A 115343-nucleotide genomic window follows, 5' to 3' on the forward strand; every position below is an offset into this window, starting at 1 on the left:
CGTAGCGGCCGCGCCCACCTGGGTCGAGACGGCCCGCACCTATTTCCTGCTGGGCGTGGAGCACATACTGCTTGGTATCGATCACCTTCTGTTCGTCCTTGCTCTCCTCCTGCTCGTTCGCGACGTATGGATGCTGGTCAAGGTCATCACCGCCTTTACCGTGGCCCACAGCATCACGCTTGCCCTTGCCGCCCTCGGCTGGGCCCAGATCCCGCAAGCGCCTGTGGAGGCCGTCATCGCGCTCAGCATCATGTTCGTGGCGGCGGAGGTCGTGCGTCAGACACGGCCGGAGTCGGATCTCACCAAACGTATGCCGTGGCTGGTCGCCTTCGCGTTTGGGCTTCTGCACGGTTTGGGCTTTGGCGGCGCGCTGAAGGAGATCGGGCTGCCGCAATCCGACGTCCCGGCGGCGCTTCTCACGTTCAATCTCGGCGTAGAAGCGGGGCAGTTGCTGTTCGTGTTTACGGTGGTCGGCGTCAGCACGCTTGTCCGCCGGGTCTTCTCTCTCGATCGTTCTTGGATCCGGACGGCTGCAGGCTACGGGATCGGTTCGCTGGCGGCCGTCTGGTTTGTTCAGCGCGTCGCACTCTTCTTGTAGAGAGTGTGCAACCAGTTGGAGCCGCGCCGTGTTTTGGTCATAAACGGTGCGGCTACTGGCCCGCGCGCTTTGTCCCGGTGCTTCGGTGCCTGGTCAGAACCGGGAAAATGGTGAGGATATCGACCATGGGTGAGAAGATGCGGTTTCTTGCGGTCTCAGTGGCGTTCACGTCCGTGCTTTGGGCGTACGGAACGGCCCTTGCGCAGGACTCTGACTCGGTTGTGGAGGCCGTGTCGCCGCCTCCGCAGACGGAAGCGCCCGCCGGCGCTGGAACGACCGATGCCCAGGACTCGGATTCGGTTGTCGAAGCCGTCTCGCCGCCGCCTCAGACGGACGCATCCGACAATGCCGATGCCGCGCCGTCGAACGGGTCGCAAGACACAAAGCTCAGCCAGGCCGAACTCGAGCAGCTCGTGGCTCCCATCGCGCTCTACCCCGATCCGCTCCTCGCCAATGTTCTGATCGCCTCGACCTATCCGCTGGAGATCGTGCAGGCGGAACGCTGGTATCAGAAGAACAAGGACCTCAAGGGCGACGCCTTGCAGGAGGCGCTGGCGAAGCAAGATTGGGACGACAGCATCAAGGATCTCGTATCCGTTCCCGACGCCCTCGAGATGATGAATAAGGATCTCGACTGGACCCAGAAGCTCGGTGATGCGGTGCTCGCGCAGCAGTCGGATGTCATGAACGCCGTTCAGGCCCTGCGGGCGCGCGCCAAAGCGAACGGGACGCTTGAGTCCAATCCGCAGCAGACCGTGACCGTGACGCAGACCGTCGTGCAGAACAACGCTGGATCGACCAGCGGGGCAGGGACCTCAGCGCAAAGCGCGCCGTCCCAGCAGGTGATCGCCATTCAGCCGACGAATCCGGAAAAGATCTACGTGCCGTACTACGAGCCGTCGGTTGTCTACGGCGCGTGGCCCTATCCGAGCTATCAGCCCTATTACTTCCCGCCGCCGCCGGGCTACCGTTTTGGCAGCGCGCTCGCGACCGGGCTCGCATGGAGTGCCGGATTTGCAATCGGCAATGCGATATGGGGCAACGACATCAATTGGGGCCGCAACGACATCAACGTGAACGTCAATCGCAACATCAGCGGCAACACGATCAACCGCAACAACGTCAACGCTCAAAAGTGGGAACACAATTCCGAGCACCGGCGCGGCGTCCAGTACAACAACACCGAGGTGCAGAACAAATTCGCGAACAAGGGCGATCGGACCAACATCGGCAACAATGTCGGCGACAACGCCGGTAATCGGCGCCCTGGCGGTGCAGACGGCCGTCCCGGGAATGGCGGCGGCCGGCCGACGGTCGGCGATCTCGAAGCGGATTTGAAAAAGCCGGGCGGCGGCGCGGCGCGCTCGGGAGCCGCCAACCTGGCCGACAAGCGGCCCGGTGGCGGCGATGGGCGCCCCGGCAATCTTCCCGGAGACAAGCGTCCCGGCGGGGCAGGCGGCGGCCGTCCATCGGTTGGCGACATCGAGGCTGGGCTCAAGAAGCCGGGTGTTGACGCGAACCGGCCTGGGACCGGCGGTGGTGATCGCCCCAAAGTCGGAGGCGGCGGTGGACCGAAGCCAGGGGCTGCAAATCGCCCCGGTGGCGGTGGCGCCCAAGCCAATTTGAGGGACAGGCCCGCAAGCAAGCCCGCGGCCAAGAAGCCGGCCGTAAGCAAACCTGCGGCGAGAAAGCCGCAAAGCCGGCCGAGCGGCAATGCCTTTCAAAAGGGCGACGGCGCCCGTGCGCGCCAGGCCTCGTCGCGCGGACATGCGAGCGCTGGCGGCCGACATATTTCAAGAGGCGGTGGCGGCGGACGCCGTGCCGGCGGCGGTGGCCGGCGCCGCTAGACGCCGGCAGGCAAAAGACTAGAAGCCTAGATGCAATGAATCAGACTCTAGAGTGGTGGATGACATGTCCTTAGTTCGACAACTGTGCCGCGCGGTGTTCGGCCTTTCGCTTTTCGTCCTCTGCGCGCAGGCGCAAGCCGCACAGCAGTTCGACAGCGCCGATGCTGCGATCGAAGCACTCGTGAGTGCGGCGCGCGCCGGAGACAAACAGAAGCTGCTGGAAATTCTCGGGCCGGAAGGCCAAGACGTCATCAGCTCCGGCGACGATGTTGCGGACAAGAATGCGCGTGAGAGCTTCATGGAAGCCTACGACAAGGGCCACGAACTCGAGACGGAAGGAGACGATTTTGTGGTTCTCCTGCTCGGCGACGACGATTGGCCGTTTCCGATCCCGGTCGTGAAAACCGAGGACGGCAAGTGGGAGTTCGACACCGAGGGCGGCCTCGAGGAGATTCTCATTCGGCGCATCGGCCGCAATGAACTCTCGGCCATCGAGGCGGCGCGCGGTTATATAAAGGCCCAGGAAGATTACCTCGCGCTCAATCCGGACGGTGGAAAGCCTCCGGCATACGCGCAGCGCATCATGAGCACGCCCGGCAAAAAGGACGGACTTTACTGGCCGACGCAGGAGAGCGAGCGCGAGAGCCCGCTGTCCAAGAAGTTCGCCGAGATCATCGCAGAAGGCTACAAGCCCGATGGGATCAATCCGATCCCTTATCACGGGTACTACTTCCGCATCCTCAAAGCTCAAGGCAAGGGCGCCGAAGGCGGCGCGCGCGACTACGTTGAGGATGGCCGCATGACGGGCGGCTATGCCTTGATCGCTTTTCCCGCCGAGTACAACAATTCCGGCATCATGACGTTCATCGTGAATCAGGACAGTCCGGTCCTCGAGAAGGACCTCGGCGAGGACACTGTGGAGACCGCAAGCAAGATCGACACTTTCGCCCCGGACGACACCTGGCAGCCCGCTCAGACGCCGTAGCACCGATTAGCCCCTGAAAATAATTTTCGGGAACGCCCAAGGATTCGGGCGCCAGCATCGTCCAACCTTGTGACATGCGCATGCCGACCGGAGACAACGAGCTGGTGGAGCAAGCCGCGGCGGGGGACGCCGAGGCATTCCGTGTCCTGCTGGAACGCCACTATGACGGCATTTTCCGGCTGGCGTACCGGTTCGTCGGCACCCGAGCCGATGCGGAGGATATCGCCCAGGATATCTGTATCGGCCTTGTCGACCGGCTGGGCTCTTTCCGCAGCGAGGCGAAGTTCACCACCTGGCTCTACCGGATTGTCTTGAACGCCTGCCGGGATTGGGGCCGGCGCCAAGCGAGCGGTCAGCGGGCGATGGCCAACTTCGCGGATGTGGACGATCTGCGCCGGGCCGCGGATGCCGATCGCGCCAGCCAGCTCGAATGGGTTTGGACAACGCTCGGTCAGTTCCCCGACGAGATACGGGAGACCGCGGTGCTCGTGCTGGCCCAGCAACTAAGCCACGGCGAAGTCGCGTCCGTTCTCGGCGTGAAGGAATCGACCGTCTCCTGGCGCATGCATGAACTGCGCAAGACCCTCAAACAGCGCGCGGACGAAGAGAGATGAGTGACAAGTTCGACCAGTTGAAAGACGCGTTGCAGGGCGAGCCGCCTGCGCCCGATCCGCAAGCGCGGCAGGCAGCGCTCAACCTCGCCATGGCGCGGTTTGCCGAAAAACATGCGGCCCGTTCCCAAGGAACAGCGCCTGGGCGTCGTCATACCTCCAGTGGCGGCATGGGGCCGTCGGCAATCTGGAGCGCAATCGTGACCGCATTGAAACCGTCGAATCGCAATTGGACCCCCGTTTTGGCCGGTGGCGCGAGCCTCGCCGTCCTGACCTTGGCTGTGTTGTCGACCCATTCTCTGAGACCCGATTTGTTGGACTGGCGGGAAACCGCCACGGAGCCGAAGCTGGCGAAGCGGGAGGCTGCGCCGACACCGGCAAAGCCAGATCGAGACGCCGTCGCGAACCGAGATACATCGACGGCACAAGAACACCCGATGAAGATGGCGACCGGCCAGCCCACGCCTGCGGCCCCCGTCGGGCAGGACGATGAAGCGGCGATGGCGCCTGCGCCCGAAATGCAGGCATTGCCGGCGCCAGGCATGCAGGGTGCGCCGGTAACGGACGCACGGTCCGGCTTCTTTGCTGGACGTTCCCAGATGGCGGCTCCCGGATCGGGCTACGCCGTGCCGGCGGCCCGCCTGCGCCAGATGGACATTCCGGCACCCGACTATTTTGAACAGGGGCGCGACCGCTTCGAGGCCTTCGACCCGAACCCGGTGAAGGTGGTCAAGGAGGATCCGGTCTCCACCTTTTCGATCGACGTGGACACGGCGTCATACGCTTACATGCGTTCGCGGCTCAACCAAGGTGTGCTGCCCGCGCCGGACTCGATCCGCGTGGAGGAGCTCGTCAACTACTTCCCGTACGACTACGCAGGTCCCGACAGCGCGGCCGTACCCTTCAAGACGAATGTCTCCTTGATGCCGACCCCGTGGAACGCCGACACCAAGCTGATGCGGATAGGCATCAAGGGCTATGAGCTGGCGGCAGCGCAGCAACCGCGCGCGAACCTGGTCTTTCTGATCGACACCTCGGGATCGATGCAGGCGCAGAACAAGCTTCCGCTCCTGCGTAACGCCTTCAAGCTTCTGCTCACCTCGCTCGATCCGGACGACACGGTGTCCATCGTCACCTATGCGGGGTCGGCCGGCACGGCGCTGGAGCCGACCAAGGTATCGGACACGCCGAAGATCCTTGCCGCGCTCGAGACTCTGTCGGCAGGCGGCTCCACCGCGGGAGGCGAGGGGATCCGGCAGGCCTATGCACTCGCTGAAGCGAACAAGGTCGATGGGATCAATCGCGTGATCCTCGCGACCGACGGTGACTTCAATGTCGGCATTTCGGACAAGGAGACGCTGAAGGACTTCGTGGCGCGCGAGCGCGAGAAGGGCGTGTCTCTGTCCGTCCTCGGTTTCGGTGCGGGCAACTACAACGACGCGCTGATGCAGGCGCTCGCACAGAACGGCAACGGCAATGCCAGCTATATCGACACGCTGAACGAAGCGCGCAAAGTGCTGGTCGACGATGCGGCCGGCACGCTTCAAACCATCGCCAAGGACGTCAAGATCCAAGTCGAGTTCAATCCCGCCGCCGTCTCAGAGTACAGGCTGATCGGCTACGAGACCCGGAAGCTGAACCGCGAGGACTTCAACAACGACAAGGTGGACGCGGGCGAGATCGGCGCCGGTCACACCGTGACGGCCCTTTACGAGATCGTGCCGGCCGGATCGTCGGGGCGCTTTGTCGAGGACCTGCGGTACAGGTCGAACGAGGCTGAGACGTCTCCAGCATCCAAGAATTCGGACGAGCTGGCTTTTGTGAAGATTCGCTACAAGCAGCCCGACGGCGACAAGAGCGAGCTGATCAGCACGCCTGTGACGACCGCCGACGCGGTTCCATCCACGAGCGCCGCCGACACGGACGCGCGCTTCGCCGCGGCTGTCGCCGGTTTCGGGCAGGTGCTGAAGGGCGGCCGCTACACCGGCGACTGGTCCATCGACGATGCCATCGCGCTCGCCGAGGGCGCGCGCGGCAAGGACCCGTTCGGCTACCGTGCGGAGTTCTTGAACCTCGCTCGGCTGGCAAAGACCGCCGCGGCCTTGGAGCCGCTCAAGCAGCGCTGAGGCGTCACGCATCCCTCGCTGAGCGCAAACCGGCGGGGGATGCAGCGCCGCTGGTATGCGTCGTCTCCGATTGGACGGCTATAGCGGTCATCGCTTCTCTGTCCCACGAATTGCGATAGTCTCCGGTTTCGCGGTATCGCCGCAGAACGCACTTATGTGCCTGCGCGACATCCCGTGGCTTAGGACTAGGAGTCCGGAAGGACAGAATGCTCAACTTGGATCAAGCCATCGCGTTCGGGACTCTGTTTCTGGCCTTCGCGCTCTTTCTGTGGGGGCGCTTCCGTTACGACGTGGTGGCGATGCTGGCGCTGTTGGCTGTCACGCTTACAGGGCTCATCCCGGTCAACGCGGCTTTCTCCGGCTTCGCTCACCCGGCCGTCATCACGGTGGCCGCCGTTCTAATTTTGAGCCGAGCCCTTCAGAATGCCGGCATTGTGGACGTGATCGTCCGCCTTCTATCGCCGTTGCGCGGTTCCGAGACGTTGCAGATCAGTTCGCAAGCCGGGCTGGTCGCGGTTCTGTCGAGCTTCATGAACAATGTCGGCGCACTCGCCCTCATGCTGCCGGTCGCGCTGCGCAATGCCTATCGGAATAACTACGCGCCCGCGAGATCCCTCATGCCCCTTGCGTTCGCCTCACTGCTTGGCGGCATGGTCACGCTCATCGGCACACCGCCCAACCTGATCGTCGCGTCTTTTCGCGAGACCGAGACAGGGACGGCGTTCGGGATGTTCGCCTTTGCGCCTGTCGGTTTGGCCGTGGCGCTGGCGGGACTCGCCTTTATCATTTTCGCGGGGCCTCGCCTTCTCTCCGCCGACCGCCGGGGGTCCGCCGACGATGCGCTCGACGTTGGAGACTATCTGGCGGAAGCGCGCGTACAGAAAAAGGGCAAGGCTTGGGGTAGGACGGTTCAGGAAGTCGAGAAGCTCGTGGACAACGAGGCGCGCATCGTCGGTCTTGTGCAAGGGACGAAACGGCAGGTGGCCCCGGCGGCCACGCAAAAGCTGCACGCGCGCCATGTCTTGATCCTCGAAGGGGAGCCGGACTCGATCAAGGAGCTCGTGGATGCCGCCGGTCTCAAGCTGCTCGACAGTGAGGGGCTCAGTCCGCACAGGATCGAATCCGATCAAGTCGAAGTGGCCGAGGCCGTGATCAAGCCGGGATCGCGCCTGGAAGGCAAGACGCCGACGGCGCTGACGCTGCGCCGCGACTACGGCATCAACCTTCTCGGCATCGCGCGTCACGGGCGGCGGGTCCGCACTCGCCTCGGCAAGATCCGGCTGCAGATCGGCGATGTGCTGCTCCTGCAAGGCCCGTCCGAGACCATGGCGAGCACGCTCACGGAGCTGGGCTGTCTGCCGCTGGCCGAGCGAAGCCTGAAGATTGACCGGCCGCGCCGCTTGCTCTTAGCCGGCGGTATCTTCGCGCTCGCGATCGCGGCCACGGTATCGAATCTTCTCCCTGTTCAGATGGCCTTCGTTGCCGGGGCCGTGGGCGTGGTGATCGCCGACATCGTGCGCCCGACAGAGATCTATGAGAGTATCGACTGGCCCGTGATCGTCCTGCTCGGCGCCATGATCCCGGTCGGTCAGGCCTTGGAGACCACGGGCGGCGCGGCCTTGATTGCCGATGGTATGACGGCGCTCGGCGCGGACCTCGCGCCGGTGTGGATGATCGCCTTGCTGCTGGTCGGCACCATGTTCGTTTCGGACGCCATCAACAACAACGCCACGGCGGTCCTCATGGCCCCGATTGGTTTCCAGCTAGCGGAGCGGCTGCAGGTGAGCCCGGACCCGTTCCTGATGGCGGTCGCGGTCGGCGCCTCATGCTCGTTCCTCACGCCGATCGGACATCAGTCCAATACGCTGGTCATGGCCCCGGGGGGCTATCTCTTCGGGGACTACTGGCGCCTGGGGCTGCCGCTTCAGACCGTGATCGCGATCGTGGCCGTTCCCATGATTCTGATCGTCTGGCCTCTGTAGCGGGGCCTCTGCGCGGGGGGATTTCATCAGCCCAATCAATGGTCGGAGTGGCAGGATTTGAACCTGCGACCCCCTCGTCCCGAACGAGGTGCGCTACCAGGCTGCGCTACACTCCGCCACGACCAGAGATTTGGCTGGAAGAGGACCGTATATAGACGGGGAGGGGCCCGCCCGCAACAAAGAGGTGGGCGGTTCGGCGCAAAGTTTTTTGGCGCCGAATGGGCCGATCCATTGCCGAACGGGCCCGATGCTGGTACGACGGCAGCCCGCTCGGCCCCAAGCCGGGCCGCCGGTTGAGTCGCTCGGCTCGCCTGGCGACGGAGCGGCTCCCGAACAAGCGTGATGGGGCGTGGCCAAGCGGTAAGGCAACGGGTTTTGGTCTCGTGATCCCAGGTTCGAATCCTGGCGCCCCAGCCACCTAGTCGCGGGCACTTCGGCTCTCTCCAGACACTCACCAAACGGCGCCGAAGAAGCGCGTAATTGCGCCACTATTCGGCGGCGGCTCTGCCGGAAGAGCGCAGAGAGGCGTAAGTCTCTGTGCTAGAAGGGGTACTTCCCGCGCTTTTTCTCTACATGCCGATTTCGGGGGTCACACTTTGCGAGGACCAGATGGTCTCACCATCAGCCTAGCATCATGATGTGTGTCGAACTTCGAATCCGATGCTCTCAGCCACCAAGTCGCGGGCTCTTCGGCTCTCTCCAGACACTCACCAAACAGCGCCGAAGAAGCGCGGAATTGCGCCACTAGTCGGCGGCGGTTCTGCGGAAAGGGTGTAGGGAGACGCAAGCCTTTGCGCGAGCAGGGGTGTTTCTCGCGCTTTTTCTCAACTGGCCACTCTTGGGGTCACACTTGGCGGGACAGTTCGTAAACTACGCAATCTGCTCGTCGACCAAGGCCATTTGCTCCATCTTCTGCGTGCTGTTCAACCTCTCATCTGCTGACGCGTCCGCCGAGCATGATCACGGTAACCACGTCACTCGCGTATATTTCCTGACTGCAATCTTACGTATACATTAGCCGCTCGGGAGGGGTATCAGTTGTTCTGGTTGCTCGTCATCGGCGGTGTGGTCTTGTGGCTTGTCTATCGTGGTTCCAAAGGCCCGAAAGCAAGGCTTGGCGCCGCGCACCAAAGAGTCCTCGCCGGCCACGATGCGTCCTCGTCATTAGAGACATCGTGGGGAGCGTCGCCTCAGGCCGGGCGCGTCTCGCGAAGGACGTCGGCTCCGGCCCGCTGGGTCTCCGTTGGACAGACTGCCAATGTTGCAGGCTTCACGATTACTTCTGGAATGTTCTACCTCGGCGGACTACTCCCGGACCAATTCGAAGGGAACTGCGGAAACTGTGTCGTAGACCCGGCCTGCAAGGTCGCTTCGTCGGGAGAGGACCGACTGGGAAGTTCGATGTCCTACTGGCCTTCCTATCAGAGGATGACGCCGGTCGCGCGGAGAACCTATCTTGGCTGGCTGGCGGCCGGGCGTGACGATCCATCCATCGGCATCGGATATGTCTTTCTGTTCTTCTATGGCATCGAACGCCGCTTGCTTGTGGATGGAGCGCATTCGGAAGCGCCGGACCTAATTCGCGAAGTCCGTCGACTCCTCGAGATCTACGGCACGAACAATTCGTTCAAAGGCTACGCGACGAGGTTTCTCGATGCAGCCCGGCTCGTCTCCTCTGCGGACATAGAGCGGCCGCAACTGTCGCCAGATCTTCGTTCCGGCTACGAGATGCCCATGCAAGTCCGTGCGTATCTCGGCCGCAAGCTCGCAGCCCGTGAAAGCCTTGATCATGGCGAAGCGCTTTTGTGGTTGCTGTCGCTTCCGGACACGAATCTGCGGACGCCGGCACGGCGTTGCTTCACCAAATTGCTAGCCCTCTGGCGGCATCGGTTTGCCGAACGGTATCCGAATGGTTTGAAGGTCAGGCCGCCCAAGTCACGGCTGAAACTGGATTATCGCGCGGCGAGTGGCGGCTTCGGTTACCAGACAGAGATATGTGACGAATCAGGGCCGCTTCCCGACATCGCAGCAATCTCGGCACCTCTCGACAGTCTGCGGGACATCCTGAATGCCTGCAGTGATGAACTCGCCGCCTATAGCAGGCTGCTCGGAAGATCGCCTGAGGCGCGGGGAACCATGGAAGCAGCCCTCCTGCTTCCAACAGAGCTGTTCTCGTCGACATTGGGCACGGCTGTTGCCCAAAGACTGGAACAACTCTTCGCCGGTCGTGATGCGGTGAGTTTGAAGGTCTCGGATCTGGCATCTGCGCTGTCCTTGAAGATTGAAGCAACTGGGAACGTTCCCGCTGGACTTTGCAACAAGATTGGCGCGCTGCTCGACAGGCTCGACATAGCATTCGAGCCAGACCGCCGGTACGGTTCCAGGAACATGCAGGGCGACGGCCGCATGCTGCTGTTCAAAGCGAGGAACGGAGCCAGCATCGATGGCGATGCCCCTGATTTTGTCGCTGCTCGAACCATGATCGACATCTCCAGTCTAGCTGTTGCCGCCGACGGTCGGGTTGCGCCTGAAGAGTTCGAGTCGATCGTGGGCGAGGTACGAGCGCTAAGCAGCATTGGTGAGATCGAAAAGGTCCGGCTCACGGCATACGCAAGCACGTTCCTCAAGGACATGCCTGCTCAGCAGGCCGCGATCCAGAAGTTGAAGGCGCTATCGCCGGCTGCAAGACAAGCTGCAGTCGATTCGGCAACCGCTGCGGTCTTGGCGGACGGCCATGCCAGCCCAGCGGAAGTCAAATTCCTGGAACGGGTCTACAAGACTCTCGGGTTCCCTAAGGAGAACCTCTACGCGGCCCTGCACCGGGGAGCAATCGCGCTGGACGAGCCCGTTCCCGTGTCCGGTGAACATCGGACCCCAGGTGTCCCGATTCCCGGCGATCCGCGGGATTTGCGAACCGCTTCCACTGGGGTCCAGATCGATCTTGCTCGCCTTGAGCGCATTAGGTCCGAAACCTTGGCCGTCTCCAAACTGCTGACGGGCATCTTCGTAGAAGAAGAGTTCGCGCCACCGCCACCACCGGCCGAAACGTCCACACCGACCGCCGCTTCACGCTTCTCAGGGCTCGATGCTGCCCACGCTGCCCTTTTGGAGCACCTCCTCTCCGCTCCTGGTTTGGCGCGGGAACGTTTCGACGATCTGGCGCGGAACCTGAGACTGCTACCGGACGGTGCCATCGAACTGATCAACGATTGGGGCTTCGATCTCTTCGGAGAACCAATCATTGACGACGACGTAGAGCTTTCAATCGCGCACCACATCGAGATCGAACTGAAGGGCATGGAGGCCACTATATGACTGGAACATCACGGATTCGGCCTCGCGAGCGTGACGTAATCCTGCAGGCTCTTGCCGCCGGTGTAGTTCCGCGGGTTGGACTTCAACATGTCCAGGTCGGCCGCGCCGCCGAGGTAGAGGCCTTGGTGCGCGACGTCGAGCGCGTTGTCGCCGGCGGGGCAACGATTAGGTTCGTGATCGGCGAATACGGTGCAGGGAAGACCTTCTTCCTAAATCTTGTTCGACTGATCGCGCTGGAGCGGAAGTGCATTACGCTACATGCTGACCTCGCTCCTGACCGGCGTCTGCACGCCTCCGCCGGGCAGGCACGCGGCCTATATGCGGAAGCCGTTAGAAACATGGCCACGCGCACGAGACCCAATGGCGGTGCGTTGCCAAGCGTCGTCGAGCGTTTCGTGACGGACTGTGTCAACGAGGCGAGCAACAATGCGAGACCTGTCGAGAGGGTCGTTGACGATAGGCTCGCGCATCTACAAGAGTACATTGGCGGCTATGACTATGCGACAGTTCTCAAGGCATATTGGTGCGGCAGCGAAGAGGGCGACGAGAACCTGAAGGACGCCGCCCTTCGTTGGCTTCGGGGTGAATACTCAACCAAGACGGAGGCGCGACAAGCACTCGGCGTGCGCAACATTATCGGTGACAACGATGTCTACGACGCATTGAAGTTGCTTGCCGCCTTCGTGAGGTTGGCGGGCTATGCCGGCCTCTTCATCGTCTTCGACGAGATGGTCAATCTTTACAAGCTTCAAAGCAGTCAAGCACGCAACCAGAACTTCGAACAAATCCTTCGGATCCTGAATGACGTCTTGCAGGGCAATGTCGGGGGAATTGGATTCGCTTTCGGCGGCACGCCCGAGTTTCTTATGGACACCCGGCGGGGCCTCTATAGCTATGCGGCGCTGCAATCGCGTCTCGCGGAGAACAGCTTCGCAAGAGATGGACTCGTCGACCTTTCCGGACCCATCGTGAGGCTGCAGAACCTCACGCCGGAGGACTTGCTGATCCTTCTTGCCAAGATCCGCGCCATTTTTGCCCTGGGAGACCCTTCAAACTATCTCGTGCCGGATGACGCGCTGCCGATGTTCATGCAGCACTGCAATCGGCATGTCGGGGAGGCCTATTTCCGGACGCCGCGCAACACAATCAAGGCCTTCGTCCAGTTCTTGGCGGTTCTCGAACAAAATCCAGAAACCAAGTGGCAGAACCTGATCGGTGACATGGAAGTCGCGCTCGATGCCGAGGCCGCAATGGACCTCGAATTGGGAGACGAAGGCGGCGGTAGCAATGACGACCTCTCCTCTATCCGACTCTGAGTCGGCCTCGAGCTTCGATAGGCTCCATGCAGAGATTCGCCGCTGGATCTGGGAGCAGCAGTGGGCGGAGCTTCGCGATGTCCAAAACCGAACCATTTCAGCGGTGCTTGACGAGAATGCGGACATTCTCATTGCGGCATCGACCGCGGCAGGAAAGACGGAAGCCGCCTTCCTGCCGATCCTGACGCAGGTCGCCGATCGCATGGAGCGGGGTTTCTCGGTCCTTTACGTGAGCCCCCTCAAGGCTCTCATCAACGATCAGTTTCGGCGTCTCGATCAACTTTGTGAGCGCCTTGGGGTGGAGGTGGTGCGTTGGCACGGCGATGCCTCGCAGGCTGCAAAGCAACGGGCCCGCAGGAACCCCAGAGGGCTAATTCTGATCACGCCTGAATCGATTGAGGCCATGTTAATCCGGCGGCCGAACGACGCGAAGGCCATGTTGGGGTCTTTGTCGTACATCGTTGTCGATGAGCTGCATGCATTCCTCAATGGCCCACGGGGACTACATTTATCCAGCTTGCTTCGGCGCATCGATGCGTTGTCAAGCAATCGCGCGCGGCGGCTCGGTCTGTCGGCAACAATTGGTGACCTCGAACGGGCCGCGGCCTGGCTCAATCCGAACGACCCAAGTCTAGTGTCTATAGTGGAGGCAGCCGGCGATTCCCCGGAGCTACGTCTCCAGATCAGGGCATACACGGACCCGGCGGACGCTGACGATGTGGATGGTATCGAAGATGAGGCAAAGCCTGTCGCCCTTGATCGGATTGCGGATCATCTTTTTGCGACGCTTCGCGGCTCAAACAATCTTGCCTTTGCGGGTTCAAGGCGCCGGGTCGAGGCGGTAGCTGACCGTCTGCGCACTCGATCAGATTTAGCTCATGTTCCCAATGAGTTCTTTCCGCATCATGGCAGCCTGTCGAAGGAGCTGCGTGAGGAGCTGGAACTTCGGTTGAAGCAAGGAGAACTTCCAACCACGGCCGTGGCCACAACGACGCTCGAACTCGGCATCGATATCGGTTCCGTCACCTCGATCGCCCAGGTGGGTGCGCCGCGTTCCATGTCGTCACTTCGTCAGCGACTCGGGAGGAGCGGCCGCAGAAGCGGTGTGCCGGCCATCTTGCGCATCTATGCGAGGGAACAGCTCTTGTCGAAGGATGCAGACCCGATAGATCGCCTAAGGTTGGATGTCGTGCGCTCAGTTGCCGCGGTCCGGTTGCTCGTCGAGAGATTTGTAGAAGCACCGTGCGCCGACGCGGCCGTCGCTACGGTTGTGCTCCACCAGACATTGTCATTGATAACGCAGTTGGGAGGATCCCGCGCGGAGGCCCTCTACGATGCGATCTGTGGCATAGGGCCGATGTCCGTTATGACAAAGCGGGACTACGCGGAGCTGTTGCGCGGCATGGCTTCGCCTGAGCACCGACTGTTGGAACAGGCCCCGGACGGCACGATCATGCTTGGCGAGACTGGCGAGCGGCTTGTGGCATCGCGGGACTTTTACGCCATTTTTTCAACCGACCAGGAGTGGCGGCTCGTGTTCGGTGCCCGTTCCCTGGGGACGATCCCAATCTCCAATGCGGTTGGCATTGGTGTGATCGTAACGTTCGCGGGGCAGCGCTGGAGAATTGTCGATGTGGACGATCGGAGCAAGGTGCTTGAGGTCCAGCGTCACCGCGCGGGCCGGATACCGAGCTTTGAGAGCCTGTTCATCGAGCCAGTCCATGACCGATTGTCGGCCACCATGCGTACCGTATTGGCTTCGCACGATCTTCCCCCCTATCTCGATAAGGATGCGACGGCGCTGCTTGGGGAAGGGCGTGGTGCGTACGCCGAACTGAAGCTCGCTTCAAAGAGCCTGATTGCAAGCGGCAGGGACACGCACGTGCTCACTTGGCGCGGCACCGAGATGAACAGTGTTCTGGGGGTTGCCTTTCTCGCCGCAGGGCTGGACTGCTCGATCTTGGACGTTGGCGTAACAGTGGTGGATACCCATCCGGAGATCGTGTGCGAGATATTGCGCCAGCTTGCGGCGAAGCCGCCGGACATCTCGGATATTGTAGAGTTTGTGGAAAATCTTCAAACGGAGAAGTTTGACGAGATGGTGCCAGAGCCCGTCCTCCGGCGAATGTGGGTGGAGGGGCATAGGCGGGCTGCGGACGGGCTCGCCGAACTAGCGGCAGGTTTGGCCGGTTCCGGCGCGGCGAGAGGGCCCCAGTCGTGAGAGTTCTTCACACTGCCGATCTGCATCTCGGCCGCCAGTTCAACGGCATCTCGCTGGAAGAGGATCACGCTGTGGTTCTCGATCAGATCATTGGCACGATAGTGGAATGTGAGGTGGACGTCCTTGTGATCGCTGGCGATATTTTTGATCGCGCCGCGCCGCCTGCGACGGCGGTCCGTCAGTTCAATGCATTCCTGTCGCGAGTAGCCTCGGAGACCAGGGCTGCGGTCGCCATGATTGCGGGCAACCACGATTCTGGCGATCGCATCGCGTCGATGTCTATCATGACGGACACACGTAGAGCGCTTATCCGCGGGGATGTGAGTGCGGACGAGAGGCCATTGGTCCTGGCTGATAAGTACGGCCCCGTCGCCTTTTCTGGTCTTCCATTCGCATATGAGTACACAGCCCGGGAGTGTTTCGCCGATGAAACGCTGCAATCCCCTGAGGACGTTCTTGCCGCCCAGGTTGCCGCTGCTCGCCGCAATGTCCCGGAAGGGGCTCGTTGGGTAATCATCGGCCACGCTTTTGTCTCCGGTGCGCAGAGCAGCGATAGCGAGAGGCCACTCGTCCGAGTAGGTGGAATTGAGACGGTCGGGCCGGAGATCTTCGACGGCGCACACTATGTCGCCCTGGGGCATCTGCATCGTCCCCAATCGGTGGGCGTGCCGCACATCTGTTATTCCGGATCGCCTCTCGCCTTCGGCTTCGATGAGGCGGGCACTGCCAAGTCCATGAGTCTAGTCGAAATCGATGGGGCCGGCGCCGTCGATGTCAAGACGATTCCATTCGAGCCGCTTCGGGGTATCCGGACCCTCAGAGGGAAGCATGCTGAGCTTGTAGCCGCGGAACCCTCTACGGATTTTATCAAGGCCGTCCTTACGGACGACGTGCCGGTGATTGACGGGATGAAGCGCCTGCGCGCGGTCTTTCCAAACGCGTGCGATTTGACTTACGAGCGCGACCAACGCGCCCCTGAGGTGAAGTCGCTCGATGGACGGCAGACGAAAATGGCCAATCCATTAGACGTCATGGGAGACTTCTTGGAACTAGTGAGGGGAGAGCGCTTCAATGAGGATGAATTGAAGGTCATTGCGACTGCGCTCCATGACGTGCGGACAGGAGAGGACGTCGAATGAGACCGGTGAGGCTGACCTTGCAGGCGTTCGGCCCATACCCGGGCAAGGAAGTCATCGACTTCCGCGACGCGGTCGAGGCTGGGCTGTTTGGTATCTACGGTCAAACCGGTTCGGGGAAATCCACGGTCTTCAGCGCAATGACATTCGCGCTATTTGGAGAGCCGGCGAAGCCCGAGCAGGAGACGCCGTCGTTAAGGTCCGATCACGCCGACGCGGATATGCAGACAGAGGTCGAGCTTGTGTTCGACATGGGCGGCCATCGCTATGTCGTTGCGCGTCGCCCGGAGCAAATGCGCCCGAAGCAACGTGGAGTTGGCGAGACGCGGCATCCCCACGAGGCATTCCTGTTTGACGCGACAGGAATTGCGGTTGACGAGATCGGAGGTGAGAGCCGCGGCAAGATCTTGGCTGAAAAGAGGGTTCGCGATGTTGATAAGGCGATCATCGAAATGCTGGGCTATGGGCCCGAGCAGTTCCGCCAGATCGTACTTCTGCCGCAGGGGAAGTTCGAGGCGTTTCTCGCGGCGAAGACGAAGGAACGGCTCGCAATCCTGCGGGACCTATTCGATGTTTCTGCCTATCGAGCCCTGTCGGCCAAGCTGAAGTCGGATGCAGACACTGCCGAGCGCCACGTTCAGGACCAGCGCAGAGTCTGCAGCGGCCGTCTTGGTGCGGAGGGCTTCGAGAGCCTCGATGCGCTGAACGATGGAATCGATGCCGCCGGCGTGCACTGCTCTGAGACTGCAAAAGTGGAAGAAGGCGCAAGGGCCGGTCTCCTCGCGGCTCAGACTGCGCTGGGAGCAGCCGAGAAGCTGGAGGAGCAATTCAAGAGCCTCGATCTGGCACGCGAGACGCTCGCTGTTCTTGAAGCGGGCCAAGAGGCAATGGATGCGCTTGCCAAACGAATTGTCCAGGCCGAACGCGCCAGGATCCTGCTCGATGTGGAAAGCAACGTGAGCGAGGCGGATGCCGACGCCAAGAATGCGCGGCATGCACGGAACGAATCCCAGCGTCTCGCGGAGATGGCGTCTGCGAAGGCCAAGGAGGCTGTGACCGCGCTTGAGGTCGAAACACAGCGCGCGGGCGAAATGGACGAAATGCGCCAGAATCTCGAGGCGTTGGACCGTCACAAGGAGGTGCTCGAAAAGTCCACGGGACTGGTGGAGGCGGTTGATCGAGCGCGCGAGGCCAAGCGCCAGGCTGGTGAGAGTCTCGAAAGCGCTGAAAGAAGACTGGCGGGCCTCGATAAGCAGCATCAGACGAATGTCGATGCCATCAAAGCGGCGCGCCAAGCAGAGGTCCATCTCCGGGACTCTGTGGCGCGGCTTGAGGGCCTGAAGCGATTGCTCTCCGCGGCTACGAACTTCGAAAAAGCGGAAGTCAGCGTGCAAGTGGCTCATGACGAGCTTCAAGTGCTGACATCGACGCATGCAAATGCCGCCCGAGCCGCGCATGAGGCCAAGTCCGAGTACGCGGAGGCGGAACGGGCACTCTCCGAGGCCCAGGCGCTGCACTTGGCCGCCAAGCTCGAGCCTGGAGAGCCCTGTCCTGTTTGCGGCTCGATTGAACATCCGGCACCGGCTACCGGAGCCGCCGAGCATGCCGGGTTGGATCAAGCGTTTCGGGACACGAAAGCTGCATTCGAGTTGGCGGACGCAGCAGTTCACGAAGCGTTTGCAAGTCTCGAAGCGGGACGGGTGATCCTTGCGGAGCGGCAAGGCATACTCGCGGCGTTTGATCCTCCCCGTGAAAGTGCCGCGGTGCTCACGGAGCAGATTGAGACGGAACAGCTTTTACTAGAAGATGCCGGCCCCCCACGCGACATCGCTGCAATGGAAGCCGACGGTGAGCGACTTGCCGAACAGATTCGAGAGGCCACGCAAGTACGCGAGGAATGCCGCGATACACTCGGCAAGCTCCAAGCGAGCGCTGCCGCGGAGCAAGCGCGCCTCGATCAGATGCTATCGGCGGTTCCACAAGATTTGCGGGACCCGGCAGCTCTCGCCGCTACCAGGCAGAAGGTCGCCGGAGGCCTAGCAGAGCGGCAAGCTGCGCGAGACGCTGCAGAGGCCATGGCGAGGGAAACGCGCGATGCCGATCTTTCCACCGCGAAGGATTTGCAGGCAGCTGCAGGCAAGCTCACGGAATCTCAAGCGCGCCACCGCAAGGCAGAAGAAGCATTCGCAGCGCGCCTTGCACAAGCCGGTGTGACAGAGGACGAGTTCCGGGCCCTCAAGCCCGCTATTGCGACGGTCGAAGAGGATCGCACAACGGTGAATGAGCATCGTCGGAAGCTTGAGAATGCGAATGAGGAGATGCACAAGACCTCGGAGGCAATTCAGGATCGAGAGCGTCCTGATCTATCGGTACTGCAAGCGGCGAAGCTGGATGCCGATCAGAAGCTGACCGAAGCCGTGGACTTGCGTTCCGGGGCGCAGCAACGATTGGCCCACCTCTCAAAGCTCAAAGGCGATTTGGAGGAGACCCTGCGCGAGCTCGACGCGTTGGAAGCCTCCTCGGGTCCCCTTCGAGCCCTCGCCGCGCTTGCGAACGGCGAGAACCCGCAACGGCTCGACCTGGAAACGTTTGCCATCGGCGCGATGTTCGACCGGGTTTTGGAGGCGGCTAATCTGCGGCTCGGTCCCATGACGGGAGACCGCTACAGGTTGATGCGGAATGAGGAAAGTGCTGGCCGCGGGCGGCGCGGCCTTGAGATCGAAGTTTTCGATATCTTCACGGGCAAGGCGCGCCCAACCAGCACGTTGTCGGGCGGAGAGACGTTTATCGCCGCTCTCGCTCTCGCGCTCGGGCTCGCCGACGTCGTCGAAAGTGCGAGCGGGAAGGTCCGGCTGGATACAATTTTCATTGATGAGGGCTTCGGCAGTCTAGACACCGAGAACGGTTCAGGCACGCTCGATCAGGTCCTGCAAGTGCTTGCCAAGCTCGTCAGTCAGAACCGCGCGGTGGGCCTCATCTCGCATGTCTCCCTTGTGCAGGAAGCCATTCCAAATGGCTTCTATGTTTGGAAGGAAGTCACGGGAAGCCACGTAGAGGCCAGGGGGGTGAATTGAGAAGGTGCCCGTGAGATGGCGCGGCACTGCTGATCCGTAGCAGGTCGCATTATGACTAGGCCAGAGCTAGCCTTGCCAAATCTGGGTTGCGACGTGACGTGCTCCTACACCATTGCCGGTGCGGCCAGCTGTCGTGCAAAGATCAAGCGAGCAATTACTCTCTTGGCCGCCTCAGTAGGATTACGGGGCGCGAACATTGGGTTTAGAACCTAGGTGGACAACAACGGCAATTGGTCCATCCAAAAAAGTGGAATGCTGGCGGTTGATCTGATGAGCCGCTTTGCTGTCAGCTCCGCCGGCTGCCGCCCCTCCAGTAGTGCCGTGGTCATTTCTGGCGCCAGAAAAGCCAAACAGATGATGCGGGTCACATAGGTCCGATCGAGGCGTTCAGCGCATGCGACAGCGCCGATCCCGTCCGCCTCGCCTCGAACGATCTGGCCAAACCATTCATGTGCCCGCGCGAGTGCCCTGACCAAGTTGGCATCAGGCACAGAATTGGCGTGCCCTTGATCTGAGACAACCAACTTGGCCTCGACGCCCCGCCGCCGAAGCCTCACCTGAACCTCAAGCGTGATCGTGCCACGGCATTTCTCTAGTGACGCGTGGGCGATTTCCTGATCGAGCAACCGCGCCGTTAGCATGTTCCGTGCAATTTCAATCGTCACCGTGTCCTGCGCCACCACGATGCGTCGCACGAGAGTGGCAATGACTTCTGCGTTTCCTGAAGGAGCGCCAGCCTCACACGCATAAGTCAATTTCGATGCGCGCGCGAGCACAGCAGTAACCAAGTCCGGCGACTTCTTCATTGAAGCCAAGGCATCAAGCACCGCGACGCGGTCTTTCAGAAATGCGGAGAGTTGGTCGAGCACAAGCTTCTCGATCTCATGCGCGGGAAGGCGCCAGCCTTTTGATACGAGCCCGGTCTCGTTTTCCTCATTCGCGGCGCTAGCCTTCTTGGCGGCCGCGGCCCGAGGTGCCAGGAGCGACCGCTCGACATAGTACCGGTACCGCCGCCCGTGGTTGACCGCATGGGAGGGCGTGAACGGCACGCCTTCTGCCGTGAATAGGAGACCTGCGAGCAGGCTCGGGTGCTTCGAACTGGTCCGACCGCGCTTTCGACCGGCGTTGGCAGCGAGGAGAGCCTGAACTTTGTCCCAGGTCTCAGCATCGACGATTGCGTCGTGTTCTCCGTCGTAGCTGGTTTGGCGATGCGGAATGCGGCCGAGATAGATCGGGCTCGAGAGGATGCGATACAGATGCCCGCGGCTGAAGTCAGTGCCCCCTAGCCGGCGTCCATCGGCTAGGGTGCGGACCTTGGTCCTGAGGTTGAGACGGTGGGTCTTCTCTTGGAGCTTTCGGACGCTACCCAGCTCGAGGTAGAGCGCAAACAGATGCCTGACTGTCTTGGCCTCATCGGCATTGATCTTGAGCTTCCGATCGATGGCGTCGTAGCCGAGCGGCACGGCGCCACCCATCCACATGCCCTTCTTCTTGGAGGCCGCAATCTTGTCGCGGATACGTTCGCTCGTGACCTCGCGCTCGAACTGGGCGAAGGAGAGCAAAACGTTGAGGGTGAGCCGACCCATGGATGTCGTGGTGTTGAAGGCCTGCGTCACCGAGACGAATGACACGCCCTTGGCGTCGAAGGCCTCTACAATCTTCGCGAAGTCGAACAGAGATCGTGTCAGGCGGTCGATCTTATAGACGACGACGGTATCCACTTTACCTGCAGCGATATCTGCAAGAAGGCGCTTGAGCGCGGGGCGGCCCATGGTCCCGCCGGAATACCCGCCATCGTCATAGTGGGCGGAAAGAGCATGCCACCCTTCATGGCGCTGGCTGGCAATGTAGGACTCGCAAGCCTCCCGTTGAGCATGGAGTGAGTTGAACTCCTGCTCGAGCCCCTCATCGGAGGACTTGCGGGTGTAGATGGCGCAACGGATGCGCTTGGACCGCTTGTTGATCTCACCCATCTGCAGGCGTCTCCGTGCTGCGGCGCTTGAGCCCAAAGAAGGCCCAGCCGTTCCAGTTGGTGCCGGTGATCGCACGAGCGACAGCGGTGAGGCTTGGATAGGTTCGGCCACGCCAGGCAAAGCCCTTCTCGAGAACGAGCACTTCGTGCGTCTCGCCGTGCCATTCACGAAAGAGCTTCGTGCCTTTGCTCAAGCGGCGCGGCTGCGGTCGTGACGGTTTGCCTTTCGCCTGGCCGGCCTTCTTGAGGAGCCGCAGCGTCTCGGCATCGAGTCCTCCATAGACTTCCGCCTGGATCCCGTAGGCTACCGCGCGGACGAGGAAGGCGCGGCTTGCATGGCGCGGCACTGTGGGACTCCACAGGCGACGCCATTCAGCTTCGAGTTCAGCCCTCGGGGAGTTCGGCAGGGCGCGAACCCGAGTGGCGAGATCCGCCTCGACCTGAGCCGTTACCGGCCCGCGCCGTTTTCGGCGCGACCGAGCGTATGTGTTTCCCGACATGGTTCTAAGCCTTATGGGATTCCGCCGTGGCCATCCGATAGCGCCGCACGCCCTTCTTGCCGACCTCGGAGACGAGCGGCAGCTTGAGCTTCTTCTTGACGACTCCTGAGAAGAAACCGCGCACTGAATGCGGCTGCCAGCCAGTCTCGGCGACGATGTCATCGATGGTGGCGCCCGACTTCCGGCGTAGCATTGTGATCACGAGAGCCTGTTTGCTTTGTGGAGACGCAGAGCGCTTCTTGGGCGCTGCCGATGGCGCCTTCTTCACGTTGCGACGCGGGCATGCGGCCTCTGCTTTGCCTTTGTCAGGGGCGACCGCCGTCGCGCGTTGGTCCTTCTCGGTCTCATCAATTCCGAGTGCCACAAGCCCAGCTGTCGTGAGGAAAAGGCCGTAGGCACTGCTGTCTTCGTCGCGTCGCCATTCAAGGGCGCCGTCGGCAATACGGCGCTCTTCGATCAGACCTCGTTTGAGCAGGGTCGTGATGGCTTTGGCGCGTGCGGGGCCTTGCAGGCTCAGGCCTTGGGGAAGGGGCAACAGCGCATGATCGCTGCGTTGGGCCGCGGCGCTCAAGATCACGAGCTGCGTGTCGTTGAGCTTTGGAGTTTGTGTTTTGGGTTTGGGCATGGGTTGCCTCCATCATGGCGCACCGGCCCGATGCCGGCGCTTCCACTGCCCACAGCCCAGCCCGCAGGCCGGGGGAGGACAATAACGGAGGCGAGGTGCTCGCTGCCTGCATGCACGCTCTCTTTAGAAGGGAAGTCCAGCAAAATCCGGCACTGACGTCCGTAGAGTGAGACCCCTTGACTTGAACGAGGGCAACATCATTCTAGTTGGCAGGCCGAATCGGTACGAATGGGCGGAGCCCAGTCGGCAGTGGAAGCAATGTTTCACTGCACTCCGAGCCGGTCTTTGGCTGGGTGGGCAGAGCCTGCCACGGACAAGGCAGAGCCAGAGTCCACGAACTCATGGTCGCCAGAGGCGATCGGTAAGGTCACTGAGATCGCAGAGCGCTCAGTTGCCACGAGCCAAGGCCTGAATCCTTCAGAACTGAATTTTTGAACCCTGCTTGGGGTGACGTCACTCGTGCGTCTTCGCCCAAGCGTGATGGAGGACGTCATGCCGACAATCCAATCCGTGCCCCTGAGCACGTTCAAGCTCAATCCGCGCAATGCGCGAACCCACTCGAAGAAGCAAATCCGACAGATTGCGAAGAGCATCACGGCATTCGGCTTCGTCGTGCCACTCCTTATTGACGAAGACGGGCTGATCATCACCGGCCATGGGCGCCTGGAGGCTGCCAGGATGCTCGGTCTTCAGGAGGCGCCGGCCATCGTTCTGGACGGTTTGAGTGAGGCTAAGAAACGCGCGCTTCTCATCGCCGATAATAAGATTGCAGAAAATGCGGGGTGGGATCGCCAACGGCTAGCCGCCGAGATCCCTGAACTCACCGATCTCCTGATCGAGGAGAACCTGGATATCTCTATTACTGCCTTTGAGGCGGTCGAGATCGACCAAATCGTCGCTGACTTTGAGACGGACAGCAGGGATCCAGCAGACAGGTTGGAGTCTGCGTGGGAGGCCGAACCCATCGTCAGCAAACCAGGAGACCTGTGGCAACTGGGCGCTCATCGTCTTCTGTGTGGAGACGCACGGGATATCGGCTCAATCGGCCTTCTCATGGGCAAGGAACGCGCCGCTATGGCGTTCCTGGATCCACCCTACAACGTCCGAGTAAAAGACATCGTAGGGCGGGGACGGACCAGGCATGACGAGTTCGCGATGGCGTCCGGAGAGATGTCTCGTCCCGAGTTTATCGAGTTTCTCCAAGAAACCCTCAGCGTTGCTTCCGCCGTTTCCCGGGACGGGGCCGTCCACTTCGTGTGCATGGATTGGCGACATGTAGAGGAATTGGTCTGCGCTGGCCGGGGCGTGTATGGCGCCATGCTGAATCTTGTTGTCTGGGCAAAGTCCAATGCGGGGCAGGGAAGCTTCTATCGTAGCCAGCACGAACTCATCGGCGTGTTCCGCGTCGGTGCTGAACCACACCGCAACAATGTTCAACTCGGCCGGCACGGGCGTTCGCGCTCGAATGTCTGGCACTACGCCGGGGCGAACAGCTTTCGGTCCGGCCGCATGGACGATCTTGCAGCACACCCGACAGTCAAGCCGATCGCGATGGTGGTCGATGCGCTGAAGGACTGCACTCGCCGCGGGGATACCGTGCTGGATACCTTCTGTGGTGCCGGTACGACGATCATGGCCGCGGAACGCGTCGGGCGGCGCGCCTTTGCGATCGAGCTCGCACCCAAATATGTCGATGTCGCCGTTCGTCGATGGCAGGCGTTCACACGGCGCGATGCGACTCTCCACGGCACAGGCCAGACCTTCGAGGAAGTCGCAAGCGAGCGTCAGCGGCTGCACGAAGCGGCCAGCGAGGGGGCGAATGATGGGGAAGCGTAAGAACAGAAGTCGTGGAACCCGGGATTCCGCCTCTTACGAAGTCGGATACCAGAAGCCGCCGAAGCACGCGCAGTTCAAGCCGGGTCAGTCGGGCAATCCGAAGGGACGCCCAAAAGGGCACAGAAACTTCAAGACCATCCTCAAGGACGTGCTCGCAGAGAAAATACACGTTCGTGAGGGAGATCGTACGCGGCGTGTATCGAAACAGGAGGCTCTCATCCGCATGACGCTCACCAACGCGCTCATGAACGACAACAAGGCCTTTGCGTCAGTCCTTCAGCTCTTGAGATTGGCTGGTTTCATGGATGACGTAGCGGAGCCGACAGAAACGGAGAATGTCGGGCAGGACGACGCCCTGATCGTCGAGGAGTTCCTAAGACGTCACGGCGCGCTGGCGATGCAGAACAGCCAGCAAGAAGACGATTCCGGTTCCAGCCAAGCCACAGTCCATCTGGAGTCAGAGAATGAGTGAAGCACGAACCAGCCTTCTGAAAGGCCTTCGTCCATGTGACCTGGACGCCATTTTTCGCAAAGATCTCTATTCATTCGTTCAGAGGGCTTTCCCCATTGTCTCGGCGGGCGATAGGTTTCAGCCGAACTGGCATATTGAGGCAATCGCCGATGCGTTGACGCGCGTGCTAGACGGGGAGATCAAGCGCTTGATCATCACCGTCCCGCCCCGCAGCCTGAAGTCGATCTGCGCATCTGTAGCCTTTCCGGCGTTCGTTCTCGGTCACGATCCAACGCGCCGCATCATCTGCGTCAGCTATTCCGAGGGCCTTGCCCGAAAGCATGCGAATGACTTTCGAGCTTTGGTCCGCTCGCCCTTCTACCTGAACCTCTTCAGATCAACGCGCGTCAGTGCGGCCAAGGATACCGAGCTCGAGGTCATGACGACCGCGAGAGGCTTCCGCTACGCCACATCGGTGGGAGGAACGCTAACCGGCCGCGGAGGCAATCTGCTCATCATCGACGACCCTATGAAGCCACAGGATGCCCACTCCGAGAACGCGAGGGAGAACCTCAAGCAGTGGTACGCCAACACCCTCGTCCCGCGCCTCGACAGCAAAGCCGATGATGCCATTATCGTGGTGATGCAGCGCCTGCATGTGGACGACCTCGTTGGCCATCTCCTCGAACAAGACGGCTGGACCGAGCTGAGGCTTCCTGCCATTGCAGAGACGGACGATGAAGTGCGGATCGGGGAGGACAGAGTCTACCGACGCAGGGTGGGCGAGTTACTGCACCCTACTCGCGACTCCGAGAAGGTCTTGGCCGACCTAAAGCACACGATGGGTTCCTTGGACTTTGCCGCGCAGTACCAGCAGCAACCCGTGGCCCCAAGTGGAAACCTCATCAAGTGGTCGTGGTTTCCGCTCTATGACAGCCCTCCTGCTTGGCAATCAGGTGACAAGCTGATTGTTAGTTGGGACACGGCGATGAGCGCAAGCGAATTGGCCGACTACTCCGCATGCGTTGTGCTGCAGGCACGGGCCGAGACAGTGTGGATCCTCGATGTCTTACGAGAACGGCTCGACTATCCTGATCTGCGGCGTCGAGCCATCGAGTTACATCGCCGTTGGCAGATGCCACGTTCGTATTCCCTGGTCATTGAGGAAAAAGGGTCGGGGATGAGCCTAATTCAAGACCTGAAACGGGAGGGCGTTCACGCAATCGGCGTGAAGCCGACTCAGGACAAGGTTCTTCGCATGTCCGCGCACACGGCGCGGATCGAGGCTGGTTCGGTATACCTGCCGCGGCAAGCAGGGTGGCTTGACGACTTCCGGCACGAACTCATGGCATTTCCTGCGAGCAAACATAAGGATCAGGTCGATGCTCTCACGCAAGCATTGGACCGAGCATTCACCACCAAAGGCAGAATTCGGTGCACCACGGTGAGGTGCTATTAAGAGAGATTGGGCTTCGACGGCTTCGGAAACCAGTCCTGCCATGAGCAGGCGATTCGTGAGTCCCATCCACAGGTGTCTCCCTGTGGGATTGGGCCAGCATCGAGCCCTAGGTCGGCAATGTCGGCTCAGTGGTACTAACCAGTCGCCGCAAATTCGGATCCCGATGTCTGCTCCTGACCTGAAGCGGACATTTCGCGTGGGTTCTTGTGGTGGCTCTTGTTACGTCTCGTACTGGAATCGCCGGAGTCAGTTCATCGGTTTCCAACTTGATGGCCATCAACGTTCCACGCGGCTCAAACAGTCAGACTTAGATCGCTCGACGGGGAATTCAGCCCTGCGGAGCACCTCCTGGTGGCGTCAGGGCAAGGCATGGCCACGATTGACTTGCGTAGTCGACATACGTGCAACAACCGGTTCGGCGGCCGCTGAACGGGGAGGAAACGCATGAGCTATTTTCTCGATCGTCTCACCTTCTTCGATCGGGTCGTCGACGACTTCTCCGACGGCTACGGCGTCGTCACGCGCGAAGACAGACGTTGGGAGGATGGCTATCGCAAACGCTGGCAGCACGACAAGATCATTCGCTCTACACACGGGGCCAACTGCACCGGTTCCTGTTCCTGGAAGATCTACGTCAAAGGCGGCATTGTTACGTGGGAGACGCAACAGACCGACTATCCACGCACGCGGCCCGAGTTCCCAAATCACGAGCCGCGCGGATGCTCCCGGGGCGCGAGCTACTCCTGGTACCTGTACTCCGGCAACCGCGTGAAATATCCGCTCGTGCGCTCGCGTTTGCTCAAGGCGTGGCGCGAGGCGCGTCGCGCGCGTCCACCCGTCGCCGCCTGGGCCTCGATCGTTGAAGACCCCGCGAAGCGGGATTCATACGTCAGGAAACGCGGTCTTGGCGGCTTTGTCCGCGCCGATTGGGATGAGGTCAACGAAATCATCGCCGCCGCTAACGCGTATACGGCGAAAACCTATGGGCCCGACCGCGTGGTCGGCTTCTCTCCCATCCCGGCCATGTCCATGGTGAGCTATGCGGCGGGCTCGCGCTACCTGTCGCTGCTGGGCGGCGTGTGCATGTCGTTCTACGACTGGTATTGCGACTTGCCGCCGGCATCGCCGCAGACCTGGGGCGAGCAGACCGACGTGCCCGAAAGCGCCGACTGGTACAATTCCGGCTTTCTCATCTTGTGGGGCTCCAACGTACCGCAGACGAGGACACCGGACGCTCACTTCTACACCGAGGCCCGCTATCGCGGTGCCAAGAGCGTCGTCGTATCGCCGGACTATTCCGAGGCCTCGAAGTTCGCCGATCTCTGGCTGTCCGTGAAGCAGGGAACGGACGCGGCGCTGGCCATGGCCATGGGCCACGTCATTCTCAAGGAGTTCCACGTCGATCGGCAGGCGGAATATTTCAGCGACTACGTCCGCAAATATACCGACATGCCCATGCTTGTCCGGCTGGTGAAACAGGATGGCAGGCTTGTGCCGGAGCGGTTCCTGCGGGCGAGCGATTTCGACAAAGCGCTCGGCGAAACCAACAATCCGGAGTGGAAAACCGTCGCGATCGATGAGGCATCAGGGGACGTCGTGGTCCCGCTCGGCTCGGTCGGCTTCCGTTGGGGCGAACAAGGCAAGTGGAACCTCGAGGAGAAGAAGTCGGACGAGTCGAACGTCAAGCTTCGCCTGACACTCTCGGATCACACGGACGAGATGGCGGACGTCGCCTTCCCGTATTTCGGCAATATCGAGCACGAACATTTCACCTCGAGCGACCACGATAGCGTGTTGGAGCGGAAGGTTCCGGTGACGCGCGTCGCGCTCGCCAACGGCGAGGCGCTGGTCGCGACGGTCTACGATCTGTTCCTTGCTAACTACGGTGTCGACCGTGGCTTCGGCGGCGGGAACGTCGCCAAGAGTTTCGACGACGATATGCCGTACACTCCGGCCTGGGCCGAAAAGATCACCGGCATATCGCGTGACAAGATCGTCGCGGTGGCGCGCGAATTCGCACTGAACGCCGAGAAGACGCATGGCCGCTCCATGATCATCATCGGCGCGGCGATGAACCATTGGTATCACATGGACATGAACTACCGCGGCGTCATCAACATGCTGGTGATGTGCGGTTGTGTCGGTCAGTCCGGCGGAGGCTGGTCGCACTATGTGGGTCAGGAGAAGCTCCGCCCCCAGACGGGCTGGCTGCCGCTTGCCTTCGCGCTAGATTGGGCGCGCCCGCCGCGGCAGCAGAACTCGACATCGTTCTGGTACGCCCACACTGATCAATGGCGCTACGAGACGCTGGACGTGAAAGAGATTTTGTCTCCCACGGCGCCGGCCGGGCCCTGGGACGGCGCGCTGATAGACTACAATGTCCGGGCCGAACGCATGGGGTGGCTGCCGTCCGCGCCGCAGCTTGAGGAAAACCCTCTGGGGATCGCCGCGAAGGCCAAGGCCTCCGGCATGGAGCCGAAAGAGTATGTCGCGTCGGCTCTGAAGTCCGGCGACCTGGCGCTGTCCTGCCATGATCCGGACAACCCGAAGAACTGGCCACGCAATCTTTTCGTCTGGCGCTCGAACCTGCTCGGCTCGTCCGGCAAAGGCCACGAGTACTTTCTAAAGCACTTGCTCGGCACGTCGCACGGCGTCATGGGCAAGGATCTTGGCCAAGACGGCAAGCAGAAACCGGAGGACGTCGTCTGGCACGACACGGCGCCGGAAGGAAAGCTCGATCTCCTCGTAACTCTCGACTTCCGCATGTCGACGACGTGTATGTACTCGGACATCGTGCTGCCGACCGCGACTTGGTACGAGAAGAACGACCTCAATACCTCCGACATGCATCCCTTTATCCATCCGCTGACCTCGGCCGTGGATCCGGTCTGGGGCGCGCGCAGCGACTGGGAAATCTACAAGGGCATCGCCAAGGCCTTTTCCGAGGTTGCCCCCGAGGTTCTCGGCAAAGAGACCGATGTCGTGCTGACGCCCATCCTGCACGACACGCCCTCCGAGATCGCCCAGGCGGTCGACGTCAAGGATTGGAAGCGCGGAGAGGTCGAACCGATCCCCGGCAAGACCATGCCGCAAGTCGCCGTGATCGAGCGCGACTATCCCAACCTCTATCGGCAGTTCACGTCGCTCGGGCCCCTGATGACCAAACTCGGCAATGGCGGCAAGGGCATCGCTTGGAACACGGAGCACGAGGTCGACTTCCTTAAAAGACTCAACGGTTCCGTTGAGAACGGACCGACGGAGGGGCTGCCGCGGATCGACACAGATATCGATGCCGCCGAGGTGATTTTGACCTTGGCTCCGGAGACAAACGGAGAGGTGGCGGTCAAGGCCTGGGAGGCCTTGAGCAAGGCAACAGGCCGCGAACACGCTCACCTCGCCACGCACAAGGAAGACGAAAAAATTCGCTTCCGGGACTGCGTGGCGCAGCCGCGCAAGATCATATCTTCGCCGACGTGGTCGGGTCTTGAGTCGGAGATCGTTTGCTACAACGCGGGCTACACCAATGTCCATGAGCTGATCCCGTGGCGGACACTCACCGGCCGCCAGCAGCTCTATCAGGACCACCTTTGGATGAGGGCCTTCGGCGAGGGCTTCTGCGTCTACCGTCCGCCAATCGACACGAAGACGGTGAAACCGGTTGTCGATCGCAAACCGAACGGCAACAAAACCGTCGTGCTGAACTTCATTACGCCCCACCAGAAATGGGGCATCCACTCCACGTATACAGACAATCTCCTGATGCTGACGCTTTCGCGCGGCGGTCCAATCGTATGGATCAGCGAGGTCGATGCCGCCAAAGCGGGCATTGTCGACAACGATTGGATCGAGGCCTTCAACACGAACGGCGCGCTCGTCGCCCGCGCTGTCGTTTCCCAGCGCGTCAAGGAAGGCATGTGCATGATGTATCACGCGCAGGAGAAGATCGTGAACGTTCCGGGTTCCGAGCAGACCGGTCAGCGCGGCGGCATCCACAACTCGGTGACGCGCACCGTGGTGAAGCCGACACACATGATCGGCGGTTATGCCCAGCAATCCTACGGTTTCAATTACTACGGCACCGTCGGGTCTAACCGCGACGAGTTCGTCATTATACGCAAGATGGCTGATGTCGACTGGCTGGAGCGTCCGGCCGCGGACCAGGCTTCCGACAGCGCTAACCTGGAGGCCGCAGAATGAAGATCCGTGCTCAAATCGCGATGGTGCTGAATCTCGACAAGTGCATCGGGTGTCACACGTGTTCGGTCACGTGCAAGAACGTGTGGACCAGCCGCGAAGGCATGGAATACGCCTGGTTCAACAACGTCGAGACCAAGCCGGGCATTGGCTACCCCAAGGAGTGGGAGAACCAGGACCGCTGGAACGGAGGCTGGCGGCGCAAACGCAACGGCCAGATCGAGCCCCGCATCGGCTCGAAGTGGCGCGTGCTCGCGAACATCTTCGCCAATCCAGACCTGCCGGAGATCGACGACTATTACGAGCCGTTTACCTTCGACTACGAGCACCTGCAAAAGGCGCCTGAAATGCAGGCCATGCCGACCGCGCGCCCCCGGTCTCTCGTTAGCGGCGAGCGGATGGAGAAGATCAAGTGGGGCCCGAACTGGGAGGAGATCCTCGGCGGCGAGTTCGAGCAGCGCTCGGCCGATGTCAATTTCGAGGGCGTGCAGAAGGAGATCTACGGGCAGTTCGAGAACACCTTCATGATGTACCTGCCCAGGCTGTGCGAGCATTGCCTCAACCCGGCCTGCGTCGCCGCGTGCCCGTCCGGCGCAATCTATAAGCGCGAGGAGGACGGCATCGTCCTCATCGATCAGGACAAGTGCCGCGGCTGGCGCATGTGCGTGTCGGGCTGTCCGTACAAGAAGATCTACTACAACTGGTCGAGCGGTAAGTCGGAGAAATGCATCTTCTGCTACCCGCGCATCGAGGCCGGGCTCACCACCGTCTGTTCCGAGACCTGCGTCGGCCGCATCCGCTATCTCGGCGTCGTGCTCTACGACGCGGATCGCATCGAAGAAGCCGCCAGCGCCGCCGACGAGCAGGATCTGTACGAAGCGCAGCTCTCGATCTTTCTGGATCCCAACGATCCCGAGGTCATCGCGCAAGCGCAGGCCGACGGCGTGCCGCATAATTGGCTCGAAGCCGCAGTCCACTCACCGGTGTGGAAGATGGCGATGGATTGGAAAGTGGCTTTCCCGCTCCATCCGGAATACCGCACGCTGCCGATGGTTTGGTACGTGCCACCGCTGTCGCCGATCAACGCGGCGGTGGAGGCGGGCAAGATCGGACATGACGGCGAGATGCCCGATGTCCGCAGTCTACGGATTCCGCTCAAATATCTCGCCAATCTGCTGACGGCCGGAAAAGAGGAGCCAGTGGCGACGGCGCTTGAGCGCATGCTCGCCATGCGCGCCTATATGCGGGCGAAGACCGTGGATGGCGTGATCGACGAGAGCATTCCCCGCCGGGTCGGTCTCGAGACGGACGCGATGGACGACATGTACCAGACGATGGCGATCGCGAACTACGAGGATCGCTTCGTCATTCCCACGGCTCATCGCGAGCTTACCGAGGACGCCTACGATATTCGCGGCGGTTGCGGGTTTTCCTTCGGCAATGGTTGCTCGGGCGGAACGTCGGAGCCCAACCTGTTCGGCACGCCGAAGAAGCACAGGACTCCCCTGGAGGTTGGCTAATGACGAAAACCCTCAAGGTCTTGTCGGCCCTGCTTGGCTATCCCGAAGCGGCCCTTGTCGATGCGGCGCCCGAACTGAGAATGGCTCTCGACGAAGAGAACCTTCTGCCGCCCGAGAGCCGGCCTTTGCTTGACGCACTGATCGAGGAGATGGCGACAGGCGACCTCTACGACCTGCAGGAGCGCTACGTCGAACTGTTCGATCGTACGCGGTCCTTGTCGTTACACCTTTTCGAGCATGTCCATGGTGAAAGTCGCGACCGCGGCCAAGCGATGATCGACCTCAAGGCCCAGTACGAACAGAGTGGGCTGACGCTCAGCGCGAGTGAGCTTCCGGACTACCTGCCGGCATTTCTCGAATTTCTGTCGACGCTGCCATTGCCTGACGCCCTGCAGATGCTGGGGCAGACAACGCATATTCTGAACGCGCTTGCCGAGCGTCTGCATAAACGGGACGCGCCGTACGAGGCCGTGTTCCGGGCGCTGGCGGCGCTCGCCACGCCGGCCCCCGAAACGGCGGATATAGAAGTGGTGCCCGAAGGTCCCGACGCCGATCCGAACGATTTCGCCGCGCTCGATGCTCAGTGGGAGGAGGAGGCGGTGACCTTTGGCCCCGACGCCGGACCGAGTTGCAAGGACCGTCTCGTGGCGCAAATCCGCGCCGGCCGGCGCCCGGTTGCCGACATGCCGATGAAGGGAGAAGCGCCGTGAACGCCACCATCAATCAGCTTCTCTTTGGGTGGTACCCGTATCTTTGCATTACAATCTTTCTGATTGGCAGCCTGGTGCGCTTCGACCGCGAGCAATACACATGGCGGTCGGGATCGAGCCAGCTCCTGCGGCGCAAGCAGCTCGCCTGGGGCTCGAACCTTTTTCATGTTGGTATTCTCGTCATCTTCCTCGGCCACTTGGTTGGCCTGCTGACGCCCATAGCCGTGTTCGACTTTCTCGGCATCTCTCACGGCTTCAAGCAGATGATGGCCATCGTGGTGGGCGGTATCTCGGGCATCGCCTGCTTTATCGGGCTGACGCTGCTTGTGCACCGGCGCCTGTTTGACGCACGCATCCGCAACACCTCTTCCTTTGGCGATATAGCAATTCTCTTGTTGCTCTACGTTCAGCTGATCTTAGGTTTGGCCACCATTTCGATCTCGCTGGAGCATTTGGATGGCGGGGAGATGCTGAAGTTCATGACCTGGGCACAAGGGATCATGACGCTGCAGCCTGACGTGGCGGCGCTGGTCGCCGACGTCAATCCCATCTTCAAGCTGCATCTGTTTCTCGGCATGACAATCTTCCTGGTCTTTCCATTCACGCGCCTCGTCCATATCTGGAGCGCGCCGGTCTGGTATCTTGGGCGGCGCGGCTATCAGGTGGTTCGCACCCGTGAGCAGGGCAGGCGACACGGGATGTCACCGCCCCGCCCCGGCGATCGACCCATGCCGGCGGAGTGAGTACAGTGACGTGCGCCGCCCATACGCTCCCGGAGCGCAGTCCCGTCAGTGTCAATGGCGTGGAGATTCCGCACGACGCCATCGCCCGCGAAGCGCAGCACCATCCGGCGTTCAAACCGATCGAGGCGTGGCAGGCGGCAGCGCATGCGCTCGTAGTCCGCGAACTGTTGCTCCAGGAGGCGCGCCGCCTCGGCATTGCGGCGACGCCCCGCACGGACACGAGCGGACGCCGCGAGGCCGAGGAAGAGGCCCTTGTCCGAGAGTTGATCGAGAGCGAGGTCGCGACACCGGAACCGGACGAAACAAGCTGCAGGCGCTACTACGAGCACAACAGGCGCCGCTTTCACTCGGAACCGATCTACGAGGCCGCGCACATTCTATTTCCAGCACGAGAGGACAGCGCGGAAGACTTCGCGGCGGCCCTACGCGCGGCCAACCTCGTCCTTGAAGAGTTGCAGGCCCAGCCTGCCCGGTTCGGCGACTTGGCGCGGGCTCACTCGGCCTGCCCGTCGGCGGCCCAAGGCGGAAATCTCGGTCAAATAACAGCCGGTCAGACCACAACGGAATTCGAGGAGGCCCTCGTTGAGTTGGCCCCTGGCGCGATCAGCCAGAAGCCCGTGAAGACCCGTTACGGGGTCCACATTATCCGCCTGGATCGCCGGATCGAAGGACAGGAACTGCCGTTCGAACTGGTCTCCGACCGAATCGCGGACTATCTCCGGGAGAGCGTCGTCCGTCGAGCGGCTGCCCAATTTATCGCCCGCCTAGTTTCGAAGGCGGAGATCGCGGGTGTCATTCTCGCCGGTGCCGAAGCCCATCAGGTCAGCACGAGCGGGTAAGAGTCTGCCGGAGCCGCTGCCTGGGCCGGTTTGCCGCTGGCCCTGGGACGGTAGACGTTTGACCTTTCGGCACGGCGGTCGCTACCCTATGGGGCCACCTAGCAGAAAGGCCCCGGCGGGATGACGAAATTGGACCGTAGCCTGATCCAGGCCTTGCCGGTTTTTGCCGAAATGGATGTGGGCGAGCTGGACGATGTTATCGCCCGTGCCAAGGCGCAGCGCATCCCGAAAGGAACGGCGGTGTTCCGGCAGGGCGAGCCGACCAAGTCCTTCTTCGTGTTACTGCACGGCCGGCTCAAAGTGGTGAAGGTCACCCCCAGCGGACAACAGGTCCTCATCCGCTTCGTCAATCCCGGCGACATCTACGGCATTGCCAAGGCGCTGAGCCGGGAGGATTACCCGGCGACGGCGACGGCTGTCATCGACAGCGTCACCCTCGTCTGGCCGAGCGATATTTGGGACGAGTTCATGACGTCTCATCCGTCCATGTCGTTGAACGTCATGCGGATGATGGGGGACCGGCTCCAGGAAGCCCATACCAGGGTCAAGGAACTGTCGACCGAGGAGGTGGAACGGCGTGTGGCCCACACATTGTTGCGGCTCATCGCCCAGTCCGGCCGTAGCACGGAGGAGGGCGTCATGATTGATTTCCCCATCACCCAACAGGATCTTGCCCAGGCGTCCGGAACGACGTTCCACAGCGTCAGCCGGATTCTCAGCGGGTGGGAAAGCGAGGGCCTTGTCACGATCGGGCGCCGAAAAGTCGTTGTCAGCGATGTCGAAGGCCTGTCGCACTTGGCCGAGCAGGCCCCTAGCGGCAAAGAGTAGGTGGCGAATCCTTGCACCTGAAACCGAGCTTGCGTTGAAGCAAGTTTGGCGACCCGCTCCGCCGCTACTATCCGTCCGTTTGAACCGGGAGGATGGAGTCCCACGGACGATGCAGCGGAGACTCGAGCGGGATAGCGCTTTCGCGCTTTTTACCTATGGTTTCCGGCCATTCTTCCTGGGGTCGGCGTTTTGGGCGGTCGTCGCCGTGGCTCTGTGGATCGGCGCGCTTGCCGGACTGTGGACCTTGGGCCAGGGCTACGGTGCTCTGGCATGGCACGCCCATGAGATGATCTTTGGCTATACGGGTGCGGTCGTTGCGGGATTTCTCCTAACAGCTGTCCCCAATTGGACAGGCCGTCTCCCGGTCGCGGGCTGGCGGTTGGCTCTGATATTCACGCTGTGGGGCGTGGCGCGCCTAGCGTTCCTTGTAACTGGGACCATCGGCCCGCTCCCGGCCGTCGTGCTCGATAGCTTGTTCTTGCCGTGTCTCTTGGTGTTGATGGCGCGTGAGGTTGTTGTCGGGCGCAATTGGCGTAATCTCAAGCCGCTCATCCTTGTCACGTTTCTCGCGGCGGCAGATATAGCGTTTCACGCAGAGGTCTTGACCTCAGGAAGCGCCAACTATGGGAGCCGGGTCGGGATTGCGGCCCTCATCGGACTAATCATGCTGATCGGCGGGCGCGTCGTTCCCAGCTTTACGCACACCTGGTTGATGCGAAACAAAGCCAAGCGCCTCCCGGTCTCGTTCGACCGTTTCGATGTGGTGACACTGCTCGCTTCGGCTGCCGCCCTCATCTCGTGGATTGTCGTTCCGCGAGCCGCCGGGACCGGCGTCTTGTTCCTGGGGGCCGCGCTCCTGCATTGTGTACGCCTATGGCGTTGGACCGGCCTGCAGACTTGGCGCGAGCCGCTCGTCTTTGTTCTCCACCTCGGCTACGCGTTCGTTCCGCTCGGTTTTTTTCTAGGGGCGATCGCGGTGCTCGTCCCGAACAGCTTTGCCGGCACTGAACCGCTTCACGCATGGACCGTGGGCGCCATCGGACTGATGACCCTTGCCATCATGACTCGTGCATCACGTGGTCACACTGGACGGCCTCTTAGCGCTTCGGCCCTCACGATCCTCATGTATAGCGCCGTCGTGGCGGCGGCGCTGCTGCGCATCGGCGCCGGGCTCGTTCCGGAAGTCCACGGGCCGTTGGTGACGGCTGCGGGTATAGCCTGGATCGCCGCCTTCATGCTCTTTGTTCTCGAATATGGGCCAATGCTGCTCGGGCGGCGTGTGGAGCATGCCGGCTAGGCGGGAAGCCAACAACTTTCGGCCGCGAGTTTGTCGCGGAGCAACGACCCGGAGCGGCGGAGCTGCTTTTAAGGGACCGCGCTCAATAGCCGCGTATGCGGAACAAGGAGGTGCGTGATGCCAAACTCGAGGTTGTTGTGGGCCACCAAGGAGGAGCTAAGTCAACGGTACGCCTTGATGGATCAGATGATGGAGGCGCAAGGGGTCGATGTCCTTGCGGCGATACGCGTGGATGGCGGGCTTGCCTTTATCGAGGCACGCGCCAAGTGCCGCTACTGTCAGCATGCTGGGGTATGCCGCCGCTGGCTGCTCGGTGACGGGGGAAGAAGGGCCGCGGATTTCTGTCCCAATGTCGCGTTCTTCCGGTCTTGCCCTAGACTCGACAGCTGAGGGCGCGCGTGCTCGGCACTAGTACTGATATCCAAGTCCGAAGATGACCTTCTGAGTGTCGACGAAGTAGTCGTCCGCTTGGTAGTTGGCATATTTGGCTTGCGCATAGAAACCGTCGCGCAAGGGCAGGTAGGAGTAGAAGTCGAACTCCGAGCCGTAGTCCAGGTTCTGCACCGCGGAGCGGAACTCGTGGTATTGGGCCAGGAGCAGCAGCCCGCCAAAATAGCTGAACGGGCCGCCGATGTTCGTCGGCACCTTGTACTTCGCCTGCGCGTAGAAGTCCTGCAGGCCCGTGGGCGGGATGACCAGGAAGACGTCGGCGAAGCCGTTGAAGACATGTCCCGTGGCAAGGGGCGTCTGAAACGCAGCGACGCCATTGTCGCTGCCCAGCAGCTCATAGACGAGCGTGCCGGTGAACCCGGCTTTGCTTAGACCCTGCTCGACGCGCACATAGTCCGCATCGTAGTCGACCGGGGCATCCCCGTAGCTGATCTGGTGCGCATACTCGAAGCGATAGTGGTAGTCGATGCCTCCGGTCAGCCCCTGCTTACCCTTGAGAAAACCGCCGAAGCTTGCGTTGGAAAGCGGGTCGAGGTCGTAGAGATCCGTCAAATACGTGTAGGCCGTGAGCTTGCCGATTGAGAGCTCGTCGCTCTCGGCATGGATCAGATGCACGTTCGAATTGATGTTTCCGGCCGGCGAACGGTCGCTGAAGATGCGGTTGACATTGCCGATATAGGCGTAGAGCAGCTCCACCCCGGGGAGCGCCGTGATGGTCGCCTTGGCACCATCGAAGGTCTGGTCGTTCTGACGCCAAGCCACCGAGCCGACATAGCGGAGATTGTCAAGGTTCTCCAAATAGCGGCCGCCGAGCAGCACCACGCCCGGAATGTTGTACGACTCTAGATAAGCCTGATCGACTTCCGCGGACTCGACGTCCGCCACGACCGGATACTGGGTGCGGCCGTTGATCGTGTTGTTGAAATCGTTGGGTCCAAGCTCGAGTACGAACTCTCCCTCGACGCCCGCCCGGAAACCATGGAAGAAGCCGGACTCGATGCCGGTCTTGTTGCGGATTGTCGAGGCGCGCGCGTTCTTTGGCTTGTTGCCCTGGTCCACATACTCGTAACGATACCGGGTGTCGGTCCAGAACCTAGCGTTCAAAAAGCCCTCGTGCGGCGGCTGGTAGCGCGTCGGCGCCCCTTGTTGCGGATTGTAGGTTGCCTCCTGGGCAAACGCCGTAGCGCCGAACGCGACGACGGATGCAAGTAGTACGCATGGTCCGGCCACGAAATACCGTACTCTCGGCCGATGATCCGAGGGCGCCTTCACCTGCTGACGCCCGCCGGCACGGGAACGACCTCGGCGGGCTTCCCGGCTTCTGCCGTCTTGCGCCTCGTGCCCGAGTCCGACGGGCCGCCGCGTTCGATGTCGTGGAGCAGGCCGCCGCGGCGGGTGTAGAACCACCACGTGACCGCGATACACGTCGCGTAGAAGCCCAAGAAGCCCCACAGCGCGAGTTCGGGACCGCCGGTCGCCGCAATCGAGCTACCGTAGGCTTTGGGGATGAAGAAGGCGCCGTAGGCCGCAACGGCCGAGGTAAAGCCGATGATCGCCGCGGATTCCTTGTCGGCGTGGCGTGTCTGTTCGGCCGCGGACAAGCCGGGCATCAAGCGGCCGACTTCCTTGCGCATGATCGCCGGGATCATTTGGAAGGTCGAAGCGTTGCCGACGCCTGTCGCGAAGAACAAGATCAAGAACATCGCGAAGAAGCCCCAGAATGCATTAGGCTGATCCTTGATACCTAGGAAGAAGAGGACACCAGCGACCGCGGCGATCATGACCGTGAACACCCAGATGGTGACGCGCCCGCCGCCCCAACGGTCGGCGATCCATCCCGTCGCGGCGCGCGACAGAGCGCCGACCAGAGGTCCCAGGAAGACCAAGGGCAGCGAGTTCACTTCTGGGAACTGGGTCTTGGCGAGAAGGGGAAAGCCCGCCGAGTAGCCGATGAATGAGCCGAACGTGCCCGTATACAGCCAGCACATGATCCAGTTGTGCTTCCGCTGGAAGATCACCGCCTGCTCGCTGAACGACGCTTTCGCCGAAGCGATATCGTTCATGCCGATCCAGGCAGCGACCGTGGTGACGAGCAGGAACGGTACCCAGATGAATCCGGCATTCTGCAACCACAGCCGTGTGCCTTCCGACGTGGTCTGCGGCTCGCCCCCCACCACGCCGAAGACGCCGGCGGTAATCACCAGGGGCACGACGAACTGAACGACGCTCACGCCGAGATTGCCGAGACCGGCGTTGAGCGCCAGCGCGTTGCCCTTCTCCTTTTTGGGGAAGAAGAAACTGATATTGGCCATGGACGAAGCAAAGTTACCGCCGCCGAAGCCGCACAACAGTGCGAGGACAAGGAACAGCAAATAGGGCGTATCGGGATTCTGCACGGCGTAGCCGATGCCGAAGGCAGGTATGAGCAGTGAGGCGGTTGTCAACGCCGTCCACAGTCGGCCGCCGAAAATGGGCACCATGAACGAATAGAAAATGCGGAACGTCGCGCCGGAGAGGCCTGGCAATGCCGCCAGCCAGAACAGCTGATCGGTGGAATAGGTGAAGCCGATCGCCGGGAGTTTAGCCACGACCACGCTCCACACCATCCAGACCGCGAAAGCCAGCAGGAGCGCCGGCACGGAGATCCATAGATTGCGCCGCGCGATACGGCGCCCTGTGGTCTCCCAGAACGTCTCGTCTTCAGGGCGCCAGTCTTCGATCAGCCCATGGTGCGGGCCATGTTCCTCGTGGCTGTGCGCGTGCTCGAGCTCGGCGAGGGGCGGCAACTTGGCCAGCACGTCGCCGGCGGCGCGCTGCTCCATGTGGCGAATGGAGAAGTGCATCCAGGCGAGCGAGACGGCGACGATCAGGAACAGCAGCATGAAGCAGCTCGTCCAAATACTGGTCAGATCGGCCATGATACCGAAGGCCAGCGGCAGCACGAAACCTCCGAGGCCGCCGATCATGCCGACCAATCCGCCGACCGAACCGACATTATTGCCGTAATAGACGGGGATGTATTTGTAGACCGCGGCCTTGCCGAGCGACATGAAGAAGCCCAGAACGAAAATCGTGACCACAAACGGAATCAGATTCATCTGCGTCGAGAAGGAGATCGGTCCCTTGATGCCGTGGATTACATAGTCCGTTTGCGGGTAGGACAGCATCAACAGGCAAACCAGCGAGACCCCAAAGGTCCAGTACATGACCGTCCGCGCCCCGTAGCGGTCGGATAGATGCCCGCCATAGGCACGGAAGAGGCTTGCAGGGATCGAGTATAATGCCGCGAGCATGCCCGCGGTTTCGATGTCGAGCTTGTAAACGCCGATCATGTAGCGGGGCAGCCACAATGCGAGTGCCACGAACCCGCCGAACACGAAGAAGTAGTACAGCGAGAACCGCCAGACCTGCTGATGCCGCAGCGGCTCCAATTGGGCCAGCAGCGAGCGCGGCTTCTCATTGCGGGCGCGTCTGGCCTTGATCTCTGGGTCGTCGTCGGTGGCGAGCCAGAAGACGATCGCGGTGATGGCCAAGACGGACGCCCAAGCCACGGCGACCATCTGCCAGCCGAAGGCGACGAGCACGAACGGGGCTACGAACTTCGTGACCGCCGCGCCGACATTGCCGGCGCCGAAGATGCCGAGCGCCGTTCCTTGTTTCTCCGGCGGGAACCACTTGGACACATAGGCGATGCCGACGGCGAACGAGCCGCCTGCAAGCCCGACGCCGAGAGCCGCGACGAGCATCCACGGATAGGTGGTGGCGAAGGAGAGGAGGAAGGTGGCAGCAGCGGCCGACAACATGGTCAGGACATAGACGACACGGCCGCCATACTGGTCCGTCCAGATGCCGAGCAATATGCGGCTGAGCGAGCCGGTCAGGATAGGCGTCCCGACAAGCAAGCCGAATTCGGTCTCGTTCAGACCGAGATTTTCTTGGATGCGTACACCGATGATGGCAAAAATCGTCCACACGGCGAAGCACACCGTGAAGGCAACCGTCGAAAGCCAAAGAGCCCGGTTTGCCCCAGGCGTCGAACGCGTCGTGGTCATCTCGGCACTCCCTGCGAACTGCTCGGGAGTACCCGGTTTTGACACACGATGGACACGAAAGCCCCTGTGCCGCAGTCGGCTGTCCCGATGCGTGTCGTTTTCTCGGATCCCCTGTCTGGCTCGCGGCGCCCCATAACGGCGTGGTGCGCCCTAACTCACCCTACATTGGCGTCCAAGGGTGGTCGGCCGTCCCGACGGGCGGCTGGGGGGAAGGCCGCAAACCGCAAGGACACGCCATGTTCTCGCTGTTATCGCCAGCCCGGCCCGGCGGAACGTTGACGCAGCGCAAGCTGGCCGACGATCGGGTTGGACAATGCTCGTGTGGGTGATGCGGCAGGGAAGGCCGGGCAGTGCGGTCCCGCAATCGCCGATAAGGGACCTATGGATTTCTAGCATCCTGGATCGTTGCGCTTGCCAGCAGAGTTGCGACATGGGGCGTGTGGCCAGGCTTGCTGCAACCGACAGCGTAAGGCGAAAGGCTGCGACGGACATTTTAGTGCATCGAGGTCGATTAAAAAGTCGACGGCACGGCTTCAGACTCGCTTGGAGCGACCTGGATTTGCCTTCACGAGCAGCTTAATCGCTTCTGAAATCTCATCTTCGCTGAGGGTTGCAAACCCGAGTCGGAAGGCCTCGGGCGCCTCGGCCGGCTTCAGGGTGAAATGAGCTCCCGGAAGAACAGAAAGACCAAGGTCGGCGGCGTTCCGAGCCCAGGTTTCAGCGTGGAAGCCTGGGTTAAGCCTCAACCAAATCGCAAGCCCGCCCGCCGGAAGGACAAACTCGGCACATTTTGAGAAGTGTCTCTTCAGCAACCCATACAAGTAATCTCGGCGCGCGTGATAGACGCGGCGCGCTTTTCGAGCATGCCGTCGGAGCGTACCGTCCGAAATTAACTCGCTGAGCGCGAGTTCTAGAAAGACATCTCCTTGCCTGTCGATGGCCTCACGCCTATCGCTCATACCTTTGAGAATTCCAGGCGGCGCCACCGCGTAACCGATCCGAATGCCGGGCGCGAGAATCTTCGATAGCGATCCTACGTAGACCACAGATGCATCACGCTCAGCGTGAGCCGCCAGGGGTAACACAGGGTGTCCGTCAAAGCGGTATTCATGATCGTAGTCGTCCTCGATTATGGTCAAGCGATACCGCCGGGCTAGTTGTAAGAGACGCAGTCGCCGCGCCGCGCCGAGAGTGGTTGTCGTGGGGTATTGGTGATGCGGAGTTACGTACACTGCCTTGAGGCTAGGCTCTCGGGCAGCGAGCTGCTCTAGTCTATCAACGTTGATGCCGCCATCGTCCACCGGAACCGCCACTACGCTTGCACCTGCCGCACGAATTGCGGCCCAGGCGAGCGGGTAGCCCGGCGATTCAACGGCAATCTTCGATCCGGGCTCAGCGACGGCTGCAGCAGCGAGGTACAAAGCCATCTGGCTCCCCCGCGCAATCAGTACGTCATCGTAGTGGAGTGTTAGACCGCGTTCGTTTGTCAAGTAGTGGGCAAGCGATGTCCGGAGCGCCTCGTTACCGCGCGGGTCGCCATACGCACCGTCAAGGAACACCGGTGACTTCAAGGTTCTGCGAAATGCTCTGCCTAGTGCAGTAGTGGGGGCAATCCGGGGATCGGGCAAACCATCCGAAAGGCTCAGGCCTCGGCTATATTGCTTGGTAGCGTTGGGATGACCTGTGGCAGTGGTGTCTGCCAGAGAGCGCTCGCGACCGAAGTCGGGCAAATCGTGCGCAACGAACGTGCCGCGAGAGGGCTCCGTTACAAGCCAACCCTGCATGGTGAGCTCGTGATAAGCGGCATCGACCGTGTTGCGGTTGAGCAGCAGACTCTTCGACAGCGCGCGGGTTCCGGGTAGGGGATCACCGGGCTTAAGCCGCCCCCTCTCGATTTCAGCAATGATTGCACGAGAGAGTGCAAGAAAAATGGGTTCGCGTCCCTCTTGCTTCACCTCGATTGCTAGTGTCGCGCCTTTGCCCACTTGGTGCCGCCCCTTCCATCTGACTGACCGTCGCCGCACTAGTTGCCGGCTGAGGCATCTCTTGTGGCAGGCGAAGTCCAAGCCCGAGAATCAGCCGAAGAACCGGCCTAGACAGTATATCGAATCCGGACCTGCAGGATAGGCCGGTTAAGAGATATCAAGAAGAGCCTGATGCCAAATGTTCCCGGCCAAGCTGGGGCACTCAGGCAATTCAACTGGAGTGGCTTTCGGTTCCGTGAACCGAATCGCTAGGGAGGAAAATCTATGAGAATGAGTTTCGGTGTGCTTGCCGGCACCGTCGTCGCATTGACGATGGGCATGTCTGGTCAGGCCTTTTCAATGAACTCCGACGAGGAGCAGCTGAAGCGTATGGCTGATCCCGACCAGTGGCCTGCCCCTGGTCGTGACTTTGAGCTGACGCGCCACAGCACGCTCTCAGACATTACGACCGATAACGTCAACAAGCTCCAGATGTCTTGGGCCCAGGGCACGAACGCCCTTCGTGGTCACGAGGGTCAGCCGCTTGTGATCAAGGACGTTGGTGGCAAGACCATGCTGTTCATGATTTCGGGTTGCCCGTCCATGGCCAATTGTAACGTGGTCCAGGGTCTGGATCTTTCGGATCCCGACAATCCGAAGCAGGTTTGGTCCTACGTGAAGAAGACCGACCGTGACGAGTCGGCTGTGCCGCGCGCTTGCTGCGACACCGTCAACCGTGGCGGCTCCTATGCCGATGGCAAGTTCGTTTATGGCACTCTCGATGGTTTCGTGATTGCCTTGGACGGCCAGACCGGTAAGGAAGTTTGGGTCGTCAAGTACGCCTATCCCGAGAAGGGTGAGACCATCACGCCGGCTCCGTTGATCGCCGACAACAAGGTTATTATGGGCTTTGGTGGTAATGAGTTCGCCGCTCGTGGCCGCGTTGCCGCCTTCAATCTGGCGGACGGTTCCGAGGCTTGGGTGTGCCACAGCACGGGTTCCGACAAGGACGTGTGCCTAACGCCTGAAACCAACAAGGCCAACCCCCATTTTGGCCAGGCTGGTGAGGATCTTGGTATCAAGACCTTCCCCGGTGAGGACTACAAGATTGGTGGTGGTGCTGCTTGGGGCTATGTCTCCTATGACCCCGAGCTGAAGCTGGTCTACTACTCGACCGGTAACCCCGGCCTGTGGAGCCCGTCCTATCGTTGCCCCGATAAGACCCATGAGGAGTGCAACACTGGTGCGTTCGACAACAAGTGGTCGATGACGATCTTCGCTCGCAAGGCCGACAACGGCGACGCTGTCTGGGCCTATCAGATGACTCCGTTTGACCAGTGGGACTATGACGGCATCAACGAGAACATTCTTACCGACATGGACATCGACGGTAAGAAGGTGAAGGCTCTCACCCACTTCGATCGTAACGGCTTTGCTTATGTGCTCGACCGTACCGACGGTACCCTTCTGCGCGCCACGAAGTACGTGACGACGGACTGGGCCGAGAAGGTCGACATGAAGACTGGCCGTCCGATCAAGGTGCGTGACCATTCGCCGCTCGAAGTTGGCCGCAACGTCTCGACTTGCCCGTCCGCGATGGGTGGTAAGGATCACCAGCCTGGTTCGGTTGATCCGAAGGAGCCGAACATCTTCTACATGCCCACCAACAACTGGTGCATGGAGCTGGAGCCCCAGGAGCGCACGCACACGAACCAGGGCACGGTCTACGTGTTCGCGAACGTGTACATGTATCCTGAGAAGCAGGGCACGACCGGCAAGATCAAGAAGTACGACGTCCTGACGGGTAAGACGCTCTGGGAGATCCCGGATCCGTATCCGAACTGGGCCGGTACGATGGTCACTGACGGTGGTCTGATGTTCTACGGTTCGCTGGGCGGTGACTTCCGCGCTGTCGACCGTAAGTCCGGCAAGGTTCTTTGGAGCCGCAAGCTGGGCTCGGGCATCATCGCCAATCCCATCACCTACAAGGTTGGCGGTAAGCAGTATGTCGGCGTGTACTCCGGCATTGGCGGCTGGATCGGTCTTCCGGTTACCGCTGGTCTGGACCTGAACGATAAGTTCGGCGCCATCGGTGCCACGGCTATGACTAAGGCTGCTGGCCTGAATCATATCCCGCAGGGCGGTACGCTGAACGTCTTCCGTCTCTACGAGTAGAGTCTCCACCAGTCGTGCTCGATGTTCACGAGGCGTCGAGCACAACTGGCTCCCTAGCGCCCGGTGCCGGAAGGCATCCGGGCGCTAGTTGGTGCCTGGACCGTTGGCACTGATAAGATTGGTACCAATTGCCAACGAGCTAGCCAACAGGTTGTACGACTGAGAGGTGCCACTCGGTGAGAATCAGCAGTATGCATCATGAAGCAGCTGGCCTGCAGAGGAACGGGGCTGCTTCACTCTACCGATCAGTGTCAGCCTTTGCCTTGGTCATGCTGATTTCGATCCTGTCCCAAACGACTACAGTGTGTGCACAGGACGAGCGCCATGTTCCGTGTACAGAGGACGTGGTCCTTGTGTTCGATGCCTCTGGTTCCATGTCGGGTAATGGCTGGGGATACGGCAGCGAAAGTGCTCACACGGTTAGCCGCATAGATCGGGTGAGGTCTGCGCTCGAAAAAGTCTTGCCGAATGTCACCCGTTTCCGCCGCGTGGGCCTAGTGACCTACGGGCCAACACGGACTTCGGGGCTGCCAAACCAGTGCAACAACATAGAGGCGAGCTTGGCGCCAACCGCAGATGCCGACGAACAAATTTTGACAATTGTTAGGGGCCTGGTGCCCGCTGGTGGCACACCATTGACGCGAGCCGTCGAGGAAGCCGCTTACCTGCTCGATTATCGCAACAATCCCGGCGTCATCGTCGTGCTAACGGATGGGGAAGATACGTGCGGTGGGTCCCCCTGCGACGTGGGCAAGGCACTCCACGCTGATGCTGAGCAGCTGACGGTTCATGTCATTAGTTTGCGCGTGAGGGGATTGTCTTGGACGGGAGAGGCAAGCATCGTCCAGACGCGGTGTTTGGCTGAACAAAATGCCGGTCTGTATCTCTCTCCGGAGAGTACTGAGGAGCTGGTTGAAGCGCTTGAGAAGACATTGAGCTGCCTCAATGTAAGTAGTGTCAGCAGCCGCAACGGGTTCACCGCCAATCACTAAGCGGGCTTGTCGTGCAAAGCCCGAGAGCGGAGATGCGGATAGAGACTTCAAGTGGGAGCCGTCGAGGTTGGAAACGTGATTGACCGCAATTGTTCAGAACGCAGTGCGATAGCCGATGGAGCGATATCTGAAGAACACTCATCGGCCGCGAATGGAAAGAGGGAGATAATCGCGCAGGAACTTGCGCGAGACGGAGTTTCATTCCGAACCGGCAATGAGATGCGCTCGATATTGGGCACCGAGATCCTGAATGCGTGGTCGGCATTCGCCGCAAGCTGGGATGACCTCGGCATGGATTCATACATGGCTGACGGTGGCCGCTATAGGCGTCGGCGGTTTGCCGTATTCACCGCCAAGGATGGGTTTGTCCAACGCGCCACCCACCAGCCGCACTACCAAAGTCGCGACTACAACCCCGTGAATGGCGGCTTAGAACGCTGGTTCCTGCCGATGGAAACCGCCACGGTTGAGAACCACTTTGCACGGAGACTACTTGGCTGCTGCACCATGCTTTTTGACTTATATGCCGGGCAGGAAGATTTGAGCTCCCGCTGGCATATCGAAATGCATCAGTTTCGCATTGAGGCGACTGCAACCGAGACAGGATCGCCAACGCCGGAGGGGGCCCATCGTGACGGTGTCGATTTCGTAAGCGTCATGCTGATCGACCGGATCAACGTCTCCAGCGGCGTAACGCAGATCTACGATCCGTCTGGCAAACCATTGGGAGAGTTTACCTTGACCAATCCGCTTGACACAGTGTTTCTGGACGACCGTCGTGTCTTTCATGGTGTTACCCCGATCAGGCCGCTGGACCCGACAATGAAGACCTTCCGCGATGTCTTGGTGCTGACGTACCGTCGGATTTGCAACTAGTCTCCCACCATCCGACCGCGGAGTCGATTTTGTCTTGGCCGCCCGTTCCGCCTCTTGTCTAACACCACCGACACCGCTCATTGCGTATTCACGTCAGCCGCTACTGAGCCAAATGCTCTAGCGAAAAGAGGTGCTGGGTCTTCGCCAGCGGTGCATGGCATGAACGGCAGGTGTTTAGATCTTTGTTGAGACGTTCGCCATCGGAAGCGAATATCGCAAAGTCCCAATCATCGTTTTGCAGCTCCTCGGGAAATTTTTCGCCCCATCCCTCGCCTTTCTCCATCACTGCAACGGCGGCCAACTTGTCACGCACTCGGCGCCCGAGAGAGCTGGTCACGACATTACCGTCATCGTCCTTCTTGGCCTTATATACCTCGCCCACAATGACCGACCCAACGGGGAGCTCACGCCCTTGTTTCGCGGCCTCAATCGCCACATCGTTCGCAAACAGGCGAATGATTTGATCGGGGTTCTGCACCCGATCGAGACTCAGATAGTTCTCGAACTGCGTTTTGTAGTCCCTAGGAAACGAAATTCGCTCTTCATCGGCGCTTGCCATGCCTGCTGCTAGCACAAGTCCGAGCGCGAACGCGTAGCCCTTGCGTGTCATGAATACCTCCCCATCTCGATCGCCCCGCAGTTGCTCTGCGGTAATAATAGGTATCTATCATACTTATTTTAGTGCTAAGCATTCAAGGACGTTCTGGAGGGTCAGACTTCGCATTCTGACGAGGAACTTTTCCTATGAATGGAGCGGCCAATGAGACTTACCCGACATTCTGACTATTCTCTGCGTGTGCTGATGTACCTGGCAGCGTTTCCCGACCGACTGGCGACGGCTGAGCAGATCGCAGCTGCGTACGATATCTCGCACCATCACATCATGAAGGTCGTTCAACGGCTCGCGCGGCTGGGTCTTATCGAGACGCTACGGGGACGTAACGGCGGTATTCGGCTGGCTCAGCCGCCCGAGAAAATCACCATCGGTGAGGTTGTTCGAGCGACGGAGGAGGACTTCGATCTTGTGGAGTGCTTCAGAACGAAGACCGCGTGCTGCATCACGCCGGTTTGCCGTCTACAAACTGCGCTGCGTGATGCGCTGGGAGCGTATCTGGGAGTTCTCGATGAGTGGACGCTGGACGAGTTGACGATCAGTTCGAGCGGTCTTGCAGATTCTCTCCGGCAGCACCTTGCCGTCAGTCCAGGTTGATCTCAATGCATGTCCTGCGCAGCGGATTGATGGCTGCGGCATTGGCCGACAACGCCTGTTGAGTGCGTTCCGTCTCGGCGCCGTACAAGGGCACGGGCGAGCTGTCAAATACTGAGGGGAACTAGTCATTTTTCAGCTAGTGGACATCGCAGAGAGGTTACTCTCGGAGACATCCGAGGCCATTCTGTATGCAGATCAAGATGGCGTTATCCGGCTGTGGAACGGTGGCTGCGAGCGCATGTTCGGCTTCGCAGAGCGGGAAGCTGTTGGTCGGCCGCTCGACATCATAATCCCCACCAACCTGCGGGCACGTCATCGGCAAGGCTACTCAAACACAGTGCGGACCGGCGTCACGCGCTACGCTGCGGGAGCATTGCTGTCCGTGCCTGCCATAAGGAAGGACGGGGCGCGTATTTCGATTGAGTTCTCTATTACCCCATTTCGGAGTGCTGAGGGAAAGATTGTTGGTATGGCAGCTATCATCCGTGACGTTTCTGAGCGGTTTGCCGAGATCAAGAGACTCAAAAGGCAGCTTGTCAACTCAACAGCACCTGATTGAACGAAGGGCGCAAAACGCATGGAGCGCGGGTTCTGGAATATCTTGGTGCCAGCGGACGGGCCGCAGGTCGAGCCCGATAGTGCCCGGAGTCGCCTCGATCGCAGTGTGGTCACTAGTTTGAACGGAGAGGGACACTGGTTGGTAGGCACTCATGTGCTGGAACGGATTGTCACCAAGATGTGGTGGTTAGTCTTCTAGGTCCGATCGAAGGTCTCGCTCTGCAGCGCTACGTCTTAGGCCGCCCGGGCCTAGTCATCGAACTTCACTTTCGATGCTGCGGGCACCGAATCGCCAGTTGAAGTAAGTGAAGTGTTGGCTTGGCGCCACAACTGGGCCCGGCCCGCCGAGAGCCGCTAGCCCGCGACGACACTCCTCAGTCCTTGAAGGGCGATCTGCAGCAGTTCGCCCTCGGTTTGCGCCGAACAGACAGCGTAGACTGGATAGGAGATGCTGGGCGCTCCGGGAACAAGGTGGAGCTTTCCGGATTCGAGATGCGGCGTCACAAGCCGCTGGCGGAAATATCCGCAGCCTCCTCCCTCGAGAATGTAGTTCAACCCAAGAAGACCGACGCCTCCGATGACCAGCCCGGGATTGCCGATTTCAGGGAAGGCCATGGCATGGTGGCTCGCGAACTCTGCGCCCCAGTCGACATAGACATAGTTCTCGGGCGGAAAAGCCGTCATGTCTGGATCTGTCGTTACGAGAACGAGTTTTTCTTCCAGGAGGAGTTCGACACGAACACCCGGTCGGTTTTGCGGTGCGTACAAGATGGCGAGATCGAGTACGCCATTGGTGACCTGTTCCATTAGCGACTCCGGCAGACCCACCTGTACGCGAAGCGCAATTTCCGGTGCCGTTTTGCGCATCCAGTGCAGCCACTCCAGCATCCATGGGTGCCACAAGATCAACTCTCCGCCAACGGCGAGTACGGCGCGGTGTCCCGGCGGAACCGCGACCTGATGACGAGCACGCTCCCACAGTTGAACGAAGGTGGGCGCATAACGCAGAAACTGCTCGCCGGCGGGCGTGAGTGAGGCTCCGCTCTTATTGCGGACGAAGAGTGTCCTCCCGAGCTTCTCTTCGAGTGAGCGGATGCGAGCGCTGACTGTTGTCTGGCTGACGTTAAGCTGCTCGGCGGCGCGGATGAAGCTTTGAGTCCTCACAATCGTAAGGAACGTTCTCGCCAGTTCGATGTCCATTGTCGAAGGGAACTCCTATTGAGCAAAATTTCTGCAGCAAAGCACCGATTATATTCGTTTGTATTGCGGAAAAAAGTATTGTCATTAAGTGGTTCGACAATGGGAGGCCGGTGCCGACCGGTTCAAAATGATGTTCCACAGCCGACTGTCCTCGTCCCCGTGCTACTCAGATGTGATCGGAGACAATGTTGTTCCGGCTCATGCGCCGGAGGACCTACAGCGTTGGCGGAGGATTCACCGCGACCGGCTGATTGGCGAGCGGCTGGATGTTAGCCTAGCTGTTCGGGACCTCTATGCGCGGCAGATAACCGAGAAGCTCAATCAGTTTTTCCCCAATCTCGCGAAACTGCTCGTGAGCGGCTATTGGCCTTGCAACGGCGAGCCGGACCTCCGACCATGGCTGAGTTCCGTTAGGCTGAGATGCGGTCACGTCGCTCTTCCGGTGATCGCCAAAAAGCACGCGCCTTTACAGTTTCGACTTTGGTGGCCTGGCGCTCCGATGGAACGCGGCATTTGGAACATTCCTCATCCAGAAAAATGTATCGAGGTTAACCCCGATATCGTCGTCGTGCCGCTTGTCGGGTTCGATAACGCAGGCTACCGGCTTGGCTACGGTGGCGGCTATTTCGATCGCACCCTCGCTGCGGCCCCAAACAGGCCGCGCATTGTCGGCGTGGGGTACGAGCAATCCCGCCTTGAGACCATCCACCCTCAGTCACACGACATTCCTATGGACTTCATCGTTACGGAATGTCGGGTCCGCGAATTCAATCGGTAAGTGCAGCCAGGATGACCTCTGCACAAAAAGCAATATTTTTGCTTTGAAGTACGAATTAAATTCGCTTGCCGGAGGCTAATTGCTGGCGCCAAGCTGCGCAAGACATTCCCGGCGCGGCACACGAGTGGCCCGCAGTCGCATCCGCTTGCGAACCGACTTTAGACAGACGAGATGACCGTTTTCGATTTTCATGGCCCAGGCCTCACAGAGGAGCAATGGCGGCACATAAGTGAACTTGCCGGGACACTGAGTACCGAGCAGGCACTGTGGCTTAGTGGATATTTCGCCGGTCTTGATCATCGAAAGAGAGAGCTTTTGCCAACGACCGATGTGCGTCCGCACGATGGGCGTGTCCACGAACTGGCCACCGGAAGTCTTGAGACGCGAACTATCACAATCCTGTTCGGGAGCGAGACTGGCAACAGCGCAGACGTGGCATCGGCGTTACAAGAGTCGGTCGGCAGTGAAGGTCTCGAAGCAGTCGTAGCGGATATGGCGGACTACAAGCCCCGACAGCTGAGAAGCGAGAGTGATCTGTTAATAATCACAAGCACGCACGGGGAGGGGGAGCCTCCTGCGACAGCCATGGACTTCTTCGAGTTCCTTGAGAGCGCAAGAGCACCGCATTTGGATGACCTGCGATACGCCGTGCTGGCGCTAGGTGACTCCACGTACGATCAATACTGCGAGGCCGGCAAACGGCTCGACAGAAGGTTGACCGAGCTCGGTGCGATACGCCTGGTCGAGCGCGTCGACTGCGACGTCGATTACGAAGACTCAGCTTCCGAATGGATAGGGGCTGTTACACAGGAACTCAAAAGGTCACTTGACAGAACGTCAACAGGTCACCACGCGCCGGATATTGCGCTGCAACCCAAGATCACGAAGCGCATCGTTGACCAACGTCACCCCTTCCGAGCAAGCGTCATCGACAACATCGTTCTGAGCGGCCGCGGGTCGACCAAAGAGACCCGTCACATCGAAGTGTCGATAGAAGGATCCGGTCTCAAGTTTGAACCCGGCGACGCCCTGGGGGTCATTCCGTCGAACGACCCAAGTCTGGTGAGCGCACTTCTGGATGCGCTCGGTCTGTCCTCGGATGAGGAAGTGTCTATTGGGGATAGAACGGTCGGTCTGGGCCAGGCGCTGACCGATGAGTATGAAATCACCGTTGGATCCACGCGCTTCATCAACCAATGGGCAGAGTTGACCGGGGCCGACGATCTTGTCGCGCTACGCGGCAAGGAACAGGCGGACGCTAGAAGCGAGTTTCTGTTCCACAACCATATCATCGATGTTGTTCGTCGTTATCCGATGCCTGGCGTTCGTCCGAGTGCTTTTATTGCGGGGCTGCGCAATATGCGGCCCCGGCTTTACTCAGTTGCGTCTTCTTTATCTCTTGTACCTGATGAGGTTCACCTCACCGTTGGAGCCGTTCGATTCGAGCTCAATGGAGAGCCGCGTTCCGGCGTTGCTACGGGCTACCTTGCAGACCGGGTTGCTCCGACAGGCACGGTACCAGTCTACATCCAGCCAAATCCACGGTTTCGTCTGCCGGCCGACGACGTTCCAATCCTCATGATCGGAGCGGGGACGGGCGTGGCTCCCTATCGCGCATTCCTGCAGGAACGCGAGGCGCGCGGCGCGTCCGGCCGGTCGTGGCTGGTGTTCGGCGACCGCAACTTCCATACGGACTTCCTCTATCAGACCGAATGGCAGCAATGGCTGAAGGACGGAATGCTCACGCGGATGCAGGTGGCCTTTTCGCGCGACGGGCGCACGAAGTCCTATGTCCAGCATCGCCTGAAGGAAAACGCGAAGGACATCTACGCATGGCTGGAGGAGGGCGCCTCGCTATACGTTTGCGGCGGGCGCGAACTCGCACCAGCCATCCACGCGACGCTGATCGATGCCTTGAAGCAGGAAGGTAAGCTCAGCGACGTATCCGCGGCCGAATATCTCGGCACGATGCAGTCCACAGGCCGGTATCAAGTCGATGTCTATTGAAAGTCCTGCCGCGCCGGCGACCGACCGGAGTCGCGATGTCTCGCAGTCCTTGGACAGGCTCCATCCCGACGAGACGCTGAAGGCGAACAGCGATCAGCTGCGCGGCGGCATCGTCGACGGCCTGGCTGACCCCATCACCCGCGCCGTCTCTCCGGACGATCAGAAGCTCATGAAGTTTCATGGGCTCTATCTCCAGGACGATCGGGACGTGAGAGATGAAAGACGCAGGCAGAAGTTGGAGCCCGCCTATGGCTTCATGGCCCGTGTGCGATTGCCGGGTGGCGTGTGCAGCCCATCACAATGGCTCAAGCTCGATACGCTGGCCCGCGACTACGGAGGCGGGAGTCTCCGCCTTACGACACGGCAGACCTTTCAGTTTCACGGTGTGCTGAAGCACAACCTTCGCGCAACTCTTCAAGGCTTGCGCGACGTCCTCCTCGATACCAAGGCCGCATGCGGAGACGATTGCCGCGGCGTTATGTGCTCGGTCAATCCGCATCTGTCCTCGCTGCACGCTGAGGTCTATGCGCTCGCGAAGCGCGCGAGCGATCATGCTGTGCCGAAGACCGGCGCGTACAAGGAGATCTGGTACGAGGAGGAGCGCGTGGCTGTCGCGGGACCAGAAGAGCCCCTCTACGGCCGTACCTACATGCCCCGCAAATTCAAGATCGGATTTGTGGTCCCGCCCATCAACGACATCGACGTCTACGCGCAGGACCTCGGCTTCATCGCCATCATCGAGCGGACGAAGCTCATCGGATTCAACATCGCGATCGGCGGAGGCATGGGGCGCATCGACCGCAACCCGAACTCATACCCGCGCCTGGCGGACGTAATCGGATTCGTATCGGTAGACGATCTGCTGGCCACGATCGACGCCGTCATGGAAGTCCAGCGCGATTACGGAGATCGAGCGGACCGCGCCCGCGCCCGGTTCAAATATACGATCGACGACAAGGGCCTTGAATGGGTCAAGGCCGAGATCGAAGTGCGGCTCGGATTCGAATTGGCGCCCGCGAAAGCGTTCGACTTCGCCTCGAACGGCGACACGCTCGGCTGGCAACAGGGCGAGGACGGCCTCCAGCATTTCACCCTATTCATCGAGAATGGTCGGATACGGAATGGTCCCGAGCGCCGGTTGCTCGATGGGATACAGGCTATCGCGCATATGAACGCGGGCGAGTTTCGCGTCACGCCCAACCAGAACCTCATGATCTCCAACCTCACCGAGCAGGAGCGAAGCCAAATCGAAGGCCTGCTCGGCGTCCACGGTCTTTCCGAACTCAATCGAGGAAGCGGTCTGAGGCTGAACGCGATGGCCTGTGTGGCCTTGCCCACTTGCGGCCTCGCCATGGCGGAGTCCGAGCGCTACCTGCCCAGCCTCATCACCAAGATCGAGGAGATGCTGAAACGCCATAGCCTCTACGACGAGCCGATCACAATGCGCATGACCGGATGCCCGAACGGATGCGCCCGGCCGTATATCTGCGACATCGGTCTCACGGGGCGTGCGCCCGGGAAATACAATCTCTATCTCGGCGGTGGCTTTCACGGTCAGAGGCTGAACCAGCTGGTCCTCGAGAATGTCGGTGAGGCGGCGATCCTCGACAAGCTCGGCGGTGTCCTCGCGGACTTCGCGCGCGACCGGAAGCGGGGCGAGCATCTCGGCGATTTTGCCCTCCGCGCCGGATACCTCGGCCCCACCCAAGACAACAGTCCGCAAGCGCGGTCCAAGAAAAAGTCTAAAGGAGCACGTTGATGTCTCTGCAACTCGGCCAGATTGCGCCGGACTTCGAGCAGGAAAGCACTGAAGGTCTGATCCACTTCCATGCGTGGTTGGGCAAGTCGTGGGGCCTGCTTTTCAGCCATCCCAAAAACTTCACGCCGGTCTGCACCACGGAGTTGGCCGAAGTCGCACGGCTGAAGCCGGAATGGGAGAAGCGCAACGTCAAGACGCTCGGGCTCTCAGTCGATCCGCTGGAGAGCCACGCCGAATGGGCGAAGGATATCGCCGAGACCCAGGGGCATGCCCTCAATTTTCCGTTGCTCGCGGACGCCGACAAGCGCGTGGCGACCCTCTACGACATGATCCATCCGGATTCTGATCCGACGGTCACGGTCAGAGCCGTCTTCCTGATCGATCCCACGAAGCGCATCCGTCTGATCCTGATCTATCCCCCGGCTGCGGGCCGAAACTTCGCTGAGATCGTGCGCGCTATCGACAGCGTGCAGACCGGCGACAGGGCCAAAGTCGCGACGCCCGTCAACTGGCAACCGGGCGAACCCGTCATCATCTCGCCGGCACTTACGAACCAGCAGGCCAAGGAACACTTCCCGCAAGGCTGGCGCGAACTAAAGCCCTATTTGCGCATGGTGGATTTGCCCGACTGACAATATGGACGGTGACACATGTCGAAGAGTCTGAATCCTGAAACGATTGCTGCCGGTAACGGAATCGCGTTGGACGAATCCTTTGGGGCAGTCACGCCCCCGATCTATCTGTCGAGCACGTTCGTGTTTCCGGGGTTTGCGCAGAGCGGCCCCTACGACTACTCGCGTACCGCCAATCCTAGCCGCGCACTTCTTGCGGATACGATCGCGCGACTTGAGGGCGGCGCGGGAGCAGTCGTAACGTCGTCGGGCATGTCGGCCGTCGACTTGCTCCTGTCCACACTGGAGCCCGACACGCTCATCGTTGCCCCGCATGATTGCTACGGCGGAACCTATCGGCTTCTGGCCGCGCGGCGGGACCGGGGCCATTTCTCGGTCGTGTTTGTCGACCAAGGAGACGACGCCGCGTTGGAAGCGGCCTTCGAGCAGTATCCCGCGCTGGTCTTGATCGAAACGCCTAGCAATCCGCTGATGCGTGTCGTCGACATCGCGCAGATCGCAGAACGTGCCAAGTCGTTCGGAGCGAAGACCGCTGTCGACAACACATTCCTGTCGCCTGCGCTTCAGCGGCCCATCTCGCTCGGCGCGGACTTCGTGATTCATTCCACGACAAAATACCTCAACGGTCATTCCGATGTCGTGGGCGGCGCCATCGTTGCCGCGGATGCCGCGGATGTGGAGACATTCGCGACTTGGGCCAACATTACCGGCATCACGGGCGCGCCTTTCGATTCCTATCTGACCCTTCGCGGATTGCGGACGCTTTTTCCACGGATGGAGCGGCAGCAGGAGAATGCGGAACGTATCGCGCGGTTCTTGGACGCCCATCCTCAAGTTGCAGCGGTGCACTATCCCGGTCTTCCGTCGCATCCGGGCCATGCCATTGCTGGCCGCCAACAAGCCGGGTTCGGCGCCATGCTGAGTTTCGAACTCGATGGTGGCGTGGGAGCCGTGCGCCGCTTCGTGGAATCTCTGAGCGTTTTCACATTGGCCGAATCTCTCGGTGGGATAGAGAGTCTCGTCGCCCATCCGGCGACCATGACGCATGTAGGGATGGGCGAAACTGCAAGGGCCGCGGCGGGAATCACTGACAGACTTCTCCGGCTTTCGATCGGTCTCGAAGCGGCAGATGATCTTCTTGCGGATCTGGAACAGGCGTTTGACGTGGCGCGGGAGAGGGTGGCGGCTCTCTAACACCGGCCCGGGAGGAGCAGCGTGGTACGGCCTCGGCAATTCCGCGCGCGATTTGAACTGACCTGGCGCCAGCGCCTCTCCAGTGCGGCGCGCGCAGTCACCACGTCTCTTGTCGTCGCGCTGGCCATCGTGCTGCTCTTTGCGGAACTGCAGCCCGAACTCGGCACGACGCTCAAGGTTCTTGCTGTTTGCGCGGCACTGTCACTCGTCGCCGGAAGGGTGCGGCTTCCGATCCTTGGTCGCCTTCTCGGGCTGTGGCAGCTCGCTCTGGACATCGACGGAGACTACCTCGTCGAGGTGCGCTCCAATGCGGTCCGGGCGCGGCGATCATCCGCCGACGCGGAAGCCCGCCTCTACAGTAAGATCGGAACAGCTCGAATCGACACATGCGTCTCGGGCGTGCGCATGCAGCTGATGTCGCGAAAGGGGCGCAAATGCTCCGAGGCGGTCGTCTGCACACTTCGGCAGGACAAGACATCGAACCGGCCCGTCCTATTCTACGTGTTTGACAGCCTTGTTTTGGACACCACGGCTGTTTGCCGAAGACATCTCGGTACGGCATGCCTGACCATCCCACCAGGGCACCGGCCTGCGGTGCTCGAAGGCACCTATTGGACGGACCGGGATTGGGAAGAGGGGCGGAATACGGCAGGCCGAATCCGGTTTCATCGAGTGTCGGTCGGCACCGGATCCTCCAGGCTGCGCGTGCCCATTCTGAGCCACGGACGCTCACGGTCTCCGCAAGAGGGTGAATAGGCTTTGGCTTGGTGATATGGGGCAGGCCGATGTATGAGAGTGCGCCTCAGGTCGGGGTCAGGTAGAAGTGCGCGACATGGGCAATAAGGGTTCGCACGCCGGTGCGGCTAGCCAGGACGCGGTGGCTAAGTGCCCATCGTCAGCGGAGTCACTCTTAGCGATCGCGCGGGACATTGCGCGCGACGGATTTTCATTTCGCACGACGAAGCAAATGCGCTCCGTCATGACGTCGCGAGGGCTGGGCGGATGGCCGGCGCGTGCCGCCAAATTCTGGCTGCGACGATCTCGCGTACGACCAGCGCAAAAAGGATCGCCCAAAACGAGAGATCTAGGACGACAGCCTGCAGGTTGCCGACAATGGCCGATGTCGCCACGGCGATTCGGCCCACCAACCATGCTGTAACCAAAACGACGAGCGGCGTACCTCTCACTGGCGTGCGTCCTGTCCAGTTCGGTATAGCAGTCAACACGAAGCCACCTAGGGCTGCGGCGGCAGCGCCGAACAACATCTCATGCGCATGTCAGCGGGTCGGCGCGAAGGATGTCGTCAGTGTTGCGTCTCCGCGAAGGATCGAGAGCCAGATCGCAACGGCAATCGCTGCCCCGAGACCTGCACCGAAGAAAAGCGGCCTGAATCCCTGACTGAAAATTGTGTCAAACACTCCACGGTGTTGGGCACCGTTCATCACGGAAGCTCTCGTCAAAGCACGAGTACGCATAAGCAGTAGACCGGCAGGGAACGCGTGATGCTTCGGAACCAGCTTACACGCGGGATCGGAGATACCGTTCGAGCGCCACAGCCTGATTGTGATCGACATCCCTTGCACCGAAGACCAAGGTCACCGGCCATTTGCGGCATGCGGTCACGAGTTCTGCAACTACTTCCGGACGCGCATCGAGTTCGCGATGATAGCGCGCGCAGAACGCATCCCAGCGCGCGGCATCGTGGCCAAACCATTTTCTCAGCGCCGCGCTTGGGGCCAGTTCCTTCGCCCAGCGATGCAGGTGGAGCTGCTCCTTGGTGAGGCCGCGCGGCCAGACCCGGTCAACAAGGATCCGCTGCCCATCGCTCTCCGCCGGCGATTCGTAGGCTCGTTTGACCTTGATCGTGAACGGTCGAGCGGCGCGCAATGCGCTCTCCTTTTGATCCAACGTTATCGGATACGCGGCAGCGTCTGGAAGGTGTGGAACGGAGCCGGCGACGGCACGGTCCATTCCAAGGTCGTGGCACCGACGCCCCACGGATTGGCCGGTGCTCGGCGGCGTGCCCAGAACGTGTTTGCGACGCTCACGAAGAAGACGAGAAAGCCGGCGAAGGCCATGAAGGCGCCAATCGACGCCACGAAGTTCCATCCGGCGAACGTGTCCGGATAATCGGCGATGCGCCGGGGCATGCCGGCAAGGCCGAGGAAATGCATCGGGAAGAACGCGATGTTCGCGCCGAGGAACATCAGCCAGAAGTGTAGCTTCCCCAGGGCTTCGGAATACATGTACCCCGTCATCTTGGGACACCAGTAATACCAGCCGGCAAAGATCGCGAAGACAGCGCCGACCGACAAGACGTAGTGGAAATGCGCGACCACATAATAGGTGTCGTGAAGCGAACGATCGAGACCCGCATTGGCCAACACGACGCCCGTCACACCCCCGATCGTAAACAAGAAGATGAAACCAAGGGCCCAGAGCAACGGCGTACGCAAGGTTATCGATCCACCCCACATGGTCGCGACCCAAGAGAAGATCTTGATGCCGGTGGGCACGGCGATGACCATCGAAGCAAAGGCGAAATAGGCTTGCGTGTCTGGGCCTAGACCGGATGTGAACATATGGTGCGCCCAGACGACAAATCCGACAGTCCCAATGGCGACCAACGCATAGACCATGCCGAGATAGCCGAAGATGGGTTTCCGTGAGAACGTCGAAACGACGTGGCTGACGATCCCGAAGCCACCGAGGATCATGATGTAGACCTCCGGGTGACCGAAGAACCAGAACAGGTGTTGGTACAGCAGAGGATCGCCGCCATGGGACGAGTCGAAGAAGGCGGAGCCGAAATTGCGATCGGTCAGAAGCATCGTGATTCCGCCAGCCAAGACCGGAACCGACAACAATAGCAGGAACGACGTCACCAGGATTGACCAGACATAGAGCGGCATCTTGTGGAAAGTCATGCCTGGTGCGCGCATGTTGAAGATGGTCGTAATGAAGTTGATCGCCCCGAGGATGGAGGAGATTCCCGCCAGGTGAATCGAGAGGATTACGAAGTCCATCGCAATTCCTGGACTTCCCTTCGTGGATAGTGGCGCGTACGCAGTCCACCCCGTTCCCGCCCCTTCAGTTCCGGGTGCGCCGGGCACGAAGAGCGATGCCAACAGGAGCGTGAACGCGGCCGGGAGAAGCCAGAACGAAATATTGTTCATGCGCGGGAACGCCATGTCGGGTGCGCCCAGCATCAACGGAACCATCCAGTTGCCGAAGCCACCGATCATCGCTGGCATGATGGCGAAGAAGATCATGATCAGTCCATGGCCCGTCACAATGACGTTGAATGCGTCCGGATTGACGAAGATCTGCAGACCTGGATACATGAGCTCTGCGCGCATCGCCATCGACATGAGGCCACCAATCGTACCGCCGACGACCGCGAGGATTAGATACATCGTGCCGATGTCTTTGTGGTTCGTCGAGAAGGCCCAACGTCTCCAGCCATGCGGCCGATCGTCATGTGCGGTACGTTGAGCTTCGGTTTGTGCCATCGACCACTTCCTTCTTCACACTTCATACTATCTATCGTTCGGAGGGAGATTGCGGGTGGACGCATTGGCCCGCAACCTCCCCTTCCAACGCTCCCACAAGACGCTGCGGGAGAGCGCTGTTTACGGATGCCCTCGACGCTCATTAGGATTCGTTCGTAGTTCCAGTTCTATCGCCTCGTGGTCAGCATGGTCGCCCAGACCCGGGTTAGGCGAAAAAAACGGCTCGAGCTTATTGGGAACGCCGTCGAAGGCGGCGGCGTCGACGGGCGGCTCGCGCTTCACGGCGATGTTCGGCCACAGTTCCGCGTACTTCGCGTTCAGATCGAGCCAGCTTTCGAGATTCGCGCCCGTGTCGGGGAAGATGGCTTCGGCAGGACACTCTGGCTCGCAGACTCCACAATCGATGCATTCGTCAGGATGAATGACGAGCATGTTTTCGCCTTCGTAGAAGCAATCGACCGGGCACACCTCCACGCAGTCCATGTATTTACACCTGATGCAGTTGTCCGTGACGACATAGGTCATGGCATACTCCGCGGCAGAGATCCGCCACGCTCCTGAGCGAGCGCTCCTCTCAGCCTCTCGGCGATACGCGTCGCCTTCATGCTGAACGCTGCGGCCAACGGCCCGTCGAACAGCTCACTGCAGGTCTCATCGAAGAGCGCGATCCAACGCGTTAGCAACCTCCGATCCATGCCGTCGAAGCGCAGATGCGCCCCGACGAGCGTCTCGTACGTGTCGCCTTGGGGCGAAATCGCGGCAGCCCAGAAGGCGCGCATTCTGGCCAGGTGGCCGGCCCAATCGCCGACGATCGCACTGTCGATGACGTATTCGAGTTGAGGGTCTCTGCGCACCTTCGCGTAGAACCCGTCCACGAGGCGGGCAACCTCCTCCGCTGTTACGCGGGGTTTCCGAGCGTCGCCGCCAATGCCTCCGGCCTTATCCATTTGACCCAGATCCGTTCAAAGATGTATTTTGTATGCATGTTACTCGAGCGATGCTTAAAAGCAATACGTTAAATGCATCTTTATGGACTGGATAAGGAGACCACATGCGCCTGACCGTCTACACGGACTACGCGTTACGGCTCTTGATGTACTTGGCGCTCAAGGGCGATGGCTTGGCGACCATCGAAGAGGTTGCCGACAGCTATGGCGTGTCGAAGAACCACCTTATGAAAGTCACCCATCAGCTGGGCGTCGGCGGTTACATCGAAACGGTCCGCGGGCGTCATGGGGGTTTGCGGCTCGCAAAGGCCAGCACAGAAATCGGACTTGGCGACGTCGTTCGCTACACCGAGCCCGACTTTGCGATCGTCATGTGCCTCGAGCCTGTCGACGCGGGTTGTGCGATTTCGCCAGGCTGCGTCCTGCGGCGGGCTTTGGAACGCGCGCGGAGGGCGTTCCTAGATGTTTTGGATGAGTACACCCTGAGCGACCTTGTGAAACCAGCATCGGCGCTCCGAGCGATGCTGGCTATCCCACTTGACGCGGATATTGGCGGCTAGCGGAGTTGAACAGTTAGCCCACGAAACGGCAGACGAACACGATTTTTGATGGTTTGCAGTGACCAATCTCCTCTCGATTTGAGAGGACCAGCCTGCTCTACGCGTCCCGTGACGTCTTGTTCCGACGCAACCAGAACTCAGCAAAATTCTGGCCACGTCGGCTTGGTGCCATGTGTGGACGGCTCCCTGTAGCGCGTGCCGCTGAGCATCAGCGCCCAGGCAATGCGGGCGATCTTGTTGGCCAAGGCAATCGCGGCAACCTTGACTGGCCGGCGCGCCATCAGTTCGGCGAGCCAGACCCGCCCCCGCGACTCGCTCCTCCCGCTGACGCTCTGCAATCACGACATGAGACTGTCTCCATAGCCCATCTGTACTAGTTGCTTGAGGTCGTTGGAGACAGCACTATGACGCCGGTTGAACGCTGGTTGGGTTCACCGTCCTTGGGATGCTTCGAGCCCAACCTGCCGTTGCCTTTCACGGCCGTAGAAGATGGAGTGTCTGACTCTGCAATGAGGTTTTCGATGAGTTCACTGACAGTGCGTATGTTCGCCAAGCTTGGCGCAATAGCCGCCGCTACAGCAGTCAGCCTCCATCCGTTGCCTGCGCAGGCCTCTGAGTCGGTCTACGATTGCCGGTTCGATCCGGGGGCTTCGCCGCTCACATGGGTAACGATCCGGCATGACGATATCGCCAGACAGACTGGCGTCTCCGCCTCTCATTTTGTCGCGGGCGACGTGGCGGTCGGTCTTGCGACCAAGGACCTTGGACGAGAGATCGAATTCCGGCACGAGGTGCGCAATGCCGGACAGTTGGTCAACATTTCGAGTTACCGGATCGACACCGTTAGCGGCAGGGCGACAGGCAACGTCGAACTCTACGGTGAGGACGGCAACTTCATTCGCGGTGGACCGATCCCGGTTGAGGGGCACTGCAAGATCTCCACATCGCAGGTTGCCACTTCGAAACAGATTGCGCGAGCCGCCTCGAATGAGGTTTGCCACGAGGACAACAGCCCTACGCAGTTCGTCGACAGTCAGCGCTATTGCGCCAGTTCGATTCTGCCCCAGCAGGGCGGAAAGACCTATGGACCGAAGAATCTCTTCTGGGGTCCCGAGGGAGCGGCCTGGTGTGAGGGCGTTGCGGGGAACGGCGAAGGTGAATCGATCCGGATCGAGACGGCACCCGCTGTCAGCGTCTACGCCGTCGTCATCCGTAACGGCTATCAGAGATCCGCGTCGACCTTCTCGAATAATGGCCGGGTAGAGGTCGTCGAGATCGAGGCGGCGGGCCGCAAGGAGAGATACACCCTCCGCGACGACCCAGGCAGTCAGCGGCTCGCCCTAAGCCAGCCCGCAAAGGCCGCCACGATTACGGTGCGCATCGTGTCGGTCTATCCTGGCGCCCGTTACGCCGACACCTGTCTATCCGGCCTGTTACTCGACCTAGAAGGATTCTAGATGCTCTACAGAATCTGTGTTGAAGCTGCTGCTCAATGCTGCCAATCTTGTTTCGGTAACCAAGTGGGGAAGAGACTATGACTCCAAAGCTTGCAATCACTTTGTCGGTTCTAATGATGACTGTTGGACTGTCGGTTGGACCCGCCAGTGCCGATGATATCCGGCTTGCCGCAGCCTCGAATCAGGCTCGGATCTTGGACCTCGATGCTTTGAAGAAGGCAGATGCGGTTCCGATGTCGAAGATCCCTGATGGGATACAGATGGCTGCATGTAAGGACTCTGGTCATTCATGCAACTCGAATTCTGATTGCTGCAATAATAAGTGCGTCGAGCCGCCAGGAATTTGCGAATAAGCTTGATCCGTTCAGATCGAGATCTGATGCCCGCCGTTTCCAGAATGGCGGGCATTTGGTTTTTTGGGGGGCATTGCGAAGTCCTTGCCCGCTGGTCCGCCACTAGCGGACATTGTCCAACTTGTTCGTCTTCGATGTCCGGCGAACCGGTCTCAACTCTATGAGTATGCCACCCGCGTGATGCGGGACCGTGACCTGTGGCTATTCGCTGCGCAGCTCAAGAGATATGCCCACACCGGACGGAACATCCACGCCTTCGCCAGTGACGCTGAGATAGACGGACCCTTCACTCAGCGCCGCCTTCCAGCCCGCGGGCTTTCCGTTGTACCGCCACTGCGTAACGTTGCCGCCGAAAACATTGTTGAACATCTCCAGCGCAACAGCCTCGGCACGATCGTAGACCGCAGTCTTGGACTGAATCGTGCATCCGGGATTGGCGTGCTCCCGCTTTCCCGCAGCGAGGTTGGCAGTCAGCCCCTGCGAGGCATGGCGGCCTTCGAATTCGTTGTCGCCAAAGGCCGTCAACTCGAACCCCATCTGACGCAAGCGCGGCTCTGCTCCGTCAAAAAAGGGCAGGGTGTCGAGGCACACATACTCGAAAATGGACGTTAGATCGTCCGTTGCTTCGTCCAAGGCGCTGACCGGCGTCGGAGAAAAAAGCAACAGGCAAGACATGCCCCCGATACAGAGTCTTTTCATTTCATATCACCCATCAGATTCGGTCTGGTCCCGATGATAGAGCGTGCAAGTCTGCAAGGCGATTAGCACAGACGCCTTAGTTGCGCGGCAGACGGAATATAGTGGCATCATTCGGGTAACATCGTCGGCCGCCGAATCGACACCCCAAGCCCAAGTCGATAGGCAAGGCCGGCCTCTGTGCGGAATTGTGCCCTGGCAGCATCGGGACGGGATAGTGATGCAAACAGCAACCAGCTCTAAAGATCCAAGAGACTGGAAGATTTCCCTGTCGCCCAATCCGCTGGAGCAGGCAATCCTCCTCGCTGTGGTATGGGCGTTTGCCGGCGGCTTGCTTTACGGCCTGTCGCTTCTGGAAGGTGGCCTTGGCCCACTTTGGTACGTGATTGTCCTGCCCTTCCCGCTTATCGTCAGCTTCTATTCGCTGCGCGGCCTGACCGGGCATAACGGGCAATTGGAGCTTCAGCCCGACGGATTCTGGCGGACGACGACGAACGGCAGAAAGCTCTTCCTGCCTTGGGATAGGGTGGAGAAGTTCTACGTCGGGGTTTTCGGCGATCCCGGTGTGAGCGACAGCGGTGTTCCCGTACTCGGATTCGCCTTTGTCGACGGCAGCGGCGAGCGCAGGGTCGAGCACCTCTCCGGAAATCTTCCGCTTTCGGCCGAAAAGCTGGCGGGGATCCTGGAGTTTGCCCGTCAGGAGGCCGCCAAGGGATGGCCTAATCCGCCGGAGAGTTTGAAGGACCTAATCAGCCGAGTTGCAGTCCCGGGCTCTTGAAAGATCGCAGCGCCTGGACTTCGGCAGCGCCAGCTTGCGCGGCAGCGGCACGATGTCGAAGCGGCCCCGCGCCTCGTCGAGTTGCAGCACTACCTCTTTCATGAGCAGAGCATGGACGTCGCGGCAGAAATCCGCGCCGCCCGCGTCGCCCCGATCGCGTTCCATCGCAACGCCGAAAATGGTCTCGGGCCAGCACTTGCTCCGGTTGGTCGCCGTGAGATGAACAACGATATGCTCGCGGTCCGGCCTCAGTTCGTAGAACAGCCCCCAGGTGGTGTCCTCAAAGGATTTCTTCAGCTCGCTCGAACGAAAGACCGGCGCCTTGTCTAAGAAGTAGGAGACATCTAGCGGCTCCATCGGCGGATCGATGACCTCCCACGCTCCGCCCGGACGCTGGGCGTAAAACTCGACATAACTGTGGGCAAACATCACCTCCCCTTCGAAGGAGCCAACCATCGTAGCGGCGATGGCTCCGCCATCGGGAAGCGGCCAGAGTTTGAACGCATTGACTGCCCAGCCGCCGTCCTCTTCCAGATAGGCGAGGAAGCGTCCCTGCTCGTCGATTTGCGTCTTCAAAGGCCGGCCGGCGCTGTTCGTTATCGTCTGGCCATCCCGCGTATCGGCGAGGGGAAAGAAGACGGTGTCGCCGATCGCAGCATAAAGATCGTAGATCGTTTCGCCGGCGTTGGCGCCTTGAACCAGTCCCAGCAAGAGCACTGTCGAAAATACGAGTCGCCTCATGAGACGTTGGCACTCCGCTTGTCCCGGATCGCTTCATGGATGACCCAATAGACCGCCCCATAAACTACGCCGGGCAGGGTGAAGAGAGGGCCTATCGTGGCGAACTCGTGTAGCGCCGAAGTCCCCCATGCCCCCCAGCCGGTCATAACAGTACCGAAAAGTGTCGCGAACCACGGCGCAGCGCCTCCGGACAAGGCGCAACGCGTGAAGCCGCGGCACCCTCCGAGGATTAGGTGACCGACGAGGGCGCCTGCGAAGGCGGATGCCGCAAATACGAAGATCGTGTACCAGGATTGATCGCCCAGGCCGATATACGCACCGAGGAGTCCCGCCCACGGCCAAGCGAAAGCGGCGAACCAGAATGCGGATGCCCACCTGTAAGACATGGGTCCGGCGGCATGCTTCGCCGGAAGCAGATTGTTCGATCCCATCGGTTTTCTTCTAAACGGCCGTTGCTCGACCCTTCGGAAACTGCGTCTCGTGAGAGCCGTGCCACATCGTCGGCGGCACGGCAATCACTCTAAGCTGCGGCCGAAATTGCTGCATGCAGCGCATTCACGAACGATCCTTCGAGGCTTGGCCCGAATAATCAGCTCGCACCGTCAATAAGTGCTGCAGATGACCTTCCCTTGGCCGGTCACTCTATAGACGTTCCGTTCCTGGGTCTTCCTAACCCAATGGGCGTGGTTCGTCTTCGAGCTGACGAAAAAGCTCCGGCCGCACAGGCGAACCGGAACCGTAAAATGTGCCGTCGGACGATCAAACATCGTGATGGTTCCTGTTTGGCCAAGATCGGTCAGCACGATCTCCGCTCCATATTGTTGTTGCGCATGGGCGGATCCTGCGACGCCGGCGCTCATGGCGAGCGCGGCGACTGCAACAGCTATTCTCTTTCCGGCGGTCATCCGTTTCTCCTTTTTGGCTTCCCGGCATGGGCCAAAAGCTATGAACGGCCTCTCTCTGAAGCAACTAGCACAGACGCACTATCGGCGCGGCGACGCCGACAGGGACGTGCCGATAGCGTCCGCCACAGCATGATTGCGCGCTGGGTTCGGTCAAGAAGGCCGTCCGCTCCATGCCTGCTGGCATTGGACCGTGCCTGGCTATCGGACGGGCTCCGGAAACACGTAGGGACACGTGAATAGCACGTCCGTGCTACTGCCAATCTGCCAGCCGTCCCGCTACAATTCCGATCCAAGTTGGAATGTCACAAGAACGGGCAGGAACCGCAATCCATGGGCGAGCGCATCATCATTGCTGACGACCATCCCATTTTTAGAGATGGTATGCGCCGCATCCTGCAAAGAGCGGTTCCGGATGCGGCGATCTGCGAGGTTGGAACAGCAGATGAATTGCTGCGCGTCGCTGCAGAAGGAGAACCGGCGGGTATGCTCGTGCTCGATCTCGTCTTTCCTGGCTTCGAGGGGCCGGACAGTATCCACGCGCTGCGCCGGCTCTATCCCACGACATCGCTGCTCGTTGTGTCGATGACCGATGACGCGGCGATGGTCGAGGAAGTCATGCGGGCCGGTGCCGACGGGTTTATTGCCAAGGGCGTTTCATCGAGCGAGATGGCTTCAGGCATTGCTGCGTTACTTGCAGGCGATGTGGTGGTGAAGACAGAGGCGGCTCTGGGTGAAAGCGATCTCGTTCCCTCCGACCGGCTCTCGCGTCTGTCGCCACGCCAACGTGAAGTCCTGCGCCTTCTGGCGCTTGGGCGGTCTAACAAGCAGATCGCCCGCGACCTCGGCATTTCGCATTTTACGGTGCGAGTTCATGTTTCGGCGCTGCTACGTGCGCTCGGCGTGACGAGTCGCACGGCTGCTGCCGGCATGGCCTCCGAGCTGGGAGTTGTTTGATTGAGGTTGGTCCGGCCCGCTGCGCCCGAAAGTAGAACCGACCGCAGTTGCGTGGGACGGACGGGCTTGGCAAGGATGGCGACCTCTTCCGCTTTGCACGGCTCGACAAGGTGATCGGTACGCCCACCGGTGATGAGGGCGGCCGGTATCCAGCACGACGAACGCGCCCTCATGTTACGGATATGGGAGAGTCCGATTTCGCCATCGGCCAGTTCCTGGTCGAACAGCAAGAAATCGAACTCGTCGGGATCGGTCGCAAGAGTCACACGATCCGTCGCCCGCACTGCGCAACCCCATCGCGTCAGCAACTGGACGGTACTGTCGCGCACGGCCCTGTCGTCGTCGACGACAAGGACCCGCAGCCCTGCCAGCAAGTGCACATGGCCCGCGGGACTTTGCCGGCGTGGACGTGATGCAGGCTGGGCTTCGCCAAGTCCGTCGATGCAGAACGTCGATCCCTCTGTGAGTTTCGAGGCGACTGTGACCCGCAGACCGAGCATTTCGGCGAGCCGGTGCACGATCGACAGACCAAGGCCAAGACCGTCCGCCTCTGCGGTATCGGGTGCTTTGATCTGGACGAACTCCTTGAATATCCGTTGCTGATCCTCGCTGGCGATCCCGGGCCCAGTATCTGCAACGACGATTGAAAGCGCACCGTTGCGCCGCCGCACGCCCACGAGAAGCTGCGCTCCGGGCGCATACTTGATCGCGTTGGAGACGAGGTTTTGCACCATGGTATGAAGCAGGGCCGGATCGCTGCGCGCCCAGTATCGCGAGGGCCGAAATCGGATGGTGACATTCCGCGCCAGCGCGGGCTCACTAGCCTGCCGTATCACCTCACCCATCAGCTCGCCTAGCGACACCGGACCGATCTCCGGTTTGACGCGCCCGACATCGAGTGCCGAAAGGTCGAGAAGCGAACGGCACAATCGGGTCAGAGACTCCAGCGATCGATCGATGTTGTGCAGAACCTCGCGTCCCTCCCGCCCTAGACGCACGCCATGGAGATACTCCACGAAGAGCCCGATGGCATGGATGGGTTGACGCAGGTCGTGGCTTGCCTGCGCGAGGAAGCGCGATTTCTCCTCATGCGCTTCGGCAAGCCCGGCACTGGTGCGCAGAAGCACCTCGTTGCGCGCTGCCAGCGCATCGGCCAGCATGACGTTCTGTTCGACGGCACCATTCATGCGGGTGGCAAGAACCGTGAGGGTCACGCCAAACAGCACCATCATTCCCGCGGTCGCCAGCGGCCCGTAGGAGACGCCGTTGACGAGCCACGCGAGCGCCAGCAGCGGAACCGACGTCCAGATCGAAAGCAGGCAACTACGCATTAGGATGTGCTGCGAGCTGACGGCGCCCAGTGCCGTTCCGCCCAGCACAAGCGTGTAGAAGGTTAGCATCTCGGTTGAGGCTGACATCGCGCACAAGACAGCGCCAATGCCCCACACGAGTCCGATAGCGGCTGTCAGCACCGAATGAGCAGCGCCGTACACCTCGGGCGATGTCGCTTCCTTGCGATGGCGATAGGCGAGTGCAACGGTCGCCAATGCCAGGGACAGGAGCGCCATAGAAACCATCCACACGGGAACCCAGGCGCCGAGGCCGGCCTGGAGCAACACGACGCCGGCGAGCATCGTGACACAGAAATGAATGATCCAGCTCACCGTGGCGATGGAGAAGAGATAGTTGAGGCGCCAGTTTTCGTCGTGCTCCGCCGTAGGGCGACGGTCCACGTCCAGGACGCCGAGCCAGCGACCGAGACGGCTACCGCTCCCCTGTTCGTCGACCATCTTCCGCGCCCGTGTCGTTGCACCCCAATCCGTCTACCATAGTAACTCGGGTTTCGAACCGCGGCATTTCCAATGCATCGCGGAATTCGGGATTGAATGGATTGCGCCGCGGCTCGGGGAGCGTTTGGGGCACGCGCAATGGAGGCGCGAAGCGGCCCTTGCTACGGGTGCTGCCGATAGTGCGGACCGCGGGGAGCCACAGGGCGTTTTGCAGGACCGTACTACATTCCATGGATCGCGATCAGCCAACGGGCATTTTCTCTTCGAACAGGAGCTGGGGCTCCCACGCCTCTATTAGTGCATCTGTCCGAATATCCAGAAACGCCTGCCTATGGCAATGTCGAGGTGGAAGTAACGGGAGACTCGCATGGATGGCATTCGCAAACAGGCAATCATTCTGGCAGCTGCGCTCGCCACGGTTCCGGCTGGTCCAATGGGAATGCAGGCGTGGGGCAAGTCATGGGCCGTTGACGCGCCGCACGGCGAATGCGCAATGCGTGTTCGGGGCGATCCGATGACTGACGTGACCATGTCTCCAAGCTACGGCTCGCCGCCGAAGGGAAAGCCCGCAGCACATGACCGTCGTGCCGGGTCCCGATCAGGTGCAAACCCGGTGACCGCACGATGACGAACGCCGTTCAGCCTCGGTGGCGCGTCGGGAGTCCGATGGTCCAAACTGCAGTGGCTGCCGGGCACGCTGTGATTTTCTGGGTCTTTGTCAAGCTCCTCACCTTGGTTGTGGCGGATGCCGGCACCCTCAGCCATTCGGGCGTCATGCTGATTTCCGGCCTGGCCGCATGGCTACTATGCGTCCGAGACGTCCATCGCGCCCGGCTTTGGCAATTCGTCCTAGCCGGATATCTGGCTGTGGCACTTGATATCGTTATTGCTCTGACGATCGAGAGCACGGCGATGTTGGGCAGATTCGACATGGCATTGGCCACGACGTCGATCGCCGCCTTGTTGCCGTGGGTTTTGGTCCCGTGGGGGACCCTGATGGCCGCTGTTTCGACCATCTATGGCATTCTGCTGCGCCGGCGAAGCTGGGACGGAGCGGGTTAGCCGTCACACCGCCCAACAAAGCCGTGGCTTCGCGGCTCCGCAAGTGTAACGGCGCCATGGTGGGCGCCGTTGCCTGCGCCGTGCAGAACCGCTCCGTCGACTCATACTTCCGACCAAAGGTGCCTGCGGGCATGGAGGCCACCTGGATCGAGACGATGCCCGGCAAGGCGTGGTTGGCTTACTTCCGCTTGTATGGCCCCACAGAGGGTTTCTATGACAAGAGTTGGAGTCTCCCTGACATCGAGCCTATCGAATAAGCGGCCCTATGGCTGATTGCCGATGTCCGCTCGTGGCACTTTGCGGACCTGCCCAGGCCAAAGTCGCTCTGTGACGTCGAAGGCCGATCCTCGAACGGTAGATCTGGTGCAGGGATTGTAGATCCGGTGCAGGGATTGCTGTCACGTGGGGGCACAGCGCTGCTACACAACATTTGCGCTTCAAAGCGCCAATATCCGACGCTATAGTGGGGGACGCGAACGAGTTCGCAGTAGGCTGGGCGCCAAAGCGGCAAACGATTTTAGCCGCGTAAGAATGGGTGAGGCAATGACCTTCAAAATCAAGGTCAACGAGGTAGAGCACGAGGTCGACGTAGACGGCGATATCCCGCTGCTCTGGGTTCTACGCGACGTGCTGGGCATGACAGGCACGAAATTCGGGTGCGGCAAGGCGCTATGCGGCGCGTGCACCGTGCATGTGAACGGTACGCCGATGCGTTCCTGCGTCATGCCTGTCGAGTATATTGGCGAGTCTGCAGTTACCACCATCGAAGCCATCGGCGACACGCCGATCGGCGAGAGCCTTCAGCAGGCGTGGCTCGATCTGGAGGTCGTCCAGTGCGGCTACTGCCAGTCAGGGCAGATCATGTCGGCGGCAGCGCTGCTCGCGGCAAATTCGGAGCCGACCGACAGCGATATCGACGGCGCCATGGCCGGCAATATCTGTCGCTGCGGGACGTATCTCCGCATCCGCGAAGCAATCAAGCAAGCCGCTGAGACTTCACCTACGTCCTCGTCCCAGGGAGACTGACCATGTCGTTGCGTCTGACGGACAAGCCGCAAACGCCGAGCGCGGGAGGCCTCTCCAGGCGAGGCTTCTTGCGCGCAAGTGTCGCCGCCGGCGGCGGCTTGCTTCTCACATTCGGCCTTCCGATACGCGCCGCAAGGGCCCGGGACGCTTCAGCGGCAAACTTCGCGCCGGACGGCTTCATTCGCATCGGCCACGACGGGCGTGTCGCTTTCATCATTCCGCAGGTCGAGATGGGGCAAGGGACGTTCACCTCCTGCCCGATGCTCATCGCCGAAGAGCTCGAGGTCGACCTCACTCAAGTTTATACAGAGCAGGCTCCTCCCGACGGCGCGCTCTACACAAACGGCCTCGTCGGCTTTCAGGTAACGGGCGGCTCCACCTCGATGCGCGCGTTCTACGAGCCCTTGCGCAATGCCGGCGCCACGGCCAGGGAGATGCTCATCGCGGCGGCTGCCGCCACATGGAATGTCGACCCGTCCAGTTGCCGCGCTGAGAAGGGCAGCGTGATCCACGGGGCCACTGGGCGCAGCCTTGGCTACGGTGCGTTGGCCGAAAAGGCCGCGACCATGCCTGTCCCTGAGAAGGTGACACTCAAAGACCCGAGTGCCTTCAAGTTGATCGGGACCGCCGCCAAGCGGCTCGACACGCCGGGAAAGGTCAACGGAACGACCGTTTACGGTATCGACGCAAAAGCTCCCGACATGAAGTTTGCGACCCTGGCGATCTGTCCGGTATTCGGCGGCAAGGTCAAAAGCGTGGACGGTGCCAAGGCACTCGAGAACAATGGCGTCCTGCAGGTCGTGCAGACAGAAGACGCCGTGGCTGTCGTCGCCACCAATACGGGTGCGGCGAAGAAGGGATTGGCGGCGGTCGAGATCGTGTGGGACGACGGTCCCAACGCCACGCTTTCGACGGCCGATATCGTCGCCGATATGGAAAAGGCGTCCGAGGCGGACGGTGTGCTTGTCCGCCACGAAGGTGATGTGCCAAACGCCTTGGAAGGCGCGGCACAGACTTTAGACGAGATCTACGAGGTGCCGTTCCTCGCGCACACCGCGATGGAGCCGCTTAATTGTACTGTCCACGTGCGGAAGGACGCCTGCGAGATCTGGGTCGGAACACAGGTCATCGGCCGCGCCCAAGCGATCGCAGCTGAGTTGACGGGCCTCCCGCTCGAGAAGGTCGTCGTACACAACCACATGCTAGGTGGTGGCTTCGGCCGCCGTCTTGAAGTCGACTCGATCGCCATAGCCGTGGAAATCGCCAAGCAGGTCGACGGTCCCGTCAAGGTCATCTGGAGCCGCGAAGAAGATGTCCAGCACGACATGTACCGGCCGTATTTTTACGACCGCCTGCACGCGGGGCTCGATGCCGATGGCATGCCGATTGCCTGGAGCCACCGGATATGCGGCTCTTCGGTCATCGCTCGTTGGGCTTCTCCCGCGTTCAAGGATGGCTACGACTTCGACACGGTCGATGGCGCGCTCGAGATGCCTTATGAGATCCCGAACGTCCGGCTCCAGTATGTGCGGCATGAGCCTCCTGGGATTCCGACGGCGTTCTGGCGGAGTGTCGGCCCCTCCCACAATATCTTCGTGGTCGAGAGTTTCGTCGACGAGTGCGCCGCCGCGGCCAAGAAAGATCCCTTGGAGTATCGTCGCGCATTGCTCACCAAAGAACCGCGTGCGCTCGCCGTGCTCGATCTCGCCGTGGAGAAATCGGGTTGGGGCCAGCCTCTGCCGGAACGGTCAGGCCGAGGCATTGCCGTTCAGAACGTGTTCGGCTGCTACATGGCGCAGGTCGCCGAAGTGGAGGTCTCCGATTCCGGCGACGTGACAGTCAAGCGCGTCACTTGCGCCGTGGATTGCGGGCTTCCCATCAATCCCAACACGATCGAAGCGCAGGTGCAGAGCGCAATCGTCTATGGACTCAGTGCGGCGCTGTTCGACGAGATCACCCTCGAGAATGGCCGAGTCGAGCAGAGCAACTTCCACGACTACCGGGCTCCGCACATCAACGACATGCCGGCGATCGATTTCCACATCATCAAGAACACCGAGGCGCCGGGCGGCATTGGTGAGCCTGGAACCTCGGCGGTCGTCCCTGCCGTGTTCAACGCGGTCTACGCGGCAACGGGCGTGAGGCTGCGCAAGCCGCCGCTTAGCGCAGAGTCACTGAAGGCTTAGAGGGCTCCGGCGATGCGCATGCTTCTGGCAGCATTTAGAGCCGGCCGCGAGCCCTTGCGCCGACCGCCCTGTTCGGTAGAAGCAAGACGAGTCCGATGAACACGTTTGAGCCGCAACGACCGATCGAGTCCACGCCCATTCAGACCGCGCGCGATTGGCTTGAAACGCATGACTCGGTCGCGCTGGCGACGGTCGTTTCCGCTTGGGGCTCCGCCCCCGTGCCGGTCGGTGGCCAACTGGTCGTTGCGCCCGGCGGCGATTTCGCCGGGTCTGTCTCGGGCGGATGCGTGGAGATCGATGTCATCACCGAGGCGCAGGACGTCATCGCGACGGGGGCGCCTAAACTTCTGGACTTTGGTATCGCGGACGACGTCGCCTGGCGCGCGGGGCTCTCTTGCGGCGGCACGATCAAAGTCTTCATCGAGCCGCTCCGCGTTTCGGATAGGGACTTTCTGGATAGCGTGCTCATGGCGCACCGGTCGCGCCGGCTGATGGCTGTCGTGACGAACCTCGCGACCGGAGCCCGCCGTCTCATCGATCCCCAATTGGCAGAGGATCCCGAGCTCATCGCGCGGATTTCGGCAGGCGACAGCGGGATCGTCGAGCTGTCTCAAGGCAAGGCCTTTCTCCAGATTCTAATGCCTCCGCTCCGGCTCGTTCTGGCCGGCGGGACACACGTCACCCAGGTCCTTGCCAGTTTGGCGACCCGTGTCGGTTATGACGTCGTCATCGTCGATCCGCGTCCCGCATTCGCAAGCGCCGCACGCTTTGGCGGCGTGAGCGTCTTGGAGGACTGGCCCGAGCCAGCCGTCGTCTCGACGCTGTTGGACACACGGACGGCGGTAGTCGCTCTGACCCACGCCGCGCATCTCGACGATGCGGCGCTTACCGCGGCGCTTCGCTCCGATTGCTTCTATGTGGGGGCGCTCGGGTCGCGGAAGACCCACGCGAAGCGCCTCGAGCGGCTACGAGGCTCGGGCTTCGGGGAAGACGACCTCACCCGAATTCACGCCCCAGTCGGGCTCGCCATCGGCGCCAAGGGGCCAGCGGAGATCGCCGTTTCGATCTTGGCCGAGATCATCGAAGTCGATCACGGCGGCACGCGGTGATGAGCAGGCTTGGCGCCATACTGCTCGCTGCCGGTGCATCGGAGCGGTTCGGGCCCCGCAACAAGCTTCTCGCCAATATCGATGGACGGCCGATGGTGCGGGTCACGGCCGATACGCTGCTCGGTGCCGACTGCGTAGACAAGGTGATCGTCGTCACCGGACACGACGCATCCGCCATCGAAGACGCCCTCAAGGGACTGACGGTCCGTTTCGTCTTCAACTCGGCCTGGAGGAATGGTTTGGGCGGATCGGTTGCGTCCGGTGTCGCGGCGGTTTCCCGGGAGCTGGACGGCGTTGCCATCGTGCCCGGCGACATGCCGTTCCTCAACTCCGCCGTGATCGATACGCTCGGTGCGGAATTCCTGAAGCGCGATGGAGCGGCGATTGTGTTTCCGGCGACGCTTGCGGGCCGGCAACGGAACCCCGTGCTTTGGCCACGCCGGTACTTTGGCCTCTTGGAGGGCCTTGCAGGGCCGCAAGGGGGAAAGGGTCTGTTGGGTGACCTGGCCGGCTCCTGGAGTGCCGTTCCCATGAGCGACGAGAGGGTGTTTCGCGATGTCGATACCCGTGATGGGTTGCGGGCAGTATCAAAGGTCGTAGTACCGAGCGAACGCGCCTAACGCTTAAAGCGCCCTTTCTCCATGTCCCCCGCAGGTCAGAAGCGGACATGATAAGCGCGGCTGCAAGTAACGTAAGGTGACCGCCTCAGAGTTCTCTGAACCGCTTGCCTGCTCTCGAAGGGAACGTCGCTGTTTCCGCTCCGGAATTCCCTGTTTTGTCTGAAAAATTCCCTGATGCGCTGCTTAGGGAATTTTGCCATTTCGTGTTGATGTAAAACGGGAAACTCGGCTTCAGCAGGGCAGGGTGAGGCAAAAACAGCCGAAATTCCCTATTCTTTCCCGCATATCAGGGAAATGCGAAGCAGAGACGCGTTCGCCGCGGACTGCCAGCACAGCCACCCAGTCGCGGGCTCTTCGGCTCTCTCCACTTACTCACCGCATAGCTCGAAAAAAGCGCGTAAGAGTGCCACTACTTGACAGGGGGGCTGCGAGAAGGGTGTGGAGAGACGCAACCCTTTGCACGAGAATGGGTATTTCCCGCGATTTTTCTCAGCCGGCCACTTTCGGGGGTCACGTTTCGCGGAACTAGGATGGTTGGCGCCACTAGCAATGCCGTCGGACAAACCGTCCACTGGTCGGAGCTTGGCGAAGAACTAAATTCTTTGCCGACCCTAGAGGAGTGCAGCTATCATCAATTGCATGAATCGCTCAGCACTACCTCCCAAGGCAAGTTGTTTCTTGGTCAACCTCGATGAAACGAGTTTCAGGCGGCAGCCGGCCGGCACTCGTAAGGATGATGTGCCCGTCGCCTCGGGCATACGGCATGTTGGGAATGATGTTGTTCGCGATGCCGAAACGGTCGCTGAGCTGGCAACATCGTCTTGCGAGCAGCTGCTACAGAGTTCGACCGTATGAGTAAGGTCTCGTTCGTTGACAAAGTAGCTCCCATGAACTCGGTCGTGCTTGCAGCCCTGTGAGAGACAATGACTCTTCTTGATGAACTCGTAAGCAAACCACAACGCGAAACATCCGGTTCAAGCTCTGCGTCACGTTTCGACTACCAGAAGAACTGGGCTTTCTGCGAGATGCTGCGTCGCCATATGGAACAGGCGGACTATCTCGTTGCGTTCGAGTTCCATGATGATGTGGTTTTTCTGGAGCCAAGCAGCAAGCCAACGGCGGCGGATTTCGCGCAGGTCAAAACTTCATCGTCCGCAAAGCCTCGCAAGATTTCCAGTCTGGTCGCCCGCAAGAAGCTAAAGGACGAGTCTCAAGCAAACTCCATACTTGGAAAGATGTGCTGCAATTTTGAGGGCGTCTGCTCGGAATATGACGTGCGGATTCTGCTGGTCTCAAATGTCGCGTTTGAGTTCGCCGACAAGGATGTTTGCGCGAAGGATATCGAGGAAAAATACAGGACGAAGATTCGGAATAAGCTGAAAACCGAGATACCAAGCCTGACTGACGAACAATTCGAGCGTCTCCATTTTTTGATCTCCGGCGTCTCCATCGACAAGATGCAAACCTATCTGACAGGGCAGGCCATGGAACTGTTCAAGACGCATTTTGGTGAAGAGCATGGCCTCAACGTCCACAGTTGGGTGCGGCTTATCCAAGGCGACATTGCGCGAAAGAACAATCTCCCCTCCGATGAGATAAAGACGGTGGACGACCTGATTTCCAAGAAGTGCATTGGCAGGTCGTACGTCACAGATAGCTTGGCGGTTGTTGCGAAAGCCAAGCACACGATCGACACGGCCCTTGTGAACACCCAGTTGGGCGCTGCCGGATGGACTGCGGCCGATCTTGTGCGACTCAGCAAGGCTTTTCCCGATGCAACGTACGACTACACAGACGGATCGAACGCTGTGGCGCGCGGCATCGTCTCCAAACTAGAGGCGCTTTTTGAAGCTATGAACAACGGTGATATCGAACTCGCAGCCTTTTGCGAGAAGTCGCTGAGCGCAATCGGAGCAGCGCTGGAGCATCCCTATAACAAGAAGCCGTACCTCACGGCGCTCGCTATTCTGGTGTTCTATGAAAAAATCTAACTTCCGACAACTAATAAGAAATCTACGCACGGGGCGGATCGATGAGAAGCTTAGTATTAAAAGAGGCGTTGATCCTCTCAAAGACCGAGAAGAAGGCACGGAAGATCGAGTTCTCTCCGGCGACAAACCTGCTGACCGGCGAGAATGATGTTGGCAAGTCCACCCTTATCAAAATCCTCTACAACACGCTTGGTGCGGACGTGCCGCAGCTTAACAACACCCGGTGGAAGAGGGCCAAGGCTGTATGTTGTGTGAAATTCGCGCTTGGCGGTAAAGACTACTACATCATTCGTGATGAGAAGTTTTTTGGCGTCTTCGATGCGAACAGAGAGCTGATAAGTCGCCATGTAGGGCTATCGGGCGAGCGAGGCATTGCGCATTTCCTGAACCCCCTGCTGAAGTTCAGAATTGAACTGGAGCGCAAGGAGGACTCGAAGCTCGGTTTAGCTGGACCGTCATTCTATTACCTGCCGTTCTACATCGATCAGGACAACGGCTGGACCGCCAGTTGGGCTTCCTTCAATGGCCTCCAGCAGTTTACGCGTTACCGCACCAATATGCTCGAATATCATCTAGGCGTGCGTCCACAGCGTTACTATGACGCCAAGCGCAAGTCCGTTGAGATCGAAGACGAACTGCACGACCTGGGTTCGCGGAAGGATGCTCTCCTTGCCGTCCGCGATTCCTATCACAAGCGCAAAGCTGCCCGTCAGGTTGATCTTGATCCGGCCGTATTCCGTAAGGAAATCGAGCAGCTAGTTGATGAGTACAATGCGATCTACGGACGGCAGCAGGACGTGCTGCATAAACTCAAGCAAGTGCGAAACGAGCGTTACGGTCTGGAAAGCGAAATATCGATTCTGCGCCGGGCGATCAAAGAGCTTGAAGGCGATTACGCATATGCCGAAGATCCCAAGACACCCAACCCGGTTGGTTGTCCAACCTGCGGTACGGAGATCGAAAATTCAATCGTCGAGCGTTTTGGAATTCTCGATGATATCGACAATTGCTATGCGCTGATCGACCAGCGCCGGAAGAAGCTTGTCGATGTGCAAGCCAACGAACAGACTGTCGACGCCGCGTATAGAGAAGTCAGATCGGAGTTATCGTCAGTGGATCAGCTACTTCGGCGTCAACGAGAGAATGTGACCTTTGCCGAGTTTGTGACGGCCGAGGGGATAAAGGAAGTCATGTCATCGCTCAGCGAGGACATCAACGTGCTTTCTGAGCAGGAATCCGATCGCCAGGCCTCGCTCGACGCCTTGAAAGACGATTTGAAGGTTGATTCGAAACACAAGAAGGCAATCAACGAACATTATCAGGCGCGGATGAAGGAATTCCTCGCAGCGCTTAACGTGCATGTTCTGGAGCTATCGGACTACAAGTCCTATGACAGACAGATAAAGGCCAATGCGCTTGGCAGCGATCTTCCGCGCTCGCTTCTCGCGCAGTGTATGGCCTTCCTGCACACGATGGAGAAGTTTAATCATTTCACCTTGTGCCCGCTCATTATCGACTCGCCTCTTCAGCAGGATCAGGACAAGGACAACGCTGAAACGATATTTCGCTTTATCTTCTCCCGAACCCTTCCGGGGCAGCAGCTCATTCTCGGTACGGTTGCGCTTCCCGGCGTTCCGGATGACGCAATCCCTGGCGACACTCGCAACATTGAGCTGACTGGGAAGTACGGCCTGCTCATCGACAGCGACTATGCAACAGTGTCAAGCGAGATTGGTGAGATGCATGAGATTACTCTGGGGTCGGACTAAAAAGAGGTGTTTTGAGAAGCCACTCCTTCGCTGTCGTATTGGCTAACCTATGTTTGAATTAGCGTTCCTCTTGATCGCAGGAGTGCCGATGAAAGCATATCTGCTGGAAGAGCATTTGTGGTCAGGTGGCTGCGGACGTAACGGTCACCTAAGGCATTGTATGCAGGCTGTATGGGCAGGAGCATCTGTCGTGCGCACTGTTCGCCCTACTCATTGCATGTAGCCAAGTTGTCTTGCTCGACCCAGCCTAGCGGAAGTCTTGCAGCGGACTTCAGCAACCACTTCGCCGTTAGCTCCGTCGGCTGACGACCTTCGAGAATGGCCTTGGTGATCTTAGGTGACAGAAAGGCTAAGTTTACGACGCGTGTCACATGGGAGCGGTCGATGCTTTCGGCTCTTGCGATTTGTTGAATGCTCTGAGCATCCCCGCGGCGTAACCGATCGAGCCAATCATGCGCACGGGTAAGGAGCCCAACCAAGGAAGGGTCAGGATCGGAGCGCGATTCTTGGTGTCCCGCTACGACCAACTTCGCCTCGACTCCTCGCCGGCGAAACCGCATCGGCACCTCAATCGTGATCGTACCAGTGTCCTTCGACCGGTCCGCGGTGACTTGTTCCTGATCAAGCAAAAGCGTTGTTAGAGCCTTCCGACCGATCTCGATCATCACCTTATCTTGCGCAACAACGGTGCGCCGCACGAGAGCGGTAATGACTTCTTCTTTGCCTGAAAGAGTGTCAGCCTCACACGCATCAGCCAATTTTGATGCGCGCGCGAGCACAGCAGAAAACACGTCCGGCGACTTCTTCATTGAAGCCAAGGCATCAAGCACCGCAACGCGGTCTTTCAGAAATGCGGAGAGTTGGTCGAGCGCCAGCTTCTCGATTTCGGGCGCGGGAAGCCGCCAGCCTTTGGATTTGAGCCCGGTCTCGTTTTCCTTCTCCGCGGCATTGACCTTGTTGCCGGTCCCTGCCGGGGGCGTCAGGAGCGACCGCTCGACATAGTACCGGTACCGGCGGCCGTGGTTGACCGCATGAGAGGGCGTGAAGGGAACGCCCTCCGCCGTGAATAGGAGACCTGCGAGCAGGCTCGGGTGCTTCGAGCTGGTCCGACCGCGTTGGCGACCGGCATTGGTGGCGAGGAGAGCCTGGACTTTCTCCCAAGTCTCAGTCTCGACGATGGCGTCATGTTCTCCGTCGTAGCTGGTTTCGCGGTGCGGAATGCGGCCGATGTAGATCGGACTCGAGAGGATGCGGTAGAGGTGCCCGCGGCTGAAGGCGCTGCCGCCCAATCGACGTCCATCGGTGAGAGTCCGGACCTTAGTCTTGAGGCCGAGACGGTGTATCTCCTCTTGGAGCTTTCGGACGCTGCCCAGTTCGAGATAGAGCGCAAATAGCCGCCTGACTGTCTGAGCCTCTTCGGCATTGATCCTAAGCTTCCTGTCGACTGCGTCGTAGCCAAGCGGCACGGCGCCACCCATCCACATGCCCTTCTTCTTGGAGGCTGAGATCTTGTCGCGGATACGTTCGCTCGTGACCTCGCGCTCGAACTGGGCGAAGGAGAGCAAAACGTTGAGGGTGAGCCGACCCATGGATGTGGTGGTGTTGAAAGCCTGCGTCACCGAGACGAAGGACACGCCCTTGGCGTCGAAGGCTTCCACGATCTTCGCAAAGTCAAACAGGGATCGCGTCAGTCGGTCGATCTTGTAGACGACGACGGTATCCACCTTGCCTGCTGCAATATCTACGAGAAGGCGCTTGAGCGCGGGGCGGTCCATGGTCCCACCGGAATACCCGCCATCATCATAGTGGGTGGACAGAGCATGCCACCCTTCGTGGCGCTGGCTGGCGATATAGGATTCGCAAGCTTCACGCTGGGCGTGGAGCGAGTTGAACTCCTGCTCGAGTCCTTCGTCGGACGACTTGCGGGTGTAGATCGCGCATCGAGTGCGCTGAGTTCGTTCTCTTGCTGCCTTAGCCATCTGCTGGTGCCTTCTCGGTACGTCGCTTCAGTCCGAAGAAGGCCCAACCGTTCCAGTTGGTGCCGGTGATGGCGCGAGCGACAGCGGTGAGGCTTGGATAGGTTTCGCCGCGCCAGGCGAAGCCCTTATCAAGCACGAGCACCTCGTACACCTCGCCATGCCACTCGCGGAACAGCTTTGAGCCCTTGCTCAACTGACGCCGTTGCGGTCCAGACGCCTTGCCGCTCGCGCGACCGGCCCTTTCGAGGAGCCGCAGCGTTTTGGTATCCAGGCCGCCATAGACCTCCGCCTGGAGCCCATAAGCGACCGCTCGGACGAGGAATGCGCGGCTCGCGTGGCCCGGCACCTGAGGGCTCCATAACCGGCGCCACTCGGCCTCGAGTTCAGCCCGCGGACAGTCGGGCAGGGCACGCACCCGCACGACGAGATCCGCCTCGACTTGAGCGGTAACGCGCCCACGCCGTCGAACGCGCGGTAGAGCGGGATTTGACCGCGACACGACACTAGGCCTTAGGGGCTTTGGCCGGTGCGATGTGGTAGCGGCGCATGCCGCTTTTGCTGACCTCGGAGGTAAGCGGCAGCTTGAGCTTCTTCTTGACGACGCCTGAGAAGAAACCACGTACCGAATGCGGCTGCCAGCCAGTCTCGGCGACGATGTCGCCGATGGTAGCGCCCGACTTCCGGCGCAGCATCTTGATCACGGTCCCCTGTGTGCCTTGCGAGGGCGCTGCGCGCTTCTTGGGCTTGGCGGACAAAGTCTTCCGCGGCTTGCTGCGCGGTCCAGCTGCCGTCTTAAGTCGGCGGGGTAGACTTGCCGTCGCTTGCGAGGACTTGGTCTCCTTCGTCTCGCCGATGCCGATGGCGAGAAGTCCACTCTTGGTGATGAAAAGGCCAAGAGGACGGCCGTCCTTGTCGCGGCGCCACTCGGGTGCGCCGTTGTCGATTTGCTTTTCCTCGGCCAGCTTTCGTTTGCACAGAATGTCGATCATGACCCGGTTTTGAGCTGCGCCTTTTGCGGCCAAACTTTCCGGCAACGGCAGAAGTGAGCCGTCTGGGCGTTGCGCGGCAGCGTTGAGGATAACGAGCTGCGTGTCGCTGAGTTTGGCTTTGGGCGAATTCATCTTGGCCATTCTTGCCTCCATCGTGGCGCACCGGCCCGATGCCGGCGCTTCCACCGGCCACAGCCCGGCTAGGAGGCCAGGGGAGGACATTGACGGGGGCTATCACCCGTCACTAGGTCAGCAGCATGCACGCTCTGTTGGGCGTGGAAGTCCAGTCGATTCTTCGGCCGGCAATAGCGATGCCAAGACCTCTAACCCATAAAGATCATTAAGCTCAGCGGCCGGGGCCGGATAGGCTGCACGGCAACCATTTGTTTGGATCGAACCGGCACGTTGTAGCGGACACGAGCCAGGAGTCTCAGCGAGAGCTTTTCATGTCATGGCGCACATTATCCGACCCAACTTTCGTCGGCAGCGCAGCCGTCCGCGGCGCAATCAGCACCGGCGAAGCTGGCTGAGAAGTTACTACGTTCGAGAAGGTTTTCTTGTACTAGCGATCCTCGCGGTGCTCTGCGCGGCTTACTACATCAATGAGAACCGGAGTATCGGGCGCCCGATGTCGGACGCTGGCGGGATTGACGTGATAGATGGCGACACCGTGCGCAGTGGCAACCAGAGCTATCGTCTCGTTGGTTTCAACACGCCAGAGACTGGCTGGCGGGCGAAGTGCAGCCACGAACGCGTTGTCGCAACCAAAGCCAAGGCGCGCCTTCAGGAACTGGTCGCGGACGGAGGCGTGGATCTCCAACGCGTTGCGTGTGCCTGTTCGGCTGGAACAGAAGGCACCAACGCCTGCAATGCGGGCCGGCTTTGCGCGAGGCTGAAGGTCGACGGTCGAGACGTCGGCAGGATGCTGATCTCCGAGGGACTGGCAGAGCGCTATGTTTGTGGCGCCACGACATGTCCGCTACGCCGAAACTGGTGTAGGCCAGGCGCGCCTTAGACTCTGACGGCAAACCAGGTCATCCAGGCCATCGCCTTCCAGGACGGCGTTAGCCGCAATAAGGAATGGGTTGAGCTCAACCCTGTGGGAGGGGGTGGGCTTCGACACAGAATCTTCGTCTGGGACCTGGTTGTCGTTGGCGTTCTAGATGGCAGTGAGGTTCAGGGCCTAAAACGCCTCGTAGAGCGGCCAGCGGAGTTCTGCAGTCCAAAGGGGATTTTACCCCAGACGCTTCATAAGCGTTCGGAGAAGCCGGACTGGGTCGGCGTCTAATACGCGGGCAATGACCAGAAACTCCAAGACATCGATGCGCCGCTCTCCACCCTCGTATTTGGCCACAAACGACTGAGGCTTCTTCAGACGCTCGGCCACCTCCCATTGGGTTAGGCCGGCACGCTTTCGAGCTTCGAGCAGGAGTTGCCCGAAAGCCTTCTGCGCGTCGCTGTGAACAGACTTTACTAAGCCATGCTGCCGAGGGGTCATCAAGGCGGCAGGCTGATCCTAATAATGAATTATCCCAAAAGTGGATACTTGCCGCGAAGCAAGTTATGGGTCCGACCGGAGTGGCAAATTCGGAGGATAACCCAATGGCGACCGCCGCAGGCGATGAGGGGATTGAATCGCGACATCCGGGTGCGGGTAGGGGACCCCTGCCAAGGCACGGCTATCTCGCGCTACGGCAGCGCTATGAGCCGCAAAGCGTCGGCCTTATTGTCGTCGCCGAGTCGCCACCTCAGTCGGGAGAGTATTTCTACGATCCCACCGGTAGGGTTACAGAGCCGCTTTTCGCGGCGCTCATGAAGGCACTAGGCATTTGTCCGAGCACAAAAGCGTGCGGGCTACGCGCATTCCAGCAACAAGGCTGGGTCTTGGTCGATGCGACCTACGAGCCGGTGGACAAGATGAGCAATACGCGGCGTGACGCGGTCATCATCCGCGACTACCCGTTGCTTCGCGATGACCTCATGAATTTGGCGCCTGATCGGTCGGTGCCGGTAATCCTGATCAAGGCGAATATATGTAGGCTCCTGGAGCCGATGCTCTCGGCCGACGGCTTCAATGTCGTCAATCGAGGGGGGAGCATTCCATTTCCGAGTCATGGTTGGCAGCGGGTTTTTGGACATAAATTCGCCGCCACTTTGAAGGCAGCCGAAGTCTCGGCGTAAAAAGAGGCCAGGGCCACTTGGGCCCTGGCCTTCAAACCGCATCTCCGGCGCCGCCGGCGTCAGTGTAGGTTGTCCAGCGTGTAGCCGGAAAATTTGTGGGCGAGCGCCTGGCTCATACTGTCGACCTGGTCGTCGTGCTTGCCATGGGGAAAGGCGAGAAGTTCGGCGAGCAAGTCGGGTATGAATGGCGCATCCTTCGGAAAGTGCACGTGCCCGGCTTCGAATTTTGAGGTTTGGATAAAGAGCCGGGTTTCTTTATCTCTTTCCACCGGAACGGCCTTGACCCTATGTCGACCCATCGAGCGCAGCTCTTGGGCCAGCGCAATGCCGGCGGATGCATCTTCAATGACGATCAGAGTGGGCTCGTAGCGCTGGGCAAGTGCCAACGCCTTGTCGCGCAATTGCGGGAAATTGTATCGGCCACGTTCCATATTTAGGAGATAGTAGTGGCCGTCCTGAACCTGCCAGGCGCTGAAGGCTGAATAGCTGTTTTGCGGGCCATCCTTGCTGGCCGCATCGATGCTCAGAAGCACTTTGGTCTTGGTCGTACGTTCAGGTGGCCTGTCATACCAACACAGCCAATTCCTTAGGACCGTGGCGCCGCCCTCTGGGATAGGCGCCTGCTGGTACTGCGCGCCGAAGTCATAGCTCCCGAGGTCCTTCTGAAGGCCCCTAAGGGTTTCGAGCGACTCATGCTCGGGATGCAGCGCGGTCCCGGCACGGCGGGTATGGAACTCGTCGTCGCCGATCGGCACTTGCTCGTCGACTTCGGCGATCGCCGGCAGGCTCAGGACCTCCCATTGATCGGAACTGCCCATCAGATGACCCGAGAGGTCGTCCATGTGGACGCGTTGTGTCACGACGATAATAGCACCCGTCTCCTTGTTATCGAGCCGCGATACGAGTGTATTGGAGAACCACTGATTGAGACTATCGCGACGCACCTTCGACTGAGCGTCCACCGGCTTTTGGGGGTCGTCGAGGATGATCATGTTGCCGCCGAGCCCGGTGAGGACGCCGCCGACCGACGTAGCTTTGCGGAATCCCTTCAAGGTCGTCGTGGCCTCGTCGTCGAGGCTACGACTCAGCCGCATCTGCGAAAAGGCGCGGGCATACCAAGGCGACTCGACGATCGATCGGAAATCACGGGCGTGCTTCAAGGACAGCTCGCTACCGTAGCTGATCGAGAAAATGCGCTGCCGTGGATCGTGCCCAAGAACGAACGCCGGAAATGCCACGGACACCGTGATCGATTTCAGATGGCGGGGTGGCATGTTGATGATGAGGCGATTGATCTCGCCGCGACGAACGCGCTCAAGCTGATAGGCGATGGCGCGAATATGCCAGTTAGGCAGAAACGGCATGCCGGGATTGAGCGTGAGCATGCTGTGCTTCAAGAAGCTCTCGAAGTCGGTCAGCAAGGCGAAGTCAAGCAAGTCGCGTTCGGTTATCTCATTCATGGGACTACTCCTTCACAGGTCGGGAATTTGCGGGGAAGCGTTTCGCGAACTCTTCAAGGATCGACTTCTCGTCGTGGCTGAGCGGTTCGCCGTGCTCAGTCTCGACGCTTTCAATCAGGCGATAGCGGTTCAGGAGAAAAGCCATCGCCTTGAGGTCGCCTTTGAGGGCCGCCTCGAGGCATCGAAGATAGAGACCCTCTAGCCTTGAGACCTTGCGCGCGCGCCCGCCTTCGCGAACCTCTATGCGCTGGTGCATGATCTCGCGGAGGATGGTGGATTCATTCTTGGCCCCCTTCGGCCGTCCCTTCGGATTGCCGCTTTGGCCAGGCTTGAACTGGTGCTTCTTAGGTGGCTTGCCGTACCCAGTGTCATAGCCATCGCCGGCATTCTTGGTCCGCGCCTTCTTCGAGTTGTTGGGCTTGATCATGAGCGACGACCTTTCGAGGGCTGGGGAATATTGCCTGTAGCGGCGGTAAGCTCATCAAAGGTTTGGCCGGTGCTTTCGAGAGTCGCGTCGCGTTTCGTCAGTTTCTGCCAACGCCGGATCGCTACATCGGCGTAATGCGGGTCGATCTCCAGGCAGAAAGCCCGGCGCCCGGTCTGCTCGGCAGCGATAATGGTTGTCCCGGAGCCTGCGAAGGCGTCGAGGACGATCGATCCACGGCGAGAGCAGTCCCGCATGGCATCGGCGATCATGGCGACCGGCTTCACCGTCGGGTGCATCTTGAGTTCGTCCATGCGGCCCGCTCGGAACGTGTTCACGCCGGCATAGCGCCATACGTTCGAGCGATTGCGACCGCCAGCCCCAAGACCAAAATTGTTCAGATGGGGCGCCTGGCCATGTTTGAACACGAAAACAAACTCGTGCTCGCTTCGATAGAAGCTACCTTGACCGGCATTGTTCTTGACCCACACGCACACATTCTTGAGTTCGTCGAAGGCGTCGGTGCCAGCGGACGTGAGATCGGCGATATGGCGCCAGTCCATGAAGACGTAGTGGATGGCGCCGTCGATCGAGTTGTCGGCACAAAGTCCAAGTGTTTCCTTGAGAAACGCCTCGAACTCGGCAGAGGTCATCTCACCTGACGCGCAGGCAAACTCGCGTCGCTTGATGCGGCCGCGGCCACCAACATTTCCCTGGATGCGGACATTATACGGCGGGTCGTGGATGCCCATCTCGGCGATCTCACCGCCCATGAGCTGCGCGAAGGCCGTCTCATCCCGCGCGTCACCGACTAGAAGCCGATGGCGGCCCAACACGAATAGGGCACCGGCCCAAGACACGGCGGGGCCTTCCAGCGGCTCGACTTCCTCATCGATAGGGTCGGCGGTGCCGTCGGCGATGCTGTCGAAAACCATATCGATCTCTGCCGGCTCGAACCCGGTGATTGACAGATCGAGGCCAATCTCCGGCAGGGCCAGTTCGAGTTCGCCGAGCTCGAGCGACAGGATCTCGAGATCCCAGGCACTCTTGGTTGCGAGTTGGTTGTCGGCGAGCGCGTAAGCCCGGAGTTCTGTCTCCGAAAGATGCGAGACCCGGATGACCGGGATACGCTTCAGCCCAAGCTTCTTTGCTGCGCCCCATACGACATGGCCGGCAACGATCCGGCTCTGCTCGTCGATCACGACAGGCTTGATCACCCCGAACTGGAGTATCGAATTCGCGACGGCTTCTTCTTGCGCCTTGTTATGGGCACGTGCGTTCCGCTTGGCCGCCTTGAGGGACGCAGGCGAGAGCATCTCCACCATCCATGGCAGCTTCGCTGCAAGCGGAGAAGTAGAAACCCTATTTTGGGTTTCAATTGCGCGAGACTTTTTCAAACGTTTCGACATGGGTCACCTCAATGTACTGAGTGGAGGGGAGGCGGGAACAGCAAAGCAAACCAACGACTGCCCGGCCGATCGCGTCGCAATGTCGGTGCAGGGATCATGCGCTGCCCCGTCCGCGCTTGCTCGGCGTCGTCTTTGACAGGACGGCCTGCAGATCGTGCGCCAGTCGCGTGAGTTCGATGACCGTCGAAGAGATTCCGGCTTCCCGGCGAAGGAAAGGCATCAGCTCTTGATCTTCGAGCACGGCCACCTCGCGAGACCCGTCCGCAGCGTGGTCGACCGGCGGCCCTTTCCTTGAAGCGATCACGAGTGAAACGGCTCGGGTTGTTAGGACCGCTAGGTCTCCTGGCTTAGCTGACTGCATGATCTTTTGCCGGTCGAATAGCTCGGCGGTATCCCAATTTAGTATCTCGGCATGCTTTGGCTCGAGTAAAGGGCGAGCGCGACGCAGAATCTTGACCGCGGCGCGCTGCGGCCATCCATGCTGCAAAAGATTCGCGCCGAGAAGCAGGGCGAATGCTTCATACGGCGAGAAAAGCACCTCAGATCCTCGCCCGGGAGCTTCGCTTGAAAAGAAAGCGTAGTTCGACTTCTCCGGATCGTTGGAGCGCGGACTGCGTTTCAAGATGCGATCGGTATCAAGGAGGCGCTTCGCAGCTATCCTCAGTGCCTCGCTCGGAGAAGGGCCCTCGCCGCGAGTCACTGAGATGGCCTCCAAGACCTGATTGCGCTTATAGCTTTCCATTGGAGTATTAATCCAGGTTTCAAATAGAATATAGGCGGACAGGCAACTTTGCACAAGAGAGGGAAATATCAGTGGAATTAGTTAGTTAGGAGGAGGTGGGCGCGATTCATGGATGCCGTGACGTAGCGCACACGAGCCGATGTCCGGATTTGGGCGCGATGCAGATATGGATTGTGACACGGTCGGCGGCCGCTCATGACCCAAAGCGGACAGTGGGTGGGGACCTGAAGCCACCCGGCAAATTCTCTCTGACAGTTAGGTTTCGAACGATTGAGGCTGGACTCCGCTATATCCATTAGGATATAGCGGATGAAACAGCTTGTATGATCTGTCGAGCAAAGCGGCTGCGATGAACAAGACGCTGGGAAAGAAGCGGGGTGAAGCGACGAGTGCTCGACTGCCGTCCAGTCGAGACACGGCTAAACCGCGTCCTTTCCCCCGGCTTCGCATCATGGTGCGGCCAGGGCTTGTTCTGGGGCCGGGAAAAGTCGACCTGCTCGAAGCCATCGAGCGGGCCGGCTCCATCTCCGGTGCAGGGCGCGACCTGGGCATGTCGTACCGGCGAGCATGGCTGCTCGTCAGCGCGCTCAACGAGATGTTCGGCAAGACACTTGTGAACACCTCTCCCGGCGGCGCAGGCGGAGGCGGCGCCGAGGTCACCGACTTCGGCCGCGCCGTCGTTGACGCTTATCGGCGCGCCGACGCGCGATCTAATCAAGCCATCCGCGAAGAGTTCGCGCGGATCGGACACGACATGATGGACGACTAAGGAGACACAAAAAGCTTTGGCACGCCGAAACTGAACGTCGGCGTTTAGTGAAAAGCGGGGGCTTTTTTCAATGAGTCGGAAACTGCACAAGGGCGGACTCAGTCTGCTCGCACGCACCGCTGTGCTTGCCATCCCGATCGCGTACGCGCCGTCGGCCAGAGCTGCCGACGTCGATCAATTGGAGGCCCAGATGCGGGCCATGGAGGTTCAGCTACGAGAGCTGAAACGGGAGGTCACCGAGGCTAAGGCCCAAGCTGCCGCGGCGAAATCGTCGAACCGTAGCGCGGACGGTGACGCCTTCGGCCTGAAGGTCAAGTGGAAAGGCGCGCCGGAGCTTTCCAACAACGATGGGAAGTTCAAGTTCAAAGTCCGTGGGCGGATTAATGTCGACTACAACGGCATCGATCAGGACGAGCAGATCACCGGCGAGCCCGATGTCAGCGCGGTTGAGCTGCGCCGGGCGCGGCTCGGCGTTGAGGGCGTCCTCTACTATGACTGGGTTTACAAGTTCGAGGTCGATTTCGCCGGCGACAATACGGCCATCAAGGACGCCTACATCGAATACACTGGACTGCCCGTCAATCTGAGAGCCGGCCACTTCAAGACATACAACTCTCTCGAAGCCCTCATGAGTGCGAACTACATCACCTTCATGGAGAAGGCGGCATTCATCGAGGCATTCAGCATCGACCGTCTCATCGGCGGCGGCGTGTCCTACTACGAGAACAAGCATTGGACGGCCGAAGCCGGCATTTTCGGCACGGCGGCCGAAGCGGACCAGACGGCGTATTTCGACGACGGCACGACCTATTCGGCGCGCGTCACAGTGGCGCCCATCAACAGGGACCGCCAAGTCGTCCATCTTGGCGGCAGCGTCCGGCATCGCGATGCCTCGAGCCAGTCGCGTGACGGCAGCGACGATCTCTTGTTTCGCTATCGCGCGCGCGGAGCGGACTTGCATCTCGCCGATCGGTTCGTGTCCACGCCGCAGTTCGGCGACTCGGACACGCTGTGGGGCCTGGAAGGCGCGGTCGTGCTCGGATCGTTCTCCGTTCAGGGCGAGTATGCGCAGGACACAGTGCAAGCCCCGACGGCACTCGGGAGTGCCGACCCGACCTATAATGGCTGGTATGTCGATGCGAGCTGGTTCCTCACCGGAGAATCGAGGCCCTACGCGAACGGTCAGTTCGTACGGGCGAAGGTGCAGAACCCGGTCTATGACGGCAGCGGGGGCTGGGGCGCCTGGCAGATCGCGGGACGCTACGACGTGGTCGATCTATCCGATCAATCGGCCCTCATCCCGGGCTGCACCGCCTGCGCCGAGCAGGTTACCTGGCTGATCGGTCTCAACTGGTACCTCAACGACTACGCACGGCTGATGCTGAACGTGAACCAGTCGGAGATCGAAGGTGGCGTCAACGACGGCGCCGAGATCACCGGTGTCGGCATGCGCGCCCAAGTCGACTGGTAAATGTCTCGATGGGAGCAAGATAAAATTCGGGCGGAACTGAAACGCCACCGTCGATGCCAGGGCGGCAAGTATCGAGCTAGGATGCCCTGCGGCCACTGCGAGAGCTTCGATGCCAGGTTCGGCTATAGGCTCCTGAACGGTGAATTTTTCTGCAGCCTGCGTGAACTCCTGATCCTGATCGTGCAATGGAGAAGACAGTGCAAGTCCACGTGACTACACAGCGCGCTGGCTCACCATCCGCCGGCTCGAGAAACCATTGTCACTTGGGATCACAGGCCCGTCGTGCACTAACAATCGAACCGGACCACTCAGACCGGGCCAACCAAGGACCGGAGACAAATGTGCGTAGATCATTACCGATCTGCATGGATCTCATCTCGTACTCAACGGAGGTAGAATGAAACACACAGCGCTGAGAGTCTGCTTCGGCTTGGTGCTGGCGGCATTTGCTTGCGTGCCCGCAACATCATCCCATGCAGATGAGGCGACCATTGCCGTCGCCGCCAATTTCACATCGACCGCACGGAAGCTCGGCGCGGTCTTCGAGGCGTCGACGGGACATCATGTTGTTTTCAGCTTCGGTGCGACCGGGCAGCTTTACACCCAGATCGCGCATGGGGCCCCGTTCGATGCGTTCCTGGCGGCGGATCAAGAACGTCCGGAGTTGGCCGTTAGCGAGGGACATGCTGTTTCGGGCACGCGCTTCACCTATGCGATCGGCTTGCTCGTTCTTTGGAGTGCCGATCCCCAGCTGATCGATGGCACGCCGGCGGTCTTGTCCGATCCGACCCTGCGCCATGTCGCCATCGCCAACCCGGCCACAGCGCCCTATGGCGCGGCCGCGGTCGAGACGATGAAGGCGCTCAGTGTTTTTGAGGACCTTAAGCCGCGGCTCGTTGAGGGCAAGAATGTCAGCCAGACCTATCAATTCGTGGCGACAGGCAACGCACCGGTGGGCTTCGTCGCGGCTTCGCAGATCCTGGAGAACGACACCGGATCGAGCTGGGCCGTGCCGGCCAACATGTATGCGCCCTTGCGGCAAGACGCGGTACTTCTGACGTATGGCCGTGACAACGAGGCGGCCAAGGACTTTCTGGAGTTCCTAAGAGGCACGGAAGCCGCCAAATTGATTGAGCGGCTCGGCTATAGGCCGCCGGGAGAGAACTAAAGGGAGACTGTCGCCATGTTCGATGCAGCGATATTCGAGACGATCCTGCTCACGCTGCAACTGGCGGCTGCCTACAAGAGCGACATCCCGTGGTCGAGGCACGGCCTTCAGAGCCAGCAAGTTCGTTGCCTACGGGATTAGATCGGCTTCTGCTACGAAGCGGCCGTGTCGGCTCGCGCTCCGCAAGGCCGCTTTTGACCCAAAGCGGACGCGAAGCGTCAAAGTTCAAAACGCGGCATCCTGGAATTTCGATCAACTCGCTGGACGGCTCTCAGCCCAGGTTAGCAACGCATCGAGCGCTGGACATAGAGCCTGACCCCACTCCGTCAGACCGTATTCGATTTTCGGCGGCACTTCCGGATAAACGGTTCGGTGTTTTTCCACTCAGGTTGCTGAGGCGCCAAGTCGCCGAGCCGGTCCAGCGCGAACAGCGCCTGGCCGCAGAGCGGATGCGAGACCCAGGTGGCGCCGTCTTGGTCGACCACCGCCAACCGACCCGCAGGAGGCACGTAGTCTGTGCAGCCTTGCGCGGTCGTCTTGGCCACAAGTTCGAGGATGGCGGTCTTGGCCGCGCCGTCGTTCCATGATGGCAGCGGGTCGTCCGCCTCCGCGCGCGCCTAAGGGCTCAGGAACGGGCAAAGCAGAACCGCGATAAAAGCCGCAAGGACTAGGCGCTTCGTCCTGAACGCACTCATCGTGCGTCTCCTTTCGATGGACGATCCGAGGAAGATGGGCGGCCTGTCGGCCGTCCATCTCTCGAAGCCTAATACGAGATCTAGTGACCTGCGTGGCTCGACGACTTCATTTCCTTCACCTGCTGCACGACCTGCTCCAGGTTGTAGCTAGCCGGGTTCTGCAGCGGCGGAAAGTCGACGTAGGTCTCAAGATGCTTTAGCCACAGCGCCTGACCGATAGGCAGCATATTCCAGACATATTGATAAGCCGTGACCGGGCCTGCGAGGGCGCCGCCGACGCCCATGAGCGTCTTTGCGTGAGCGCCAATGGACGTCTCGAAGGGATCGCGCTTGATGTTGACGACCTGGGTCCAATGATACGGCAAGGCGCCGGCGACAAAACCCGCTGGACTCTGCGACACCATCGCGAAGTACATCTTCCAGTTCTTGTACCGCACCGCTGACGGGACCTTGCCGGACCAGTACAGGAAGTGATCCCGGGCCGACGTGTCGGACTTGCCGGTCAGGTAGTCGATCTGATTGACGCCGTCGAGCGTGGTCTTGACGATGCCGGGATATTCGCCCTTTTCGATTTGTGACTTCAATTTGTCGGCTTTCGGACCTCCGGCGATCTCAACGAATGTAGGCAGCCAGTCGAGTGACGAAAAGGTGTCGTTCTTCACCGTGCCAGGCTTGATCTGGCCCGGCCAGCGCACGACGGTCGGGGCGCGCATTCCGCCTTCCCAGGTGGTCAGCTTGCCACCTGCAAATGGGGTAGTTCCTCCGTCAGGAAAGGTGATAGTCTCGGCACCGTTGTCGGTGGTGAAGACGACAATCGTATTGTCGAGTTCGCCCATCTCCTCGAGCTTCTTCAGGACATACCCGATATTGTCGTCCATCTGCTTCATGCCGGCTTCGTTGGCGCCCCAGTCCTTTCCGCCGGGTTCGCCCACCATGGCGTTGTACTTATCCGACAGAACCGTCGTGACGTGCATGCGGGCCGGGTTGTACCAGACGAAGAAGGGCTTGCCGGTTTTCTCGGGATCGTTACGATCGAGGAAGTCGATGACCTGGGCCGAGATCTCCTCGTCTACCGTCTTGGACCGCTCCAAGGTAAGCGGGCCCTCGTCCTTGCAGGTCTGGTTCTTGCCTGTTCCGTCGGAGGAGGTGCAATGGAGTACCGGCCGGGGCGGCGTCATGCAGATGCCGTCCTTGGGATCAATCGCGCCGGGCACCGGATCGAGCCCCGGGACCGGCGTGTTTTTGCAAGGCGGCGCCACCGCCTGGTCGGTCGGCGTCTTGTTGATGTCGGGGAAGCTGACCCCTTGCATGGCGTCCAGGTGATAGAGGTAGCCCCAGAACTCTTGAAAGCCATGCGCGGTCGGCAGCGAATCCGCGTGGTCGCCCAGATGGTTTTTGCCAAACTCGCCGGTCGTGTAGCCGAGGTTCAGAAGGAACCTGGCCAATGCCGGGGTACCGGGTTTCAGGTAGGACGTTGCGCCGGGAACTTGCGGCAGAGTCATGCCGGCGCGTACCGGCTGCATGCCGGTAAAGAAGGCGGTACGTCCCGCCGTACAGCTCTGCTCGGCGTAGTAGTCCGTAAACATCGCGCCTTCTCGGCCGATGCGATCGATATTGGGCGTCTCGCCGACCATCAGCCCACGGTGGTAGATGCTCGGCTGCATCCATCCGATGTCATCGCCCATGATGAACAGGATATTGGGTTTATTGTCTTGAGCTGTTGCCGGGGTGACCGTTCCCGCAATGGCCAGGGCAGCGCAGATACCCGCCGCCCGCCAAATAGAGGTCTTCCGCATTATTTCTTCGTCCTTCCAAGAATGTCGACTGAGCCTCTGCGGATTGCACCGCACGACTGCGACAGTTCAGCGATCATAACCCACAGTTGATGATAACGTTTGACCTGTATGGCGCTTGATGTTTTGCGACACACGTACCGCAACACCGTGTTTCGATGATCACCGCGTCCTTCACTATCGCCCGGGGGCTGGGCCCTCTTCCGCGCATGCTCGAAGCAGCAAGGGGAGCGCCGGCGGTTGCGCGCGTTTTCCATGCCGAAGGCGTGCCGATTGAGATCGCTTCAAATCAGCATCAAAAACTTCCGCTTCGCAGCTTGATGGCGTTGATGGAGCGTGGCGCCCGCGAGGTGGGAGACGACCTGTTCGGAATCGCCTTGGGAGGCGCAATGCGCCCGGAAGATTTCGGCCCGTTCGCAAGGTACATGCTGGCCGCCCGCGACGTGCGAAGCCTATTGGCGCGGTCGACCCGGGCCATTACCTACCATCAGTCCGGCACCGGGTTCAGCATCAAGGTGTCGAACGATTTGGTGTGGTGGGGATATCGTGTTGTCGAACCAATCAGTATCGGGCGACGGGATCATATCGATCATATCCTGAAGCCGATGCTGAATGGACTGCGGCGCTACCTTGGTGACTCGTGGGTCCCCTCGCGGATAGAGGTTGAGTACGGCAGACCAAAGTGGTGGCGCGAGTTAGAAGACGTGTTCCGCGCACAGGTGTTTTTCGATATGCCGACGAACGCGGTCGTTTTCGAAAAGCGTCTTCTGGACCGCCTGGCCCTTAGGCCGATCCCATTGGGCCAACTCATCACCGGCCGAGATCTGCGGCAGCTGGTTGCCGAGCGGCCGCCACGCACACAGGCAGAGGCCGTTCGCGAAATTATCCGGCTCCGCCTCCTGGACTCGATTGTCGACATAGACGGCGCTGCGATTCTTTTAGGCATCGGTCCCCGCACGTTACAGCGACAGCTTGCCGGAGAAAACTATACTTATCGAGAGCTGGTCGAGCAGACCCGGATGGAACGCGCGCTTGCCCTCTTACGCGAGACCGCCGAGCCGGTCACCGCTATTGCCCTTTCTCTGGGTTACAGCGAAATAGCGAGTTTCTCGCGGGCGTTTCAGCGATGGACGGGATTTGCTCCAAGCCGCTACCGCTGCCGATCTGGCCCTTAGAAGCAAGATATGAGCGTTGGCTTTTGGCACTTAGCGGACCTCGACGCGGAGACGGGCGATGTCCGCTTGGGGTAGAAAACGGACATCACGGGCCCGCGCGCTCATGTCGGCCATTTGCCAGAAGCAGGCACCGATAGATCGTTGCCGTGGCTCGCTGGCCGTTCCTCCTGCCACAGGCGAGGCCCTGCCGCGGAGGGAACTTTTGATCCGCAGCCAACACTAATGGCTTGGCAAGTGCGTTCCGCGACGACGGGACGGTGCCAGTTGACTAGGAGGCCATACGACCTTCGACCACACTGCCGTCTAATCGCGCCTCAGGCTTGCGAGGATCGATCGAGCTTTACCGTGCGGAGTATTAGAGCAAGAGGAACCGCCGCAAGAGATAGAAGCATCAAGACCCAAAATGCGTCGCCATACGCAAGCAGGGCGGCCTGCCTCTCCACCGTTTGGCCAATCCATTCGATGGCCTGTTGCCGAGCTTGAAGAATAGAGCTGCCCTGCATGGCAAAGTAGTGCGTAAGCTGATCGAGCGTATGCTGGTATCCGGTGTCCGACGGCGAGAGGTGCTCTACGAGCCGGCTTTGATGGAACTGCGTGCGGTGGGCTAAGACGTTGGCCGCTAGCGATATCCCGATCGAGCCCCCCATGTTGCGTGCGGCATTAATCAACGCTGAAGCCTGATCGGTTTTGTCGGGTGGGATGCCATCGTAGGATGCCGCCAAGATGGGGATGAAGATTAACGGGAGCGCGACACCCAGCAGCATGCGCGAGAGGGCGAAGAACCAAAAGTCGGAGCCGCTATACAGGTTCGTTAGGTCGTACATGGACAGAGCCGCGATCAGCGCTCCGGTAGCGATAAGATATTTCGACTGCACGCGCGAGGTGAGTTGTCCGACGATCAGCATCATGCCCATCGTGACAAATCCACCCGGGGAAAGGACTAAGCCTGCCCACGTGGCTGTATAGCCAAACTGCAATTGCACCAGTTGTGGAAGTAGCTGGGTCGTCGCGAGAAGGATCGCACCTGCCGCAAGCATCACGAGGAAGCACGCCCCGAGTTGGCGCGAAGCGATCATGCGTACGTCGATCATGGGATTCCTGCGGCTCAGTTCCCACGGAATCATGATGAGAAATGCCGAGACACAGACGACCGTGACCCGGACAATAAATGTGGATCCGAACCAGTCGTCTACCTGGCCTCTATCCAAGATGACCTCGAGCGCGCCAAGGAACGTCGCGACGAGAAGAAAGCCGACCGTGTCAAAGCCACCTGCGTCACGCAGTCGACGCCTGTTTTCTGCGACGACGGACGCGGGTTGAACGAGAATGATGGCGATGAGCGCAAGCGCCATGAGCCCGACCGGACCGTTGATCAGGAAGCACCAATGCCACGACCAATTATCGGACAGCCAACCACCCAACGTGGGCCCGATCGCCGGCCCGGCGACCACCGCGACACCAAAGAGCGCAAACGCTTGACCACGTTTCTCCGGTGGAAACGAGTCGGCCAGGATTGACTGCGAGATAGGAACCATGCCGCCGCCGGCGAGGCCTTGGAGAATTCGAAAGATAACGAGTGACCTCAGATCCCACGCAAAGCCGCACGCCACTGAGCTGGCCGTAAACAGTGCCAGGCAGGTCATGAAGAAGGTCTTGCGCCCAAACCATCGGCCAAGAAACGCGCTGGCTGTTAGGGCAACGGCATTTGCCACCAGATAGGTTGTCACCACCCAAGAAGCTTCGTCTTCACTTATGCCCAGGCCGCCAGCTACGTAGGGTAGCGCTACATTGGCAATCGTCGTGTCGAGAACTTCCATGAACGTGGCGAGCGCGACGACCACTGCGACGAACCAGGGGCTGACGCCTTGGCGTGTCGGGGCGAGCGATAGGGACGCGCTGGCGGCGCTATCGCTCACAGCCAGCTTCCCAGGCGCTCATATAGAGACGGCTCTGAATTGATTCGCACGGTCGGAACCACCGACATGCCAGGACCAAGCGCAACGTCATTCGGCGGGTCGTCGATGATGATCTTTACGGGCACCCGTTGAACGATCTTGATGTAGTTGCCAGTCGCGTTCTCGGCAGGCAGGAGCGAGAACGCGGTCCCCGAACCGGATTGGATGCTGGCGACATGGCCATGGAAAACCCGCTCCGGGTAGGCGTCGACTTCCAAGTTCGCGCGCTGGCCAGGTCGTATTTTGTCGAGCTGCGTTTCCTTGAAGTTGGCCGTAACCCAAATCTCGTCCGGTACGAACATGCTGAGATCCGTGCCCGCCTCGGCCAACTCGCCAACCGCGGCGCTGAGTTGCACGACGTGCCCACTCTGAGCGGCCGTGACCGTCGTGTAGGAAAGATCGAGTTCCGCCTTGTCCCGTGCGGCCTTTGCTTGGGAGAGATTGGCGTCCGCGCTCTTCAACTGAGCCTCTAGCGACAGCATCTGCCGCTGTGCCAAAACTAGAGAGGCTCGCGCGCTTTGCACGGCAGCCTCCTGTTGATGGAACTGGGAGGTATGCTCCTGAGCATTTTCAATAGGGCCCCAGCCGTCCTTGGCGAGCTTCTGGTAGCGAGTGGCTTGTTCCTGAGCAAAAACGAGCGCCGCCTGTGCCTCCGTTAGCTGAGCATCGGTCGCGGCGATCTTGGCCTTTTGAACTTCGATCTGGGCTTTGGCCTGCGCAATGCTGGCGTTCCCAGCGTCCACGCGCGCATCGGCCTGTTCAAGGGCTATGCGGTATGGACGGTCATCGACCCGCGCGATCACGTCGCCAGCGCGAATGTGCTGATTATCGGTCACGTTGACGTGAGTGAGATAGCCCGAAACTTCGGGAGCGACGGCGAAGTTTCGAGCCGCGATGAAGGCGTCGTCGGTCGACTCGAAGCGATCCGCGTAATCCAGGTACAGGTATCCGCAGATTGCGATCACGACGACGGTTGTGAGTGTAGCCAGGGATGCCCTGGGATGCTGGCGCACCAGCCTCGTGCCCCAGCTGTCACGCCGGCCAGGGGAGGGGCTGGCTCCTTGGTCGTCGTTCTGCGGTGCGCCGGTGCCAGACGCCTCGTCGTTGCCGCCGGGGCTTGGCGCGCGCGCCTCCTGTGTGCCTCGTGCGGCTGGCTCCGCGTGTGAGGTGATTTGGCCGTCAGGGTCGTGTGTGGGCGACTCCATTCTTCAAGCTCCAGATTCCGAAAGGAAGCAGTCCCGTCTGTTCGATGGGCCGCGAATAGGTGCATTGACGACATATTATGTTTGGGTTGGGAGTTGACTAGGTCTGCATTGCCATGGACGGCGGCATCTTGCTCCTGCGCCGACCGTTTTGAGCGATCCGATCCTCAGCGCCGGATTGCGCCTCGCCGGTGTTTATCTGCTCGTCCGCCGATTCCAGCGCACTAACGAGCAAGTCTACGCAACCCTGCGCCAACGCGAATGAGGGCTGCTGCCTAGATTGATGGCATCGAAATTACGCTAGAGAGGCTGCGCCCATTGACGCTCCATGCTTCTAGCGATCAACATCAAGGAGCTCACGATGCCTACGATCACGATGACTGACGGAACCGAGATCTACTACAAAGACTGGGGAGACGGTCAGCCGATCGTCTTCAGCCATGGCTGGCCGCTCAGCGGCGATGCGTTCGAGGACCAGATGTTTCACATGGCCTCGCGCGCCTATCGCTGTATTGCCCATGACCGCCGCGGGCACGGACGCTCGAGCCAGCCCTGGACGGGCTACGACTACGACACCTTCGCCGATGACCTTGCGACGCTGATCGATACGCTTGACCTTCGAGATGTGGTCTTGGTCGCGCACTCGATGGGTGGCGGCGAGATCGCCCGCTACATCGGCCGCTATGGTACGGACCGGGTGTCCAAGGTTGTCCTGATTGCCGACGTCACGCCTCTGATGCTCAAGACGGACTCGAATCCGAACGGCACGCCGATGGAAGCGTTCGATGGCATCCGCGACGCGATTGTCACGAACCGTACGCAGTTCTGGAAGGATGTCAGCCTCCCGTTCTTCGGCTACAACCGGCCCGATGCCAAGGTCTCCGAAAGCGTGCGGGATTGGTTCTGGCTGCAGGGCACGCAGGCGAGCTTCAAGGGCACCTACGATTGCGTGAGGGCGTTCTCGGAGACGGACTTCACCGAAGACCTGAAGAAGATCGACGTGCCCACGTTGATCCTGCACGGCGACGACGATCAGATCGTTCCCATTGCCGCGTCAGCGATGCTTTCCTCGAAGCTGATCAAGGGCGCGACCCTCAAGGTGTACAAGGGCGCCCCGCACGGGATGTGCACCACACACAAGGATCAGGTCAATGATGACCTGCAGGCCTTCGTCGAGAACACCATGGAGGCTCTCGCCTCCTAATAGGTATCACACGAGTGCAAGTGGGCGGAGGCCGCGGCCACCGCCCATTTTTTCTCGTCTCGTATTTATCTGCGCCGCGCCGATTTAGCGCCGAAGTCCAATCCATTGGTGGGCTCGACATCTCAATTGACGATGTCTGGGTTGCTAGCCGGCCTGTTCAAACGGAATGCACCGATCCCGACAACGGCGAGCGTTACGAGCAGAGGCAGTATCGGGGCATAGAGGGGCGCCACATCCAGAACCAAAAAGCAGCCCACGCTCGCCCCCGTTACGAGCGCTGCGAGCACGCTGGCTACGCGTGGAGCTTCATCCGTCGGCCTTGAGCCGACCAAGTCCCCGGTCAGGGCTACAAGGGTGAAGGTGGCGGCTGTCGTAAAAATGCCCTTCACAGCCAGTGAACGAACGGCTGCAGTCTGGAGCCCCATGCCCAGCGCAGATACAGCCAGCAGGACGGTCGTCAGCGTTTCCGCCGGTTGTGCGCCAGCGGCGAGCCAGATCACGAAAAACAGAAGCTGGGTGGTTGCCGTCAGCAACAAGGTGGCCGAGACACGCCAAGGCCAGAGCCCGGAACCTTGCTGTGTCGTGAAACTTGTTCCGAGATAGGAGCCGCACGCGAAGGCGCAAAGCGAGCTCAAGACGAAGGACAGGGCAGGTCCGTGTCCACTCACAAGCCGCATGCCGAAGAAAACGAGATTTCCGGTCATGAACGCCGAAAATGTCTTGCCCAGGACCATGAAGCTGATGGCGTCGATCGCCCCGGAGGAGAAAGTCAGCGCCACGAGCAATGCGTCTCGTATCAACACGGCGGGCGGTTCTCGTGCCGTTGTCATGCGTGTGCTCCCGATAGAGAGAAGCGCGCCTGTCTGTGTTCGCTTACCGCGAGCCCGCGCCGACCTGGCCGCTGCGGCAGCCTTTCATGAACTCCGACTTGGTGACCTTGCCGTCACCGTTCACGTCGAGGATGTGATAGTCGACGATGTAGACGTCGGCCTGACCGCCCGAGGCGACAGCTCCACGGTGCTTGGTCATGCTCCAAACTTCGCCGCACTTGACCTTGTCCGGCAATCGCGCCCCGCGATCGGCGACCGCCGCACCCGTCGCGCAAAGAAACATAACAACCGAGAAAACAATCCGCGTCATTTCAGTGCCTCCTATCGCACTCGAAGTTGAACCGCACCAACACGCTATCGAGTGAGCCAAACGGCGCTTTTCCGAAATTGCGCGGCGTGATGATCGCTTGCTGCCAAGCGATCGTGGCATGTCACGCCGCAGGCAGTGGAGGCCGGTCGCCGCGCGAAGCCAAGATGCGGTTGTCCGCAAAATTCGGCCGGTTCCAGCAAGCGTCGGCGAGCGTTTCGATCGCGCTCCGTTAAGGCTGGCGCGTGATAGACGCAAAGATGCGGCCAGCCATAGAGAAGGACCCTAGCGATGACGAAGACGCCGAATGAAGCGACTACGAATGCAGATCCGCAGCCCGTACGTGGCGACCGTGGGGCGCCGATCATGGGCCCTCGCAACGTCCCGATCGAGCGTGAGAATCCCGACCTACTGGCGTCGCCCTACACCGACCAGGGCACCGTCCCCAACATGAAGTTCCCATTCGCCGCGGCGCGCAATCACATCACAAGCGGAGGGTGGGGCCGCGAGGTCACGGCGCGAGAGCTGCCTGCGGCAAAAACCCTCGCCGGGGTCAACATGCGGCTCAAGCCAGGAGGCATTCGCGAGATGCACTGGCACGCGGAGGCGGAATGGGCCTACATGATTGCGGGCCGGTGCCGCATCACCGCTGTCGATAATCAAGGCCGCAATTTCATCGACGACGTCGGGCCGGGCGATCTGTGGAACTTTCCGGCTGGAATTCCTCACTCGATCCAGGGGCTCGAGGAGGGATGCGAATTTCTGCTCGTTTTTGACGACGGAAATTTCTCGGAGAACGAGACCTTCCTGCTGACCGATTGGTTCGCACACACGCCGCGAGATGTTCTTGCCAAGAATTTCGGCCTGCCCGAGTCGGCCTTTGACCGCATTCCCACGGACGTTGAGCATACGCGCTGGGTATTCGCGGGCGATGTCCCCCCGCCCATTCAGTCGGATGTTGTCCAGTCCCCTGCGGGCACCGTTCCGACCAGGTACAGCTATCGATTGTTGGAACAGGAGCCGATCAAGACCCCCTACGGGCAGGTCCGTATCGCGGATTCGTCCAACTTTCCTGCAGCGAGCACGATCGCTGCCGCGTTGGTGGAGATCAACCCTGGGGCCATGCGCGAACTCCACTGGCATCCCAACGCCGACGAGTGGCAGTACTACGTCAGCGGCAAGGGGCGCATGACGGTGTTCTCTCCTGGCAAAGCGCGCACGTTCAATTTTCAGGCCGGTGATGTCGGCTCCGTTCCATTCGTCAATGGACACTATGTCGAGAACGTCGGCGACGAGGTCCTGCGCTACCTGGAGGTCTTCCGCGCCCCGAGGTTCCAAGACATCTCGCTCAATCAATGGATGGGTTTGTCCCCGCGGGAGTTGGTCCAAGCACATCTCAACCTGGACGGTGAAAGCGTGGCGAAGCTCCGCAAGGACAAGCCCATACTCGCAGGTTAGGCCATGAATGCGCGACCCAGATTGGAAGTAATCATTGCGGTGGTTTGGGCGTTGGCCGTCGTTCTCGTCATTGGTCCGCTAGCCGAAGCTCAGCCTCAAGGCTCCGGGCAGCCTAGCGTTCCGGCGCAAGAGATCGCCGAGGTGGAACAGCAAGTCGATAACACTGAAGCCAAGGCAATTGCAGGGGCTCCGTTCCTTTTGTCAGGGAGTCCGGAGAGGGTGCCCGCACTGGGCAAGGTCCTCTTCTTCGACAAGAACCTGTCGGTCAATCGCAACGAGGCGTGCGCGTTCTGCCATATGCCACAAACCGGCTATCAAGGTGCACTCGAAACTATCAATCTGAAAGGGGTCGCGCAGCCGGGTTCGGTCAGAACGCGCTTCAGCCTCAGGAAACCCCCGAGCGCGGCCTACGCCGTCTACTCGCCTCCGCTGATTTATGCAGACAAGCCTGGCGAAGCAAAATGTACCCATTGCTTCATCGGTGGCAACTTCTGGGACCTGCGGGCGACGGGCCTCAGGCTTCAAAACGCAACGGCAATGCAGGCCCAGGGTTCGCCGCTGAATCCTACGGAGATGGCCAACCCTGATCCTGCCTGCGTCGTGCGGCGGATTTCTGAGCGACCCTATCGGCCGTTGTTCGAGAGCATCTGGGGGCCACGGTCTTTCGCAATCACGTGGCCCGACAATGTTGACGCGATATGCAGCCGGCCGAACAACACTCCCGACTCGGCCATTGGTTCAGAGGTACCAGGTCCGGAGAGTACGCCTGCTGTCGTCGCGCTGGAGCCTGAGGACCGTGCCCGCGTTCAATCGACCTTCGACCAGATGGCGAGATCAATCGCTGCTTTCGAGAAGTCGCCCGAGGTCAGCCCGTTCTCGTCGAAGTTCGACGCTTTTCTGGCGGGGAACGCCAATCTCACCCCCGCAGAGCGTCGCGGCTATGGGCTCTTCACAGGAAAGGCAAACTGTGACGACTGTCATGTGCCGACCGGCCAACGTCCCTTGTTTACCGACAACTCGACGTCGAATCTTGGCGTGCCGCGCAATCCAGAGCTCGCCTACTACAAGGAGACCGCAGCCGACGAATTTGGCTACGTCGCCAATCCCGTCGGCGACGCCTTCGTCGATCTTGGCGTCGGAAACTTCCTGAGAAGTCCGGAGAACGCAGACAAGGCCTGGAAGACGGTTGCAGCGGAATTCGACGGCCGTTTCCGTGTGCCAACGCTTCGCAATGTCGACAAGCGCCCCCGAGATGACTTTGTGAAGGCCTATGGCCACAACGGTTATTTCAAGAGCCTTAAGGAGGTCGTCCACTTCTACAACACGAGGGACGTGCTCCCCCGGTGTGCACCTGGCGCACGAGGGGAGAAGGTCTCGTGCTGGCCGGCTCCCGAGGTCCCACAGAACTTGAGCAAGAGCTGCTGTAACCTCGGCCTCTCGGATTCGGACGAGGATGATCTCGTCGCGTTCTTGAAGACGCTCACGGATGGCTATGTAGGGAACTAGGCACGCAGGCTTATCAGGATTCTTGCCGGCCGGGACGAAGTGTCAGCTGTGCCTCTTTCGAGAAGGCTCGTGTCCGGAAAAGGAGCGTGGCGACGAGCCCCGCGATGCCCGAGGCGGTCAGGATCATGGCGACCACAATGAATTGGAAGATGCCGGCATAGACGGGGCTTGCACCGGAAACCAGCATTCCGGCCATGACTCCGGGGATCCAGACGAGACCCAGCGATTTGAGCATGTCGAGGCGTGGCAGAAGACTCGCGTAGACCGCACTTTGCACGTAGGGCGCGACGGTCGCGCGGGGTTCGGCGCCGAGCGACAAGCCCGCTTCGATCTGGCCGACATGTGACGTCACATCGGACTTGAACCGCTCCATCGCCTGAGCGGCCGCGTTCATAGCGTTAGCGATGATCATACTGCCTACCGGCACAAGCACGGTCACTTCAGGGGTGATCGCATGGGTGACGAGCATGAAGGCGATCACGACGCTTGCGCCGGCGCCGACCGCGTAAAAGGCGACGAGCAACGCGTCGTCGATATCGGGAGCTCGCCGTGACGCGGTAAAGGCCGCCGCGAATGTCATGGCGAGCAGGATCAGGGCCGAAGTAAGGACGCCTCCATGAAGGAGCAGGGACAACACAACCCCTACGGCCACCATTTGGACCAGGCCCCGGAGAAGGGAGAGGGTTGTCTCGCGTTCCACATGAACAGAGAAGCGCCGGCACAAGAGCACGAGGCTGAAGCAGAGCAAGATAGCCGCCGCCGCTTGCGCCAAGCTTAGCAGGATCTTTTGGTCCAGGCCTTGGACTAGCTCAGTCATCTCTTAGAACCTCGTCAGTGGGGCCGATTTTTGCGAGTTTTCCACTCTCGATGATCATCGTGCGGCTGGCGACGCGACGAGCTTGCGCATTGCTGTGGGTCACGATCACGCAAGTCATGTGGCGTTCTCGGATGATGTCGCGAACCAGAGTCTCGATTTCCAGCGCCGTGGATTCATCGAGTGCAGATGTCGGTTCGTCCAGCAGAAGTATTTCCGGCTCGTTCGCCAAAGTTCGGGCAATGGAAACCCGTTGGGCCTCGCCGCCTGACAGATTGTCCACGTCTCTATCCCCGTATTCCGACAGGCCTACCCGCTCTAGGAGCGCATCGATCCGCGTATCCGGCAAAGACTTGCCGCGTTGCGCGGGACCGAAGGCAACATTCTCCCCCACGGTTCCCGGGAACAAATAGGCAGACTGCATGACCATGCCGACGCGCCGGCGTAGGATCTCTGGCGAGATGCTGCGATAGTCTTCGCCGTCGACTTTGACGACCCCGCGGGTCGGCTCGTCGAGCCGATTGAGCAGCCGCAAGAACGAGGATTTTCCCGATCCGCTGGGCCCGACGATCGCGAGGACGTCGCCCTTTTTCACTTGGACGCTGATATTGTCTGTGAGGATCTTGCCGGGCACGGCCCGATAGACGTTAACGGCTTCGAGCGCGAGGGGATGCTCGGCATTATTGCAGGGTACTTCGGCCATATTGGTGCGCACAAGACGATGCAGGTTGCCATTTATGCCTCGCCTCTCGGCGAACTGTCATCCTTCCAAAAGGAATATCGCAGGGCACTCAATGGTTGAGTTGCCCTCTACGCGCTTCGTTCTGGGGCCCGGTCTCACTGCATGTCATGGATCTCTGTTCGGACTCCAGGGTGAGGGCAGGAGAAACGAGGGTACGGAGGTGGATCACGTACCGCGATGAGGACCCAGGTGCTTCACCCCTAGAGTGGGAGGGAGACTCTAGGGGTGAAGCAAGGTCGGAGCCGACGTGGAGGGGGGACTCTAGCCGGCGCCGATAATTCTACTCGGTGCCTTCGATGGCCTTGGCCTCCATTTCGGAGTCAGTGGCCGGGGTTGGGCCGGCGCCAGACCTGCTGGCTGGTCCGGACTCGGTGCCCTCGATGGCCTTGGCCTCGCTCATCGAATCGGTGGCCTCGGTAGAGCCCGAGCCGGTCACGGCTGGGGGAGCCGACTCCATCCCCTGGATGGCTTCTGCCTCGCTCTTGGCGCTGTCCGCAGGATCTGCGGCGTACGCGCTGCCCGCCAAAGTCATGAAGACAAGTAGCGCAAGGACACTGCTCTTGTTGAATTGCATTTCATCACTCCTTTGATTCTTCCAATTCTGATGTTCACTCGTGAGATGTAACGCTTCAGTAGCCAGATACTCGTCGGTAATTGCGTAGACTTCTGAAAAACTGCGGCAACCCTCAATCGGCTCCGAAGGTCTCAGGCATTCCTCTCTTAGGTTGCGGATCCGGTATTGCGACCGGCCTCGTAGAGAAACCAGACACGGCGCTCTGCCTCGTCGATCCAGTTTTCGATAAGGCTGGTCGTCGCGACATCATTCTCTTCGTCACAGAGATTGTGGGCTTCGCGCATGCTCGTGATCAGTCGCTGATTGTCCATGCGGAGTTCGCCAAGCATGTCGGAAGGTTCGACGTAGGCCGCGTCGTTGTCGGGAATGCGCTGAAGCCGTGCGATCTCGCCGATCGAGTGAACGGTCATGCCGCCAATCTTTCGAACGCGCTCGGCGATATCGTCCGTCGTGGCGAAGATCTGAGTAGCTTGGTCGTCGAACATGAGGTGATAGTCCCGGAAATGAGGCCCGCTGACATGCCAATGAAAGTTCTTGGTCTTAAGATAGAGAGCGAAGACATCGGCAAGCAGCGCATTCAGAGCACCGCCGATGTCTCGTGTAACATTGGCTCCCAGGTCGGTGGGCGTCCGCAGCGGAGCCTCCCGGCGCATTGCTAAGTCGTTCATTTTTCGGCCTCCTATTGAGTTCTTCTGATGGCATCAAGATAGTGAGCTGCCGGCGAGGGGCTTGCTAAGAATTGCCCGGCCTTGCAGGCTTTTGCGGCTATCCTCGAGCGGCGAATTTCGCGTCCAAATCGTCGTTTGCGAAAGCCACCCACCGCAGCGGGATGACAGCAAGCATTGCGCGGTCGCAGGGCCGGCATCGCAGCGTAGTCTTCAGCTCTTGCCTGCGGGGCTAGTCATCCAGAGGCTCGCCGCGCCACGTTGCTATCGAGATCACAACCAGGGCCAGGGAGAGAACCAGCAAGACTAGGCTGGCAAGCAGAAGTCCCACGAGTTCGATTCCGGCATCGTTTGCAATGTCGCTCCAGGTAACAGCGAACAGCCATGACATGGCGCTGAGTGCGAGTTTGGGAGCGACGGCGCTGATTGCTACCTTGCCGAGGGCAGGCAGATACGAAAGGAACTCCATGCCTCGAGAGCCGTGACCTTCGTCGTCGAAGGCTGATTGGGTGTGGAACATCGCGAGTCTCCATAGGCCTGCAATCAGGAGAGGCTCCGCACATAGGCGGTAGGGGTTAGTCCAGTCGATTTGCGGAAGGCGGTTGTGAACGAACTCGTCTCGCAGAATCCCACGCGTAAGCCGATCTCGGTTACGGAGAGCTCAGGGTCTGCAAGGAGCGTCTTAGCGTATTCAATGCGCCTACTTGTGTGGTAGCGGTGCGGCGGCAGCCCGAACGACTGCTTGAACGCCCGGCAGAAGTGATAAGGGCTCAGACCGACGAGGTCGGCAAGTTCCGCGAGCGTAACGGGCTCTCCTAGGTTTTCCTCAATGTGCGATGCCACTATCCTTTGCTGCCAGGCCGCAAGTCCGCCCTTGAACGCGGTCGTGCGCAATGACGGACGCCGGCGATGTCCGACGAGTTCATGCGCCAAGGCTTGACCGAGAGCCGCCAAGTAGGACCCATCCTCCTCTACGAGATCGCTCTCGATCAGTGTACTGAGTTTCATTGCAGTAGACAGAAGCGTGGCGTCATCGAAGAAAAGCCGGGCGTTGAGACAGTCGACCGCATCCTCAGGCCTTCTGGAGGGGACCGTGGTGCGATCGAGGTAGAAGAAGACAATCCTCATTCCGCTTCGTGGCGAATAGGTATCGCGATAGGCATGGCCAGCCGGGACGAATACGAACTTCCGAGTGACATCGTGGAGCAGGGATCGGGTTCCATCGACGACTGTTTCGCCTTCGTGCCGCACGCCTTGCTCGAACAGGATGAGCAAATGGGCAGGCGCACGGAATTTGAATTCGACAGGTTCACTGCCCACGGTTTGCACGATTTCCACAGCCACGCCCGGCCAGCTCGCGCGTCTGCGCTTCACGCGACGCTCACTGGAAATCTCAATCGAGTAGTCGGGGAAATCGCAATTCGAATTCGCGGCGTGGTGGGGGTGGGAGCCAGAGCGGGCAGTCCCTGCAATACCAAAGGGCCTTGCTGCCGGTACGCCCGCTTCGAACGACCGTGTGTCGGCTATCGTTGTTTCCATCAGCATAACGTGTAATCCCCATTTCCAACGGTTGCTGCTAATGGAAACGATAGGACCCGGACGCCACGGCCCTCCATTCTACATAGGGAAAGAAGGCCGCTGGATACGTTTCGGATGAGGTATACTTTGGTTTAGGTCGGCTGGACGTTGGGCGCCACGTTGCGGTCGTGCGAAAGGGCTGCCGTCAAGTGCTCAATGAGAACGTCGCAGTCGAATGGCTTGCCAAGGAAGCCCGCTGCGCCTTCCTTGAAGGCCTGAGTCCGGTACCGCTCCTCGGGGAACGCCGTGACGAAGATGATCGGCACATGGCTGCCTTTTGCACGTAAGACGCTTTGCAGCTCCAACCCGCTCATGTTGGGCATTTGGACGTCCACGATTAAACACCCGGATTCATCAACGCAGTTCGACCCGAGAAAGTCCTCAGCGGACTCGAACGCGCGCGCAACAAAGCCTAGCGAGCGCACCAACCCCTGGGTTGCCGTGCGAACCGACTCGTCGTCGTCAACGATTGAGATTACGGGCGCGTTGTTCACCGCATTCTTCCTATTTGCGCAAACATCTAGACAAACTAAATATGGTCCTGCGAGGCGCTTTGGATAAGCCATACATAGGTTTAGGTCTCACTGGCGCTCGGCATGAAGCCCAAGAGCCTCGGCCATTCGCACAAGATCGGCCAGTGACCGGGCGCGCATCTTGCGCATGGCGTTGCCGCGATGAATCTTCACTGTGATCTCGCTAACTCCCATCTCGGCGGCCACCTGCTTGTTCATGAGTCCGGTGGTGACGAGGGACATGACCTCCCGCTCACGCGGTGTGAGCCCTTCGAACAGTGCCGAGATCTCGGCGATCCCCTTGGATTCCTCCCGCCGTTTCCGGTCGCGCTCAAGAGCCACGCTCACCGCGTCCAATAGATCCTGATCCCGAAACGGCTTGGTGAGGAAGTCAACGGCGCCGGCCTTCATGGCCCGGACGGACATTGGTACATCGCCATGTCCCGTGATGAAGATGATCGGGATATCGATATCCAGCTTGGCGAGCTCGCTTTGAAAATCGAGACCGCTGCGCCGCGGCAGGCGAATATCCAAAACCAGGCAACACGTAACGTCGGGAAGCTTGCTCTCCAGAAGTTCTGGCGCAGATGCAAACAACCTCACGTGCAAGCCAACGGAGCGAAACAAGCTGTCTAGAGCCTCGCGCATGGATGGATCGTCATCGACTACGAGAACCAAGGGGGACTCAGAAGCGTCGTCGTGGGCAGATGGATTGATCACGATGACTGTCCTTGGCAGGCCGGTACGGCAAAGTAGAATGTGGCACCGCTATCCTCGTTGGGAGTTGCCCAGAGTTCTCCACCATGCCGTTCGATGATGGACCGGCATATCGAGAGGCCCATACCCATGCCGCTGGCCTTCGTGGTGACGAATGCCTGGCAAAGATGCTCCAGCTGATCGGATTCAAATCCGGTGCCGGAGTCCTCGACGGACACGATGACGCGCGAATGGTTGTCTGTGGCTGAGCGGATCTTGAGCAGCCGCTCTTCACCGGTCGCCATGGCTTCGATTCCATTCATAATGAGATTGATGAGCACCTGCTGGAGCTCAACGCGGTCGCCTATGGTCGGCGGCAAGCCGGGGTCCAAATTCAGCTCGAGCCGAACATGGTGGCGTGACAACTCTCGTTGGATGAGCGTGACAACGTCATTTATGGCGGTGTTCATGTCTAGCGGCCCTAGATCTGGGTCGGCTTTCTTTGTCAGGGCCCGCAGCCGCTTAATTACCTCGCTTGCCCGATGTGAATCGTTGATGATGCGTCGGAGCGCGCCGCGCACTTCGTCCGTTTCGGGTGGGTCCAGATCAAGCCACCTGAGTGTTGCTTCACCATTCGTTACTATCGCAGCAAGTGGCTGATTGACTTCATGGGCGATGGAAGCCGTCAACTCGCCAAGGGTCATGACGCGTGTCACGTGGGCGAGTTCCGCCTCGCTGCGGCGGAGGGCGTTTTCCGCCCGCTTGCGTTTGGTGACGTCATTGCTTGTTTCAAGCGTTGCAACCGGGCGACCACGCGCATCGCGTTGCAGCGACCACCTGCTCGCGACCGTAAGCTCTGTCCCATCTTCGCAGCGTTCCTGCGTGAGCTCGCCTTCCCAACGGCCGGTCGCAATGAGGGTGGCCTTGATATCCTCAAGCGGTTCGGGAAACGAGGTCCTGAGAAGGGTGTGCGACAGTTTTCCGAGGGCCTTCTCGCGCGGGCAACCATAGAGCTCCTCGGCCGCGCGATTCCAAAATGTAATGACGTCGTCCATGTCGCGCACAATCACCGCGTCATGCGTAATTTCGAGCAAGCCTGCTTGTTCGCGCAGCTTGACGTCGGCAGCTTGTGACTTCAACGCGAGGAACGTGGTGACGGCAATTGCGACCAGGCTAACGGCGGCTCTGACCGAGGCTGGACCGTACGTGCTTCCATGCTGGATGGCATAGCTCAAGACCGTTAGGCCACAACAGGCTACGGCCACAACGAGCACTCCACGGCGCTCCAGGAACCGGCCTGCCATGAGCACGACGACTGCATAGAGTGCGGCCACTGCGATTCCGAGAGGCGAGAACGTATCGACGACGAACACCGCAATGGCAAATGCGATTGCGACGACGGGAAGCACCAGGTTTGTGTGGGGAGACCCATGCTCACCCACCCGCGGTAGCTTGACTTGGCCAGTGCCCAGCAAGGACGTCAAATCCCCTTCGGAAAGTTCTTAAGCCTTTGAGCTTGCCGCATTGCGTTGCCATCCTTTCCGAATGTCAAGCAATCAACAAGTCATCGCCCTTTGGCTTCGAAAATAGCGCGTTGACAACGGGCCGGACGTCCAAAACCGGGAGGGGGCTACCCAGCCCCTGGGCGAGGGTCGATGCACCGTGAGTGTTTCATTGTCTATGCATGTTCCCCGGGAGCGCTTTGCCGATATTGCTCTCTGATTGGCGCTGTTGCCGTACAGATTGACGCGGGGCGTAGGGAAGGGGCTGTCGGCATATTCTAATACACTTCAGTCGGCCATCGAGCCAATGCGCGGCCGCAATCGGCTCCGGGATCCTACCTCCGCTAGCAATGCACCGGGGGCCTCGAGGCAACCCATGCTTTTTCCTAGTGGATAGCGTCGGCGACGTTGAGCTATCTTCGGTTCGCGAGGTGCTGAACGACCCATGGACACCCTAACGAGACGTTGTCGCGGTGTCGGCATGCGCTCTGTCCTGGCGGGAGAAGCGCGTTCGTGGCCGCACCATGCCTCTCTTCCCATAAATGAAGTCCTAGATACTCTCCCCGCGCAGCTGCTTGTTCTCATTTGCGCTGCCGAACGGGGAGGGCACCGCAAGCCGGCAGTAAGGTAGCGCGCGTCATTCTTTGAGCCTTGGGGTTGAAGCAAGATTGCTACAAAAAGAGCAAGCCTGAACACGACCGGGTAACGCAGTTGCGATGCAATGCCACGCGAGTTGCTGCTAGGGTCTAGGGATGCACCAAGGGGACAAAATAGCACCCTCCAAACGGGACAGTCAGCCAAGGGTTTCCGGGGCGTTGGTCTACCGCCAGTCGCTGTGGACTCGGGCGACACATTGGATCTGGGCCATCTGCCTGTTTTTCTTATTGTTATCCGGACTGCAAATCTTCAACGCCAGGCCGAACCTTTATATCGGCAAGCAGAGCGGCTTCGCCTTCGACAATTCTGTCCTGTCTATGACGGCAGTCAACACGCCGGGTGGGCGGCGCGGTGTCACCACGATACTGGGTCATGAGTTCGACACTACGGGCGTGTTCGGCGTGAGCGGCACAGCGGAGAAACCACAGGTCCGAGGCTTCCCTGCCGCACTGACGATCCCGTCCTATCGCGATCTCGCCACGGGCCGTGTGATTCACTTCTTCTTCGCGTGGCTTCTGGTCGTAACGCTTTTTGTCTGGTTTACCGCCAGTCTCGTGAACGGTCATCTTTGCCGTGATCTCAGACCGACACGAGGGGATCTCGCCCGTCTGCCGCAAGACATCGCCGACCATGCGCGCTTTCGCTTTCATCACACGGGGCGCTACAACGTGTTGCAGAAATTGAGCTACGGCATCGTGTTCTTCGTGCTCTTCCCCGTCATCGTGCTGACGGGCCTCACGATGAGCCCGGGCTTGGATGCGGCGTGGCCCTGGCTCCTGGACCTCTTTGGAGGCCGTCAGACGGCGCGCACCATCCACTTCGTAGTGATGACGCTGCTTGTCCTATTCTTCCTGGTGCACATCACGATGGTTCTTGCTGCGGGGCCAATCAACGAACTGCGGTCCATGGTGACGGGCTGGTATCGTACGGACCCGGAGTCGAATGACGGCCCCGCGCAATGAACAAACCAATCCTCACCCGACGGCAACTGATCCGTCTCGGAGCACTCGGCGCCTCATCGGTTGTGCTCAGCGGGTGCGATGCGTTCGATCTCCTCGGTAATCGTAGCAGTAGCGTTCGCGACATTGTCGCCAAGGCCAACGATGTCACCTACTATGTCCAGCGTTTCCTGATCGGAGATGCGTTGGCACGCGAATATCCGGAAAGCGAGATTCGCCAGCCTCAGAAGCCGAACGGGTCAACTAATCCGCAGACGCCGGAGTACCTAGCGCTTAAGGCAGCCGATTTCTCGGACTACCGGCTGTCTGTCTCCGGCCTAGTGGAAACGCCGAAATCCTATTCGCTGTCGGAGCTCCGGAATATGCCCTCGCGAACGCAGATTACGCGGCATGACTGCGTCGAAGGCTGGAGCTGCATTGCCAAATGGACCGGCACGCCCCTGTCGGTCGTACTCGACGAGGTGAAGCTCAGGCCTTCCGCGCGCTATATTGTATTCCATTGCTACGACTCCTTGGGAAGCGGACGGGCCGGACCAGCCTTTTATTATGAGAGTTGCGATCTCGCTGACGCCAGACATCCTCAGACGATCCTCGCCTATGGTCTGAACGATCAAGTTCTGCCCGTCTCCAACGGAGCGCCGATCCGCGTCAGGATCGAACGGCAACTCGGCTACAAGCAGCCCAAATACATCCGTGCCATCGAGGCGGTGAGTACCTTTGAGGATATTGGCCGTGGAAGAGGGGGCTACTGGGAAGACCGCGGCTACGAGTGGTACGCTGGTATCTGACACGTTTCGCTCACTGTGGAGAGAGAGGCGGTATTAAAACTGTCATACTGCAGCGCTACGGTGATATGAGGTAAATCCCCAAACCTTTACCGAGCTAAAGCTCTGGTCGCCCCAAGTTCGGCCGGGGCTTTTTTTTGTTGCAGCCGGATTGACTATTCGTGAGGTCGCCCGGGCGGCATCAGATACGGCCTGGGCTCCTCTGTGTTCAGCGCCGACATAGATGCGTCCGGCAGATGTCCGCGCGCGCTTAACGCGAAACGGTATCCATCGATTCCTACATAAACTCCGCTTCCGAAGGGGCGTTTGGCAGACTTGAGAACTCGGGCGTCGGCCGTGAGCTTTCGGGACTCGGCATCGGCGAGCTCGTCAACAAGAAGCTTGTATGCGCAGCCGTGTAAGCCACGGCCTGAAACCCGCAACCAGTCCTAGGTCGCCGCAATCGAGCTTAAGCGGAGCTGGGAGCGTCCGGCTAGCTTCCTTCCGGCACTTACCGAAACAGAAGGATTACGGAAATGCAGCAGAACGACAAACCTTTCGAGCGCCGCATTCTTTGCGAATCGAGCGCCAAGTTTCACATCAACGCACCGACCTCGAAGATCGACATTACCGAGTGGCTCTTCACGCTTGGCGACCGGGAATACATGGACTGTACCCCGATCTCGCACGCGCACCTTTCCGCCGGCTTCACCCATACGCCCGAGGGCAAGAGAATGTCGATCAATGTCGAGGACATCGGCGGCGCACTGATTGTCGAACACTATGTCGAGGACATTAGTGAGAAGCTGCATTGCCGCGTCCACTCGATCTCGGACCTACTATTCGGCCGGGAGTACACCACCGATGAGGTTATCTGGGAGCTGATTGCCGAGCATAAGGAAGGCGACTATCACGAGTTCACCAACAATGTCTGGTGCTACACGACGCCTGACTACGACCGGTATCTCGAGGCGCACCGCATCCCCTATGAGGCGGCCCGGCATAACTTCCAACTCGCCGTCGAGGCTCATAATGCGGAAGAGACGCCGTACTTTGCTGCCTCCATTGAGCGGCACGCGCTTTCGAAGGCGTGACAAAGGACGGCCCGGAGACGGTCTCGGGTCGAGCGAGTGATCGACCTCGGCGCCGGTGGATTCCAGGGGCGCCGGGGAGAGACCTCTCGAGTGCCGGGAGCTGCGCACCGCTGTTCGCTGGACCGGTGCATGGTCCAGAATGCCAACAGGGGTGCGCCCAGCGCGACCATAGCGGTCGAGAAAAGATGTATCGCAGGGGATGCTCCGCTCCGGCCGAATTCCAACTCCAGCTCTATCCCAGCGACTCCGCCGGCACCGAAGTGCAATAGCAAGCGGCGAGCCCAGAACTGCGTTTGGCTCTACCAGCCGATCGCGCCTGCACGCAGCCACAGGCTCTCGACTATGACGAGGAAAAGTCCTGTCATGAGGATCTAGGTCACAATCTCGAACTGGCTCGGCTCACGGCTGCACGCGGGTAAACTCAAACCTCGTTGGCGTCAGGCGCTGCTGCTTGTTCCGCCTTGGATTGCCCCTGCCGCAGTAGGGCCGAAGCTGCAATCCAGACCATGATGAGTAAGCCGACGATCCCGAAGCCCACCGTATTGAGGTCGATGCCGGACAGCTGCTTCCAGAATCCACCTGAAAGGCTGAAACGTTGCGACACCAAATCCAGTATCTCAATCGTGCCAATTGCGAGGGCAACCACACAGGATAGGCCTGTGACGACGAAATTGTAGTAGAGCCGTCGCCGAGGATCCGTGTAAGCCCATCCGTACACGTAGCACATCGTTGCGCCATCGAGCGTGTCCAGCAACGACATGCCGGCAGCGAAGAGGACCGGCAGGCAAAGCAGCCCATACCAAGGCAGCCCGTACGCTGTGCCGGCCCCTGTCATGACAAGAAGAGAAATCTCCGTCGCGGTGTCGAACCCCAAGCCAAAGAGCAAGCCCACTAGGAACATTTGCGACGGCTTGTTCGCGAAGAAGTGCCTGTGGCTCAGCAGTCGTCCGACGAGTCCGCGAGATCGCAGCTGTTGTTCAAGTTTGCCATCGTCCTGAGCATCCTTGCTGCGGAAAGCCTTCATGATGCCGATTAGAGCAATAATATTGAAGGCTGCGATCAGGTAGAGGAAGCTGCTTGAGACAAGCGTCCCTGCCAGTCCAGTGAACTTGTGCAACTCCGAGTCGCTGTCGCTGAGCGGTCCCACCAAGGACGCAACACCAAAAATAAGCAGGCAACTTAGCGCGAAGACCACACTCGAGTGGCCGAGCGAGAACCAAAAGCCTACGGAGAGAGGTCGTTTGCCCTCGGCAATCAGCATTCGGGTCGTGTTGTCTACGGCCGCGATGTGGTCGGCATCGAAGGCATGGCGCATTCCCAACACATAGGCGGTCAGCCCAAGACCGATCCCGAAAGTCTTGCCCCCGACACTGATGTGCTCCGGAACAACCATTCCAACTAAGGTACCCCAGCCGAGGACGTGCAGGGCACCGATCGTCACACTCATGGCCATTACACTGCGGACAACGCCCCTAGCGCTTTGAGCGGAGGCGGACAGTGACGCTCGTGCCCCGGAGTCGATTGGCGACGTCATCGCGCCGACCTACGACGTCTTTGTGCGCGGTCGGCTTGCATCAGCAG

General features: G+C 60.2%; 100 protein-coding genes, 2 tRNA genes and 2 pseudogenes (2 of these 104 only partly in view). 58 read left to right on the forward strand and 46 right to left on the reverse strand.

Annotated features, from left to right (window positions below; translation table 11 throughout):
• From GL4_RS05310 to GL4_RS05335, 6 genes are all read left to right on the forward strand, one after another.
• Nucleotides 1–598: the 3' portion of a HupE/UreJ family protein gene (locus tag GL4_RS05310; RefSeq protein ID WP_045365326.1), read on the forward strand. 389 nt of this gene lie to the left of the window's left edge; the window shows 598 of its 987 coding nt (coding positions 390–987); its start codon lies beyond the left edge, outside the window; the stop codon is at nucleotides 596–598.
• Nucleotides 599–723: 125 nt separating this feature from the next.
• Nucleotides 724–2445, forward strand: a complete 1722-nt coding sequence (locus tag GL4_RS18070) for a DUF3300 domain-containing protein (protein WP_052464146.1) — start codon at nucleotides 724–726, stop codon at nucleotides 2443–2445.
• 64 nt (nucleotides 2446–2509) lie between these two features.
• A complete protein-coding gene (locus GL4_RS05320; protein ID WP_045365329.1) occupies nucleotides 2510–3430 on the forward strand; it encodes a DUF2950 domain-containing protein in 921 nt (306 codons plus the stop codon).
• A 74-nt stretch (nucleotides 3431–3504) separates the two neighbouring features.
• Entirely contained in the window at nucleotides 3505–4044 is a 540-nt protein-coding gene (locus GL4_RS05325) for an RNA polymerase sigma factor (protein ID WP_052464148.1), read from the forward strand.
• Nucleotides 4041–6167, forward strand: a complete 2127-nt coding sequence (locus tag GL4_RS05330) for a vWA domain-containing protein (protein WP_045365332.1) — start codon at nucleotides 4041–4043, stop codon at nucleotides 6165–6167. Before GL4_RS05325 ends, GL4_RS05330 begins: the two co-directional genes overlap by 4 nt.
• 206 nt (nucleotides 6168–6373) lie before the next feature.
• Entirely contained in the window at nucleotides 6374–8149 is a 1776-nt protein-coding gene (locus GL4_RS05335; protein WP_052464149.1) for an SLC13 family permease, read from the forward strand.
• A gap of 39 nt (nucleotides 8150–8188) precedes the next feature.
• Here GL4_RS05335 and GL4_RS05340 read toward each other — a convergent pair.
• Nucleotides 8189–8265, reverse strand: a tRNA-Pro gene (locus GL4_RS05340).
• A gap of 227 nt (nucleotides 8266–8492) precedes the next feature.
• Here GL4_RS05340 and GL4_RS05345 point away from each other — a divergent pair.
• The 6 genes from GL4_RS05345 to GL4_RS05370 all read left to right on the forward strand — a co-directional run bounded on the left by GL4_RS05345 (nucleotide 8493) and on the right by GL4_RS05370 (nucleotide 19211).
• Nucleotides 8493–8566: transfer RNA gene (locus tag GL4_RS05345), tRNA-Gln, on the forward strand.
• Between the two features lie 870 nt (nucleotides 8567–9436).
• Complete coding sequence (locus tag GL4_RS05350; protein ID WP_052464150.1) at nucleotides 9437–11464, forward strand: tellurite resistance TerB family protein; 2028 nt, start codon at nucleotides 9437–9439, stop codon at nucleotides 11462–11464.
• Nucleotides 11461–12780: an ATP-binding protein gene (locus tag GL4_RS05355; protein ID WP_045365335.1), complete on the forward strand. Its 1320-nt coding sequence runs from the start codon at nucleotides 11461–11463 to the stop codon at nucleotides 12778–12780. Before GL4_RS05350 ends, GL4_RS05355 begins: the two co-directional genes overlap by 4 nt.
• Entirely contained in the window at nucleotides 12752–15001 is a 2250-nt protein-coding gene (locus GL4_RS05360; protein WP_045365338.1) for a DEAD/DEAH box helicase, read from the forward strand. The genes GL4_RS05355 and GL4_RS05360 overlap by 29 nt, the downstream gene beginning before the upstream one ends.
• On the forward strand, nucleotides 14998–16140 hold the full coding sequence (locus GL4_RS05365) for an exonuclease SbcCD subunit D (protein ID WP_045365341.1): 1143 nt from the start codon (nucleotides 14998–15000) through the stop codon (nucleotides 16138–16140). Before GL4_RS05360 ends, GL4_RS05365 begins: the two co-directional genes overlap by 4 nt.
• Nucleotides 16137–19211, forward strand: a complete 3075-nt coding sequence (locus GL4_RS05370; RefSeq protein WP_045365344.1) for an AAA family ATPase — start codon at nucleotides 16137–16139, stop codon at nucleotides 19209–19211. Before GL4_RS05365 ends, GL4_RS05370 begins: the two co-directional genes overlap by 4 nt.
• Nucleotides 19212–19420: 209 nt before the next feature.
• Here GL4_RS05370 and GL4_RS05375 read toward each other — a convergent pair whose 3' ends face one another.
• The 3 genes from GL4_RS05375 to GL4_RS05385 are packed head-to-tail and all read right to left on the reverse strand — an operon-like array spanning nucleotide 19421 to nucleotide 22308.
• A complete protein-coding gene (locus GL4_RS05375) occupies nucleotides 19421–21184 on the reverse strand; it encodes a recombinase family protein (RefSeq protein ID WP_045365347.1) in 1764 nt (587 codons plus the stop codon).
• Nucleotides 21177–21683 (reverse strand): DUF2924 domain-containing protein, encoded by a 507-nt coding sequence (locus tag GL4_RS05380; RefSeq protein ID WP_082025491.1) that lies wholly within the window; start codon nucleotides 21681–21683, stop codon nucleotides 21177–21179. Before GL4_RS05380 ends, GL4_RS05375 begins: the two co-directional genes overlap by 8 nt.
• A gap of 4 nt (nucleotides 21684–21687) precedes the next feature.
• Complete coding sequence (locus GL4_RS05385) at nucleotides 21688–22308, reverse strand: DUF3489 domain-containing protein (RefSeq protein WP_045365350.1); 621 nt, start codon at nucleotides 22306–22308, stop codon at nucleotides 21688–21690.
• 480 nt (nucleotides 22309–22788) lie between these two features.
• Between GL4_RS05385 and GL4_RS05390 the strand changes: the two genes are divergently transcribed.
• From GL4_RS05390 to GL4_RS18195, 11 genes are all read left to right on the forward strand, one after another.
• Nucleotides 22789–24144: a site-specific DNA-methyltransferase gene (locus tag GL4_RS05390; protein ID WP_045365352.1), complete on the forward strand. Its 1356-nt coding sequence runs from the start codon at nucleotides 22789–22791 to the stop codon at nucleotides 24142–24144.
• A complete protein-coding gene (locus GL4_RS05395; RefSeq protein WP_052464152.1) occupies nucleotides 24128–24616 on the forward strand; it encodes a DUF5681 domain-containing protein in 489 nt (162 codons plus the stop codon). The genes GL4_RS05390 and GL4_RS05395 overlap by 17 nt, the downstream gene beginning before the upstream one ends.
• A 187-nt stretch (nucleotides 24617–24803) precedes the next feature.
• Nucleotides 24804–26054, forward strand: a complete 1251-nt coding sequence (gene terL, locus GL4_RS05400) for a phage terminase large subunit (RefSeq protein WP_244462686.1) — start codon at nucleotides 24804–24806, stop codon at nucleotides 26052–26054.
• Between the two features lie 444 nt (nucleotides 26055–26498).
• Nucleotides 26499–30251: a nitrate reductase subunit alpha gene (locus tag GL4_RS05405; RefSeq protein ID WP_045365358.1), complete on the forward strand. Its 3753-nt coding sequence runs from the start codon at nucleotides 26499–26501 to the stop codon at nucleotides 30249–30251.
• The gene (gene narH / locus GL4_RS05410) at nucleotides 30248–31768 is read left to right on the forward strand and encodes a nitrate reductase subunit beta (RefSeq protein WP_045365361.1); all 1521 of its coding nucleotides are present in this window, start codon (nucleotides 30248–30250) and stop codon (nucleotides 31766–31768) included. The genes GL4_RS05405 and narH overlap by 4 nt, the downstream gene beginning before the upstream one ends.
• Nucleotides 31768–32478: a nitrate reductase molybdenum cofactor assembly chaperone gene (narJ, locus tag GL4_RS05415; RefSeq protein ID WP_045365364.1), complete on the forward strand. Its 711-nt coding sequence runs from the start codon at nucleotides 31768–31770 to the stop codon at nucleotides 32476–32478. The genes narH and narJ overlap by 1 nt, the downstream gene beginning before the upstream one ends.
• A complete protein-coding gene (gene narI, locus GL4_RS05420; RefSeq protein ID WP_045365366.1) occupies nucleotides 32475–33221 on the forward strand; it encodes a respiratory nitrate reductase subunit gamma in 747 nt (248 codons plus the stop codon). Before narJ ends, narI begins: the two co-directional genes overlap by 4 nt.
• A gap of 5 nt (nucleotides 33222–33226) precedes the next feature.
• Nucleotides 33227–34060 carry a peptidylprolyl isomerase gene (locus tag GL4_RS05425; protein WP_045365368.1) on the forward strand — a complete coding sequence of 278 codons (834 nt, stop codon included), beginning with the start codon at nucleotides 33227–33229 and terminating at the stop codon, nucleotides 34058–34060.
• A gap of 120 nt (nucleotides 34061–34180) precedes the next feature.
• The gene (locus GL4_RS05430) at nucleotides 34181–34888 is read left to right on the forward strand and encodes a Crp/Fnr family transcriptional regulator (protein ID WP_045365371.1); all 708 of its coding nucleotides are present in this window, start codon (nucleotides 34181–34183) and stop codon (nucleotides 34886–34888) included.
• Nucleotides 34889–34997: 109 nt separating this feature from the next.
• Nucleotides 34998–36185: an NnrS family protein gene (locus tag GL4_RS05435; RefSeq protein ID WP_052464153.1), complete on the forward strand. Its 1188-nt coding sequence runs from the start codon at nucleotides 34998–35000 to the stop codon at nucleotides 36183–36185.
• Between the two features lie 189 nt (nucleotides 36186–36374).
• Nucleotides 36375–36575, forward strand: a complete 201-nt coding sequence (locus GL4_RS18195) for a DUF6455 family protein (RefSeq protein WP_425283190.1) — start codon at nucleotides 36375–36377, stop codon at nucleotides 36573–36575.
• 18 nt (nucleotides 36576–36593) lie between these two features.
• On the opposite strand, the gene GL4_RS05445 is transcribed toward GL4_RS18195, so the two are convergent.
• From GL4_RS05445 to pdxR, 3 genes are all read right to left on the reverse strand, one after another.
• Nucleotides 36594–37865, reverse strand: coding sequence for a hypothetical protein (locus GL4_RS05445; protein WP_052464154.1), 1272 nt, complete (start codon nucleotides 37863–37865; stop codon nucleotides 36594–36596).
• 38 nt (nucleotides 37866–37903) lie between these two features.
• On the reverse strand, nucleotides 37904–40687 hold the full coding sequence (locus tag GL4_RS05450) for a nitrate/nitrite transporter (RefSeq protein ID WP_045365378.1): 2784 nt from the start codon (nucleotides 40685–40687) through the stop codon (nucleotides 37904–37906).
• A gap of 533 nt (nucleotides 40688–41220) precedes the next feature.
• A complete protein-coding gene (pdxR, locus tag GL4_RS05455) occupies nucleotides 41221–42672 on the reverse strand; it encodes a MocR-like pyridoxine biosynthesis transcription factor PdxR (protein ID WP_045365381.1) in 1452 nt (483 codons plus the stop codon).
• Nucleotides 42673–42936: 264 nt separating this feature from the next.
• Here pdxR and GL4_RS05460 point away from each other — a divergent pair, with 264 nt between their 5' ends.
• From GL4_RS05460 to GL4_RS05470, 3 genes are all read left to right on the forward strand, one after another.
• On the forward strand, nucleotides 42937–44826 hold the full coding sequence (locus GL4_RS05460) for a PQQ-dependent dehydrogenase, methanol/ethanol family (protein WP_045365384.1): 1890 nt from the start codon (nucleotides 42937–42939) through the stop codon (nucleotides 44824–44826).
• Between the two features lie 269 nt (nucleotides 44827–45095).
• Nucleotides 45096–45818, forward strand: coding sequence for a vWA domain-containing protein (locus GL4_RS05465; protein ID WP_208430897.1), 723 nt, complete (start codon nucleotides 45096–45098; stop codon nucleotides 45816–45818).
• Nucleotides 45819–45869: 51 nt separating this feature from the next.
• Complete coding sequence (locus GL4_RS05470; protein WP_244462687.1) at nucleotides 45870–46694, forward strand: 2OG-Fe dioxygenase family protein; 825 nt, start codon at nucleotides 45870–45872, stop codon at nucleotides 46692–46694.
• Nucleotides 46695–46794: 100 nt separating this feature from the next.
• On the opposite strand, the gene GL4_RS05475 is transcribed toward GL4_RS05470, so the two are convergent.
• The gene (locus GL4_RS05475) at nucleotides 46795–47304 is read right to left on the reverse strand and encodes a cytochrome P460 family protein (RefSeq protein WP_052464155.1); all 510 of its coding nucleotides are present in this window, start codon (nucleotides 47302–47304) and stop codon (nucleotides 46795–46797) included.
• A 150-nt stretch (nucleotides 47305–47454) separates the two neighbouring features.
• Between GL4_RS05475 and GL4_RS05480 the strand changes: the two genes are divergently transcribed.
• Both GL4_RS05480 and GL4_RS05485 read left to right on the forward strand, forming a co-directional pair.
• Entirely contained in the window at nucleotides 47455–47904 is a 450-nt protein-coding gene (locus GL4_RS05480) for an RrF2 family transcriptional regulator (RefSeq protein ID WP_045365387.1), read from the forward strand.
• A gap of 139 nt (nucleotides 47905–48043) precedes the next feature.
• Nucleotides 48044–48463, forward strand: a complete 420-nt coding sequence (locus GL4_RS05485) for a PAS domain-containing protein (protein ID WP_244462688.1) — start codon at nucleotides 48044–48046, stop codon at nucleotides 48461–48463.
• 353 nt (nucleotides 48464–48816) lie between these two features.
• Here GL4_RS05485 and GL4_RS05495 read toward each other — a convergent pair whose 3' ends face one another.
• The gene (locus tag GL4_RS05495; protein ID WP_045365397.1) at nucleotides 48817–49662 is read right to left on the reverse strand and encodes a LysR family transcriptional regulator; all 846 of its coding nucleotides are present in this window, start codon (nucleotides 49660–49662) and stop codon (nucleotides 48817–48819) included.
• 172 nt (nucleotides 49663–49834) lie between these two features.
• Here GL4_RS05495 and GL4_RS05500 point away from each other — a divergent pair, with 172 nt between their 5' ends.
• From GL4_RS05500 to GL4_RS05525, 6 genes are all read left to right on the forward strand, one after another.
• On the forward strand, nucleotides 49835–50440 hold the full coding sequence (locus GL4_RS05500; RefSeq protein WP_045365400.1) for a 5-formyltetrahydrofolate cyclo-ligase: 606 nt from the start codon (nucleotides 49835–49837) through the stop codon (nucleotides 50438–50440).
• Between the two features lie 171 nt (nucleotides 50441–50611).
• Complete coding sequence (locus tag GL4_RS05505) at nucleotides 50612–52447, forward strand: assimilatory sulfite reductase (NADPH) flavoprotein subunit (protein ID WP_045365403.1); 1836 nt, start codon at nucleotides 50612–50614, stop codon at nucleotides 52445–52447.
• A complete protein-coding gene (locus GL4_RS05510) occupies nucleotides 52437–54206 on the forward strand; it encodes an NADPH-dependent assimilatory sulfite reductase hemoprotein subunit (RefSeq protein ID WP_045365404.1) in 1770 nt (589 codons plus the stop codon). Before GL4_RS05505 ends, GL4_RS05510 begins: the two co-directional genes overlap by 11 nt.
• Nucleotides 54206–54838: a peroxiredoxin gene (locus GL4_RS05515; RefSeq protein ID WP_045365407.1), complete on the forward strand. Its 633-nt coding sequence runs from the start codon at nucleotides 54206–54208 to the stop codon at nucleotides 54836–54838. Before GL4_RS05510 ends, GL4_RS05515 begins: the two co-directional genes overlap by 1 nt.
• 18 nt (nucleotides 54839–54856) lie before the next feature.
• Nucleotides 54857–56032, forward strand: coding sequence for a cystathionine gamma-synthase (gene metB / locus GL4_RS05520; protein ID WP_045365408.1), 1176 nt, complete (start codon nucleotides 54857–54859; stop codon nucleotides 56030–56032).
• A 21-nt stretch (nucleotides 56033–56053) separates the two neighbouring features.
• Complete coding sequence (locus tag GL4_RS05525) at nucleotides 56054–56788, forward strand: hypothetical protein (RefSeq protein WP_045365411.1); 735 nt, start codon at nucleotides 56054–56056, stop codon at nucleotides 56786–56788.
• Between the two features lie 221 nt (nucleotides 56789–57009).
• Here GL4_RS05525 and GL4_RS18200 read toward each other — a convergent pair whose 3' ends face one another.
• The 5 genes and pseudogenes from GL4_RS18200 to GL4_RS05545 all read right to left on the reverse strand — a co-directional run bounded on the left by GL4_RS18200 (nucleotide 57010) and on the right by GL4_RS05545 (nucleotide 60491).
• Nucleotides 57010–57297, reverse strand: a complete 288-nt coding sequence (locus GL4_RS18200) for an NnrS family protein (RefSeq protein WP_082025494.1) — start codon at nucleotides 57295–57297, stop codon at nucleotides 57010–57012.
• 253 nt (nucleotides 57298–57550) lie between these two features.
• Nucleotides 57551–57919, reverse strand: a complete 369-nt coding sequence (locus GL4_RS05530) for a DUF488 domain-containing protein (protein WP_045369558.1) — start codon at nucleotides 57917–57919, stop codon at nucleotides 57551–57553.
• A 23-nt stretch (nucleotides 57920–57942) separates the two neighbouring features.
• Nucleotides 57943–59544: a cytochrome c oxidase subunit I gene (gene ctaD / locus GL4_RS05535; RefSeq protein WP_045365414.1), complete on the reverse strand. Its 1602-nt coding sequence runs from the start codon at nucleotides 59542–59544 to the stop codon at nucleotides 57943–57945.
• A gap of 189 nt (nucleotides 59545–59733) precedes the next feature.
• Nucleotides 59734–60069, reverse strand: a pseudogene (gene fdxA, locus GL4_RS05540) (ferredoxin FdxA); the annotation flags it as partial.
• A complete protein-coding gene (locus GL4_RS05545; RefSeq protein WP_045365417.1) occupies nucleotides 60066–60491 on the reverse strand; it encodes a group III truncated hemoglobin in 426 nt (141 codons plus the stop codon). The pseudogene fdxA and the gene GL4_RS05545, both read right to left, overlap by 4 nt.
• 104 nt (nucleotides 60492–60595) lie before the next feature.
• Here GL4_RS05545 and GL4_RS05550 point away from each other — a divergent pair, with 104 nt between their 5' ends.
• A complete protein-coding gene (locus GL4_RS05550; RefSeq protein ID WP_045365420.1) occupies nucleotides 60596–61051 on the forward strand; it encodes an Rrf2 family transcriptional regulator in 456 nt (151 codons plus the stop codon).
• Nucleotides 61052–61188: 137 nt separating this feature from the next.
• On the opposite strand, the gene GL4_RS17875 is transcribed toward GL4_RS05550, so the two are convergent.
• The gene (locus GL4_RS17875) at nucleotides 61189–61332 is read right to left on the reverse strand and encodes a hypothetical protein (RefSeq protein ID WP_208430908.1); all 144 of its coding nucleotides are present in this window, start codon (nucleotides 61330–61332) and stop codon (nucleotides 61189–61191) included.
• A gap of 240 nt (nucleotides 61333–61572) precedes the next feature.
• On the opposite strand from GL4_RS17875, the gene GL4_RS05560 reads away from it, so the two are divergent.
• The gene (locus GL4_RS05560) at nucleotides 61573–62508 is read left to right on the forward strand and encodes an NADase-type glycan-binding domain-containing protein (RefSeq protein ID WP_156137403.1); all 936 of its coding nucleotides are present in this window, start codon (nucleotides 61573–61575) and stop codon (nucleotides 62506–62508) included.
• Between the two features lie 554 nt (nucleotides 62509–63062).
• On the opposite strand, the gene GL4_RS05565 is transcribed toward GL4_RS05560, so the two are convergent.
• Nucleotides 63063–63560, reverse strand: a complete 498-nt coding sequence (locus tag GL4_RS05565) for a hypothetical protein (protein WP_156137404.1) — start codon at nucleotides 63558–63560, stop codon at nucleotides 63063–63065.
• A 187-nt stretch (nucleotides 63561–63747) separates the two neighbouring features.
• Between GL4_RS05565 and GL4_RS05570 the strand changes: the two genes are divergently transcribed.
• Nucleotides 63748–64335 (forward strand): hypothetical protein, encoded by a 588-nt coding sequence (locus GL4_RS05570; protein WP_159079779.1) that lies wholly within the window; start codon nucleotides 63748–63750, stop codon nucleotides 64333–64335.
• On the opposite strand, the gene GL4_RS05575 is transcribed toward GL4_RS05570, so the two are convergent.
• The 3 genes from GL4_RS05575 to GL4_RS05585 form a co-directional block, all read right to left on the reverse strand.
• Nucleotides 64303–65076, reverse strand: a complete 774-nt coding sequence (locus tag GL4_RS05575) for a hypothetical protein (RefSeq protein WP_156137405.1) — start codon at nucleotides 65074–65076, stop codon at nucleotides 64303–64305. The two genes, GL4_RS05570 and GL4_RS05575, sit on opposite strands and share 33 nt — an antisense overlap.
• Entirely contained in the window at nucleotides 65073–65507 is a 435-nt protein-coding gene (locus tag GL4_RS05580; protein WP_045365437.1) for a hypothetical protein, read from the reverse strand. Before GL4_RS05580 ends, GL4_RS05575 begins: the two co-directional genes overlap by 4 nt.
• A 171-nt stretch (nucleotides 65508–65678) precedes the next feature.
• Complete coding sequence (locus GL4_RS05585; RefSeq protein ID WP_045365440.1) at nucleotides 65679–65981, reverse strand: hypothetical protein; 303 nt, start codon at nucleotides 65979–65981, stop codon at nucleotides 65679–65681.
• Nucleotides 65982–66311: 330 nt separating this feature from the next.
• Here GL4_RS05585 and GL4_RS05590 point away from each other — a divergent pair, with 330 nt between their 5' ends.
• On the forward strand, nucleotides 66312–66935 hold the full coding sequence (locus tag GL4_RS05590) for a LuxR C-terminal-related transcriptional regulator (protein ID WP_045365443.1): 624 nt from the start codon (nucleotides 66312–66314) through the stop codon (nucleotides 66933–66935).
• Here GL4_RS05590 and GL4_RS05595 read toward each other — a convergent pair.
• Complete coding sequence (locus GL4_RS05595; protein ID WP_052464156.1) at nucleotides 66851–68725, reverse strand: ATP-binding response regulator; 1875 nt, start codon at nucleotides 68723–68725, stop codon at nucleotides 66851–66853. The two genes, GL4_RS05590 and GL4_RS05595, sit on opposite strands and share 85 nt — an antisense overlap.
• 666 nt (nucleotides 68726–69391) lie before the next feature.
• On the opposite strand from GL4_RS05595, the gene GL4_RS05600 reads away from it, so the two are divergent.
• The 8 genes from GL4_RS05600 (at nucleotide 69392) to GL4_RS05635 (ending at nucleotide 78488) form a co-directional block, all read left to right on the forward strand.
• A complete protein-coding gene (locus tag GL4_RS05600) occupies nucleotides 69392–69787 on the forward strand; it encodes a hypothetical protein (protein WP_045365446.1) in 396 nt (131 codons plus the stop codon).
• Nucleotides 69788–69810: 23 nt separating this feature from the next.
• Nucleotides 69811–70044 carry a hypothetical protein gene (locus GL4_RS17715; protein WP_172653302.1) on the forward strand — a complete coding sequence of 78 codons (234 nt, stop codon included), beginning with the start codon at nucleotides 69811–69813 and terminating at the stop codon, nucleotides 70042–70044.
• 286 nt (nucleotides 70045–70330) lie between these two features.
• Nucleotides 70331–70813: a (2Fe-2S)-binding protein gene (locus tag GL4_RS05610; protein WP_045365452.1), complete on the forward strand. Its 483-nt coding sequence runs from the start codon at nucleotides 70331–70333 to the stop codon at nucleotides 70811–70813.
• Nucleotides 70814–70815: 2 nt separating this feature from the next.
• Entirely contained in the window at nucleotides 70816–72999 is a 2184-nt protein-coding gene (locus GL4_RS05615; RefSeq protein ID WP_045365455.1) for a xanthine dehydrogenase family protein molybdopterin-binding subunit, read from the forward strand.
• Between the two features lie 95 nt (nucleotides 73000–73094).
• Nucleotides 73095–74108: an XdhC family protein gene (locus GL4_RS05620; protein ID WP_045365458.1), complete on the forward strand. Its 1014-nt coding sequence runs from the start codon at nucleotides 73095–73097 to the stop codon at nucleotides 74106–74108.
• Nucleotides 74108–74728 (forward strand): nucleotidyltransferase family protein, encoded by a 621-nt coding sequence (locus GL4_RS05625; RefSeq protein WP_045365461.1) that lies wholly within the window; start codon nucleotides 74108–74110, stop codon nucleotides 74726–74728. Before GL4_RS05620 ends, GL4_RS05625 begins: the two co-directional genes overlap by 1 nt.
• Before the next feature lie 923 nt (nucleotides 74729–75651).
• Nucleotides 75652–76719 carry a dsDNA nuclease domain-containing protein gene (locus tag GL4_RS05630; RefSeq protein ID WP_082025497.1) on the forward strand — a complete coding sequence of 356 codons (1068 nt, stop codon included), beginning with the start codon at nucleotides 75652–75654 and terminating at the stop codon, nucleotides 76717–76719.
• Nucleotides 76720–76760: 41 nt separating this feature from the next.
• Nucleotides 76761–78488 (forward strand): AAA family ATPase, encoded by a 1728-nt coding sequence (locus GL4_RS05635; protein ID WP_156137406.1) that lies wholly within the window; start codon nucleotides 76761–76763, stop codon nucleotides 78486–78488.
• 206 nt (nucleotides 78489–78694) lie between these two features.
• Here GL4_RS05635 and GL4_RS05640 read toward each other — a convergent pair whose 3' ends face one another.
• The 4 genes from GL4_RS05640 to GL4_RS18135 all read right to left on the reverse strand — a co-directional run bounded on the left by GL4_RS05640 (nucleotide 78695) and on the right by GL4_RS18135 (nucleotide 82843).
• Nucleotides 78695–80467 carry a recombinase family protein gene (locus GL4_RS05640; RefSeq protein WP_045365467.1) on the reverse strand — a complete coding sequence of 591 codons (1773 nt, stop codon included), beginning with the start codon at nucleotides 80465–80467 and terminating at the stop codon, nucleotides 78695–78697.
• Nucleotides 80460–80966: a DUF2924 domain-containing protein gene (locus tag GL4_RS17125; protein WP_172653303.1), complete on the reverse strand. Its 507-nt coding sequence runs from the start codon at nucleotides 80964–80966 to the stop codon at nucleotides 80460–80462. Before GL4_RS17125 ends, GL4_RS05640 begins: the two co-directional genes overlap by 8 nt.
• 4 nt (nucleotides 80967–80970) lie before the next feature.
• Nucleotides 80971–81597 (reverse strand): DUF3489 domain-containing protein, encoded by a 627-nt coding sequence (locus GL4_RS05650; RefSeq protein WP_052464159.1) that lies wholly within the window; start codon nucleotides 81595–81597, stop codon nucleotides 80971–80973.
• A gap of 1093 nt (nucleotides 81598–82690) precedes the next feature.
• Nucleotides 82691–82843: a hypothetical protein gene (locus GL4_RS18135; protein ID WP_342016322.1), complete on the reverse strand. Its 153-nt coding sequence runs from the start codon at nucleotides 82841–82843 to the stop codon at nucleotides 82691–82693.
• A gap of 215 nt (nucleotides 82844–83058) precedes the next feature.
• On the opposite strand from GL4_RS18135, the gene GL4_RS05665 reads away from it, so the two are divergent.
• Nucleotides 83059–83637, forward strand: coding sequence for a hypothetical protein (locus GL4_RS05665; protein ID WP_045365477.1), 579 nt, complete (start codon nucleotides 83059–83061; stop codon nucleotides 83635–83637).
• A gap of 59 nt (nucleotides 83638–83696) precedes the next feature.
• Here GL4_RS05665 and terL (GL4_RS05670) read toward each other — a convergent pair whose 3' ends face one another.
• The 4 genes from terL (GL4_RS05670) to GL4_RS05685 form a co-directional block, all read right to left on the reverse strand.
• Nucleotides 83697–85097 (reverse strand): phage terminase large subunit, encoded by a 1401-nt coding sequence (gene terL, locus GL4_RS05670; RefSeq protein ID WP_045365480.1) that lies wholly within the window; start codon nucleotides 85095–85097, stop codon nucleotides 83697–83699.
• 4 nt (nucleotides 85098–85101) lie between these two features.
• A complete protein-coding gene (locus GL4_RS05675; protein ID WP_052464160.1) occupies nucleotides 85102–85524 on the reverse strand; it encodes a DUF5681 domain-containing protein in 423 nt (140 codons plus the stop codon).
• The gene (locus GL4_RS05680; RefSeq protein WP_045365483.1) at nucleotides 85521–86846 is read right to left on the reverse strand and encodes a site-specific DNA-methyltransferase; all 1326 of its coding nucleotides are present in this window, start codon (nucleotides 86844–86846) and stop codon (nucleotides 85521–85523) included. The genes GL4_RS05675 and GL4_RS05680 overlap by 4 nt, the downstream gene beginning before the upstream one ends.
• A 178-nt stretch (nucleotides 86847–87024) precedes the next feature.
• Nucleotides 87025–87726, reverse strand: coding sequence for a hypothetical protein (locus GL4_RS05685; protein ID WP_156137407.1), 702 nt, complete (start codon nucleotides 87724–87726; stop codon nucleotides 87025–87027).
• A 295-nt stretch (nucleotides 87727–88021) separates the two neighbouring features.
• Between GL4_RS05685 and GL4_RS05690 the strand changes: the two genes are divergently transcribed.
• The 4 genes from GL4_RS05690 (at nucleotide 88022) to GL4_RS18080 (ending at nucleotide 91221) form a co-directional block, all read left to right on the forward strand.
• Nucleotides 88022–88441 (forward strand): winged helix-turn-helix domain-containing protein, encoded by a 420-nt coding sequence (locus GL4_RS05690; protein WP_045369564.1) that lies wholly within the window; start codon nucleotides 88022–88024, stop codon nucleotides 88439–88441.
• A 70-nt stretch (nucleotides 88442–88511) separates the two neighbouring features.
• Complete coding sequence (locus GL4_RS05695; protein WP_045365489.1) at nucleotides 88512–89912, forward strand: OprO/OprP family phosphate-selective porin; 1401 nt, start codon at nucleotides 88512–88514, stop codon at nucleotides 89910–89912.
• A gap of 397 nt (nucleotides 89913–90309) precedes the next feature.
• Entirely contained in the window at nucleotides 90310–91080 is a 771-nt protein-coding gene (modA, locus tag GL4_RS05700; RefSeq protein WP_045365492.1) for a molybdate ABC transporter substrate-binding protein, read from the forward strand.
• 15 nt (nucleotides 91081–91095) lie between these two features.
• Nucleotides 91096–91221: a hypothetical protein gene (locus tag GL4_RS18080; protein WP_280136143.1), complete on the forward strand. Its 126-nt coding sequence runs from the start codon at nucleotides 91096–91098 to the stop codon at nucleotides 91219–91221.
• Nucleotides 91222–91332: 111 nt separating this feature from the next.
• Here the strand turns inward: GL4_RS18080 and GL4_RS17135 are convergent.
• The 3 genes and pseudogenes from GL4_RS17135 to GL4_RS05710 form a co-directional block, all read right to left on the reverse strand.
• Nucleotides 91333–91452 (reverse strand): annotated as a pseudogene (locus GL4_RS17135) (winged helix-turn-helix transcriptional regulator); the annotation flags it as partial.
• On the reverse strand, nucleotides 91407–91625 hold the full coding sequence (locus GL4_RS17720; RefSeq protein ID WP_045365495.1) for a hypothetical protein: 219 nt from the start codon (nucleotides 91623–91625) through the stop codon (nucleotides 91407–91409). The pseudogene GL4_RS17135 and the gene GL4_RS17720, both read right to left, overlap by 46 nt.
• 230 nt (nucleotides 91626–91855) lie before the next feature.
• A complete protein-coding gene (locus GL4_RS05710) occupies nucleotides 91856–93460 on the reverse strand; it encodes an arylsulfatase (RefSeq protein WP_425283191.1) in 1605 nt (534 codons plus the stop codon).
• Between the two features lie 266 nt (nucleotides 93461–93726).
• Here GL4_RS05710 and GL4_RS05715 point away from each other — a divergent pair, with 266 nt between their 5' ends.
• Nucleotides 93727–94743, forward strand: coding sequence for an AraC family transcriptional regulator (locus tag GL4_RS05715; protein WP_045365498.1), 1017 nt, complete (start codon nucleotides 93727–93729; stop codon nucleotides 94741–94743).
• Nucleotides 94744–95057: 314 nt separating this feature from the next.
• Here the strand turns inward: GL4_RS05715 and GL4_RS05720 are convergent, their stop codons facing one another.
• Together GL4_RS05720 and GL4_RS05725 are read right to left on the reverse strand one after the other, a co-directional pair.
• On the reverse strand, nucleotides 95058–96659 hold the full coding sequence (locus GL4_RS05720; RefSeq protein WP_045365501.1) for a DHA2 family efflux MFS transporter permease subunit: 1602 nt from the start codon (nucleotides 96657–96659) through the stop codon (nucleotides 95058–95060).
• Nucleotides 96656–97903, reverse strand: a complete 1248-nt coding sequence (locus tag GL4_RS05725; protein WP_082025501.1) for an HlyD family secretion protein — start codon at nucleotides 97901–97903, stop codon at nucleotides 96656–96658. The genes GL4_RS05720 and GL4_RS05725 overlap by 4 nt, the downstream gene beginning before the upstream one ends.
• A gap of 358 nt (nucleotides 97904–98261) precedes the next feature.
• On the opposite strand from GL4_RS05725, the gene GL4_RS05730 reads away from it, so the two are divergent.
• On the forward strand, nucleotides 98262–99104 hold the full coding sequence (locus GL4_RS05730; RefSeq protein ID WP_045369568.1) for an alpha/beta fold hydrolase: 843 nt from the start codon (nucleotides 98262–98264) through the stop codon (nucleotides 99102–99104).
• A gap of 122 nt (nucleotides 99105–99226) precedes the next feature.
• On the opposite strand, the gene GL4_RS05735 is transcribed toward GL4_RS05730, so the two are convergent.
• Both GL4_RS05735 and GL4_RS05740 read right to left on the reverse strand, forming a co-directional pair.
• Nucleotides 99227–99934 (reverse strand): YoaK family protein, encoded by a 708-nt coding sequence (locus tag GL4_RS05735; protein WP_082025502.1) that lies wholly within the window; start codon nucleotides 99932–99934, stop codon nucleotides 99227–99229.
• 43 nt (nucleotides 99935–99977) lie between these two features.
• The gene (locus tag GL4_RS05740; RefSeq protein WP_045365507.1) at nucleotides 99978–100244 is read right to left on the reverse strand and encodes an EF-hand domain-containing protein; all 267 of its coding nucleotides are present in this window, start codon (nucleotides 100242–100244) and stop codon (nucleotides 99978–99980) included.
• A gap of 288 nt (nucleotides 100245–100532) precedes the next feature.
• Between GL4_RS05740 and GL4_RS05750 the strand changes: the two genes are divergently transcribed.
• The gene (locus GL4_RS05750) at nucleotides 100533–101699 is read left to right on the forward strand and encodes an oxalate decarboxylase family bicupin (protein ID WP_045365513.1); all 1167 of its coding nucleotides are present in this window, start codon (nucleotides 100533–100535) and stop codon (nucleotides 101697–101699) included.
• A gap of 141 nt (nucleotides 101700–101840) precedes the next feature.
• Entirely contained in the window at nucleotides 101841–103205 is a 1365-nt protein-coding gene (locus GL4_RS05755; protein ID WP_172653304.1) for a cytochrome-c peroxidase, read from the forward strand.
• 13 nt (nucleotides 103206–103218) lie between these two features.
• Here the strand turns inward: GL4_RS05755 and GL4_RS05760 are convergent, their stop codons facing one another.
• The 9 genes from GL4_RS05760 to GL4_RS05800 form a co-directional block, all read right to left on the reverse strand.
• A complete protein-coding gene (locus tag GL4_RS05760; RefSeq protein ID WP_045365516.1) occupies nucleotides 103219–104022 on the reverse strand; it encodes an ABC transporter permease in 804 nt (267 codons plus the stop codon).
• The gene (locus GL4_RS05765) at nucleotides 104015–104722 is read right to left on the reverse strand and encodes an ABC transporter ATP-binding protein (protein ID WP_045365519.1); all 708 of its coding nucleotides are present in this window, start codon (nucleotides 104720–104722) and stop codon (nucleotides 104015–104017) included. The genes GL4_RS05760 and GL4_RS05765 overlap by 8 nt, the downstream gene beginning before the upstream one ends.
• Before the next feature lie 319 nt (nucleotides 104723–105041).
• Nucleotides 105042–105335, reverse strand: coding sequence for a hypothetical protein (locus GL4_RS05770; protein WP_045365522.1), 294 nt, complete (start codon nucleotides 105333–105335; stop codon nucleotides 105042–105044).
• A gap of 146 nt (nucleotides 105336–105481) precedes the next feature.
• The gene (locus tag GL4_RS05775) at nucleotides 105482–106003 is read right to left on the reverse strand and encodes a Dps family protein (RefSeq protein ID WP_045365525.1); all 522 of its coding nucleotides are present in this window, start codon (nucleotides 106001–106003) and stop codon (nucleotides 105482–105484) included.
• A gap of 229 nt (nucleotides 106004–106232) precedes the next feature.
• Nucleotides 106233–106520: a hypothetical protein gene (locus GL4_RS05780; RefSeq protein ID WP_045365528.1), complete on the reverse strand. Its 288-nt coding sequence runs from the start codon at nucleotides 106518–106520 to the stop codon at nucleotides 106233–106235.
• A 23-nt stretch (nucleotides 106521–106543) separates the two neighbouring features.
• Nucleotides 106544–107374, reverse strand: a complete 831-nt coding sequence (locus GL4_RS05785) for a helix-turn-helix domain-containing protein (protein ID WP_172653305.1) — start codon at nucleotides 107372–107374, stop codon at nucleotides 106544–106546.
• Nucleotides 107375–107670: 296 nt separating this feature from the next.
• Entirely contained in the window at nucleotides 107671–108072 is a 402-nt protein-coding gene (locus tag GL4_RS05790; protein ID WP_045365531.1) for a response regulator transcription factor, read from the reverse strand.
• Nucleotides 108073–108159: 87 nt separating this feature from the next.
• A complete protein-coding gene (locus GL4_RS05795) occupies nucleotides 108160–108813 on the reverse strand; it encodes a response regulator transcription factor (protein WP_045365534.1) in 654 nt (217 codons plus the stop codon).
• A complete protein-coding gene (locus GL4_RS05800) occupies nucleotides 108807–110195 on the reverse strand; it encodes a sensor histidine kinase (RefSeq protein ID WP_244462689.1) in 1389 nt (462 codons plus the stop codon). The genes GL4_RS05795 and GL4_RS05800 overlap by 7 nt, the downstream gene beginning before the upstream one ends.
• An 845-nt stretch (nucleotides 110196–111040) precedes the next feature.
• Here GL4_RS05800 and GL4_RS05805 point away from each other — a divergent pair.
• The 3 genes from GL4_RS05805 to GL4_RS05815 all read left to right on the forward strand — a co-directional run bounded on the left by GL4_RS05805 (nucleotide 111041) and on the right by GL4_RS05815 (nucleotide 113762).
• Complete coding sequence (locus tag GL4_RS05805) at nucleotides 111041–111907, forward strand: cytochrome b/b6 domain-containing protein (RefSeq protein WP_052464163.1); 867 nt, start codon at nucleotides 111041–111043, stop codon at nucleotides 111905–111907.
• Nucleotides 111904–112692, forward strand: a complete 789-nt coding sequence (locus GL4_RS05810; protein WP_045365537.1) for a molybdopterin-binding protein — start codon at nucleotides 111904–111906, stop codon at nucleotides 112690–112692. Before GL4_RS05805 ends, GL4_RS05810 begins: the two co-directional genes overlap by 4 nt.
• 512 nt (nucleotides 112693–113204) lie before the next feature.
• On the forward strand, nucleotides 113205–113762 hold the full coding sequence (locus GL4_RS05815) for a hypothetical protein (RefSeq protein WP_045365540.1): 558 nt from the start codon (nucleotides 113205–113207) through the stop codon (nucleotides 113760–113762).
• A gap of 421 nt (nucleotides 113763–114183) precedes the next feature.
• On the opposite strand, the gene nicT is transcribed toward GL4_RS05815, so the two are convergent.
• Together nicT and GL4_RS05825 are read right to left on the reverse strand one after the other, a co-directional pair.
• Entirely contained in the window at nucleotides 114184–115209 is a 1026-nt protein-coding gene (gene nicT / locus GL4_RS05820) for a Nickel transporter NicT (RefSeq protein ID WP_045369576.1), read from the reverse strand.
• 96 nt (nucleotides 115210–115305) lie between these two features.
• Nucleotides 115306–115343, reverse strand: partial view of a DUF4331 family protein gene (locus GL4_RS05825; protein WP_045365543.1) — the end only. It continues 1039 nt past the right edge of the window; 38 of the gene's 1077 nt are visible here — the last part of the coding sequence; its start codon lies off the right edge, out of view; the stop codon is at nucleotides 115306–115308.

The sequence above is a fragment of the Methyloceanibacter caenitepidi genome (genome assembly GCF_000828475.1).
GTDB lineage: Bacteria > Pseudomonadota > Alphaproteobacteria > Rhizobiales > Methyloligellaceae > Methyloceanibacter > Methyloceanibacter caenitepidi.

What these genes read in the sequence shown, in the direction of transcription:
- modA (WP_045365492.1), top strand. Translation starts at nt 90,310, where the DNA reads ATGAAACACACAGCGCTGAGAGTCTGCTTCGGCTTGGTGCTGGCGGCA.
- metB (WP_045365408.1), top strand. Translation starts at nt 54,857, where the DNA reads ATGTCGAAGAGTCTGAATCCTGAAACGATTGCTGCCGGTAACGGAATC.
- GL4_RS05370 (WP_045365344.1), top strand. Translation starts at nt 16,137, where the DNA reads ATGAGACCGGTGAGGCTGACCTTGCAGGCGTTCGGCCCATACCCGGGC.
- GL4_RS05780 (WP_045365528.1), bottom strand. Translation starts at nt 106,520, where the DNA reads ATGTTCCACACCCAATCAGCCTTCGACGACGAAGGTCACGGCTCTCGA.
- GL4_RS05355 (WP_045365335.1), top strand. Translation starts at nt 11,461, where the DNA reads ATGACTGGAACATCACGGATTCGGCCTCGCGAGCGTGACGTAATCCTG.
- GL4_RS05405 (WP_045365358.1), top strand. Translation starts at nt 26,499, where the DNA reads ATGAGCTATTTTCTCGATCGTCTCACCTTCTTCGATCGGGTCGTCGAC.
- GL4_RS05545 (WP_045365417.1), bottom strand. Translation starts at nt 60,491, where the DNA reads ATGGATAAGGCCGGAGGCATTGGCGGCGACGCTCGGAAACCCCGCGTA.
- GL4_RS05770 (WP_045365522.1), bottom strand. Translation starts at nt 105,335, where the DNA reads ATGCAATTCAACAAGAGCAGTGTCCTTGCGCTACTTGTCTTCATGACT.
- narJ (WP_045365364.1), top strand. Translation starts at nt 31,768, where the DNA reads ATGACGAAAACCCTCAAGGTCTTGTCGGCCCTGCTTGGCTATCCCGAA.
- GL4_RS05675 (WP_052464160.1), bottom strand. Translation starts at nt 85,524, where the DNA reads ATGATCAAGCCCAACAACTCGAAGAAGGCGCGGACCAAGAATGCCGGC.
- GL4_RS05430 (WP_045365371.1), top strand. Translation starts at nt 34,181, where the DNA reads ATGACGAAATTGGACCGTAGCCTGATCCAGGCCTTGCCGGTTTTTGCC.
- GL4_RS05815 (WP_045365540.1), top strand. Translation starts at nt 113,205, where the DNA reads ATGCAGCAGAACGACAAACCTTTCGAGCGCCGCATTCTTTGCGAATCG.
- GL4_RS05640 (WP_045365467.1), bottom strand. Translation starts at nt 80,467, where the DNA reads ATGGCTAAGGCAGCAAGAGAACGAACTCAGCGCACTCGATGCGCGATC.
- GL4_RS05350 (WP_052464150.1), top strand. Translation starts at nt 9,437, where the DNA reads ATGTTCTACCTCGGCGGACTACTCCCGGACCAATTCGAAGGGAACTGC.
- GL4_RS05805 (WP_052464163.1), top strand. Translation starts at nt 111,041, where the DNA reads ATGCACCAAGGGGACAAAATAGCACCCTCCAAACGGGACAGTCAGCCA.
- nicT (WP_045369576.1), bottom strand. Translation starts at nt 115,209, where the DNA reads ATGAGTGTGACGATCGGTGCCCTGCACGTCCTCGGCTGGGGTACCTTA.
- GL4_RS05335 (WP_052464149.1), top strand. Translation starts at nt 6,374, where the DNA reads ATGCTCAACTTGGATCAAGCCATCGCGTTCGGGACTCTGTTTCTGGCC.
- GL4_RS05435 (WP_052464153.1), top strand. Translation starts at nt 34,998, where the DNA reads ATGCAGCGGAGACTCGAGCGGGATAGCGCTTTCGCGCTTTTTACCTAT.
- GL4_RS05650 (WP_052464159.1), bottom strand. Translation starts at nt 81,597, where the DNA reads ATGGCCAAGATGAATTCGCCCAAAGCCAAACTCAGCGACACGCAGCTC.
- GL4_RS17875 (WP_208430908.1), bottom strand. Translation starts at nt 61,332, where the DNA reads ATGGCGCGCCGGCCAGTCAAGGTTGCCGCGATTGCCTTGGCCAACAAG.
- GL4_RS05715 (WP_045365498.1), top strand. Translation starts at nt 93,727, where the DNA reads ATGATCACCGCGTCCTTCACTATCGCCCGGGGGCTGGGCCCTCTTCCG.
- ctaD (WP_045365414.1), bottom strand. Translation starts at nt 59,544, where the DNA reads ATGGCACAAACCGAAGCTCAACGTACCGCACATGACGATCGGCCGCAT.
- GL4_RS05630 (WP_082025497.1), top strand. Translation starts at nt 75,652, where the DNA reads ATGACTCTTCTTGATGAACTCGTAAGCAAACCACAACGCGAAACATCC.
- GL4_RS05565 (WP_156137404.1), bottom strand. Translation starts at nt 63,560, where the DNA reads ATGAAAAGACTCTGTATCGGGGGCATGTCTTGCCTGTTGCTTTTTTCT.
- GL4_RS05725 (WP_082025501.1), bottom strand. Translation starts at nt 97,903, where the DNA reads ATGGAGTCGCCCACACACGACCCTGACGGCCAAATCACCTCACACGCG.
- GL4_RS05385 (WP_045365350.1), bottom strand. Translation starts at nt 22,308, where the DNA reads ATGCCCAAACCCAAAACACAAACTCCAAAGCTCAACGACACGCAGCTC.
- GL4_RS05575 (WP_156137405.1), bottom strand. Translation starts at nt 65,076, where the DNA reads ATGAGGCGACTCGTATTTTCGACAGTGCTCTTGCTGGGACTGGTTCAA.
- GL4_RS05560 (WP_156137403.1), top strand. Translation starts at nt 61,573, where the DNA reads ATGAGTTCACTGACAGTGCGTATGTTCGCCAAGCTTGGCGCAATAGCC.
- GL4_RS05635 (WP_156137406.1), top strand. Translation starts at nt 76,761, where the DNA reads ATGAGAAGCTTAGTATTAAAAGAGGCGTTGATCCTCTCAAAGACCGAG.
- GL4_RS05515 (WP_045365407.1), top strand. Translation starts at nt 54,206, where the DNA reads ATGTCTCTGCAACTCGGCCAGATTGCGCCGGACTTCGAGCAGGAAAGC.
- GL4_RS05550 (WP_045365420.1), top strand. Translation starts at nt 60,596, where the DNA reads ATGCGCCTGACCGTCTACACGGACTACGCGTTACGGCTCTTGATGTAC.
- GL4_RS05480 (WP_045365387.1), top strand. Translation starts at nt 47,455, where the DNA reads ATGAGACTTACCCGACATTCTGACTATTCTCTGCGTGTGCTGATGTAC.
- GL4_RS05510 (WP_045365404.1), top strand. Translation starts at nt 52,437, where the DNA reads ATGTCTATTGAAAGTCCTGCCGCGCCGGCGACCGACCGGAGTCGCGAT.
- GL4_RS05680 (WP_045365483.1), bottom strand. Translation starts at nt 86,846, where the DNA reads ATGGTGGAGATGCTCTCGCCTGCGTCCCTCAAGGCGGCCAAGCGGAAC.
- GL4_RS05760 (WP_045365516.1), bottom strand. Translation starts at nt 104,022, where the DNA reads ATGACTGAGCTAGTCCAAGGCCTGGACCAAAAGATCCTGCTAAGCTTG.
- GL4_RS05610 (WP_045365452.1), top strand. Translation starts at nt 70,331, where the DNA reads ATGACCTTCAAAATCAAGGTCAACGAGGTAGAGCACGAGGTCGACGTA.
- GL4_RS05595 (WP_052464156.1), bottom strand. Translation starts at nt 68,725, where the DNA reads ATGGTCGACGAACAGGGGAGCGGTAGCCGTCTCGGTCGCTGGCTCGGC.
- GL4_RS05390 (WP_045365352.1), top strand. Translation starts at nt 22,789, where the DNA reads ATGGAGGACGTCATGCCGACAATCCAATCCGTGCCCCTGAGCACGTTC.
- GL4_RS05505 (WP_045365403.1), top strand. Translation starts at nt 50,612, where the DNA reads ATGACCGTTTTCGATTTTCATGGCCCAGGCCTCACAGAGGAGCAATGG.
- GL4_RS18070 (WP_052464146.1), top strand. Translation starts at nt 724, where the DNA reads ATGGGTGAGAAGATGCGGTTTCTTGCGGTCTCAGTGGCGTTCACGTCC.
- terL (WP_045365480.1), bottom strand. Translation starts at nt 85,097, where the DNA reads ATGAATGAGATAACCGAACGCGACTTGCTTGACTTCGCCTTGCTGACC.
- GL4_RS05380 (WP_082025491.1), bottom strand. Translation starts at nt 21,683, where the DNA reads ATGTCGGGAAACACATACGCTCGGTCGCGCCGAAAACGGCGCGGGCCG.
- GL4_RS05710 (WP_425283191.1), bottom strand. Translation starts at nt 93,460, where the DNA reads ATGGGCGATGACATCGGATGGATGCAGCCGAGCATCTACCACCGTGGG.
- GL4_RS05325 (WP_052464148.1), top strand. Translation starts at nt 3,505, where the DNA reads ATGCGCATGCCGACCGGAGACAACGAGCTGGTGGAGCAAGCCGCGGCG.
- GL4_RS18080 (WP_280136143.1), top strand. Translation starts at nt 91,096, where the DNA reads ATGTTCGATGCAGCGATATTCGAGACGATCCTGCTCACGCTGCAACTG.
- GL4_RS05580 (WP_045365437.1), bottom strand. Translation starts at nt 65,507, where the DNA reads ATGGGATCGAACAATCTGCTTCCGGCGAAGCATGCCGCCGGACCCATG.
- GL4_RS05620 (WP_045365458.1), top strand. Translation starts at nt 73,095, where the DNA reads ATGAACACGTTTGAGCCGCAACGACCGATCGAGTCCACGCCCATTCAG.
- GL4_RS05450 (WP_045365378.1), bottom strand. Translation starts at nt 40,687, where the DNA reads ATGACCACGACGCGTTCGACGCCTGGGGCAAACCGGGCTCTTTGGCTT.
- GL4_RS05740 (WP_045365507.1), bottom strand. Translation starts at nt 100,244, where the DNA reads ATGACGCGGATTGTTTTCTCGGTTGTTATGTTTCTTTGCGCGACGGGT.
- GL4_RS05750 (WP_045365513.1), top strand. Translation starts at nt 100,533, where the DNA reads ATGACGAAGACGCCGAATGAAGCGACTACGAATGCAGATCCGCAGCCC.
- GL4_RS05475 (WP_052464155.1), bottom strand. Translation starts at nt 47,304, where the DNA reads ATGACACGCAAGGGCTACGCGTTCGCGCTCGGACTTGTGCTAGCAGCA.
- GL4_RS05495 (WP_045365397.1), bottom strand. Translation starts at nt 49,662, where the DNA reads ATGGACATCGAACTGGCGAGAACGTTCCTTACGATTGTGAGGACTCAA.
- GL4_RS05375 (WP_045365347.1), bottom strand. Translation starts at nt 21,184, where the DNA reads ATGGGTGAGATCAACAAGCGGTCCAAGCGCATCCGTTGCGCCATCTAC.
- GL4_RS05330 (WP_045365332.1), top strand. Translation starts at nt 4,041, where the DNA reads ATGAGTGACAAGTTCGACCAGTTGAAAGACGCGTTGCAGGGCGAGCCG.
- narH (WP_045365361.1), top strand. Translation starts at nt 30,248, where the DNA reads ATGAAGATCCGTGCTCAAATCGCGATGGTGCTGAATCTCGACAAGTGC.
- GL4_RS05460 (WP_045365384.1), top strand. Translation starts at nt 42,937, where the DNA reads ATGAGAATGAGTTTCGGTGTGCTTGCCGGCACCGTCGTCGCATTGACG.
- GL4_RS05690 (WP_045369564.1), top strand. Translation starts at nt 88,022, where the DNA reads ATGAACAAGACGCTGGGAAAGAAGCGGGGTGAAGCGACGAGTGCTCGA.
- GL4_RS05615 (WP_045365455.1), top strand. Translation starts at nt 70,816, where the DNA reads ATGTCGTTGCGTCTGACGGACAAGCCGCAAACGCCGAGCGCGGGAGGC.
- GL4_RS05465 (WP_208430897.1), top strand. Translation starts at nt 45,096, where the DNA reads ATGCTGATTTCGATCCTGTCCCAAACGACTACAGTGTGTGCACAGGAC.
- GL4_RS05360 (WP_045365338.1), top strand. Translation starts at nt 12,752, where the DNA reads ATGACGACCTCTCCTCTATCCGACTCTGAGTCGGCCTCGAGCTTCGAT.
- GL4_RS05585 (WP_045365440.1), bottom strand. Translation starts at nt 65,981, where the DNA reads ATGACCGCCGGAAAGAGAATAGCTGTTGCAGTCGCCGCGCTCGCCATG.
- GL4_RS05765 (WP_045365519.1), bottom strand. Translation starts at nt 104,722, where the DNA reads ATGGCCGAAGTACCCTGCAATAATGCCGAGCATCCCCTCGCGCTCGAA.
- GL4_RS18195 (WP_425283190.1), top strand. Translation starts at nt 36,375, where the DNA reads ATGGAGGCGCAAGGGGTCGATGTCCTTGCGGCGATACGCGTGGATGGC.
- GL4_RS05695 (WP_045365489.1), top strand. Translation starts at nt 88,512, where the DNA reads ATGAGTCGGAAACTGCACAAGGGCGGACTCAGTCTGCTCGCACGCACC.
- GL4_RS05730 (WP_045369568.1), top strand. Translation starts at nt 98,262, where the DNA reads ATGCCTACGATCACGATGACTGACGGAACCGAGATCTACTACAAAGAC.
- GL4_RS05320 (WP_045365329.1), top strand. Translation starts at nt 2,510, where the DNA reads ATGTCCTTAGTTCGACAACTGTGCCGCGCGGTGTTCGGCCTTTCGCTT.
- GL4_RS05590 (WP_045365443.1), top strand. Translation starts at nt 66,312, where the DNA reads ATGGGCGAGCGCATCATCATTGCTGACGACCATCCCATTTTTAGAGAT.
- GL4_RS05395 (WP_052464152.1), top strand. Translation starts at nt 24,128, where the DNA reads ATGATGGGGAAGCGTAAGAACAGAAGTCGTGGAACCCGGGATTCCGCC.
- GL4_RS05625 (WP_045365461.1), top strand. Translation starts at nt 74,108, where the DNA reads ATGAGCAGGCTTGGCGCCATACTGCTCGCTGCCGGTGCATCGGAGCGG.
- GL4_RS05665 (WP_045365477.1), top strand. Translation starts at nt 83,059, where the DNA reads ATGGCGACCGCCGCAGGCGATGAGGGGATTGAATCGCGACATCCGGGT.
- GL4_RS05600 (WP_045365446.1), top strand. Translation starts at nt 69,392, where the DNA reads ATGGTCCAAACTGCAGTGGCTGCCGGGCACGCTGTGATTTTCTGGGTC.
- GL4_RS05775 (WP_045365525.1), bottom strand. Translation starts at nt 106,003, where the DNA reads ATGAACGACTTAGCAATGCGCCGGGAGGCTCCGCTGCGGACGCCCACC.
- GL4_RS05735 (WP_082025502.1), bottom strand. Translation starts at nt 99,934, where the DNA reads ATGACAACGGCACGAGAACCGCCCGCCGTGTTGATACGAGACGCATTG.
- GL4_RS05810 (WP_045365537.1), top strand. Translation starts at nt 111,904, where the DNA reads ATGAACAAACCAATCCTCACCCGACGGCAACTGATCCGTCTCGGAGCA.
- GL4_RS18200 (WP_082025494.1), bottom strand. Translation starts at nt 57,297, where the DNA reads ATGTTGTTCGGCGCTGCCGCCGCAGCCCTAGGTGGCTTCGTGTTGACT.